Source organism: Ruminococcus sp. YE282, from assembly GCA_900101355.1.
GTDB lineage: Bacteria > Bacillota > Clostridia > Oscillospirales > Acutalibacteraceae > Ruminococcoides > Ruminococcoides bromii_A.
The window spans coordinates 1-115,343 of sequence record FMUV01000001.1 but is presented as its reverse complement, the minus strand read 5'-3'; the positions used below and the strand labels follow the sequence as shown (position 1 = coordinate 115,343).

104 protein-coding genes, 5 tRNA genes, 2 other RNA genes and 4 pseudogenes (1 of these 115 running past the window's edge) are annotated in these 115,343 nt (G+C 39.4%); 53 read left to right on the top strand and 62 right to left on the bottom strand.

Going from position 1 to position 115,343, the window contains the following annotated elements; genetic code table 11:
- From BLP46_RS00570 to BLP46_RS00500, 15 genes are all read left to right on the top strand, one after another.
- A protein-coding gene (locus tag BLP46_RS00570; protein WP_092974017.1) for a phage tail domain-containing protein crosses the window boundary here: on the top strand, window positions 1–238 show its final stretch. Its footprint begins 929 nt before the window's first position; the window shows 238 of its 1,167 coding nt (coding positions 930–1,167); its start codon lies off the left edge, out of view; the stop codon is at window positions 236–238.
- The gene (locus tag BLP46_RS00565) at window positions 238–2,982 is read left to right on the top strand and encodes a hypothetical protein (RefSeq protein WP_092974014.1); all 2,745 of its coding nucleotides are present in this window, start codon (window positions 238–240) and stop codon (window positions 2,980–2,982) included. Before BLP46_RS00570 ends, BLP46_RS00565 begins: the two co-directional genes overlap by 1 nt.
- 33 nt (window positions 2,983–3,015) lie before the next feature.
- A complete protein-coding gene (locus BLP46_RS00560) occupies window positions 3,016–5,043 on the top strand; it encodes a hypothetical protein (RefSeq protein ID WP_092974011.1) in 2,028 nt (675 codons plus the stop codon).
- A 172-nt stretch (window positions 5,044–5,215) separates the two neighbouring features.
- On the top strand, window positions 5,216–6,289 hold the full coding sequence (locus tag BLP46_RS00555; RefSeq protein WP_092974008.1) for an OmpH family outer membrane protein: 1,074 nt from the start codon (window positions 5,216–5,218) through the stop codon (window positions 6,287–6,289).
- A 60-nt stretch (window positions 6,290–6,349) separates the two neighbouring features.
- Window positions 6,350–13,633 (top strand): hypothetical protein, encoded by a 7,284-nt coding sequence (locus BLP46_RS00550; protein WP_092974005.1) that lies wholly within the window; start codon window positions 6,350–6,352, stop codon window positions 13,631–13,633.
- A gap of 84 nt (window positions 13,634–13,717) precedes the next feature.
- Window positions 13,718–14,512: a hypothetical protein gene (locus BLP46_RS00545; RefSeq protein WP_092974002.1), complete on the top strand. Its 795-nt coding sequence runs from the start codon at window positions 13,718–13,720 to the stop codon at window positions 14,510–14,512.
- Window positions 14,513–14,988: 476 nt separating this feature from the next.
- A complete protein-coding gene (locus BLP46_RS00540) occupies window positions 14,989–16,317 on the top strand; it encodes an RNA-directed DNA polymerase (RefSeq protein ID WP_092973999.1) in 1,329 nt (442 codons plus the stop codon).
- Window positions 16,232–16,975, top strand: a complete 744-nt coding sequence (locus BLP46_RS00535; RefSeq protein ID WP_143000414.1) for a hypothetical protein — start codon at window positions 16,232–16,234, stop codon at window positions 16,973–16,975. The genes BLP46_RS00540 and BLP46_RS00535 overlap by 86 nt, the downstream gene beginning before the upstream one ends.
- Window positions 16,962–17,390: a putative ABC transporter permease gene (locus BLP46_RS00530; protein ID WP_318259383.1), complete on the top strand. Its 429-nt coding sequence runs from the start codon at window positions 16,962–16,964 to the stop codon at window positions 17,388–17,390. The genes BLP46_RS00535 and BLP46_RS00530 overlap by 14 nt, the downstream gene beginning before the upstream one ends.
- Window position 17,391: 1 nt before the next feature.
- The gene (locus BLP46_RS00525; RefSeq protein WP_092973993.1) at window positions 17,392–17,790 is read left to right on the top strand and encodes a GIY-YIG nuclease family protein; all 399 of its coding nucleotides are present in this window, start codon (window positions 17,392–17,394) and stop codon (window positions 17,788–17,790) included.
- A gap of 14 nt (window positions 17,791–17,804) precedes the next feature.
- Window positions 17,805–18,254, top strand: coding sequence for a hypothetical protein (locus tag BLP46_RS00520; RefSeq protein ID WP_092973990.1), 450 nt, complete (start codon window positions 17,805–17,807; stop codon window positions 18,252–18,254).
- 2 nt (window positions 18,255–18,256) lie between these two features.
- Entirely contained in the window at window positions 18,257–18,658 is a 402-nt protein-coding gene (locus tag BLP46_RS00515) for a hypothetical protein (RefSeq protein ID WP_092973987.1), read from the top strand.
- Window positions 18,659–18,715: 57 nt separating this feature from the next.
- Window positions 18,716–19,675, top strand: a complete 960-nt coding sequence (locus BLP46_RS00510) for a CHAP domain-containing protein (protein WP_167669126.1) — start codon at window positions 18,716–18,718, stop codon at window positions 19,673–19,675.
- A 13-nt stretch (window positions 19,676–19,688) separates the two neighbouring features.
- The gene (locus BLP46_RS00505; protein WP_092973981.1) at window positions 19,689–20,855 is read left to right on the top strand and encodes a GH25 family lysozyme; all 1,167 of its coding nucleotides are present in this window, start codon (window positions 19,689–19,691) and stop codon (window positions 20,853–20,855) included.
- A 21-nt stretch (window positions 20,856–20,876) separates the two neighbouring features.
- Window positions 20,877–21,365 carry a hypothetical protein gene (locus BLP46_RS00500; RefSeq protein WP_092973978.1) on the top strand — a complete coding sequence of 163 codons (489 nt, stop codon included), beginning with the start codon at window positions 20,877–20,879 and terminating at the stop codon, window positions 21,363–21,365.
- Here the strand turns inward: BLP46_RS00500 and BLP46_RS00495 are convergent.
- Window positions 21,293–22,621, bottom strand: a complete 1,329-nt coding sequence (locus BLP46_RS00495) for a YifB family Mg chelatase-like AAA ATPase (protein ID WP_092973975.1) — start codon at window positions 22,619–22,621, stop codon at window positions 21,293–21,295. The two genes, BLP46_RS00500 and BLP46_RS00495, sit on opposite strands and share 73 nt — an antisense overlap.
- A 246-nt stretch (window positions 22,622–22,867) precedes the next feature.
- Between BLP46_RS00495 and BLP46_RS00490 the strand changes: the two genes are divergently transcribed.
- On the top strand, window positions 22,868–23,455 hold the full coding sequence (locus BLP46_RS00490) for a sigma-70 family RNA polymerase sigma factor (protein ID WP_092973972.1): 588 nt from the start codon (window positions 22,868–22,870) through the stop codon (window positions 23,453–23,455).
- Window positions 23,456–23,529: 74 nt separating this feature from the next.
- Window positions 23,530–23,811: a zinc-ribbon domain containing protein gene (locus tag BLP46_RS00485; protein ID WP_092973967.1), complete on the top strand. Its 282-nt coding sequence runs from the start codon at window positions 23,530–23,532 to the stop codon at window positions 23,809–23,811.
- 152 nt (window positions 23,812–23,963) lie between these two features.
- Here BLP46_RS00485 and BLP46_RS00480 read toward each other — a convergent pair.
- Together BLP46_RS00480 and BLP46_RS00475 are read right to left on the bottom strand one after the other, a co-directional pair.
- A tRNA-Ser gene (locus tag BLP46_RS00480) sits at window positions 23,964–24,053 on the bottom strand.
- 25 nt (window positions 24,054–24,078) lie between these two features.
- Window positions 24,079–24,167: transfer RNA gene (locus BLP46_RS00475), tRNA-Ser, on the bottom strand.
- Window positions 24,168–24,314: 147 nt separating this feature from the next.
- Between BLP46_RS00475 and BLP46_RS00470 the strand changes: the two genes are divergently transcribed.
- A tRNA-Arg gene (locus BLP46_RS00470) sits at window positions 24,315–24,391 on the top strand.
- Between the two features lie 386 nt (window positions 24,392–24,777).
- Here BLP46_RS00470 and BLP46_RS00465 read toward each other — a convergent pair.
- From BLP46_RS00465 to BLP46_RS00410, 12 genes and pseudogenes are all read right to left on the bottom strand, one after another.
- A complete protein-coding gene (locus BLP46_RS00465; protein WP_092973964.1) occupies window positions 24,778–25,407 on the bottom strand; it encodes a CatB-related O-acetyltransferase in 630 nt (209 codons plus the stop codon).
- 16 nt (window positions 25,408–25,423) lie between these two features.
- Window positions 25,424–26,029, bottom strand: a complete 606-nt coding sequence (locus BLP46_RS00460) for a GNAT family N-acetyltransferase (protein ID WP_318259392.1) — start codon at window positions 26,027–26,029, stop codon at window positions 25,424–25,426.
- A 31-nt stretch (window positions 26,030–26,060) separates the two neighbouring features.
- Window positions 26,061–26,651: an ATP-dependent Clp protease proteolytic subunit gene (locus BLP46_RS00455; protein ID WP_092974353.1), complete on the bottom strand. Its 591-nt coding sequence runs from the start codon at window positions 26,649–26,651 to the stop codon at window positions 26,061–26,063.
- A 66-nt stretch (window positions 26,652–26,717) separates the two neighbouring features.
- Window positions 26,718–27,302 (bottom strand): annotated as a pseudogene (locus tag BLP46_RS00450) (DUF998 domain-containing protein); the annotation flags it as partial.
- A gap of 47 nt (window positions 27,303–27,349) precedes the next feature.
- Window positions 27,350–27,541, bottom strand: a complete 192-nt coding sequence (locus BLP46_RS00445) for a cysteine-rich KTR domain-containing protein (RefSeq protein WP_092973957.1) — start codon at window positions 27,539–27,541, stop codon at window positions 27,350–27,352.
- On the bottom strand, window positions 27,538–28,185 hold the full coding sequence (locus BLP46_RS00440; protein WP_092973954.1) for a TetR/AcrR family transcriptional regulator: 648 nt from the start codon (window positions 28,183–28,185) through the stop codon (window positions 27,538–27,540). The genes BLP46_RS00445 and BLP46_RS00440 overlap by 4 nt, the downstream gene beginning before the upstream one ends.
- 323 nt (window positions 28,186–28,508) lie before the next feature.
- Window positions 28,509–28,658, bottom strand: a complete 150-nt coding sequence (locus BLP46_RS13460) for a hypothetical protein (RefSeq protein ID WP_353961291.1) — start codon at window positions 28,656–28,658, stop codon at window positions 28,509–28,511.
- 338 nt (window positions 28,659–28,996) lie between these two features.
- A complete protein-coding gene (locus tag BLP46_RS00430) occupies window positions 28,997–29,407 on the bottom strand; it encodes a hypothetical protein (RefSeq protein ID WP_092973951.1) in 411 nt (136 codons plus the stop codon).
- 14 nt (window positions 29,408–29,421) lie between these two features.
- Window positions 29,422–29,637: a PF20097 family protein gene (locus BLP46_RS00425; RefSeq protein ID WP_092973947.1), complete on the bottom strand. Its 216-nt coding sequence runs from the start codon at window positions 29,635–29,637 to the stop codon at window positions 29,422–29,424.
- 17 nt (window positions 29,638–29,654) lie between these two features.
- Window positions 29,655–30,161: a flavodoxin domain-containing protein gene (locus BLP46_RS00420; protein WP_092973943.1), complete on the bottom strand. Its 507-nt coding sequence runs from the start codon at window positions 30,159–30,161 to the stop codon at window positions 29,655–29,657.
- A gap of 49 nt (window positions 30,162–30,210) precedes the next feature.
- Window positions 30,211–30,405, bottom strand: coding sequence for a cysteine-rich KTR domain-containing protein (locus tag BLP46_RS00415; protein ID WP_092973940.1), 195 nt, complete (start codon window positions 30,403–30,405; stop codon window positions 30,211–30,213).
- Window positions 30,402–31,031: a TetR/AcrR family transcriptional regulator gene (locus tag BLP46_RS00410; protein WP_092973937.1), complete on the bottom strand. Its 630-nt coding sequence runs from the start codon at window positions 31,029–31,031 to the stop codon at window positions 30,402–30,404. Before BLP46_RS00410 ends, BLP46_RS00415 begins: the two co-directional genes overlap by 4 nt.
- A gap of 680 nt (window positions 31,032–31,711) precedes the next feature.
- On the opposite strand from BLP46_RS00410, the gene BLP46_RS00405 reads away from it, so the two are divergent.
- The 5 genes and pseudogenes from BLP46_RS00405 to ptsP all read left to right on the top strand — a co-directional run bounded on the left by BLP46_RS00405 (window position 31,712) and on the right by ptsP (window position 38,194).
- On the top strand, window positions 31,712–32,872 hold the full coding sequence (locus BLP46_RS00405; RefSeq protein WP_092973933.1) for a collagen-like domain-containing protein: 1,161 nt from the start codon (window positions 31,712–31,714) through the stop codon (window positions 32,870–32,872).
- Between the two features lie 313 nt (window positions 32,873–33,185).
- Complete coding sequence (gene pfkB, locus BLP46_RS00400) at window positions 33,186–34,097, top strand: 1-phosphofructokinase (RefSeq protein ID WP_092973930.1); 912 nt, start codon at window positions 33,186–33,188, stop codon at window positions 34,095–34,097.
- 4 nt (window positions 34,098–34,101) lie between these two features.
- Window positions 34,102–36,071: pseudogene (locus BLP46_RS00395) on the top strand (PTS fructose transporter subunit IIABC).
- Between the two features lie 110 nt (window positions 36,072–36,181).
- The gene (locus BLP46_RS00390; protein WP_092973927.1) at window positions 36,182–36,445 is read left to right on the top strand and encodes an HPr family phosphocarrier protein; all 264 of its coding nucleotides are present in this window, start codon (window positions 36,182–36,184) and stop codon (window positions 36,443–36,445) included.
- A 39-nt stretch (window positions 36,446–36,484) separates the two neighbouring features.
- A pseudogene (gene ptsP, locus BLP46_RS00385) lies at window positions 36,485–38,194 on the top strand (phosphoenolpyruvate--protein phosphotransferase).
- A gap of 300 nt (window positions 38,195–38,494) precedes the next feature.
- On the opposite strand, the gene BLP46_RS00380 reads toward ptsP, so the two are convergent.
- From BLP46_RS00380 to BLP46_RS00365, 4 genes are all read right to left on the bottom strand, one after another.
- Complete coding sequence (locus BLP46_RS00380) at window positions 38,495–38,842, bottom strand: type II toxin-antitoxin system PemK/MazF family toxin (protein WP_092973924.1); 348 nt, start codon at window positions 38,840–38,842, stop codon at window positions 38,495–38,497.
- A gap of 269 nt (window positions 38,843–39,111) precedes the next feature.
- Window positions 39,112–39,636 carry a hypothetical protein gene (locus BLP46_RS00375; RefSeq protein WP_092973921.1) on the bottom strand — a complete coding sequence of 175 codons (525 nt, stop codon included), beginning with the start codon at window positions 39,634–39,636 and terminating at the stop codon, window positions 39,112–39,114.
- Between the two features lie 154 nt (window positions 39,637–39,790).
- Window positions 39,791–40,408 (bottom strand): biotin transporter BioY, encoded by a 618-nt coding sequence (locus tag BLP46_RS00370; RefSeq protein ID WP_318259382.1) that lies wholly within the window; start codon window positions 40,406–40,408, stop codon window positions 39,791–39,793.
- An 85-nt stretch (window positions 40,409–40,493) separates the two neighbouring features.
- Window positions 40,494–42,053, bottom strand: coding sequence for a hypothetical protein (locus tag BLP46_RS00365; protein WP_092973918.1), 1,560 nt, complete (start codon window positions 42,051–42,053; stop codon window positions 40,494–40,496).
- A 417-nt stretch (window positions 42,054–42,470) separates the two neighbouring features.
- Here BLP46_RS00365 and BLP46_RS00360 point away from each other — a divergent pair, with 417 nt between their 5' ends.
- Complete coding sequence (locus BLP46_RS00360) at window positions 42,471–43,343, top strand: CAP domain-containing protein (protein ID WP_207645188.1); 873 nt, start codon at window positions 42,471–42,473, stop codon at window positions 43,341–43,343.
- A gap of 163 nt (window positions 43,344–43,506) precedes the next feature.
- Here the strand turns inward: BLP46_RS00360 and BLP46_RS00355 are convergent, their stop codons facing one another.
- Window positions 43,507–43,734 carry an RDAC family protein gene (locus tag BLP46_RS00355; protein ID WP_092973915.1) on the bottom strand — a complete coding sequence of 76 codons (228 nt, stop codon included), beginning with the start codon at window positions 43,732–43,734 and terminating at the stop codon, window positions 43,507–43,509.
- Between the two features lie 187 nt (window positions 43,735–43,921).
- On the bottom strand, window positions 43,922–46,615 hold the full coding sequence (locus tag BLP46_RS00350) for a valine--tRNA ligase (protein ID WP_092973912.1): 2,694 nt from the start codon (window positions 46,613–46,615) through the stop codon (window positions 43,922–43,924).
- Window positions 46,616–47,012: 397 nt separating this feature from the next.
- On the opposite strand from BLP46_RS00350, the gene ppk1 reads away from it, so the two are divergent.
- A complete protein-coding gene (gene ppk1 / locus BLP46_RS00345; protein ID WP_092973909.1) occupies window positions 47,013–49,148 on the top strand; it encodes a polyphosphate kinase 1 in 2,136 nt (711 codons plus the stop codon).
- Between the two features lie 13 nt (window positions 49,149–49,161).
- The gene (locus BLP46_RS00340; protein ID WP_092973905.1) at window positions 49,162–50,235 is read left to right on the top strand and encodes a 6-phosphofructokinase; all 1,074 of its coding nucleotides are present in this window, start codon (window positions 49,162–49,164) and stop codon (window positions 50,233–50,235) included.
- Between the two features lie 91 nt (window positions 50,236–50,326).
- Here BLP46_RS00340 and BLP46_RS00335 read toward each other — a convergent pair whose 3' ends face one another.
- From BLP46_RS00335 to BLP46_RS00305, 7 genes are all read right to left on the bottom strand, one after another.
- Window positions 50,327–52,393, bottom strand: coding sequence for an ABC transporter permease (locus BLP46_RS00335; RefSeq protein WP_092973901.1), 2,067 nt, complete (start codon window positions 52,391–52,393; stop codon window positions 50,327–50,329).
- Window positions 52,371–53,270 carry an ABC transporter ATP-binding protein gene (locus BLP46_RS00330; protein WP_092973896.1) on the bottom strand — a complete coding sequence of 300 codons (900 nt, stop codon included), beginning with the start codon at window positions 53,268–53,270 and terminating at the stop codon, window positions 52,371–52,373. The genes BLP46_RS00335 and BLP46_RS00330 overlap by 23 nt, the downstream gene beginning before the upstream one ends.
- Window positions 53,263–53,640 (bottom strand): GntR family transcriptional regulator, encoded by a 378-nt coding sequence (locus BLP46_RS00325; protein WP_092973891.1) that lies wholly within the window; start codon window positions 53,638–53,640, stop codon window positions 53,263–53,265. The genes BLP46_RS00330 and BLP46_RS00325 overlap by 8 nt, the downstream gene beginning before the upstream one ends.
- Before the next feature lie 264 nt (window positions 53,641–53,904).
- Window positions 53,905–54,780 carry an NAD(P)H-hydrate dehydratase gene (locus tag BLP46_RS00320; RefSeq protein ID WP_092973888.1) on the bottom strand — a complete coding sequence of 292 codons (876 nt, stop codon included), beginning with the start codon at window positions 54,778–54,780 and terminating at the stop codon, window positions 53,905–53,907.
- A 4-nt stretch (window positions 54,781–54,784) separates the two neighbouring features.
- Window positions 54,785–55,327, bottom strand: coding sequence for a DUF6106 family protein (locus BLP46_RS00315; RefSeq protein ID WP_092973884.1), 543 nt, complete (start codon window positions 55,325–55,327; stop codon window positions 54,785–54,787).
- A 197-nt stretch (window positions 55,328–55,524) separates the two neighbouring features.
- On the bottom strand, window positions 55,525–56,160 hold the full coding sequence (locus BLP46_RS00310; protein ID WP_092973879.1) for a DUF4097 family beta strand repeat-containing protein: 636 nt from the start codon (window positions 56,158–56,160) through the stop codon (window positions 55,525–55,527).
- 14 nt (window positions 56,161–56,174) lie between these two features.
- Window positions 56,175–56,465 carry a hypothetical protein gene (locus tag BLP46_RS00305; protein WP_092973876.1) on the bottom strand — a complete coding sequence of 97 codons (291 nt, stop codon included), beginning with the start codon at window positions 56,463–56,465 and terminating at the stop codon, window positions 56,175–56,177.
- A 332-nt stretch (window positions 56,466–56,797) separates the two neighbouring features.
- On the opposite strand from BLP46_RS00305, the gene BLP46_RS00300 reads away from it, so the two are divergent.
- The 3 genes from BLP46_RS00300 (at window position 56,798) to BLP46_RS00290 (ending at window position 59,886) form a co-directional block, all read left to right on the top strand.
- Window positions 56,798–57,703 carry a glycoside hydrolase family 25 protein gene (locus tag BLP46_RS00300; RefSeq protein WP_092973873.1) on the top strand — a complete coding sequence of 302 codons (906 nt, stop codon included), beginning with the start codon at window positions 56,798–56,800 and terminating at the stop codon, window positions 57,701–57,703.
- A 34-nt stretch (window positions 57,704–57,737) separates the two neighbouring features.
- On the top strand, window positions 57,738–58,193 hold the full coding sequence (locus BLP46_RS00295; RefSeq protein WP_092973870.1) for an S-ribosylhomocysteine lyase: 456 nt from the start codon (window positions 57,738–57,740) through the stop codon (window positions 58,191–58,193).
- A gap of 169 nt (window positions 58,194–58,362) precedes the next feature.
- Complete coding sequence (locus BLP46_RS00290; RefSeq protein ID WP_092973866.1) at window positions 58,363–59,886, top strand: M23 family metallopeptidase; 1,524 nt, start codon at window positions 58,363–58,365, stop codon at window positions 59,884–59,886.
- A 120-nt stretch (window positions 59,887–60,006) separates the two neighbouring features.
- Here the strand turns inward: BLP46_RS00290 and BLP46_RS00285 are convergent.
- Both BLP46_RS00285 and BLP46_RS00280 read right to left on the bottom strand, forming a co-directional pair.
- Window positions 60,007–60,165, bottom strand: a pseudogene (locus BLP46_RS00285) (helix-turn-helix domain-containing protein); the annotation flags it as partial.
- Between the two features lie 267 nt (window positions 60,166–60,432).
- Window positions 60,433–60,615, bottom strand: a complete 183-nt coding sequence (locus BLP46_RS00280; RefSeq protein ID WP_092974344.1) for a YlcI/YnfO family protein — start codon at window positions 60,613–60,615, stop codon at window positions 60,433–60,435.
- Window positions 60,616–60,938: 323 nt separating this feature from the next.
- On the opposite strand from BLP46_RS00280, the gene BLP46_RS00275 reads away from it, so the two are divergent.
- Window positions 60,939–61,316, top strand: a complete 378-nt coding sequence (locus tag BLP46_RS00275) for a helix-turn-helix domain-containing protein (protein ID WP_092973860.1) — start codon at window positions 60,939–60,941, stop codon at window positions 61,314–61,316.
- A gap of 35 nt (window positions 61,317–61,351) precedes the next feature.
- On the opposite strand, the gene BLP46_RS00270 is transcribed toward BLP46_RS00275, so the two are convergent.
- A complete protein-coding gene (locus tag BLP46_RS00270; RefSeq protein ID WP_092973857.1) occupies window positions 61,352–61,534 on the bottom strand; it encodes a hypothetical protein in 183 nt (60 codons plus the stop codon).
- Window positions 61,535–61,663: 129 nt separating this feature from the next.
- On the opposite strand from BLP46_RS00270, the gene trmL reads away from it, so the two are divergent.
- The 8 genes from trmL to BLP46_RS00230 all read left to right on the top strand — a co-directional run bounded on the left by trmL (window position 61,664) and on the right by BLP46_RS00230 (window position 72,118).
- Complete coding sequence (trmL, locus tag BLP46_RS00265) at window positions 61,664–62,179, top strand: tRNA (uridine(34)/cytosine(34)/5-carboxymethylaminomethyluridine(34)-2'-O)-methyltransferase TrmL (protein WP_092973854.1); 516 nt, start codon at window positions 61,664–61,666, stop codon at window positions 62,177–62,179.
- A 156-nt stretch (window positions 62,180–62,335) separates the two neighbouring features.
- On the top strand, window positions 62,336–63,544 hold the full coding sequence (locus BLP46_RS00260) for a phosphoglycerate kinase (protein WP_092973851.1): 1,209 nt from the start codon (window positions 62,336–62,338) through the stop codon (window positions 63,542–63,544).
- Between the two features lie 20 nt (window positions 63,545–63,564).
- Window positions 63,565–64,332, top strand: coding sequence for a triose-phosphate isomerase (gene tpiA / locus BLP46_RS00255; protein ID WP_092973848.1), 768 nt, complete (start codon window positions 63,565–63,567; stop codon window positions 64,330–64,332).
- 115 nt (window positions 64,333–64,447) lie between these two features.
- The gene (gene gpmI, locus BLP46_RS00250; RefSeq protein WP_092973842.1) at window positions 64,448–65,962 is read left to right on the top strand and encodes a 2,3-bisphosphoglycerate-independent phosphoglycerate mutase; all 1,515 of its coding nucleotides are present in this window, start codon (window positions 64,448–64,450) and stop codon (window positions 65,960–65,962) included.
- A 337-nt stretch (window positions 65,963–66,299) separates the two neighbouring features.
- The gene (locus BLP46_RS00245) at window positions 66,300–67,205 is read left to right on the top strand and encodes an ABC transporter ATP-binding protein (RefSeq protein WP_092973839.1); all 906 of its coding nucleotides are present in this window, start codon (window positions 66,300–66,302) and stop codon (window positions 67,203–67,205) included.
- A gap of 13 nt (window positions 67,206–67,218) precedes the next feature.
- Window positions 67,219–68,451, top strand: a complete 1,233-nt coding sequence (locus BLP46_RS00240) for an ABC transporter permease (protein ID WP_167669125.1) — start codon at window positions 67,219–67,221, stop codon at window positions 68,449–68,451.
- 185 nt (window positions 68,452–68,636) lie between these two features.
- Complete coding sequence (locus BLP46_RS00235; protein WP_092973833.1) at window positions 68,637–70,376, top strand: ABC transporter ATP-binding protein; 1,740 nt, start codon at window positions 68,637–68,639, stop codon at window positions 70,374–70,376.
- Window positions 70,373–72,118: an ABC transporter ATP-binding protein gene (locus BLP46_RS00230; RefSeq protein ID WP_092973829.1), complete on the top strand. Its 1,746-nt coding sequence runs from the start codon at window positions 70,373–70,375 to the stop codon at window positions 72,116–72,118. Before BLP46_RS00235 ends, BLP46_RS00230 begins: the two co-directional genes overlap by 4 nt.
- Before the next feature lie 124 nt (window positions 72,119–72,242).
- On the opposite strand, the gene BLP46_RS00225 is transcribed toward BLP46_RS00230, so the two are convergent.
- The 7 genes from BLP46_RS00225 to BLP46_RS00195 all read right to left on the bottom strand — a co-directional run bounded on the left by BLP46_RS00225 (window position 72,243) and on the right by BLP46_RS00195 (window position 79,970).
- Window positions 72,243–73,097 carry a GNAT family N-acetyltransferase gene (locus tag BLP46_RS00225; RefSeq protein ID WP_092973826.1) on the bottom strand — a complete coding sequence of 285 codons (855 nt, stop codon included), beginning with the start codon at window positions 73,095–73,097 and terminating at the stop codon, window positions 72,243–72,245.
- A gap of 200 nt (window positions 73,098–73,297) precedes the next feature.
- The gene (locus BLP46_RS00220; protein WP_092973823.1) at window positions 73,298–73,579 is read right to left on the bottom strand and encodes a CD3324 family protein; all 282 of its coding nucleotides are present in this window, start codon (window positions 73,577–73,579) and stop codon (window positions 73,298–73,300) included.
- A 142-nt stretch (window positions 73,580–73,721) separates the two neighbouring features.
- Window positions 73,722–74,699 carry a GNAT family N-acetyltransferase gene (locus BLP46_RS13250; RefSeq protein WP_092973820.1) on the bottom strand — a complete coding sequence of 326 codons (978 nt, stop codon included), beginning with the start codon at window positions 74,697–74,699 and terminating at the stop codon, window positions 73,722–73,724.
- A gap of 108 nt (window positions 74,700–74,807) precedes the next feature.
- Window positions 74,808–76,880 (bottom strand): elongation factor G, encoded by a 2,073-nt coding sequence (locus BLP46_RS00210; protein WP_092973817.1) that lies wholly within the window; start codon window positions 76,878–76,880, stop codon window positions 74,808–74,810.
- Between the two features lie 269 nt (window positions 76,881–77,149).
- Window positions 77,150–78,808, bottom strand: coding sequence for a dihydroxy-acid dehydratase (gene ilvD / locus BLP46_RS00205; RefSeq protein ID WP_092973814.1), 1,659 nt, complete (start codon window positions 78,806–78,808; stop codon window positions 77,150–77,152).
- 120 nt (window positions 78,809–78,928) lie between these two features.
- Window positions 78,929–79,414, bottom strand: a complete 486-nt coding sequence (locus BLP46_RS00200; RefSeq protein ID WP_092973812.1) for a DNA-deoxyinosine glycosylase — start codon at window positions 79,412–79,414, stop codon at window positions 78,929–78,931.
- Between the two features lies 1 nt (window position 79,415).
- Window positions 79,416–79,970: a DUF5662 family protein gene (locus BLP46_RS00195; RefSeq protein ID WP_092973809.1), complete on the bottom strand. Its 555-nt coding sequence runs from the start codon at window positions 79,968–79,970 to the stop codon at window positions 79,416–79,418.
- A gap of 126 nt (window positions 79,971–80,096) precedes the next feature.
- Between BLP46_RS00195 and BLP46_RS00190 the strand changes: the two genes are divergently transcribed.
- From BLP46_RS00190 to BLP46_RS13455, 3 genes are all read left to right on the top strand, one after another.
- Complete coding sequence (locus BLP46_RS00190; protein ID WP_092973806.1) at window positions 80,097–81,296, top strand: L,D-transpeptidase family protein; 1,200 nt, start codon at window positions 80,097–80,099, stop codon at window positions 81,294–81,296.
- A 23-nt stretch (window positions 81,297–81,319) separates the two neighbouring features.
- Window positions 81,320–81,508, top strand: coding sequence for a maltose acetyltransferase domain-containing protein (locus BLP46_RS12770; RefSeq protein ID WP_143000411.1), 189 nt, complete (start codon window positions 81,320–81,322; stop codon window positions 81,506–81,508).
- Window positions 81,509–81,774: 266 nt separating this feature from the next.
- Window positions 81,775–81,945: an LbetaH domain-containing protein gene (locus BLP46_RS13455; RefSeq protein WP_353961290.1), complete on the top strand. Its 171-nt coding sequence runs from the start codon at window positions 81,775–81,777 to the stop codon at window positions 81,943–81,945.
- 102 nt (window positions 81,946–82,047) lie between these two features.
- On the opposite strand, the gene BLP46_RS00180 is transcribed toward BLP46_RS13455, so the two are convergent.
- The 12 genes from BLP46_RS00180 to BLP46_RS00125 form a co-directional block, all read right to left on the bottom strand.
- Window positions 82,048–82,929 carry a polysaccharide deacetylase family protein gene (locus BLP46_RS00180; protein ID WP_092973803.1) on the bottom strand — a complete coding sequence of 294 codons (882 nt, stop codon included), beginning with the start codon at window positions 82,927–82,929 and terminating at the stop codon, window positions 82,048–82,050.
- Window positions 82,930–83,150: 221 nt separating this feature from the next.
- Window positions 83,151–84,119 carry a GTP-binding protein gene (locus BLP46_RS00175; RefSeq protein ID WP_092973799.1) on the bottom strand — a complete coding sequence of 323 codons (969 nt, stop codon included), beginning with the start codon at window positions 84,117–84,119 and terminating at the stop codon, window positions 83,151–83,153.
- Window positions 84,120–84,195: 76 nt separating this feature from the next.
- Entirely contained in the window at window positions 84,196–85,242 is a 1,047-nt protein-coding gene (locus BLP46_RS00170) for an acyltransferase family protein (protein WP_092973796.1), read from the bottom strand.
- An 11-nt stretch (window positions 85,243–85,253) separates the two neighbouring features.
- Complete coding sequence (locus BLP46_RS00165; protein WP_092973793.1) at window positions 85,254–85,757, bottom strand: hypothetical protein; 504 nt, start codon at window positions 85,755–85,757, stop codon at window positions 85,254–85,256.
- Window positions 85,758–85,788: 31 nt separating this feature from the next.
- Window positions 85,789–86,445, bottom strand: a complete 657-nt coding sequence (locus tag BLP46_RS00160) for a hypothetical protein (protein ID WP_092973790.1) — start codon at window positions 86,443–86,445, stop codon at window positions 85,789–85,791.
- A complete protein-coding gene (locus tag BLP46_RS00155; protein ID WP_092973786.1) occupies window positions 86,429–87,406 on the bottom strand; it encodes a YesL family protein in 978 nt (325 codons plus the stop codon). Before BLP46_RS00155 ends, BLP46_RS00160 begins: the two co-directional genes overlap by 17 nt.
- A 56-nt stretch (window positions 87,407–87,462) precedes the next feature.
- Window positions 87,463–88,134: a stage II sporulation protein M gene (locus BLP46_RS00150; protein ID WP_092973784.1), complete on the bottom strand. Its 672-nt coding sequence runs from the start codon at window positions 88,132–88,134 to the stop codon at window positions 87,463–87,465.
- Window positions 88,135–88,224: 90 nt separating this feature from the next.
- Window positions 88,225–89,025, bottom strand: coding sequence for a pyrroline-5-carboxylate reductase (gene proC / locus BLP46_RS00145; RefSeq protein ID WP_092973782.1), 801 nt, complete (start codon window positions 89,023–89,025; stop codon window positions 88,225–88,227).
- Window positions 89,026–89,064: 39 nt separating this feature from the next.
- Window positions 89,065–91,503: an SH3 domain-containing protein gene (locus BLP46_RS00140; protein WP_092973778.1), complete on the bottom strand. Its 2,439-nt coding sequence runs from the start codon at window positions 91,501–91,503 to the stop codon at window positions 89,065–89,067.
- An 89-nt stretch (window positions 91,504–91,592) separates the two neighbouring features.
- Complete coding sequence (locus BLP46_RS00135) at window positions 91,593–92,144, bottom strand: hypothetical protein (protein WP_092973775.1); 552 nt, start codon at window positions 92,142–92,144, stop codon at window positions 91,593–91,595.
- A 2-nt stretch (window positions 92,145–92,146) separates the two neighbouring features.
- Window positions 92,147–92,758, bottom strand: a complete 612-nt coding sequence (locus tag BLP46_RS00130; RefSeq protein WP_092973772.1) for a J domain-containing protein — start codon at window positions 92,756–92,758, stop codon at window positions 92,147–92,149.
- Complete coding sequence (locus tag BLP46_RS00125) at window positions 92,742–93,608, bottom strand: DUF5685 family protein (protein ID WP_092973769.1); 867 nt, start codon at window positions 93,606–93,608, stop codon at window positions 92,742–92,744. The genes BLP46_RS00130 and BLP46_RS00125 overlap by 17 nt, the downstream gene beginning before the upstream one ends.
- 147 nt (window positions 93,609–93,755) lie before the next feature.
- Here BLP46_RS00125 and BLP46_RS00120 point away from each other — a divergent pair, with 147 nt between their 5' ends.
- Window positions 93,756–94,322, top strand: coding sequence for an HAD-IB family phosphatase (locus tag BLP46_RS00120; protein ID WP_092973766.1), 567 nt, complete (start codon window positions 93,756–93,758; stop codon window positions 94,320–94,322).
- Window positions 94,323–94,373: 51 nt separating this feature from the next.
- Here BLP46_RS00120 and BLP46_RS00115 read toward each other — a convergent pair whose 3' ends face one another.
- From BLP46_RS00115 to prfB, 9 genes are all read right to left on the bottom strand, one after another.
- Window positions 94,374–95,228 carry a hypothetical protein gene (locus BLP46_RS00115; RefSeq protein WP_092973763.1) on the bottom strand — a complete coding sequence of 285 codons (855 nt, stop codon included), beginning with the start codon at window positions 95,226–95,228 and terminating at the stop codon, window positions 94,374–94,376.
- A gap of 155 nt (window positions 95,229–95,383) precedes the next feature.
- A complete protein-coding gene (locus BLP46_RS00110; RefSeq protein WP_092973760.1) occupies window positions 95,384–97,621 on the bottom strand; it encodes an ATP-dependent helicase in 2,238 nt (745 codons plus the stop codon).
- Between the two features lie 71 nt (window positions 97,622–97,692).
- Complete coding sequence (locus BLP46_RS00105; RefSeq protein ID WP_167669124.1) at window positions 97,693–98,151, bottom strand: DUF4358 domain-containing protein; 459 nt, start codon at window positions 98,149–98,151, stop codon at window positions 97,693–97,695.
- Between the two features lie 57 nt (window positions 98,152–98,208).
- Window positions 98,209–98,285: transfer RNA gene (locus BLP46_RS00100), tRNA-Pro, on the bottom strand.
- 33 nt (window positions 98,286–98,318) lie between these two features.
- Window positions 98,319–98,392 (bottom strand) — tRNA-Gln (locus tag BLP46_RS00095).
- Between the two features lie 82 nt (window positions 98,393–98,474).
- The gene (locus tag BLP46_RS00090; RefSeq protein WP_092973754.1) at window positions 98,475–99,464 is read right to left on the bottom strand and encodes an ATP-binding protein; all 990 of its coding nucleotides are present in this window, start codon (window positions 99,462–99,464) and stop codon (window positions 98,475–98,477) included.
- A gap of 20 nt (window positions 99,465–99,484) precedes the next feature.
- Entirely contained in the window at window positions 99,485–100,576 is a 1,092-nt protein-coding gene (locus BLP46_RS00085) for a DnaD domain protein (protein WP_092973750.1), read from the bottom strand.
- A 330-nt stretch (window positions 100,577–100,906) separates the two neighbouring features.
- Entirely contained in the window at window positions 100,907–102,118 is a 1,212-nt protein-coding gene (locus BLP46_RS00080) for a cofactor-independent phosphoglycerate mutase (RefSeq protein ID WP_092973747.1), read from the bottom strand.
- A gap of 128 nt (window positions 102,119–102,246) precedes the next feature.
- Window positions 102,247–103,365 carry a peptide chain release factor 2 gene (prfB, locus tag BLP46_RS00075; RefSeq protein WP_092973744.1) on the bottom strand — a complete coding sequence of 373 codons (1,119 nt, stop codon included), beginning with the start codon at window positions 103,363–103,365 and terminating at the stop codon, window positions 102,247–102,249.
- Between the two features lie 384 nt (window positions 103,366–103,749).
- Between prfB and BLP46_RS00070 the strand changes: the two genes are divergently transcribed.
- Both BLP46_RS00070 and galU read left to right on the top strand, forming a co-directional pair.
- Window positions 103,750–104,763 carry an RING finger protein gene (locus BLP46_RS00070; RefSeq protein WP_092973741.1) on the top strand — a complete coding sequence of 338 codons (1,014 nt, stop codon included), beginning with the start codon at window positions 103,750–103,752 and terminating at the stop codon, window positions 104,761–104,763.
- Window positions 104,764–104,955: 192 nt separating this feature from the next.
- Window positions 104,956–105,831 carry a UTP--glucose-1-phosphate uridylyltransferase GalU gene (gene galU, locus BLP46_RS00065; protein WP_092973738.1) on the top strand — a complete coding sequence of 292 codons (876 nt, stop codon included), beginning with the start codon at window positions 104,956–104,958 and terminating at the stop codon, window positions 105,829–105,831.
- A 119-nt stretch (window positions 105,832–105,950) separates the two neighbouring features.
- Here the strand turns inward: galU and nadC are convergent, their stop codons facing one another.
- A complete protein-coding gene (gene nadC, locus BLP46_RS00060) occupies window positions 105,951–106,793 on the bottom strand; it encodes a carboxylating nicotinate-nucleotide diphosphorylase (RefSeq protein WP_207645187.1) in 843 nt (280 codons plus the stop codon).
- Complete coding sequence (gene nadB / locus BLP46_RS00055; RefSeq protein ID WP_092973735.1) at window positions 106,790–108,259, bottom strand: L-aspartate oxidase; 1,470 nt, start codon at window positions 108,257–108,259, stop codon at window positions 106,790–106,792. The genes nadC and nadB overlap by 4 nt, the downstream gene beginning before the upstream one ends.
- Before the next feature lie 129 nt (window positions 108,260–108,388).
- Here nadB and hflX point away from each other — a divergent pair, with 129 nt between their 5' ends.
- From hflX to ssrA, 9 genes are all read left to right on the top strand, one after another.
- Complete coding sequence (gene hflX, locus BLP46_RS00050) at window positions 108,389–109,636, top strand: GTPase HflX (protein ID WP_092973732.1); 1,248 nt, start codon at window positions 108,389–108,391, stop codon at window positions 109,634–109,636.
- 183 nt (window positions 109,637–109,819) lie between these two features.
- Entirely contained in the window at window positions 109,820–110,311 is a 492-nt protein-coding gene (locus BLP46_RS00045; protein WP_092973729.1) for a phosphatase PAP2 family protein, read from the top strand.
- A 23-nt stretch (window positions 110,312–110,334) separates the two neighbouring features.
- On the top strand, window positions 110,335–111,006 hold the full coding sequence (locus BLP46_RS00040) for an acyltransferase (RefSeq protein WP_092973726.1): 672 nt from the start codon (window positions 110,335–110,337) through the stop codon (window positions 111,004–111,006).
- Window positions 111,007–111,138: 132 nt separating this feature from the next.
- An RNA gene (gene ffs / locus BLP46_RS00035) (signal recognition particle sRNA small type) lies at window positions 111,139–111,237 on the top strand.
- 68 nt (window positions 111,238–111,305) lie between these two features.
- Entirely contained in the window at window positions 111,306–113,051 is a 1,746-nt protein-coding gene (gene dnaX, locus BLP46_RS00030; RefSeq protein ID WP_092973723.1) for a DNA polymerase III subunit gamma/tau, read from the top strand.
- 53 nt (window positions 113,052–113,104) lie between these two features.
- The gene (locus BLP46_RS00025; RefSeq protein ID WP_092973720.1) at window positions 113,105–113,452 is read left to right on the top strand and encodes a YbaB/EbfC family nucleoid-associated protein; all 348 of its coding nucleotides are present in this window, start codon (window positions 113,105–113,107) and stop codon (window positions 113,450–113,452) included.
- 1 nt (window position 113,453) lies between these two features.
- Window positions 113,454–114,056 (top strand): recombination mediator RecR, encoded by a 603-nt coding sequence (gene recR / locus BLP46_RS00020; RefSeq protein ID WP_092973716.1) that lies wholly within the window; start codon window positions 113,454–113,456, stop codon window positions 114,054–114,056.
- Entirely contained in the window at window positions 114,056–114,517 is a 462-nt protein-coding gene (gene smpB, locus BLP46_RS00015; RefSeq protein WP_092973713.1) for an SsrA-binding protein SmpB, read from the top strand. Before recR ends, smpB begins: the two co-directional genes overlap by 1 nt.
- Window positions 114,518–114,565: 48 nt before the next feature.
- Window positions 114,566–114,916, top strand: a transfer-messenger RNA (tmRNA) gene (gene ssrA / locus BLP46_RS00010).
- A 186-nt stretch (window positions 114,917–115,102) separates the two neighbouring features.
- On the opposite strand, the gene BLP46_RS00005 is transcribed toward ssrA, so the two are convergent.
- Window positions 115,103–115,343, bottom strand: a 241-nt coding sequence (locus BLP46_RS00005; protein WP_143000409.1) for a transposase, incomplete at its 5' end; no start/stop codon positions are given.

The window sequence follows — 115,343 nt, the reverse complement described above, 5'->3', positions numbered from 1 at the left end:
GATTATAAATGGAGAATCAATTATAAACAACTTAAAATATCCTCCTTATATTGATAATTCAACAAAATACTCAAATTTATTGTATTTATCAAGAGGTGAAAATGTTTTCCAAATTTCTATGCTATTGACAACAAATCTTGCGATGAGTAAATATTCTTGGAGTTGGAATTATTTTGGTGCTATTGATAATAAAATAACTGTTTCATTTACATCATTACATAGAATTGGGGGATTTTAATGAAACGATTAAATAAAATCCCCAATGTTATTTTGTATGAGATGAATAAAAAAGACCCTATTGGTGTATTAAGAAATATAAATGGATTTGAGTGTGATTATCATTTCAATTCTACCTCTGAAATCAAATTTGAAATCCCCAAAAAAATATATAATAGCGAAACATATCAATGGATAGATAATCCACGCTATGATGACATAAAACCAGATATGTTATTGTATTTAACAGACCCTACTGAACAATATAAGTTTAATGGCAGCCCTATTCTAAATGATAGCGAATATTCTCTAAAAAGTAAAAGTGATACCACGCCAAGACCTTTGACAAATATGAGATATAACGTTAATGGTGGTTTAAACAATTTTGAAGTTCAAGAAGAAACGTTATTGTTTGATTTAGGGTTGTCAAAGGGTTATTCTTGGGAGTGGCAACATTACTTTGATTCTCACAATCAGTATGCCGAGCAAAAAGCTCTGACAGATAGTTCGCAATATGAAGGGTATTATGGATATAAACATTTGTGCTGTAATAGCTTTATTCCTGTTGAGAATGGAGATATTATAGCCATAAGGTCGGGAGCAACTGGAAGTCCAACTTTTATTTATCGTGGTTTTTTTTATGATGATAATGATAGTACAACTATGAGAAGAAATCTTCTCCATAGTGAAGATAATTCATATGTGCAGCCAAACCCCATAAGTCGTATTGGAGTAAACGATTTGCAAACAAAAAAACATAGAAGGGCTGTTGAGATAATTGCTACGAATAATGGTTCAATAACTGTAACCGATATTGATGGAATACCTTATAATATTGGTGTTGCAGAAAATATACATAGCAGTGGTATAAAAGGAACATCGAACGGAAACGTATTTACTGCAAATGACCCAGAAGATATTGTTGAGGGAAAAAAGTATTATGTTGGTTATAACGTGGATGTTTCTACTAATCTTTCTACGGGATATATGCGATTTGATTGCGTGGATATAAAAGCCACAAAAACATCGAAACAATGGACGTGGCATTTAATGCCAGAAAATTATGTGCAAATATATAGCGGATTAAGAAATGTAACCAAGTTTAATGTTGGAGAAAAAACATCTTATGCTATTAAACAAGTTTGGTGGGTTATAACTAATACAGAAGAAAATAATGATGGTATCAATAAAACAAAAACTGTAACTGCAAAATCTTATGAACATATTCTTACACAAAAAACATTTTCACTTTCTGAGGGAACTATGCCATTGTTTTTCCCAAATAAAATCTACAATTTGATAACTTCTTCAAGTTGGCGTAGAGATGTTTGGGAAAATAACGGAATAAAGTATGAATCAACAGCCCCACAAAGATGTAATCGTGGCGTGTTAAATCAAATATTAGATTATATGCCAGAATGGAAAATTGGATATGTTGATTCAGAGATAAAATCAAATGTTCCCGCAGCGACGTTATGCTGTAAATATCGTAGTTTGGACGAGGTAAATAATGAGGTTGTTTACTCTTTCTTAATGAATGAAGTCGAAAAAGCCTATCAATGTTTCTTTATCTTTGATAGTGAGAATATGACAATAAATATAATCAGTGGAAATCCTACTTCTATAGATAAAAATGGTGCGCCACAAAAAGATGGTATGGTTGGTTCTTCTTCTAATATTATATTAACTTGGAGTAATGCAATTAAGAAAACAAATATTAAAGCAACGGAAGATAGAGCCGTTACCGCACTTAGGGTGCATACAGCCGATGACCAATATGGTATGGGTTTGATTAATCCAACTGGTAATAATATTCTTTATAATTTTTCTGCTTATAAGTCTCAAATGCAATACATTGCTGATTCTGATAAAAACCGCACTTTATGGGAGGCTATTCAAGCGTGGCAATCTGCATATGATAGTGTCAAGTCTGATTATCAATCAGCAGCACAATCGTATGTTGGTAAACTTCTTGAAATAATACAAAATGAATCCTCAATTTCAGAATCTCTTGCTCAATATAGAAGTGTTGCAGATAAAATCAATATAGGTGCGGAATCACAAGGTATAACAAATAGATATGTTGATTATCCAATTTATTATTCTGTCATAAATTTAGACGTAACTGAAAATTGGAGAAAACCTCACGTTGCAGACTTATATAGTGCTTCAAAAAACTATTACGAAGCATTAGCAAAAAGAGATAGTAATATAGACATAAAAGATTCAAATTATAAAACTATGAGAAACAGTAGGTATTTATTAACTATGGATTATAAGACTGCTGTTGCCAATGAGGGTTATGCTATCTTATCTCCAAAAGAAGTATTAGAATTGCAAAAATTCATAGTTGAGGGCGACTGGACTAATGAAAACGCTGTTTTTTCTGAGAACTTTTCCGCAGGAGATATAATTAGTACATTAAAAAGTGTATATGCGGAAGCTAAAGTTGACCACGATAATTATATTTCTCAACAATGTTATGAGTTTGATGTTTCTTCAACCAATATTATGGATTTGGATGGTTTTGAGAAGAACTTAGATGATTTGACTTTGGGAAGAATGGTTACTCTGCAACTGAATAACGGTGATTGGCAATTCCCGATTTTGATGGGTTATCACATCGACCACGCGGACGATAGTAACTTCTCAATGACATTCGACACAAATTATTCTAATAAGCCGCTCAAAAAGAGATTCGCAAAACTATTTGATGCTATTAATCAATCAAGTAGCAGTTCAAATTCTTATACATATGAGGATTAATTATGAAATTAATAAAAAGAAAGGAGGGCTTTTATGAGTTATTCTTATGATGATGTATATGTCTTACACGCTTGGAGAGATAATAGACGGCGCTTAGCATTGACTCAAGGCGATGGATATAGCGGTACAATAACCGATAACGATGTTATTAAAGCACCTCGATTTCAGTTAAGAGATGAGCGTGATGTTATAGAAATCCCGTCATCTGGAAACCCAAGCGTTCAACTTGCAGTTACGCGCTCAAATCACACAGAGGATTTATTGACTTGCACAATCGTAGATAGAGAGAACGGAATTATTTCTTGCCCGATTACAAAATCATTGACAGATGTTGCCGGAGAGGTCAAAGGTGAAATCCGTTTAGTCACCGCCAACTCAGTTACTAAGTTTTATGGTGTGGATTTTTATATTTTCGATGGCGTATCAGATGCAGCAGCGGCTCAGAGTTCACAATTTAGCGCACTTATCGAAGCGTTGCAACAAGTAGGTTTGGTTATTAGTGGCGGCTCATCTGGAACGGTCGCTTTGGATACTGTTATTCAGCATAATGGGACTAAACCCGTGGCGAGCGGAATCATTTATGACTATTTGCAAGGTAACTATCGTCAAATATCTTTTGCTCACGAAAATAATGAGAGTTCATATGATGATGGTGGCGTATATATAGATAATGCCACAGACATAACAAAAATGTATTATGTAAAAAATTCAAATGGAGCAAGAGTTGGTATTCTATTTTGCGTGCAAACTCCGGGATATAATTACGCCGCGCAGGTTAAAATAGATACTTATGGTAATATCACAACCCGTGTAAAAACACAAGAAAGCGGAGAGGCAAATTATACTTGGAAAAGCTGGACGCCTGCTGGAACAACAAGAAACATTCAAGATGGCGCGGTTACAACAGCAAAACTTGCGGATGGTGCAGTAACCTCTGCAAAAATCGGAAGTGGCGAAGTTAAAACAACTAATGTTAATGATGGGGCTGTTACGACCGCAAAAATCGCAGATAGTGCAGTTACCGCAGGAAAACTTGATTCAAATGCGGTTACTACTCAGAAAATTGCTGATAGTGCTGTAACGGCAGATAAATTAGGCTCATCAGCGGTAACAACTGCAAAAATAAATGACGGCGCGGTAACGGCTGACAAACTTGGCTTATCGGCAGTCACAACGGGAAAGATAAATGACGGTGCAGTAACAAACGGAAAACTTGCGGATGGCGCGGTTACTGAAGGTAAAATAGGTAGTGGCGCGGTAACACAAGATAAAATAGCAAGTTCTGCATATGAAACGACCCCGACAAACGGAAGTTCAAAATTCATAACTTCTGGCGGTGTATATACTTTTGCAAATGGTAATTTTAGAAAATACCAATCTATTACTTCAAGCGAAGTGGATGATGCCATAGACCAACAAACATTATATTCTGTTTATTATCAAGGATTTTTTAGCATTTTGTATTGTGTTGTTGGTTCAAGCAATCGCACTCAATATTTACATAAATCAACGGGGGAGGTTTTATATAGAAGTCAATCTTTATCTGATGCTTGGGGAGATTGGAATGATTGGAAATATGTTGCCTCTCAAAATGTTTATAGGAAATCAAGCCGTCCAACCACAAGTAGTGCAAGCAAATTGTGGGATATACGTTGGTACACAGATAGTTCTTCGGTAGAGCATTGTTACCAATTAACAAGTATCGGCGGCACTTCTGAAAACCCTGTATATAATTGGACTGAAATTGCAACTTCCACATCTCTTGCTAATCAAGTTGTTGTATTTTCATATACCCTTACGTCAAATGGGTGGAACACAAATAATGAACAAACAGTAACAAAGCCTTCTTCTTATGTGGTTACAAGCGACGTTATTGCAGACACAGAAATCGACAGTATAGCCTATAATCAATTATGTGCGGATGGTTGCGGCGGAATCTATATTTCGTCCGAGCGAAGCGGCAGTACTCTTACCCTCACCGCCCACGCTCTCAATAACAAGCCAACCGCCAATGTAACTATTCAAGTTACTCTAACGAAAGTGAGTGATTTGAGTGAATAAGAGAAAAAATATAAGTGTCAATAAAACTACAATTTTATCGGCATTTTACACCTCTATTTTAGAGGGTTTGCGTATGCTAACTTGGAGGTGATTTTGATGGCAAGCGTGAAATTATTTGATAAATATGGAAATGAGATAGACCACCTTACTCAATGGGATATGAACGTTTTTTTTGAAGATTACAGATTTCAATTATGATATTGCACCCGTTTGTCATTTTGCAAAACGTTATGATAAAGAAGCGATAACCGTTACCTCTACCCTATCCGATAATACCGTATCTGTTGTAGTGCCGAACATTCTGTTAAGCGACGAGAACAAAAGAGCAGAACCAATAAAAATGTATGTATTTTTATATGAGTCTGAGGAAAAATCGGGAAGAACGATTTATGTTATAGATTTGCCGGTCGAAACGAAACCGAAGCCAAACGATTATGAGTATGAAGATAATGTCGAAGTCGTTCAGTTGAGCGAACTGCGGGTTAAACTCGAAGCACTGATAACGAAAGCCGAGGAAACCATTGATACAAAAATTGATGAGTTAGGCAATTCGTATCAAGCGACAATTACAGAAATCCGCGCCGCGATTCAAGGCGACGTTGAAAATCTCAATACTCAAATAACCAACGCAAATACAAATCTTATAAAAGAAATTCGTGATAACAATATGCAATTAACTTCCGATATTCAAGCCGCAAAATCTCAGCTCAATTCTGAAATAGAATCCGCCTTAAACACACTTTTGAACGGCATTGAAGATGGTAGCCCTAAAGGTATATTTGCAACTGCCGCTGATTTAACAAATAAACCGAGCGGAATTTACTTAATGGTTAATCCCGAGAGCGCGGATAATGGATATATCTTCTATTGGAGCGGAACTGAATTATCAAATAGGTTGTTATATTATGCTGGAATGGTTATTAATAATGGGTCTGTGACTTATGAAAAACTCGCGGAAGATGTAAAAGGGAAATTTTATCGGTTCTTAGATTATGTATTGCTTGCAAATGATTGGGTAGATGGAAAACAAGTTGTAGACATTTCGGATGATTATACAACAACGGCAAAAACAAAAGTAGATATTGAAATTAGTGAAATGACAAATAATCAAATGCTAAGAGATGATTGTGCCGCGATTTACATTACGACAAATGAAGAAAATGACGGCGAACTTTTAGCGCATTATATTGGTAATCCGCCAACTGTGGATATTACCGTACAATTAAATATAGTTGAAACATATTAACGACATCGTGATTCTTATGAATCGCGGTGTTTTTTATTTCAAAAAGAAAGAAGGTTAAAAATGATTATAGGTAAAATTGCTTATGCGGCATCTCCTTCGCAAGAGGATAATCGTGTGTTTGACACACAATCTGCGTTAAATACCTATCTGTCATCTCCTAATGCCAAAGCGGGGCAAGGCGTAAAACTTTTGGACTCAACAAGTGGAAGATATAAGGCTTATATTATTCAGGGTACAACTGGTAATTTTACAACTACACCGATGGGTGCAGGAGATTATGTCGGAAATCAGCTCCCGTCTGTTGCGGATGGAGATACGGATTTAATTTATTTCATTTATAATAGCGAGGATGATATTTACCAACAGTATCGTTTCAATGGTACAAGGTATGTATTAGTTGGTTCTGACAATAAGAAGGCATATGTTGGAAGTTCATTGCCCGCGATTGGCGATACAGATATAGATTACTATATCGGTAACGAGGAAGATGGATTTATTCATTATCGTTATTTTGCCGATGATATAAATGATTATATTGCTGTTGGTGGCGATTCTTACACAAAAGCAGAGGTTGATACATTACTTGATGAGCAAGTAATCTATTACTACTATTTATCTTATGGTACTGCAATCGTGGAAGAAAATGGCGAACAAATTGAAAAGAATAATGTTGTACGTCTTTGGAGATATACAAATCCCGATGATGTTGGTGATACAACAGGAGAAGTAGGAACAGTTGTCACTTGGTTTGAATTACAAGGCGGTGGTGGTGGCGGTTCTTCACAAGCCACAAATATGACATTTGAAAGAATTACTCCCGCGAATATCGTAACTACCGTTGGTAGCGTAGAAACAAATGGCATTATTATCTACGCTTCATTTTCTGATTATGAAACTGGCGGTGAGGCTGTTTCTGCTACATATTCAATCAAAGTAGGAAATAATGTTGTTAAAACTGGTACCGCAATTCAATGTAAGGATAGTAGCGGAAATCAATTATATGACGAGGACAGTAATCCTATTTACAATGTTTTTGATGTTACTGAGTATTGCTCAACTGGTACTCAAACAGTAACAATTTCAATAACTGACGAATATGGAAATATGATTATCCGTAGATGGACGGTGCAGATTATTGATATTAGTATCACAAGTATGTTTGATGATACTTATTCAAGAGTTGCCGGTTCAACTATTAATTTCACATATACTCCATATGGAGCTACATCAAAAACGGTTCATTTTGTTTTAGATGGTGTTGAGATTGGAACGGTAACGACAAATAGTTCCGGCACACAATCAACTTATTCTATTGCTTCAACATATACAACTTATGGGGCGCATTTCCTTGATTGTTATATTACTGCGACTGTTGACGGTGTGCCGATTACTTCAAATCACATTTACAAGGATATTATTTGTTATGCAAATGACGGCGAATTGCCGATTATTGGTTGTATTTATAGATATGATAGATACGGCACTGTTCAAATGAATGAGTATAGCACTTTGAATATCCCATATACCGTTTACGACCCAAGTACAAGTTCTCCCGTTGTTACATTGTCTGTCGATGGCACGGTGGTTAATACTCTTACGCTTTCTTCACATAGCAACACTTGGGCGTTTAAGGGAAGTGAAGTTGGAAGCCATACTCTTACTATTGCTTGCGGCTCAACCTCAGTAACAATCACTGTGAATGTAAATGATTTAGGTTATGATATTAGTCCTGTTACTACTGGTCTTGCTTTTGATTTTGACCCAACGGGAATTACAAATAGCAGCTCAAATAGATTATGGCACGATGCCAACGATAACAGTATTGCCCTTTCCGTTTCTGAGAACTTCGATTGGGATAACGGTGGTTATCAAATTGATAGTGTAACTGGCGAAAGTTACTTCCTTGTTAAAGCAGGAACAAGGGCTACAATCTCATACAATCTGTTCGGAACTAACCCGAAATATGACGGTGCGGAATTTAAGTTGGTTTTCAAAACTGGTAATGTTCGTGATACTGAAACAACATTTTTGAGTTGTGTATCTGATAATATCGGTCTTAAAATGGATGTTCATTCCGCAACGCTTGCAAATAGCGTTAATGTTGCTGACCCATTATGGATTCCTTATAGTGAGGAAGATATTATTGAGTTTGAGTATAATATTAATCCAAGTATTAACGGTTTAACCTACAATCCTTTGATTATGACATATGAGGACGGCGTTCCCTACAAGCCCGCACCTTATTCAAGTGGTACATTTAATACCCTTACGGGAGAATGGAATGGCGGCGCACAGTTACACCAAGATACCCCCGTGCCGATTACTATTGGTTCTGACGATTGTGATGTATATATTTATCGTATGAAGGCATATAGTGTTTCACTTTCTGATTCACAAATTCTCGATAACTTTATTGCCGATGCAAGAGATTCTGAAACAATGGTTAATAGGTATGTAAGAAATCAGGTTTATGATGATGGTGCGCTTACGCCTGATTCGGTGGCAGAGGCTTGTCCTCAACTTCGCGTAATCACTATTGACGCGCCATATTTCACAAATGATAAAGATGAAAAAGTGCCGAATACAACGATAGGATATATGTATAAGGATGGCGATTCTGTTCTTGAAAATTGGAAAGCCGTTAATTGCAAACACTCTGGACAGGGTACAACTTCTAATGACTATGGTTTTGCCGGCAGAAACTTAATGCTATATATGAACGACGATAACACCGTCATTACTCTCGGTGATGATACAACGACCGTAGAAAAGGTTGCATTAACATATAACGGTCAAAATCCGACATCTATCCCTAACAACGTGTTTAATGTTAAGGTGAATATTGCTTCTTCTGAAAACGCTAATAACGCATTATTAGCAAAGAGATACAATGATTATCTGCCTTACAAAATGCCTGCACAAAAGAGGGATAGTAGAGTTAAGAATACAATGGAATTTGTTAATTGTGTTATATTCATTAGAGAGAACGACCCTGATTTATCAAGCCATAGAGAATTTCAAGATACGAAATGGCATTTTTATGCTCTTGGAAATATTGGTGATGCAAAGAAAACCGATAAGACAAGGGTAAATGACAAGAACGACCCGAAAGAATTTGTAATTGAAATTAAAGACAATGGTAAACCTAACTCTGGATTTAATACAGGAACAGGTTCATACCCCATTTCTGGCTCACAATGGGCTGCGGGTAATACAGCATATGATTCACTTTATAATAATTGGGATAGTTCTTTTGAGTTCCGTTATACAAAAGCAGATTATGACCCCAAGAATAACATTACAAGTGTACAAGCCGAAGCCAACAAACAAAAATGGCGCGATTTCTATGAGTGGGTTATTACTGTATCTGACGCTAATTTCCCGACCGAACTTGGTAATTGGTTTGTTGTTGATTCTGCTTTGTATTACTATCTATTCACACACCGTTACACAATGATTGATAACCGCGCTAAAAACTCATTTTGGCATTGGAGTAAGGTTTATATTACCGAAGCCGAAGCCGCTGAAATGGGAGAAACAGAAGCAAGTTACTACACTGTTGATAATGCAAAGGCAGCCATCAACGAGGGTTATCGCTTTGAAATGTGGGGTTATGACTTTGATACTGCGCTTGGTATCAATAACTCCGGTGTAATGAGTGAACAGTATCGTTATGGTAAAGAAGATACTGATTACAGAAGTGACGGAGATTCTACATCGGGTTATTTATTTAACGAGGCTACGAGCGTATTTTGGTGCAGACTCCGCGATTTAATGCCTGCGGAAATTGCAAATATGTATCAAACTGTTGCAACAAACAAGAGTAGTGCTTGGGATGCCGAACATCTAATCAATGAGTTTGATAATTGGCAATCACAATTCCCCGAAGAAATTTGGAGATTAAATTACGAAAGAGAATACACCCGTACATATCAATCTGGCGTGGACAGATTTATGACCCAAATGATGCAGGGTAGAAAGAAATATCACCGTAGACAATGGGAGCGTGACCAAGCTCCATATTTCGGAACAAAATACGGATTAGCATATTACAAGAATACAGACCGTATTTCGTTCAGATGCAATCAGCCTATCTTCGAGGTTGATAGCAGCCGTATATTTGGAAATCAAACAACGGCGAATACTTATCTTGCTTCATCAAGCGCCGCTGTTGACCAAAATGTAAAAATTAAGCAGAGTGATAATGCTTACAAATTGTTTGTTATTAAGTCTGTTAATGGTTCGCTTACATATATTCCTATTGTTGAACCAAATTATGATTTAACTATTACGCCATATTCCGACTTGTATCTAACCGCCGAATTTGGTAACGAAGGTAGTACAACAGAGCAAGTTGCAATTAGAGCTAAAGCTGGGCAATCATATACTATTGAATGTCCTGCCGGAAGAAATATGAGTAATACTATGGTTAAGATTTACTGCGGTTCACATATTCAAGAGTTGAGCGACCTTTCGCCGTGCTATATCGAGGATAACGATTTTAGTAAAGCCACTAAACTTCGTAAATTAATTATCGGTAATGATACTCTTGGATATAGAAGTTATATCACAGCATTAGCTTTGAGTAATAACCCGATTCTTGAAGAATTAAATATTGAAAATTGTAATACTTTCACAGATGCTTCTATCGACCTAACAAATTGCGGAAATCTTGAAAAGTTCTATGCAAGTGGAAGTAATATTACAGAAGTGTTGTTTGCTAATTACGGAAAAGTAAATGATGTTGAACTACCGACTTCTATGAGTTCAATTATTATGAGGAACTTGAATAATCTTGAAGATGAGAATTTTGATATGCCCTCATATAGCAGTATGCGTAGCGCGACTATTGTTAATGGTATTCTTGATACCAAAACTCTTATGGGCAATCTTGCGGGTTATCTAAATTATCTGTATTTAACAGGATTTGATTGGACTTTTTCAGATGTTGATTTTACTTCTCCGCAGGATTTCTTAATCGAAAAACTCTATACAATCACTAACGTTACTCTAAAGGGTACGACTAGAATTGACAGAATCCCATATAGATACGTTCAAAAGTATCACGAAAAATGGGGAGATGATTTCGTAATTGATGCAACACTTGTTGTTCCTGAGTATAGTATCACATTCTTGAATGACGATAAAACCCCAATTTTATCGAATACAGATAATACTCCATATGTAGAATGGGTTGATGGAGAAAGTGCGACATATAATCCAATTACAGAAGGATATGTTAATACTCCTACAAAAGCAAGCTCTGCGAAATATGATTACACATTTAGTCATTGGGCTACATTTGTAAACAATACTGTTGGCGGAGAATATACTTTTGGGCGCGTATTATCTTCTAATATTACTTTGATTGCTGTTTATACAAGTACATTGAGAACATTTACTGTTAATTGGTACACTTCTCCTGTTAATTCAAATATTACCTCTGGAAAGTGGAACTCAAAAAGTAATAGTGCAAACAAAACATTGTTGCACACTGAAACAAACGTTCAATATGGCGCGGAAATTTCTTATGATGCTTTGCAAAAAGTTGTTTGTAGGAATGTTTCTTCTGGTAATGTAACTTATATGGAAAGTTATGTATTTTCTTCTTGGAGTGATTCTACTGGTAGTATCACAGAAGATACAAATGTTTATGCAGTTTGGGATTACGCTAAAATATATAAGAATAGCGATAATCTAATCCTCGAAGATATGATGGGTAACAGGAAAACGCTGAATAATATGACGACTGCTGAAATTGCAGCGGTTTGTGCTAACGGCGAAGCTACTACTTTCTTTGATGATAAAGATTATTTTGACTTTATTATGGGTCACGATTATACTTTCTCAAATGTCAATGAAGAAGTCCTTGTTCCGCTTGGCGAAGAATTACATTTGGATGGATTAACTGCCGTTATTCCAACTGACGGTCAAGGTAATCAAATTAAATTATTCTCCGCAGATGCGCCATCATTCACTATGGCTATTGATTATCAATTCGCAAATGATGCTAATGATTATGCTCCGGCAGATAAAAAGACATTGGTTTCTTGTTTTGAAAATCCAGACAATGGCAATGACGGATTTGCTTTGAGGTATAATTCTAATAAAGCAAATATTCTTTGGGGAGATAAAAACCAAAATGTCACAACCTCACTTAATAGAGATATGGTTGTATTACGTCACGTTCAAGGTAGCAATGAATTGCATATATATGCTTTTAATGGCGGCACAGTAGATGCTAATAACTATTCAGATGATGTTGTTACTGCAACTCTTACAAGAACGTCATTCAGCAATACAAATGCTCCGCTTGTATTTGGCGGTATTGCAGAATACGACTCTGAAAATGAAATATATTCTGCTACAACTAATTCTACATATATTGGTGCTGGCATTATTTATTGGTGCAAGATTTGGTATGATGATTTAGGCGATACCGTCGCAAGAAAACTTGCTTCTTGGACACGTGACGAAGATAGACAGGAATATTTTGAAGTTCAGTTAGACTCGGCGGGAACTCTATTCGGAAGTCCTTATATTCTTTCTGATTCTTCAACAAGAGCTAATGCTTCATTCGTTTCAAATAATCTAATGAGATATTTACATAGAATGAATGTCGATAATGTAAATGTCGGCGGTTGGGGTGGCAATACTTCAACAGAGGCAAAATATCAAGCTTCAATGCACTACTTTATGCAACATAAATTTTATCCTGCTATTCCAGATGAGATTAGAAGTCTTATTGCGCAGGTTAAAGTGCCATCTACGGAAGGTAATAGGTCAACTAATGTCACGAATTATGATAGTTATGTTTATATTCCTTGTTATAGAGAAGCCATAGATAATAACGAGACAAAGAATACCCCATATGTTTCTGAGGGTAGTTTTATTGGTTGGAACACTACTCAAATGCGTAGAGTATGTTTCAGAGATGTTATTACTCTCGATACATCATTACTTGCAAATGGTAATGCTAAACACACGGGTTCAAGCGAGCCGATTTTTGGTCAGAGCAAGGGATTTTACGATGCGGACAATAATCCAAATGGAGTTAGTGAATATGATGTTTGGTATATTGATAACAGTAATGCTTGTAGGATTTATTTATCCGCGCAAACCATAAGGAAGAAGAACCTATCGCCTATCACTTGGATTACTCAGGGAACAGAGCGTGTCGGTGGTTGGATTAGCGCGTACACCTATTGGTTGCGTTCCCCGGATACTGGTTACGCCCACGCCTTCTGGAGTGTGGGCAACTATGGAGTTACCTCCCCCAACACCGCGAACCTCTGGAGTGGCGTGCGCCCCTGCTTCTCATTTTATGTGGCTACCACAGAATAAACTATTCATTAAACCCTACAAATCTGGCGGTAACTTGCTTACCGCTTGTAGGGTGTTATTGTGTATGCCAAAAGGAGAAATATTATGAGCGTAATTAAAGCTAAACGACATATAGCAAAGAGCGAGTTTGAACAAACATTCTCGCTCTTTTATGCTGATTCGAGACGATTATTGTCAAAAGCTTCCAAAAGGCGGAAAGATTTTATTTGTCCAAAAATTATATGGTTAAACAATTCAATCTATAATGATTTAATGATAGTACAATTAAATCTTTTTGCAAAACAGAAAGATAAAAAAGATGAGAAGCAAAAGCGAATAAAATACGCATTAGAAAAAATAGAAAATTTCGAAAAAGCGATTATGGTGTATTCTAATATTATGTCATTACCTTTTGATAAACAGTGTAGGTGGTGCGACCCATTAAATAAAGAAATTGCATTACTAAATGGTATGATTGAAGATGATAATGATAAATCCGATTTTAGGGTTAAAGTGCTTGATTGGGAGAAAATGAATAAATTTCAAGTATTAAAAAATATGTGTGCATTACATAGGTATGTTCACGGAAAAGCAATTAAAGCGAAAAATTTTTTAGATAATGGTGAAACGCCTTTAATTATCGAATTAATTGATGAAGCATTTTATAATACAATGACCGCAAGCACTTTCTTCCCAAAAACAAAAGAAGAATATCAAAACAGGAAAAACAAGTTAAAAAGAGCATTGCATTGTTTAGATGAAATTCAAAGACCAATGTTGTCGTACTTTAACACTATGGGATATAGTGATAGAGTAATGAGGGAATGGTCTGAATTATTAAATGATGAAATTAAGTTATTAAAAGGTTTGCAGAAATCCGATAAAAAAGCGATTTTGTAAACTTTCTTAATATAAAAATTGGTTAAATTCTATATTAGCGCGAACAACTATTGGTTGCGTTCCCCGAATACTGGTAACACCAACAACTTCTGAAATGTGAACAACAATGGAGTTACCAACAACAACAACGCGAACTCCTGGAGTGGCGTGCGCCCCTGATTCCCATTCATAAGTAGCAATGTATTATGTGTGAATTAAGAATCTTTATTCTTTTTGAATTTTTATTAATTCTTTGTGAACTAGTATTGATTTATTGAATTGAGAAGGAGAGTTTAACCCTCTATCTAATGATAGTAAATTATACGTTTTTGTGTTTAACAAAAACTCGCTATGGTGGCGATTCGTTACGGTTGAGCGGAACGCTTCTTGCATAGATAAGCACTTGCTGAACTTATTTTTATGCTCAACTATGTTAGCTAGTTTCAGCAAAATATATCAGGCTAAACGAAGGAAAACCAGAAAGGTAGGTAATATTCTTGAATCAACAAGAAAGAATTAGAGCAAGGATTGAACGTGACAAAATTCGTAGAGCAGAAAAGAAAGCCGCACGAGTTAAAACTATAAAAGCAGATGATTATGATAAAGTAATGACTATGCAACATTATTATAATTCAATAAAGAAATATAGAAAAGGTGTTATGTGGAAAGGCAAACCGCAAAAATACTGCCAAACTTCAATGACGCAAATATCTAAAACGCTGGACTATATAGATAATTATAAGTTGCCGCCATTAGAGAACACCTCTCATATTACTTTATTTGAAAGAGGTAAAGAACGAATAATCACACCTATACAATTTAGTGATAGGATTACTCAGCGTGTTATTTGTGACTATTCGATGATACCTATGATAAGACCGACTTTAATTTATGATAATGGAGCGAGTACCGAGGGAAAAGGCGCTGATTTTGCTCGAAGAAGGGCAGAAAATTTTTTAAGAGAATCTATTAAAGATTATGGTGAGGATTTTTATATCCTCACTTTTGATTTTAAGAGTTTTTTCGATAGTATTCCACATTCAACTTGTTATAATGTTCTCAATGAATATTATGAAGATAAGCGCATCGTTAATCTTATTATGGAAGTTGTAAAATCATATCAAAGACCAGATTTATTGAAAATCAAAAATAATGCAGAAAGAGAATTTTCGTTAAAAGCTCTTGAAAATAATCAAATGAAAGGTATTTGCCTCGGAAGTCAAATATCTCAAATCCTTGCTTTAGTAGTTCCAAATAAATTAGACCATTATATCAAAGACAAACGAAGTATGAAACGTTATGTAAGATATATGGATGACGGAATAATAATTCATCAAAGTAAAGAAGTTTTACAAGAATTATATAAAGGTATGAAAGAAGTGTGTGATACATTAGGATTAACCTTTAACGAAAAGAAAACAAAAATTGTAAAAGCAACAAAAGAATTTTCTTTTCTAAAAATAAAATATCGCGTTGTTGGAAAACGTCTTGTGAAAACACTGGTAAGAAGTGGGATAGTTAGAATGAGAAGAAAACTTAAAAAGTTCAAAATAAAAGTCGATAATGGCGTAATGGAGTTGGACGATGTGTATAATTCAATGCAATCGTGGTTGGCACACGCCAAATTAGCTCAGTCTTACCACACAGTTAAAAGTATGTTAAAGTTATATGATGAATTATTTGGCGGTTATAAAATAACTAAAACGTATTTTAGAAAATTAAAACAAGGAGGGTTGAGTGATGAAATATTACAAGGTGATAAATGGGCAGTTTTTCGTTGGGATAGCAACGACTTCGGAACTTCGGAAGATACAGTTGCGGCATAATATTTTAATATCTTGTACCGAGCAAGAAGCTGAATGTATTCAAATTGAAGATAATTATTATCACGCAGGTTGGATGAAGGTTGTTCGAGAAGATATTGGTGCAATTACAGCCGATGTTATTGAGATTGATAAAGAAGAATATGACGAACTATATGAGTTGATTGAACACGATGAAGAAATTGAGCCATATCCCGAGCCAGAGCCAAGCCCCGAGTCAGAACCAGAGCCGGAAGATATTACAGTAGCATATGCAAAGAAACTAAAACTCAAAGATATGAGCAATACTTGTAACAATATAATATTTGCAGGAATTGATGTGGTTCTTTCTGACGAGGAAACACATCATTTTTCTTTAACGGAGTACGACCAACTAAATCTGTTCAAGTTAGAAACTTTGGCACGTTCTAGTCAAGAAGTATTACCTTATCACGAAGATGGAGAATTATGTAAATTCTATCCCGCCGTAGATATTATTGCGATAGCAAATGCCGCAACACAATACATTGCATATCATACAACATATTTTAATAGCCTCAAGGCTTATATTAATTCCTTACGTTCACTGAACACTATTAGTAGGGTCACTTATGGTATGGATATACCCGAAAAATATCAGTCTGATGTTTGGAAGGAAATAAATAGAAATGATGAAACTTAAAATGATATTCAAATATGTCGTCTTGTTCTTAATTGGCGGGGCGACATATTTTTGCATTGAAATGTTGTGGCGCGGTCATAGCCATTGGACTATGTTTATTGTCGGTGGAATTTGTTTTATATTTTGCGGCGGAATCAACGAATGGTTTGATTGGGATATGCCATTATGGAAACAAATGCTAATATGCTCAGTTGGTATTACTGCAATAGAATTTTTGGCAGGTGTGGCAATTAACCTAATATTCAAACTGGAGGTGTGGGATTATAGCAATCAACCATTTAATATCTTAGGGCAGATTTGCTTATTATATTCTTTTCTGTGGTTTTTGCTATCTCTTTTAGCTATTGTTGCAGACGACTTTCTGCGATATTGGTTGTTTGATGAAGAAAAACCGCATTATAAAGTGAGGCGATAAATTGCATTATTTATATTTTTATATTAATCACGCAGGAACTATTATATATATTGGAGAAACCAATGATATTCAGCGCAGAAATAATGACCATTTGAAAAAGGAATATTGGGCTGATGAAATAGCTGGTATTTATATCGCAAAAATAGCAACTCAATATTTAGCAGAAATATATGAAGGGTTTTTGATTGATAAATATAATCCAATACACAATGAGCAACATCCTTCAAAATGGCTATCATATTATGGTAATTGCGAGGATGAAACTTCTAAAATCAATTATATTTTTATTGCAAAAGATATTTTGCAAAAATTTAGACCAATGAATACATATGGGTTTTTAGAATCATTGTATTACCAAGATAAAAAAACATATTTATTGGTTGCAAAAGAATTATTATGAAATAAGGTGATTTTATGAAATACCTAACGAATGATAAATATGCAGCAGGGTTAGAGAAGATAAAGAGAGAGAATCGCCAAAAACTATTGAAGCGCAACTTGCGGGCGGAAAAATTAAAATATAAGAAAAAAATCCACATAGAAACAAGTAAGTTGATTGCGATTTACTTGTTTATTTTATTAAATGCCATTGTAGTTTATGCAATGATTTCAATGTGGAAATTTGCCGACCTTTCATATCTCGGAGTTCTTATTACAGACATCGCCGCGCAAATTCTAATCTACGGAATCTATTGTATGAAAGCATACAAAGGTAAAAAATCAGAAGAAGAAATGAAATTTAAGAGAGAGAAGTTCGGAACACTTAACGATATACTTTCGGCGGAAGTTGATTGTCAAGAGCCTGTTCCGCTCAAAAATGGTGACATTCTCACCGACAGAAATGAATATGACACGGAGGAATAAAAATGTTAAACGGTATTCAGAATTTTTTACAGTTTATCAATGATAACTGGACAGCAATCTTTATTATTATTTCGTTAATTATCGCTATTGTTCAAAAAGCGCGGAGTTATTTCAATAAATCAAATATCGAGAAAATTGAAGTTGCTAAGAAACAGATTTCGCAGGTCGTTCTAAAACTGATTACGGAGGCGGAATTGGATTACACCGAATGGCAAAAGTCTGGCTCTATCAAGAGGTCACAAGTAATTCAAAAGATTTTCGCGGATTATCCCATTCTTGCAAAAGCCGCCGACCAAGAAAAAATCATTGAATTTATTGATGAAGCAATTAATTCTTCCTTAAAAGAACTCCGCAACATTGTGGTGGAAAATACAGAGGGACAAAGTGATAATATCAACCAATAAATTGTCTTGCTAATCCGGCAAGGCTCTTATTTTTTTAATAAAAAGGAGATGGCAATTATGGCAATTACAGCAAATCAATTAATTACAACTGCTAAGAAATTACAAGGCTACAAAGCGACTGCTTATTCTTGTACACCTAACAACTGGTTCTATGGTTATAATGTTGGCGGCGACGTAGCTTGGTGCGCGGCAACTGTTTGCTATTGGTTCAACCAAGCGGGTGCAAGTAATTTAATTCCCGTAAAATCCGCAAACTGCGGCGTTCTCGCAAGAGGTTTCTATGACAAAGGGCAATTAGTCAAGAGCGGATATAAGGCTGGCGACGTAGTGTTTTTCCACTGGTCTAATGACTCAAGTTCAAGCGTTCCCGGTGTTTACACTCTTGACCACGTTGGTATCATCATCAGCGCAAATAGCGACGGTACATACACAACAATCGAGGGTAACACTGGTAGTTCCGCATATGGTGAGTGCTTAGTGCGTACAAGATATTCATATCAGATTTCTTGCTGCGGTCGTCCGAAATATGATTCTTCAAATTCCGGCGGAGGTTCATCAACAAAGCCTTCAACAAATACAAGTAAACCTAATATCTATTTTCAGGTTTGTACCGCCGAGGATGGTTGGCTACCTGTTGCTAAAAATGCAGGAAGTGCAGGAAAAGATGGACACGCAATCACCAAAGTAGCCGTTAAGGTAGATAAAGGTTCTGTTTGGTATCAAGCTCACGTTAAAGGCGGTGGCTGGCTCGGCAAGGTGACTGGCTGGAACTATAAAGAACCCGTCAATGGATATGCAGGAAACGGCAAACCGATTGATGCTCTGAAAGTTTATTATACAACTCCCGACGGTATTAGAAGCACTGGTACTTACTATTGTGCTAAATATAAGACAAGCCCAATCAACGCTTCAACTTACTATGATTGGCAAATCGACACCGACACAGATAACGGACAGGACGGCTATGCAGGAGTATTTGGCGTGGCAATGGATAAATTATGTCTTTGCTTGGTTTAATTGAGGTGAGAATATGAGCATTAAGGGAACTAAAGGTGTAGATATTTCTTATGCACAAGGCGACATTAATATGTCAAAAGTTAAAAACGCTGGATATGGATGGGTTATGATTCGGGTCGGTCAAGGCACAAGAATTACAGATAATCAATTTGCAGCCAACGTAAAAAAGGCGGAGCAACTTGGTATGCCGTGGGGTGTATATCTTTTAACAGAAGCAACAACAACGTCTGAGGTGCAAGCGGAAGTAGCGTTCGCTGATAAACTAATTAAACAACAGATAGCTAAAGGATATAAGCCAACTTTGCCTATCGCCATTGATATTGAAGAAGCTGGATTCAATAGTTGGGAGTACACTCCATCAATCATTACTAACACCGCGAAAGTTTGGGTAGAAGGAATGAAAAAGTTAGGTTACTATCCAATGATATATACTGGCTATTATGACATTCGTGATTATCTTTCAAAGTCTGTCGTAAATAGTTGTGACATTTGGCTCGCAGAATGGGGCAGATACCCCGATTACACTGAGGATAATTTAGGAATGTGGCAATATGGCGGAGAAACAAATCTTATTGAGAGCAATAGTATTGCTGGCGTTGGTGTTATCGACAAAGACAAGGCTTATAAAGATTATCCGACCATCATTAAGAATGGTGGTTATAATGGTTGGTCAAAATCTTCTGGCGGCAATGATACGCCTACGCCTACTCCTATGCCAAGTGTAGATGTGCCTATTATCTATACGCAAGGTGTTACAAACGGCAAATGGCTTGGTGTAATTAAAAATGGTGCGGATTATTCTGGCATTTTTGGAAAAGCTCTCGTTGCTTTTGCGGCTAAAGTTACTAAAGGCACTATCGAATATAGTGTACACGTCAAGGGCAAAGGTTGGCTCGGCAAGGTAACTGGATTCAATTATAAAGATTATAATAATGGTTATGCCGGCGACGGAAATCCCGCACAAAAAGGAAATGCTATTGATGCAGTGAAAATGTATTACAAAACCCCTTCAGATGTTGTAAATAAGTTTGGCTATTATAGAGTAGCATACAGGGTTCATCTGCTTGGCGGCGGCTGGCTCGACTGGCAATACGACACTGAAACCACAAATGGACAAGATGGATATGCAGGAATATTTGGAAAAACTATTGATGGTATTGAAGCAAAATTAGTTAAGTAAAATATGTAAGGAGATAAGCCAATGGAAAGTTACCAAAATACGCAGAATGTATGGGATTTTCTGTCTGGCATACCGATTGGAACGATAGCGGCGTGGGTTATTGTAATCTGCGCCATTATCGGCTTCCTTTGTGCTGTGATAATAAAGCTATACAAAGCGTTTGAGAAGTACAAGGAAGTGAAAGATATGAATGAGAAGTACAAAAACACATTAGAACAACAAGGTGAACAGCTTAATGAAATATCAGGCAAAGTTGATAAATTGTTGGGTTGTCTGGAAGTTCAGAGAAAAATCAATTATAAGCAAGTCAGATTAAGCATAGTTAGAATTTGTAACGAAGCTATAGACAAAGGTGAAATCTCTGCAACACAGCATAAATCTCTAATGGAAATGTATGACGAATATATAGAAGCGTTTGCTGATATGAAGCCAAACGGTTATGTACACCAGCTAATTAATATGGTGAATGATAAAGACCGTGTTGTGATTATCGGCAAAATTGTTGAATAAAAATAAGGGTTATAAGATTTAATAGTCTTATAGCCCTTATCTTTTTGCGTTAGGTAATGGTAATAGTAAAGAATATTATCAAATTTGTATTTCAGTATGTGGTCTAATCTATCCAGCAAGGGACCGGAGATTTTATTCAGATACCTTCTTATCTTCACGTCCGAGCAGCTGCATTTATGGGTTTCATCTCCAAAATACCCACAAGGACAGGGATTCATAGCCGCTACCACCATAATTGAACACGGATAGGTGCAATTTTGTCCCGAACGGGAAATTGTGATTTGTCCGTCCTCTATCGGTTGGCGCAAGACCTCAAGTGCGGCACGCGAAAACTCCGGCAGTTCATCAAGAAACAAAACTCCGTTATGAGCAAGCGACACCTCGCCGGGTCTAATTGTGCCCGAACCTCCTCCGCCAAGACCGACAGGCGTTACAGTATGATGAGGAGAACGAAACGGACGTGTTGTTATCAATCCGTCACGGTGGAGGTTACCTGCAATTGAATGTATCTTGGTTGTTTCAATCATTTCTTCAAAAGTCATATCGGGAAGAATTGACGGCACACGCTTTGCAAGCATACTTTTGCCCGAGCCGGGCGGACCTATAAGCAGGATATTATGCCCACCGGCAGCAGCAATTTCAAGTGCTCTTTTTGCCTCAAATTGCCCCTTAACCTGAGAAAAGTCAGGAAAAAATTCATTTGAATTCACTTCAACTGCGGTTTCTGCCGACACAGGAGAATAGTTTTCGGGATGATTGAGCATATCTTTCAGCTGAACAACATCCTTAACAGGATAAGCGTCTATCCCATGAACGACAGAGGCTTCGCTGATATTTTGAAAAGACACATAAATGCGCTTAATTCCACATTCACAAGCCTTTATTACCATAGCGAGAACTCCGTTGATTCCACGTAATTCTCCGCTTAATGACAGCTCGCCTATAAAAGCACAATCAGAAAGATCAGCGGTAATTTGCCCTGTTAGTTTCAGCAAATTCACCATAATCGGAAGATCATATATCGGGCCTTCCTTTTTTATATCAGCCGGAGCAAGATTAAAAGTAATGTGGGCGGACGGAAGCTTAAAACCGCAATTTTTGAATGCGCTTTTTACTCTGTCACGGCTTTCCTTTACTGCGGCGTCAGGCAATCCTACCATGTCAAATGCAGGAAGTCCAAGTTGTATTGAGGATTCAACCTCAACTTTATATCCGTCAATACCGTTTATTCCAAAACTGTTACATTTTACAACCATATTTTCCTCCAAAAACATAGTTTAAAATTTGAATATTACATTTTAAAATCGAATATAAAAAAATTATACCATTATTTCACATTGTTTACAATTGACACAAACGCCGAAAATCCCCCTTAATCTTATAAGATATGCATAAATAATCTGGAATATTTTTTGCATTTTTACAGAAAATACAAAAAATATTGACAATCAAGTCATAATACTATATTATCATATATAGATGTTTGGTTGTGAGGTGAGTGTATGGGAGTATCAAATTCTCCTTACTCCTCACTTACGGACAACGAGCTTGCAATTCTTTCCAAAAACGGAGACGACAGAGCTTTTGACGAGCTTTCAATACGTTATCTCGGTACTATTCGTTTTATTGCCCGAAAATACTCAGCCCGGGGTTATGAACAAAACGATTTTGTGCAGGAAGGCTTGCTTGGGCTTCTTTATGCGTGCCGAACGTTTGATGAGGCAGGCGGAGCAAGCTTTAAAAGCTATATGGCAACGGTTGTTGAACGCAGATTTGTTTCTATAATCAGAAGAAGCAACACCCAAAAGGCTGTGCCTGATTCTGCGCTTGTTCAAATTGAAAATCTTGGCGAAAGCATTGAAGACACTTCATTAACGCCTGAAGAACTCATCACAATGAAGGAACACCTTAACCTTGTTATCAAGAGGCTTAAAGCTGTTTTGTCAAAACGTGAATATGACGTACTTATGCTTTATGCGGGCGGAATGAGCTATCACAAAATTTCCGACAAGCTTAAAATTGACGAAAAGTCCGTTGACAATGCGCTTTGCAGAGCACGCAGGAAGATATGCAGCGATAATATGTCCTGAAAAGTATAAGCGGTGCAACTCCGCACGGGGCAACAAATCTATTTTTATTTTATACCAAAGAGAGGTAAAAACCAATGTACGAAGACAAGACACTCATTTGCAAAGAATGCGGAAAAGAATTCGTTTTTACTGCAGGAGAGCAAGAATTTTACGCTGAAAAAGGTTTTGTAAATGAGCCGCAGCGTTGCAAAGAATGCAGACAGGCACGCAAGAACGCTGCAAAAGCAGGTCGTGAGTATTACGAAACAACCTGTGCTGAATGCGGCGGTCCTGCAAAGATTCCTTTTAAGCCTATGGAAGGCAAGGAATATTACTGCAGTGAATGCTTTGCAAAGAGAAAAGCAGAGGCTGAATAATATTTAGTATTATAATTTATTAAGTCATTAAACTATAATAAATTTGCTCTGTACACGGTGAGGCTCTTCCTCACCGTGTTTTTACTTTTACACTTTTACTGAATTTTTCAAAAAAGAAGTCCACCCTAATTCGATGAATTAGGGTGGACTTCTGGCGGAGGACAAGGGATTTGAACCCTCGCGCCGCGTTAGCGACCTACTCCCTTAGCAGGGGAGCCTCTTCACCACTTGAGTAATCCTCCGTGCGGCAAAGTGTATAAAATAAAATGGCGGAGAGGAAGGGATTCGAACCCTTGGTCCCTCGCGGGATCACTAGTTTTCAAGACTAGCTCCTTAAACCACTCGGACACCTCTCCGTATTTGCACTGTCTGTCTCAGCAAGGAATATTATATCACAAGTGATTTGCTTTGTCAATACAAAAATTCATTTTTTTAAAACTTTCTTGACAAAGACGGTTATTTAATATAAAATAAAGTCATTGTAACAGTTTAATTGCAGTTATGTTTCCGTAGCTCAGCAGGATAGAGCATCCGCCTCCTAAGCGGAAGGCCAGCGGTTCGAATCCGCTCGGGAACGCCAGGAAACGCCGAAAGTCCTTGAAAACAAAGACTTTCGGCGTTTCTTTTTTGCTTTTATAATATGTTTATTGACTTTAGTCTAAATACTGATTACCGCATAGTGTTATGAATAACCAAAATCGGTGCGTAACATTAATGGTACAAATCACATAAAACACATTTTATGGGGAGCAGAATTTCAATTGCAAGAAACGCAAAAGTAATAACCGCCGAATATGATGTAATGTTATGGCAAAAAACAATGTACCAACTATACTCTTCACAGAATATTTTTTTAATCAGCCACCATTTAGAGATTTGAAAACGTTACCATCAGATTCGATACATACATTCAAAGCTTGCAAGTCACTTCTTAGGTTGTAGTTTTTGGGACAATTACGGTTGGTCTCATACAGCCATATCTAAAGCTTCAATATTTCCCGACTGAATAGCGTAGATATTACGCTTAATATTTTTGTAGTCCCAATTCCACCATTGCAGGGCTTCGAGCTTCTCAATCGTCGCATCATCAAAACGCTTGCGGATAGCTCTTGCCGGAACACCACCGACAATGGTGTATGTAGGCACATCCTTTGTAACTACCGCACAGGTGCCGATAATTGCACCGTCTCCTATTTTTACCCCCGACATAATTACTGTTTCGTAACCAATCCAAACGTCATTACCGATAATGGTATCACCCTTATTATCCCACGCATCGCAAATGTTTTTCACATAAAGCCCCCACTCATCAAAGAAAATGGGAAAAGTGTAGGTGGCAAGAGATCTCATAGAATGATTTCCGCTTGTAAAAAGAAACTTTGCGCCACACGCAACAGAGCAAAATTTTCCGATTATCAGTATGTCGCCGTTGATCGGGTAGTGGTAAAATATATTATTCTTTGCAAAATTGCAGGTACCGTGTGCAAAATCATTGTAAATTTTGTATTCTCCGACTTTAATATTCGTGCCTGTGATAACATTCTTTAAGTATACCGTCTGCTTATCATGCGGACTGGGATAGATTTGGTTCTCTATTTTGATTTTCTCCCGTTCAAAACAGCTGTCCGGGAAGCTTCAATTTTTCCTTTTTTGGGAAAGTCGCTTCATATTTTTCAAATGCATCTGGATATTTTTCACAGACAAAGTAACCTTCGGGATCCTTATAAGTGCCTGAAATACCGCCCAAGAAATCGGGCATCAGCTCCTTAATAAGAAAGTAGTCCGCCTCCGGATCATCGGCATAGCGAATACCTTTTGTTTTGGCGGGAACGAACCCGGACTTACCGTAAAATAATATATTGCCGGTAATGGCGAGTGCGCCCACTCCCATTTCTTTGGCTTTCTCCATGGAATAATCAAGCAAGTGCTTTCCATAGCCCTGACGCTTATACTTTTGGGCAATACCAATAGGGCCAAAAGTCATAATCGGTACCTTTCTCCCATCATCACAATCAATTTCCGAGCGCACATAGATAACCTGCCCAATCAGTTCACCATCAAGTTCCATAACAAAGTCCGGTTCAGAAACAAAAGCCGGATCTTTCCGATAGCAATGCAACACATAGTGCTCCATACATCCGGGGCGGTATACATTCCAAAACGCCTCACGCGTCAGGTTTTCAACATTTCTATAATCGTCTTCCGTTTCAAGACGAATCGTTACGTGGTTATCTGTTATTGTTTATCTCCTATCTCTTTTCAATAATTTTATCAATCAACCCATAAGCAAGCGCCTCGCGGGCTGACATATAATTATCACGTTCTGTATCAGCGGCAATCTCCGTGATTGATCGTCCTGTGTTTTCGGAGAGAATACGAGTAAGTCGCCGCTTGGTTTTCAGCATTTGCTCAGTCACAATCTGAATATCCGTAACAGGACCGCGTACAACGTTTCCTCCTATCAACGGCTGATGAATCATAATTTCGGCATTGGGAAGTTCAATTCGTTTGCCCTTTGCTCCGCCTGCCAACAGAAATGCTCCGAAACTTGCAGCTAACCCAATGCAAATGGTAGATACATCGCACTTGATGTACTGCATAGTGTCATAAATTGCAAATCCCGCTGAGACCGATCCACCCGGACTGTTGATATAAAGCTGAATGTCTCTGTCCGAATCCTGTGCTTCCAGAAACAACATCTGTGCGATAATTGAACCAGCGGAGGTGTTTGTCACTTCCTCACCAAGGAAGATAATGCGGTCTGATAACAGCCGTGAAAAAATATCAAAGTTTCTTTCTCCATGACCGGTCTGTTCAACAACATATGGAATAATACTCATATTAATTAACTCCTTATTTTCTTTATTTTCTTTTGGATTTATACAAAACAAGTGAATACCCAGTGCTGCATTAAATCCCGTAGCGGCAAATACGCTAAATCGCTCAATAAAGCCAAAGTAATCGGTAGGCACAATTTTCATACCCATTGCGCCGACAAGCATCATAAAAAGAGCAATTACTGCGCAAATTCCGTATGAACGACAGGACTTACTCTTAACTCCCGCAATGATAATCAACACGAGCGATACAATGGAAAGTAACACCACGGCAACAGTGGTAACCATATGCATAATATCCTGAAATGTACCGGCGTAACCGCTGCTTGAAAGAGGAAACATTCTGTAACCGACAGCCGAAATCCACTCCATCACAGCAAACAGATAAATTCCCGAACGGAGCAGCTTGGTTTTCTGCCCTTGTATGCCGATACAAACAACGGTTGCACATACAACCTCACATACATTATAAAATGCGCTGAGCCGATTCCACAGTGCCAATGATGGGGCGTTGGCTGCGCTCAGATCGCTGACAGCCTGCATCATCCAGTTGTAGCCCGGATAAGCAAGCGGTGCAAAAATCACCGCCGCCGTGTACGAAAGGAAGCTGACAACACCCAACAGCCCCAGCTTTTGTACCAAAGTTTTTTTCATGATTTTCCTCCTAAAAAAAGCGCAGTGCACGACCGCATAAACTGCGGTCAGCACTGTGTCTTTGCGTCTGGCTGATCTATAATTTCTATTTGAAAATTCTGTGCATTGATAATACTCTCTTTTCTGCACTTCGGGCAGAACAAGGGAAAGTGAAGCAATACCGTCCTTTGCAGTAATCGCAACCGTGTTTTTGCGCCGCATATAGGACAAAGCACCCATTTCTCATCAAATGTGCTCATTGATTGCCACCGCTTTTCGGGACGCCGCTATGAACCATGCGAAAAAAAATCCGCACATGCTGCCTAAGCTTTTCCAAACATTCGCTTTCTCTTTCCGGTTGACGGTCACACACGCCGATGAGCGTCAGTACAGGTGCAACATACATCATCGCAAGAGCTTGAGGGTCCTCCGCACAAATCTCGTTGGCTGCAATTAATGCTCGAAAAATGTCTGCGTGGTAGTCAAGCACACGATTTACATAACGCCATGTGTACAACTTTGCCAGTTTTGGAGAACGGAACTGTTCAATAGTCATCATACGGCGAAATTGACGGATAGTTTCGTTATGGAGAGAATACTCGAAAATTTGACGAACTTTTTCAAAAAGAGTATCTTCGGTTATCTCTGCAAAAACAGGAATATCCTGTTTAGCGTTTTGTACATGAATATCAATTCTATCGGTATCTGCTTCATACTGTGCCGCAGTAGATTCCACAATAGCATCAAAAATTGCCTGTTTGCTCGGAAAATGATTGTAAAGTGAAGGTGCTTTGATACCTACCGCCTTGGCAATCTCACTTACGCTGACAGAATCGTACCCCTGTGAGGAAAACAGTTCCAGCGCCTTATTGAGAATTTTCTGCTTTGTATCTTCCTGCTTCATTTCCGTCACCTTGCTAACTAACGTTCGTTAGTTATATTATAATCATTATTTTCAGAATGTCAAGATAATACGCTGCAATGTTCTTTCAGCTCGCAGTCTCTATGAACCTATTTTCCTGAAAACGCACCTGTATTTCAGTATAGATATAGTGCTTTTATTGCCACCAATATTAACTCTTTGAGAATAGCACCACTTCAAAATTTTATTGATACAATTAGTACTTTTGCAACGAAAAGAAGACCTGAATCAACCACGTAACTTGCTTTACCATATACGTTTTTTCCGATTATAGGATGACCTCTCATGTATTTATTCTTTTGATTTCAAAACAGCGGAATATCGCCGTCAAAGTACTTTGCCTTTTCTAAAAGCGGACCCTTTGAGCCCATAGTAAAGGCAATGTTGCTGCTGCGTATAGAGAGTAACCGCATTCCAGGCTCAAGATGTAGAAATGTCATCATTTTTTCCGACAATCTGATTTCACCTGCTTATGTGACGATCGTCCAGCAATACGCTCGTCCTTTGTAAGAGATAAATGTACCTGCAGGGGACTCATGTCGCAAAAGTTTTGGAATTTCGGTTAGAATATGTCCCAGCTTTGAAGGCAGAAGCAGCCCCCTCTGTGTCACGCAAAAACCGCCCGTACTCTTACTCCCGGTAAACAAGTATACCTTTCCTTCCGAAGTGATACTGTACTCCTCCACAGCCCAGGGCGGAAACTATACAAGTCCATCAGGTCGTATTATTGACGCTCCGAAAATAAATTTTCCGCCTCTGCTCATTTGCGGCATATATTCACACCCTCACTGTTTTAGAAAATAACTCTTGAAATCTCCATCGTCACAATTTTCAGTACCGCGCCTCCTGACATCACATAGAACCAAACTTCGCGTGAGTGCTGAGTTTTGGCGATAGGCGTAGCGATGGCAGCAACGATTATCAGCACTGCTCCGACGCAACCTACGATGGTAGGAACACTGATAAGTGAAAAAATTCCCGGCGCACAACTTCCGTCAATAGCGTTCTGTATTGTCTTGTCTAACCCATCACGTGCCGCAGCAAAACAACAAATCACGAGTCCGAAAATCAGCAGAATGACACTTCTGCGCCCCCAATACTGAATATTCGCACGATTAAAAACCGAATAACCTATAAAACCCAACAGGAAAAAAATCATAAGTGTGGTAACCGTTGTCACGGCATTTCCAAAATATAGTCTCATTTTAATATCCCCAATCAATACTGAATGATGATTGTTTTGCACATATCACAGCAGCAAGCTTCTACGCTTGTTCTGCCCCCTACCTTCGGCTCTGTAAGCTTTACAAACCCTTCTGCGTTTTTGGCGTTTTCAAAAGGGCTCGGCACCTCATTTGCAAAGCTTAAGGCTCCGTCTTTACTGCAAAAAAGATACCCATTTCTCATTTCTTTTCCACATTTAGGACACATCATAATAAACTCCTCCATTCTTATTTCTGTGCGTTATACCAAGTCAGCACAGCCTTTAAATTTTCTGATTTTATCCGTTCGCCGTCGTGGAGCATCATATTAAGCATATCGTCCTCCTCAGGCGTGCGATCTTTCTTGGCAGCAAGACTCTTGCCTGCCGTTTTTACCATAATCTCCATCATAAGGCGGTAAATTCCATGCAGCTTTTTCACATCAAAGTTGCCCTGTATGGTGAATAGCGGGATATTTGCGGGAACAGATGTCTTTTTTCTCACGCTGTCAGTCTGTGCACCGTTCTGTCCCATTCCGACACCGCAGACGGCACATACTTTGTATCGCTTGGTTGCGGTGGCATACCCCTTAACAGAGCCTGCCATGATCCAACCCAAATAGATAATCTCTGCTCCGTAAAATACTTTTTTCTTTGCCTCGGCAAGAGAGTATACAGGAAGCCCTGTTTCATAAGCCAGCAGCCTTGCATAGTGCTTTGTGCTGCCGCTATTGCTGGTGTAAATAATTGCGTTCATAAAATCCTCTTTTCAAAAAACAAAACTCAGCGCATGATCGGCTTTGCGATCAGCACTGCGTCTTAGCGTCCGGCTGTCTGGTTTCAACAATAAAATTTTTGGCGTTGATAATGCTCTCGTGTTTACATTTGGGACAAAACAGCGGAAATGATTTCAGCTCTGTTTCAGGTAAGAGCTGCAAGCGCGTTTTTGCTCCGCATATCGGGCATAAAACCCATTGTTTTTCTTCTAAACTATCTTTCATAATGTTGTTCCTGACTTTCTGTACCCGGATTCAATCTTGGCAATAAAACGGTCAATATGGGCGTTAAGCAGCAAGGCAACGGCTTCCTTTTTCTCTGCTCCGTCATAAATACTGTAAAGCAGGAACATCGGTCCGTAAAATTCCAAAGCAAGCTGCATTGCCGACTCATCGGAATCAGTCAGCTTTCGGAAAATCGCTGCCATATACTCGGTAGGGCCGGTAGCAAGATAATCATGATAAAGCTGTGCAAGCTTTGGATCTCGGTATTGCTCAAGCGTCAACATTTTTCGAAAGTTTGCAGAAAAACGTTCTTTCGTCCAATGGTCAAATTGTGCCATACTGTATGCTCTAATTTTTCCGATTGGCGTGTGCATATAGGCTTCTGCAAAGCCGTCCGGTTCCGTTTCAGGCATTTCATATTTTTCAGCACGTTCATAGTCCATCTTGTTCATCCGCTCCACAATGCTATCCAATATTTTCTGCTTGCTTGTATAGTGCTTATACAAAGCACCCTTTGTGATTCCAAGCTGCTTTGCAATATCGCTCATGGAAGTTCCCAAGTAACCACTCTGTGCAAACAGCTCAAGTGCGATTTCTAAAATTCGTTCCTTTGTATTTCCTGCCATATATTCACTCCTTAATTGTATGTAACCGTTCGGTTACTCATCATTATAGTAACCGATTGGTTACTTGTCAAGACTTTTTTTAAATTTCTGTGATAACGGGATACGTGACTTTATATTTCAGGTATTCGTTGTCAAACATCGCCGTAAGATATTTTTATTTCTGAAAATCTGCAAATGGAGCATTACAATCGCAAAAATGAGAAATAGCAGTGGACGAATTTGACCAATACTACATAAAAAAGACAAAAAGCAGAGTAAACAATATAACTAATAAAAAGGTTAAAGTTTAACCGTATCAATGGTAAGTCGTTTATTAATTTTACTTGACAGTTTGTAAACTATAATCTTGAGTAAATACGTATCAAGTATTGCACACAAATGTTAAAATCAATCTCCGACTTTTATGTATATAAAATTGCAACCCAAATTAAAAACTTTGTCGATTTATCCTCCCTATTAGTTTCATTTTTTATTTTCCTGCATAAAATGATTATGCAGACATCTATATACAAAACCGAATTGTATTAATGGTTAAAAACGATTATAAAAATTCAAACAGAATATTTAAATAGGGAGATTTTAAAATGAATTGTTATGACCCAAATGATTATACGAAAACTAACAGACACTGTTGCTGAAACTCGGGCGAAAGCAACACATATGTAACTATACAGGGGCCTATGGGTCCTGAAGGTCCTAAAGGCGAGCAAGGACCGAGAGGCGAACAGGGACCTATGGGTCCAAGAGGAATTAAAGGCGAAACAGGATGTCAGGGTCCGGTTGGTCCTCGTGGACCGATGGGACCTATGGGATACCGCGGACCTCAGGGTGTCAGAGGCGAAGCAGGTCCTAAAGGCGATCCCGGTGTGATGGGAATACAAGGAATACAGGGAAATCCGGGACCGATAGGTCCTAAGGGCGATAGGGGTCCGATTGGCCCTAAGGGCGATGTTGGTCCTCGTGGTCCAATAGGGCCTAAAGGAGAACGCGGTGAGCAGGGTGCGCGCGGTCCTGCCGGAGAACAGGGTCCTGTCGGTGAACAAGGGTCGCAGGGTGAAACAGGTCCACAAGGTATACAAGGCGACTCGGGTTGTCCCGGTCCTCGGGGCGAAAAAGGAGATAAAGGTGATACCGGACCTCAAGGCGAGCAGGGTATCCAAGGCGTTCAGGACGAAAAGGGCGACATTGGACCACAAGGTGAGCAAGGCCCTAAAGGTGACAAAGGCGATATCGGTCCTCAGGGAGAAAAAGGAGATAAAGGTGACACCGGACCACAAGGAGAAAAAGGTGACATTGGCCCACAGGGAGAAAAAGGAGATAAAGGTGACATCGGACCTCAAGGCGAAAGGGGCGAAACAGGTCTGCAAGGTGAACAAGGAATACAGGGTATTCAAGGTGAAAAGGGCGATGTAGGACCACAGGGCGAACAGGGAGAAACGCCTGTAATTACAGTTGCCGAAAACACACCTCTCAGCTATAAGGTTAACTTTAAAACATCAACACAGAATATAACCACCCCAAACCTTATTGCACCGCTTACTGAATATCACATTAACCCTTCAGCAACCGGCAGTACACTTTCAATACCTCTTAAAAATTTGATATTGACTTATCAAAACACCTCAACCACTTCCTTAAGAATCAGCGTTGCTCCTAAAGATACAGCCACCCCGATTCTTACGGATATACGAAGAACAACCATTTATGGCGGCAGAACAATTGAAGTGCTGACTCTGGACAACAGAACCATTTCCTCACGTACAGTACTTGACGATCTTGTTTACAGTCAGTCGCAAGAAGAACACAGCATGAAAATACGCCAGCAGGACCCTACTACATAATTATGGTCCTTATGCGAAATACACTCGTTTATTTCAAACGGCGGCGCAAGAACTTCTGTTTGGATACAATGGAGCGAATATAACGTATATTACGATGTTCCGACAGAATATAACCACTTGATGAACTTATAAAATTTTTCAGAGCATAAAGGGGTTGGCTGATTTCATCGGTTAGCCCCTTATATTTATGACTGTTTTATAATTACGACAGATTAGTCTGTTAATAAATTAAAACACTTTACTTTGACAAATTGCATGTTATAATTTAAGTATATATTTATATACTTAATATTTGCTGTTGGGAGGGAAGCACTTGATTTATACCGTAACGCTCAATCCGTCAATTGACTGCATTGTAAATGTTGACAATCTTATATACGGTTCAACCAACCGTGCCGTTTCTCAAAGCTTTCATTTCGGCGGAAAAGGCATAAACGTTTCTGCCGTACTCTCTCAGCTTGGAATTAAAAGCGTTGCCCTGGGATTTATCGCAGGATTTACAGGCGATGCAATAAAAAGCGGAATCTCCGATAATAATATTACACCCGATTTTATCAAACTGAAAAACGGTTGTTCTCGAATAAATATAAAAATCAGTTCAAGCAAAGAAACCGAAATCAACGCTCCCGGACAAGCTCCCAATACAGAAGAGCTTAAAACTCTGATGCAAAAAATCAGCTTAATAAACGACGGTGATACTTTGGTACTTGCCGGAAGCGTTCCGAAAATGATGGATTATAACATCTATGCCGAAATACTTCGTACTGTTTCGGATAAAAACATCAGGACGGTTGTTGACGCCTCAAAGACACTTTTAACCAATACATTAAAATACAGACCGTTTTTGGTAAAACCAAACAAGCAGGAGCTTTCTGAAATTTTCAACGTAGAAATCAATGATAATTCTGAAATAGAAAAATACGCTTTAAAACTCCGTAATACGGGAGCGCAAAACGTACTTGTTTCGCTGGGAAAAGACGGAGCTATTCTGGTTGACGAATACGGCAACATACACACGCAAGGAATTGTTGAAGGAAAAACAAAATTCACTGTCGGCGCAGGAGATTCAATGGTAGCGGGATTTTTGGCAGGATATGAAAAAACTGCCGATTACAAATATGCGCTCGACCTTGCAAGTGCCTGCGGAATAGCAACGGCTTTTTCAGATACGCTTGCAAAAGAAGAAGACATAAATTCTATTTTAAATAAACTGCAAAAGAGGTGAGTCTGTGCGAATTTCTGATTTACTCCAAATTGACGGCATTGCAATAGGCGTAAAAGTCGCCGATAAAGCAGAAGCAATTGACAGGCTCGTATCTTTGCACCGAACCTGCGGAAATTTAATTGATTCAGACAAATTTAAAAAGGAAATTTTAAAACGTGAAGAAATAGACCTTACAACCGTCGGAATGGAAATTGCTGTCCCCCACGCCAAGTGCTCGGCAGTAAAAGTACCTTCGCTTGCCGCCATAACCGTTCCCGACGGAGTTGACTTAGGCTCACCTGACGGCAAGCCATGCAAGCTGATATTTATGATTGCCGCAACAGAAGACGGCGACGAATACCTTAATGTGCTTTCAAGGCTCATGCAATTGCTTTTGGACGCCGAGTTTGTCAGCAGACTTAAACAGGCAAAAAGCGCAAGCGAATTTCTTAAAATAATTAATTCAAAAGAAGCCGAAAAATTTCCCGAAGATTTTGTAAATGAAAAAAAATCAAAAACAAAATACAGAGTGCTTGCCGTGACGGCGTGTCCAACGGGAATTGCACATACATATATGGCTGCTGCCGCTCTGAAAAAGGCGGCTAAGAGACTTGGGGTATCCATAAAAGTCGAAACCAACGGTGCAGGCGGAGTAAAGGATGCGCTTACTGCCGAAGAAATTTCACAATGTGACGGCATAATAGTGGCTGTTGACAAGAGCGTGGATGTTTCACGCTTTGACGGAAAGCCCGTTTGCTTTGCCCGAGTTATTGACGGAATTAATAAACCGGAAGAATTAATCACCTCAATTACAAGCAACTTAATGCCGTCGTTTTACTGTGACCAGGTAAGCCCTTCGTCAGCTTCACCTCCAAGCGAAACCTTTAGGCGAAGAATCTACAAACACCTTATGAACGGCGTATCACATATGCTTCCTTTTGTTGTTGCAGGAGGAATTTTCATTGCATTGGCATATCTCATAGATTTAATCGCAGGATATGCCGGTCTCTCAGGATTCGGAACTGTAAATGAAGTTGCAAAATGGTTCAAAACCATAGGTAATTTTGCTTTCAGCCTTATGCTTCCCGTACTTGCAGGATTCATTGCGGAATCCATTGCCGACCGACCCGGACTCCTTGTGGGATAGTCGGGGGTTTGCTGGCAACAAACGGCGCGTCGTTTTCAGACCCATCCGCTTCGCAAACACTTCCGTCGGGATTTTTAGGCGCATTGATTGCAGGTTTTGCGGCAGGATACATAATGAAGCTATTTGAAAGATTATGCTACAAACTGCCAAAATCCGTCAACGGTATCAAAACGGTTCTGCTGTACCCTATTGCAGGTCTTGCACTTGTCAGCTTGATAATGTGTGCTGTAAATCCAATAATGGGGTTTGTGAACCTTTGGATTAATGATGCACTGATATGGCTTGGCGAAAATGACCTTGGTATTCTTCTTGGGTGCATATTGGGAGGAATGATGTCGGTTGATATGGGCGGGCCGTTTAATAAAGCCGCATATGTCTTTGCTACCGGGGCACTCGTTACCGCAAATGAATTTTCCGACCCGGTTATAGCTTATAAAATTATGGCGTCGGTAATGGTCGGCAGAATGGTTCCTCCGCTTGCAATTGCACTTTCCACAACATTTTTCAAAAACAGATGGACAGAAACAGAGCGCAAAAACGGCGCAATTAACTATATATTCGGACTGTCATTTATAACCGAGGGTGCTATCCCCTACGCCGCAGTTCATCCGCTGCGAATTATCCCGTCATGTGTCGTTGGTTCGGCAATTGCTGGAGGGCTTTCGTGGATGTTTGGATGCACACTTTTTGCTCCGCACGGAGGAATCTTCGTTGTAGCCACAGTAAGCCATCCTCTTATGTATCTGCTTGCGCTTGCAACAGATTCAGTTATCTCAATGCTGTTGATTTCAATAATACGCAAGCCAAAATTTTTATGTGACAAAGATTCCGTAAAAAGTGAAGATTAATTATAAAAGATTTCCCCAATCACTCATTATGACAATAATAAACGATAAAACCTGTGCCGGCTTTGCCGATATGCACGTTTTATAATACTCAAAATAAGGAGAGATTCTTTATGGTATCAAAAAAACTCACACTCGTAAATCCGCAGGGCTTTCATATGCGCCCGGCTTCACTTTTTGCCTCTGCAATGGGCAAATATTCGAGCAAAGTTACTATCAAATTCAACGGCAACGAATACAACGGCAAAAGCCTTTTGAACATTATGGCAGCATGCATAAGATGCGGCAGTGAAATTGAGCTTGTTTGTGACGGAGCCGATGAATCAGAAGCACTTGCAGAAGCAACTCAGCTTATTGAAGGCGGACTTGGCGACTAAAAACCGATACACAAATGGTTCAAAAAGCAAGGTGAGGGTATGCTAAAAGTAACACCGGTATGTGAAGGAATAGGAATAGGTAAAATAATGATTGTTGAAAAACAATCTCTTGAATACACACCAAGTTTGGTAACTGACACTGATGCGGAATTGAAGCGGTTCAAAGCCGCAACCGAAAAATTTTATCGCAACAAGCTCAAACAAATTGCAACTTTAAAACGTTCGGCAGGCGAAAAAGAATCAAAAATTCTTGAAAGTCATATTCAAATGATTAAAGAGCCTTGTATGAGCAATGAATTTGAAACACTCATCAAAAAGGGGTTGTGCGCCGAAGCGGCAGTTGAAAAAGTCTGCAATATGTTTATTGAAATTTTTTCTGCTGCCAAAGATAAAATTATCAGACAACGAGTCGAAGATGTCAGAGACATCGGTTCCGAAATGCTCAGCATTTTGCTCGGCGTTGACAAAGTTGGCATCAGCAATGTTACCGAAAACACTGTACTTGTGGCAAAAGAACTTACTCCCTCAATGATAGCCCAAATCGGTGAACAAAAAATTGTAGGAATAGTAACCGAGAGCGGAGGAAAAACCTCACACTCGGCTATTCTTACAAGAGCATTGGGGATTCCGACCGTATTGTGTGTTGAGTACGCCGAAAAGTTGCTTAAACCGGGTACAACGGCAATTGTTGACGGAACAAACGGAATTGTAGTTTCAGCGCCGAACAGCGTAATGCTTAAAGATTACATTAACAGGCAGGCTGAATTTAACAATCAGCGAATACAACTTGAAAAATTCCGAGGACGTGCAACCGTGTCTGTCGACGGAACACAATACAAACTTTTGTGTAACATCGGTAATCCTGATGACGCACAAAAGGTTTTGGAATGTGACGGCGAGGGCGTTGGATTGTTTCGCACCGAGTTTTTATTTATGGAAAGCAAAGAACTGCCAACCGAAGAAGAACAATTTGAAGCATACAAAAGAGCTGCAGTTATCCTAAAATGAAAACCTTTGACTATCAGAACTCTTGACATTGGCGGAGACAAAAAGATTTCATATCTCAAAATACCGTCGGAAGAAAATCCGTTCATGGGATTTAGAGCGGTAAGGTACTGCCTTAAATACAAAGATATTTTTAAAAGCCAAATAAGGGCTATTCTCAGAGCGAGTACATTAGGCGATATCAGAATAATGTTTCCGTTCATTACATGTGTTGAAGAGCTAGGAGAGTGCAAGGCTGTTGTTGAAGAAGCAAAATCCGAACTGACACAGGAAAACATCAGTTTTGATAAGAATATCAAAATTGGAATTATGATTGAAACTGCGTCAGCGGCACTTATAGCCGATTTGCTTGCAAAGGAATCAGACTTTTTCAGCATCGGCACAAATGATTTGACAGGATATACAATGGCTTGCGACCGCAACAACGGAAACGTTTCATATCTCTATTCGGCACTTCAGCCAAGCGTTTTGAGATTGATAAAAAACATAATTGAAAGCGGCAAAAACAACTGCATACCTGTGGGTATGTGCGGAGTTGCCGTTGCCAATCCTCTTATGATTCCAATGCTTATCTCGTTTGGGTTGGATGAATTCAGCGTTTTCCCGTCAACCGTGCTAAAGGTCGGGAAGGAAATCTCGTCCTGGAGCAAATCAAAGGCAGACAAAATAGCGCAAAAAGTTATGAACCTTGCAACCGAAGCGGAGATTCGCAATTATCTTAACTGCGAACTCAGCAATGCTTGATAAAATTACAATACACAAACTTAGGGTCCGAAATCGGACCCTTTTGTTTTAGCTGAAAATAAAGTAACGTTAACCTATTTCTAAATATAAGTTTAAAAAAATTCTGTCTTCAAAATGTACATAAGTCATTTTTGAACAAGTCCGTAAAAAACGAACAATAGAAAAAGTCCCCCCTTTGATGCAGAATAAATATTTACCGGACTTGTTTAATATAAGGAGGGACTTTTGTATTTTACTTAAACTGCTTTGCCTCTTAAGAAGCTTTAAACATACAATAATTTTGTACTTATGTAGTACAAATTATGCGTTCAGTCCAAATGATATTGAAATTGCGTTGTCAATCTGATTCATAGCGTCCTCGTCAACTGTTCCCATTTTTTCTTTAAGTCTTTTTTTGTCAATTGTTCTCACCTGTTCAAGCAAAACCACGCTGTCTTTTGACAGCCCCGAGGTATCTGCCATAAGCGGAATATGAGTAGGAAGATTCGCCTTTGATTGCTGGCTGGTTATTGCGGCGGCAATAACGGTTGGGCTAAAACGATTGCCCACGTCGTTTTGCACAATCAGCACGGGTCTTATTCCGCCCTGTTCCGAACCGACAACAGGACTTAGGTCTGCATAGTAAATGTCTCCGCGGTGTATAGTCAAAGCTTTCACGCTCCAAATAATTAATCTACTGATATTTTTGCCTTTCCGGAAAAATTTATACAGCTATTACATATTATTTTTGGGCGTGGAATTTGTGAATTTCAATTCAAATCAGAGCTATCCCCTTCTCTGCTTGCAAGCCGTGCAAAGAAACGTTAACTCCTCAGGATTTCGGTGAGAAAGTATGGCTTAACTCTCACTGAAATTCCGAACAGAACCCGCCGTCTTAAAAACGGTGAACATATGAACTTATATTATGTGGTGCTGTCTTAGTTTTCAAGAGATTTCTGCTCAGAAAACCGTATGTAAAATTTTTCATTTTCAATTTTAGCTTCTGCGATATTACCGCTTTTATCCGCAGTTATGATGCAAATACCGTTGTCAATTTTTAAATTATAGCAACTGCTTTCGTCATTTTGAGTAGACAACTCGGCTCTTCCGTCAGAAACGCCTCTCAATATATTTTTTAACAGATTTGGAAAACTGCTGCTCGGCAAATACGCCTCATCTGCACTGCAAATCAGACTATCTCGTTTGAGCTCGGCTTCTCCGTCTTTGTAATTAACAGAAATACCTGCTATTGTATCGGGAGAGGTAATATTAATTCCAATTACTCCCTGCCTGTTAGAAACTACGCTTCCCTTAAGCTTCATATCATTGTATTCAGCACAAAAATCGGCTGAAAAATCAGTTACAAGGGATTTTTGTTTTTGAACACTGCTGCTTTGACAACCGCATAAAGTAAATAAAAACAAAAAAATAAAGACATATAATGCACTCAAAACTTTTTGCACAAAAGCACCTCCGGTTTTGATACATTATATGTCTTTTTACTCTCTATAATTCCGACAAACAGGCTGTCGGGTTATAAATGAAATTATTTATTTTTCTACTAAACCCCAATTGCCTAACCCCAATTTTCGCTTAAAGGTGGAAAACAGGTTTAAATCAAAGCAATCTTGCCTTTACAAGCGCCTTTCTTATGAGAATTGCAAGAATTGAAGCAATCACGCATTTAGCAATATCAACAACTATGAACACTGATGTAAGTGCCGTTATTGCAGTAATCAGGTCGGCATTTGCATATATCATATAAAAAGCAATACCCGGGATATATATGCAAGGTATTCCGACAAAAATTGAAATAAGAATAAACCTTACAATATTATCCTTTTTGCCTTTAAGCAGGCTTACAAGGAATGCGGCTATGATAAATCCGATAATAAATCCGCCTGTTGGCGAAAGAATTGTGCCAAAACCGCTTTTACCTCCCGAAAATACAGGAAGACCGACAACACCGAGCAGTGTGTATAAAACCTGAGCTATGAGTGCGTATACAGGCTTTAATATAAGTGCAACAAGCACAACCATAAGAACCTGCATTGTAAACGGAACGGGAATAAACGGCAGTGGTATGGATATGTATGCCGAAACACACAGAAGTGCAGCACAAACCGCTATTTGTGACATAGCAAGGATTGTGAGCTTCGGCTTTTTTGCAGCTAATTCAGACATAATGTCAACCTCTCTTTCGTTACCTGTTGACATTGTATCACTTTGCGTCAAGTTTGTCAACCTAATTTTCTAATTGGTTGACAACAGCAGTCCGAAATTAATCCCGAACTGCTGATTATTGGTTTTATATTCAGTTTTATTTTTCGCTGTTTGGTGCCAAACCATCTGATTCAGATGATTTTTCTTTAGCGTGACTTTTCTTTACGGAAACTATGACAATTATTAAAATTGCAATTAACACTGCCGTTGAAACAATGATTATTATTGTAAGCAAATTATTGTCAACACCATTATTGTCTTTATCAGCCGATGTAACCGATTCCGTTGCAATTTCAGAAACCTGAGTTTGCTGTTCAACGGTGGTTTCAGTATTTTCAGAATTATAAGGGGTATTGTTGCCGCTTACTTTCAAACCGTTTACAAACAGTTTATGACCGTTTAAGTAAATATTTGCGTTGGTGCTGTCCTCGTTTTCTAAAAAGTCAATATGACTGTCTGACGTTAACGAAACAACCGAATCCTTGGACAATTTAAGCGATACCTTTTTTGCTGAATCGGCATAGTCAATCGCTCCCTGAAACACGCTTTCATTGTCCAAATTAAAAACAAGTGTTGAAACATCATCAACAATCACATTTCCCTTGACATTTTGATTTGACATATTAAGGGTAACTCTGCCGCCGTTCGAGCCGTCCTCTCCCCATTTTCCCTTTTGAATACGCAAAAAATCTCCTGAGGTATTGACAATCGTATTATTTGTTAAATTAATTTCTGCGGCTGTATTTGTAACAAAAAATGTGTCACCTTTATTTGTTGTAATCTTACTGTCTTTTGCAGTAAATTTAGACGCTTCGGTATTTAAAACATCCGACCCTGACTTGTATAGAAAAATATTTTTGTAAGTTTCAGAATTTTCACTGAGGTTTGAGTTAGTATCGTTAAGGGTTACATTATCAAGAGTAATTGAGTTAGCTCCGTCAACAACGGCACCCTCGGAAGCTGTTGAAGTCAGTATCGCATTATTAACACTTATGTTTGCGGTTGAATAAATTGCAGGTGAATTTGTGCCGCTCGTAGAATATGTTCCGCCGTTTACCGTCAACATTCCTCCGCCTTTTCCGCCTTTGATTGCGGCAGATGAATTGCCCGTTGTGCTGACCGTAGCGTTTTTTACAGACATTGCTCCGCCGTCGGCAACCATAACGCCACCCGAATAATCGCCTGATGTGCCAATGGTAGTATCAGAAAGATTAACCGTGCCGTTTTTGTAGGCGAAAACCGCATTTGCATACTTTCCGTTTGTGCTGACAGAACCGTCATTCAAATTTAAAATCGCACCGTTATATGTAAGCACCGCAGAATTTGTTCCGAAGAAATCGGCATTTTTATCGTCGCCGTCACCGGTTTTATTGACGGTGGCATTAGTTATTGTTGAAGTACCCCCGCTTATAAGCAAAGCATTCTCTGATTCGGATATACTTGTATAATTTTGAGATGAGTTTTCTGTATCCTTTGAAATTACAAATAACCCTTTATAGTTGGGTACAGGCTCGGTAGCAATTGTACTTTGCGTGGGATTCTCTTCTGTGGTATCGGGTGGAGTTGCGGCATTTGCCGTAAACAAAGAGAAAAACACAAACGCAAAAAGGAAAAATACCGTAATTACCTTTTTGCCATTGTATAATAGTTTTCTCATAATACTTCACCTCTTTGATTCTCTTTTATTAGTATAAAGCCTTAACCCGTAAAAATCAACAAAATAATAAATCTCGCATGCAAATATTACAAAATTTTATTTTAAATTGAAGCAACGCTGTCTTTGATAGCAAAAAAAAAGCCAAGGAGAATCAGCTCATCAGGTGTTTAGTCAAAGATTATAACTCTGCTGAAATTTTGATATTATACCCACCGCCTTAGTGTCTAAAATTCGGTTATATGCTCGGCAACAAACAATACATATTTTTACACGTTTAATAGTATTTGACATATCAATCAAATAATGCAATATAACCCATTATTTGTGTGTTGATATTGCACAATCAATCTGTATAATAGATTTTGAAAGCCAACGAGCAAACAGCTTTCAAACAAATTATTTCAGGAGGTTTTTCAAATGAAAAAAATGTTTAAAATTTCTGCTCTCACACTAAGCGCTGTGCTCATCGCATCAAGCGCAACAATTTCTGCAAGTGCAACAGATATCAATCTTGCAAACGTACAGTCAATTTACGGCAACTCAAATTATGCTGCGCTTGTCTCAGATGACTGTTCGGCACTAAACTCAATTGACTTAAAAAGCCTTATTGAGAAATGCGGAACCGATACATCAGATGTTCAGGCGATTATAAACAAAGGAACATGCAATGCGGATGACATTAAGAACCTTGTTTCAAAGGGAATTTATTCCGAAGATGACCTAAAATCGCTAATTGAAAAATGCGGAATTTTGCCTGACAATAATCAGTGCATAACAGGCGGCAACACGGACGAAAAAACACCACAGCCAACTCAGCCTACCACAACACCGCAACCTACACAACCGACAACCCAGCCTGTTACAGAACCGACAGTTCCTGAAACGACAGAACCTAACGAAGGAAACACAAGTGAGGTCTCAAGCTATGAAAAGCAGGTAGTTGAACTTGTTAACAAAGAAAGAGCATCAAAAGGACTTTCTCCGCTTACATTAAACACAGAGCTGTCAAGGGTTGCAAGAATCAAATCGGAAGATATGCGTGACAACGGATACTTTAGTCACAACTCACCAACATACGGTTCGCCGTTTGATATGATGAAAAGCTTTGGCATAAGCTATCGCACTGCCGGCGAAAATATTGCAATGGGACAGCAAAGCCCGGAAGCCGTTGTAACGGCATGGATGAATTCTGACGGACACCGTGCAAACATCCTTAATGCAAACTTTACGCAAATCGGCGTTGGTTACGCAGCTAACGGTAACTATTGGACACAGATGTTTATCGGATAATATTTTAACCTAATTAATAAGACTGCCGCTGAATCACTGATTTGGCGGCAGCCTTATTTTGTTACATTGCAACTTTTGCCGTAAAAAGATAACTAAAAAATTACAAATTTAGGATTTTAAAATCAAACCTGAAATTTATTATACATACAAATTTAATCGAAGCTTACGGTTTTTCAAGATGAAAATTCATATTATCCTCTGCAAAAACAACAGTTACTCCCTGCTTTTCAAAGTAATTTACAATAAACTTCTGAAGCTCGGCATTTGGCGTTTCAAGGTTAAAATACTGTCCACCGCAGGCGTCGTGAAAATGAATTTTATCCGTAAATTTTTCATTTGCCGCACGTTTTAAATCAAGAACCTTATCATATGTTATTGAATATATTTTCATATCTTTATTCTCCTTGATTATTGGATTGTTATCAAATTCTATTATTGATATTCTGATTTTTATTATACTCTTATTTTTGATTCTTTGACACAGTCAAGTGATTTTTTTACTTCATCATATTTTGTTATAAAGATAAAAAGGCTGAGCCGCAAATTAGTATTGCGGTACAGCCTTAATTTAAAATATATCAGTTAAGAGCCTCGATTGCAGCCTGAATGAGTGAAATCTGTTCTCTTTCTTTTGCAGCCTGTCCCTTAACCTTTTCAATTACAGCTTCGGGTGCTTTAGATACAAAGCCCTGGTTGTTAAGCTTGCCCTCGCTTTGAGCAAGGCGCTTTTTAACCTGCTCAAGCTCTTTATTAAGTCTTGCAAGTTCAGCCTTTTTGTCTACAAGCTCGTCCATAGGAATGTAAATCTTTGCGTCGGCAGTAACTATTGTAACCGCACCGTCAATTGAGAAACTGTCTGCAACCTCAACTTCGCTTGCGGAAGCAAGTTTTTGGATAAACTGAGTGCCGTCCTTAAAGGTTTGTGGGAATTTTGTAGCAACATAAACCTTTGCCTTTCTTGACGGTGGTACATTCATCTCGTTGCGGCGATTACGGATTGCACGGATAGCGTCCATAATGCGCTCCATCTCTTTTGCAGCTTCCGGATAGTCGAGAGATGAATTATACTCAGGGTACTTAGCAAGCATAATTGTCTCGCCGCTGTGCGGTATTGTCTGCCAAATTTCCTCGGTAATGTAAGGCATAAACGGATGCAACAATCTCAAAATTTGGTCAAGTACATAAAGGAGCACCTGACGGGCATTTTGTGCATCCTCGCCCTCGCTTGAAAGTCTTGCCTTTACAAGTTCGATATACCAGTCGCAGTAACAATCCCATATAAATTCATATATCTTTTGAACCGCAATTCCGAGTTCAAATTTTTCAAGGTTTTCGTTTACTTCTTTGGCAACGGTGTTAAGGGTTGAAACTATCCATTTGTCCTCGGTTGTAAGAGTTGACGGAAGCTCATTCTTAACATCAAAATCATCAATGTTCATATGAACATAACGAGAAGCATTCCAAAGCTTATTTGCAAAGTTAGCACATGCCTCAACACGCTTTTCGGAGTAACGCATATCATTTCCCGGAGAATTGCCCGTAGCAAGGAAAAATCTGAGCGCATCCGCACCGTATTTGTCAATAACCTCAAGCGGGTCAATTCCGTTGCCGAGTGACTTTGACATCTTAATGCCATTTTCGTCACGAACAATTCCGTGCATAAACACGGTATCAAACGGAGCTTTTCCTGTGTATTCACAGCCTGAGAAAATCATTCTTGCAACCCAGAAGAAGATAATATCATATCCGGTAACAAGTGTGTTTGTAGGATAGAAATACTCAAGTTCAGGAGTTTTATCAGGCCAGCCCAAGGTTGAGAACGGCCAAAGTGCCGAACTGAACCAAGTGTCAAGGGTATCTTCGTCCTGGTGCAAATGAGTCTTGCCGCATTTTGGGCAAACCTTTGGTTCTTCCTTTGCAACAATTACTTCGCCGCAGTCATCGCAATACCATGCGGGTATTCTGTGTCCCCACCAAAGCTGACGTGAAATACACCAGTCTTTGATGTTCTCCATCCAGTTATAGTAAACTTTTTCAAAGCGCTCAGGAATAATTTTTGTTTTTCCGTCTTTAACAACCTTAATTGCAGGTTTTGCAAGAGGCTCCATTTTTACAAACCACTGCTTTGAAACCATTGGTTCGATAGTGGTGTGGCAGCGGTAGCAAGTACCTACATCGTGGGTATGCTCTTTAACCTCTTTAAGGGCACCGATTTCTTTGAGGTCGGCAAGAATAGCTTCTCTTGCCTCCATAGTGGTCATTCCCGCATATTTTCCGCAGTCAAGAACCTCAGGTTCATTTTCGGCGAGCTGTCCCTTTGCCTTTAATTCATTATATTCTTCAACGTCTTTTTTGCCTGTCATATGTCCGTCATAAGTAAAGCAGCGAACAATCGGCAGGTTGCAGCGCTGACCGACTTCAAAGTCGTTAGGGTCATGAGCAGGCGTAATCTTTACAACACCTGTTCCCTTTTCCATATCGGCGTGCTCATCGCAAACAATCGGCAGCTCTTTATTAAGCAGAGGCAAAATAACGTGACAACCGTGCAAGTGCTTGTAACGCTCATCGTCCTTGTTGATTGCAACGGCGGTATCGCCGAGCATTGTTTCGGGACGGGTGGTTGCAATTTCAAGATATTCTCCTGTTTCTTTTACCTTATAAAGCAAATGCCAAAAATGACCGTGTTGTTCTTCATATTCAACCTCAGCATCGGAAATTGACGTACAGCAATGCGGACACCAGTTAACCATTCTGTTGCCGCGGTAAATCTTGCCGTTTTCGTAAAGTCTTACAAAAACTTCTTTAACCGCCTTTGAACAACCCTCATCCATTGTAAAGCGTTCACGTTCCCAGTCACAGCTTGAACCGAGCTTTTTGAGCTGACTTGTAATTCTTCCGCCGTAAACTCTTTTCCATTCCCAAGCACGTTCAAGGAACTTTTCTCTGCCAATGTCCTCTTTGGTGATTCCCTCTTTGCGCATAGCCTCAACTATCTTAGCTTCGGTTGCGATTGAAGCGTGGTCTGTGCCCGGAAGCCAAAGTGCACTGTAACCCTGCATTCTTCTCCAACGAATAAGAATATCCTGCAATGTTTCGTCAAGCGCATGGCCCATATGGAGCTGTCCCGTAATATTTGGCGGCGGCATAACGATTGTATAAGGTTTTTTATCTTTGTCCACTTCTGCGTGGAAGTAGTTGCCTTTCAGCCAGAAGTCATAAATCTTATCCTCAAAGTCCGAAGGCTTGTAGGATTTTGCAAGTTCCTTTGCCATATAGATTCTCCTCAAAATAAATTGCATTTGATATACCTTTTTATTATCGCATTTTCTCCCTGATTTGTCAATTAACGTCGGGTAAAATTTTGCTTTATTCAAATTTTTGATAAAAATAGGTTAAATTGCTTTTAACTGTCCAAATATTTATTTAGCAAGCCCAAAATATTAAACTGATTATCGGGTATACCATAATTACAACATCTGTTTAACTTTCTGAATTTATAAAATGTTTACGAAATTTAACAAAATACAATTCAACTTTACATTATTTTTACAAAATAATACTGGATATTTTCTGATTTATAATGTATAATGAGCACAATGATGTCGTTTTGTACTTAAACGTGCAAAAAAATTCAAAATTAATACAGATTGTAAAGGAAGTGTAATTTAATTGAAAGATAAAAGTTTGATTATAGACAGAGAACTCAGTTGGATAAAATTTAACGAAAGAGTTCTTGAAGAAGCAGAAGCAAAAGACAATCCTATTATGGAACGTATGAGATTCATCTCAATTTTTCAGAATAATTACGATGAATTTTTCCGTGTAAGGGTAGGTTCAATTTCCGACGAAGCGCTTGTAGCCGCTGACAACACCGACGAAGAGTTAAAAAAGGAGTACAAAAAGCAGCTTAAACATATTTTTAAAGCCACATCTGCACTTATGCCGCGCCTAGACAGTGCATTTGAGGGAATACTTAACGACGGAAAAAAATACTTTACCAAAGTAACAGAGGAAACAGCAACCAATGCCGAAAAGGTTGTTTTGCAAAGAATTTTTGAACACGAGGTTGCTCCCTATCTTTCTCCGTTTATTATTGAGAAAAAGCATCCGTTTCCGTTTTTTGACAACGGAGTTCCGGTTGTCGGCGTAACCCTTCAAAAGAAAAACGGCGGTTTTAAATTCGGACTTGTACCGCTCAGAAAATCATTGCCGCGCGCTGTATTTTTGCCGTCAGATAATTGCAGATTTATGCTGATGGAAGACCTTGTTACTATGTTTACCGACCTTTTCTTCGGCAAAAACATAATAACTGAAAAAATAATATTCTCGGTAATCAGAAATGCCGACATTGACGTAAACGAAGGCCTTTATGACTTTGATATGGACTTTCGCTCAACAATGGAAAGACTTATTGAGCTTAGAGGCAGTCTTGCCCCTGTCGAGCTAAAATACAAGGGAAACAACTGCGAAAGGATTCTTAAACATCTTAAGCACAACTTATGCCTTGGCAAAAAACAGCTTTTCAGACAAGAAACACCGATTGATATGGGATTCTTCTCATTGGTAGAGAAAAGACTTGACAAACACAAATATCCAAAGCTCTACTATGTTCCGCTTTCTCCGCAGTATCCGCCTGCACTCCGCAAAGGAAAATTGCTTGACAGAATCAGAAAAAAGGATTTGCTTCTCAATTATCCGTTCGACGATATTCAGGTACTTATCGACTTGCTTGACGAGGCGGCTGTTGACAAACGTGTAAACCAGATTAAAATTTCGCTTTACAGACTTGCCTCAAATTCCAAAATTGTACAAGCACTTAGCAATGCCGCAAAAAACGGTAAAAAAGTCACCTGCCTTGTGGAACTGCGTGCACGTTTTGACGAGGAAAATAATATTGACTGGTCAAAAATTCTTGAGGAATCCGGCTGCAAGATTATATTCGGAATGCCGAACTATAAGGTTCACTGCAAACTGCTGCTTATCGGAATGAATGACGAAAAAGGCGACATCGTGCAGGTTGGAACAGGTAACTTTAATGAATCAACAGCAAGACTGTACACAGACCTTGCACTGTTCACTTCAAATCCCGACATAGTTGCAGACGCACGAGAAGTGTTCAAATGCCTGAAAGAAGGCAAATTTGTTGAAAACAGCAAGGAACTTTTGGTTGCCCCACTCGGACTTAAAACAAAATTAATCTCTCTTATTGACGAAGAAATTGAAAAAGCACGTCAGAACAAGCCGTGTGCAATTGAACTAAAACTAAATTCACTGACCGATAAGGAACTCATAAGAAAGCTTATTGAGGCGTCCACGGCGGGAGTTCCAATCAAGATGGTAATAAGAGGAATTTGCTGTCTTGTTCCGGGAATAAAAGACCAAACGGATAACATTAAAGTATTCAGCATCGTAGGCAGATTGCTTGAACACTCAAGAATATATATTTTCGGCGCAGGCACAGATAAAAAATACTATATTTCGTCCGCCGATTTTATGACCAGAAACACTTCTCAGCGTGTTGAGGTTGCTACTCCTGTTTATGATTATAAAGCAAAGGCAAAACTCAACAGAATTATGAAATGCTGTCTTGCCGACAATACAAAGTCACGTGAAATGAACAGCGAAGCGGAGTATCATCACGTTGTACCTACGGCAAATGCAAAAACGCACAACGCCCAAATGGAGCTGTTTGCCGAGGCATACAGGGAAACCGAAACTGCGGAAAAACGTCAGCAGGAGCGCAAATCACGTTCAAACGCTGCAAATTCTGACGTTAAAAAGAAAGATACATCTGAGAAAAGATAGGAGGCGCGTTACAATGAAAAAAAGAGTTGGAATTTTGACAAGCGGCGGCGATTGTCCGGGTCTTAACGCTGCAATCAGAGGAGCCGCAAAGGCGCTTTACGAGATGTTTGGCGATGAAGTAGAAATTGTCGGTATTTTAAACGGATACACAGGTCTTATTAACGGTGATTACAAAGAAATGAACAAATCCGATTTCTACGGAATCCTCCCTCTGGGCGGAACAATCCTCGGCACCTCACGCCAGCCGTTTAAGACTATACAGGTAGTCGGTGCTGACGGTGTTGACAAGGTTGCAAATATGATAAAGACATATAACAATCTAAGACTCGACTGCCTTTTGACGCTCGGCGGCAACGGAACTCACAAAACGGCAAACCTTCTGTCACAAAAAGGCTTAAACGTTATCGGACTGCCAAAGACTATTGATAATGATATTTTCGGTACAGACAGAACATTCGGCTTCCATACTGCCGTTGACATTGCCTCAGAAGTTTTGGACAGACTGCACACCACCGCAACAAGCCACTCCAGAGTAATTGTTGTTGAATGTATGGGCAACAAAGTTGGTTGGTTGTCGCTGTTTTCAGGCATTGCAGGCGGTGCTGATGTTATCCTCTTGCCCGAACTTCCGTTCTCTTATGAAAAAGTTGCCAAAGCGGTTCTCAAGCGCAAGGCTGATGGGCGTAACTTTGCCATTGTGCTTGTTGCCGAGGGTGCTCTTTCAAAAGAAGAGGAAACATTAAAGCGCAAAACAAGAGTAAAACGCAGAGGCGGAACAAATGTTACTCCTCATGTAACTCAGTATATTGCAGAACACACAGGTATTGAAACCCGCAGTATGATTCCGGGACATTACCTCAGGGGCGGCACACCGTCGGCATATGACAGAGTGCTTGCAACAGAATTTGGCGCATATGCCGCAAAGCTGATAAAGGAAGAAAAATACGGCCTTACCGTAGCACTGAAAAACGATAAGGTAACCTGCAACCGACTTGAAGATATTGCAGGAAAAGCAAAACCCGTACCAAAAGATTATGACTTGATTCAGTACGCAAAGTCTATCGGAATATCTTTCTGTGAAGGTTGATTTTAATTATTTTAAGTCATAATATTATAAAAAACAATTTAAAGTTTAATGCCCCCACAATACAAATTGTGAGGGCATTATTTTTTACTGGTTAGTAGTAAATTTTACCGGATGTTACGCCGGACTCATAAATTACATCGGAATTTGAGTCTTGCTTGTAAGGACAACTTTTATTTGCTGTATTATCTTCACAAAGGACGCCGATTTCTTTTAATACTCGAATTGTATTTTTATATGACAATGGAATAAAGTAATCCTCCGAATTGTCATAAAAAATTTGATTTGTTGGATAAAACAGTCCGAAGCTTAAATCATTTTGAAGTGACTCTTTTGGAATTGACACAGATATTAAGCATACAACGGTATTTTTAGCATTATAGTATTCATCTTCAGAGTAAATATCAGCGGAATATAATTTCTTTGATTCTGCAAGGTCTTTTCCGAGGTCGGCTTCAATATCTTTTCTTAATGCTTCTATTATTTTTTCTTTATCTTCGTCAGCATTTTCAGTACCTTCTTTTTTTGATTTTTTAATCGCAAAACTTGATTCGGTATAATTTGAATTATAAAGAGGTTCAATTACAAAATTCTCTAAAGATGCCGCATCGGCATTCATAATGGCGGAGTATTTCTCGATATATGTTTTTGATGATGTAATGTTATATAATAAGCTATCCATACTTGGATAGTAATCATATATTTTTGCGGAGTATACTCTTGTCACAATTTTACCGTTATTAAGCTTATATGCAAAGCAATAATCCATATTGTCCGTATTCGCAAGGTCAACGGCACTAAGTATAAAGTTGGGCCATATACTGCTGAATTTATCGCTTGAACCTGTTTTAACATAATTACAATAAGCATTATATCCTACAATGATTTCTGATATGCTTTCATTATCCTCAAAGTCTCCTGCGGCGTTTTTGGCAAGCTTATCTATTCTGTCATTGTTCTTGTTATAAACGGAATTTAAATTAATATAGCCTGCACTTTTGACATCGTCAACCTTTGGGATAAAATTATTATAACCGAAGGGGTCAAAATTGCAAACCGCAATAAATGCGCTGACAACTACAATAAGTCCTGCAAGCATAATTGATGATTTAATAAGTTTTTCAAAACCCTTATAAAAAATCAGATGACTTATCACGAATGCAGGAACACTGCCGAGAACAAAACCAAACAGGAATCCTAAATAGCCGTATCCAAACACGTTGAGTGAACCAAACAAACAGCCAAGGAATATACCTACCAAGAATGAAATAAGAATTTTTACAATGTGGCATGGAAGAAAAATTGCAAATGAAGACTGGGCATATTCAAACTTTCTTCTTTTAATAAGCAATGCTCCAGCGCAAATGCATATTATTGAAAATACTATCCAATATACAATGTTTCTTCCATTATAAGCCGCAAGCGGATTAAGTGCATCCTTAAAAAAGCTGTTGCTGAGAAAATCATTATAAAACCCAATAAAAAATGATTTAATTATGCTGTTTATAAACATTGTTGAAACAGGATATGCAATACACGTGATTATAAACATAAACACCGTGTTTAATGTTGTTCCGCAGCATATAGCAAGCAGACCATAAGCCGAAATGCAGGCAACCGAACCCATAATCAAACGCAAATATATCATAGAGGTTTCATTTATCAACGGTTGACCGAAGCACAAAGAGACAATTGATATAATTCCCAAAAAGAATAATGCAGGTATAAGCGTAAATGCAAGCGCTGTAATACAGCGTGTAAAGTACATTGAAATTCTGCCGATTGGCATTGAGCCGTATAAATCAGCCTTTCGTTTGTTATGTAAGTATGAAAATACTCTTATGGTATATATTATTGTAAATACAATTGTCAGGTAATAAATGATTTGTGAAGATATAAATTGAAACGCAACTATCGGAACATTCGCCTTGCCGGTATCTTGCAACAAATTGCCTGCGTAACCCGCCATATTTACGACATCTGAATAGTCTGAGTTTGTATTCAGTATATTTGTCAAAAGTGTGAGGGTTAAAACAACAATAATAAACACTGCCGCAAGTATAGCATACACAGCCAATGTGCCCGAGCAATATTTTAATTCCCACTTAAATAAAGAGAAGGCTGACTTCAATTTGTTTTTAGACGATGTTGTTTGTGTCATATCCTGCTGCCCCCATTTCACTAATAAATATTTCTTCAAGCGTAAGCGGCAAAGCCGAAATGTACGCCGGTTTAAGCGCATTAAGTTTTGGCAAAAACTCCTTTTCGGTACCTCTTATTGTTATATTAAAGACATTTCCGTTTCTCTGGATATTCACGATATTTATGCCGTCAAACATATTAGGCACATCGGGGACTTCCGTAAAGGCAACCTGAACCTTTCTAAGCCCCGTTTTCAGTGAATCAATTTCACGTTCAATAAGCACTTTACCCTTATGCATAAGACACACACGGTCACACAAATCCTCAAGTTCTCGTAAATTGTGCGAAGCAATGACTACTGTCAAATTGTATTCAGCCACGTGGTCAACAATTATTTTTTTAAGCATCTGACGTACAACAGGGTCAAGGCCGTCAAAAATTTCGTCAAGAAACAGATATTTTGGACAGGTCGAAAGTGCCAAGATAAGGGCAGCCTGCCTTTGCATTCCTTTAGACATATTAATAATCTTTGCATTTGTATCAATCGGAAACAAAGTGCAATAGTGTACAAATTGATTTTCGTCCCAATTCGGATAAAGATTTCTGTAAAGAAATGCTACATTATTAATTGTGCTGTTATTATAAAAAAACGGAAAGTCGGGCACAAAGTAACATTCTCCCTTTACAGCAGGGTTATCAAACAACGGAGCTGAATTTATGGTTACTTCTCCGTTGTCGGGTTGGTAAACTCCCGAAAGCACACGAAGCAAAGTAGATTTTCCGCTGCCGTTGCTGCCCACAAGACCCAAAACAGAGCCCTCGGGAATAGAAAGTGAAATATTATCAACCGCTACTACTTTATCAAACCGTTTCGTAAGGTTTTGGATTTCAATCAATACTTTCCCCTCCTTCAAAAGTATCCTCAATTATTTTAATAAGTTCTTCTTTATTTACTCCAAAATTAAGTGCATTTTCGCATGCGCCCTTAAACTCATCAACCGCAAGCAATTTTGCCGCAGAGTTTTCTGAAAGTGCTTCGGTAATGTAGCTTCCTCTGCCCACAACCGAGTATATATAACCACGGTTCTCAAGTTCCCTGAAAGATTTGGCAACTGTATTCGGATTAATTCCGAGCTGGGTAGCCAAAGTTCTTACCGCAGGAATCCTATCACCGGGTTTTAACACGCCGGCTGAGGCAAGTTTTATGATGTTAGTACAAATTTGTTCGTAGATTGGAATACGTGAAGCAAAATCTATTTGAAACACAACAGTCCTCCCTCCTTAAAACTAATTGTATTAATTTATTTAGTACGCTTATATATTAATATGCATAAAACAAAAAGTCAATGCATTTCTCATAAACAAATTATAAAATTTTGTGCTTATATTTTGTACATCTTAACTAATCGCATAATTTTCCAAACAAAATAAATACCAACGGGACTATATTTCCGCCTTATAATTATCAATAAAGTAAAAGCGACCGCAATTCTATTTGAATTATACAGTCGCTTATTTTTAAAATATTAATTATAAAATTTTGCATCTCTCGTATGCAAGCGGAATACAATCTATCAAATCCGTAGGCAGCATAGAAATTTTGCCTAATTTTTCTGCCGCAATATCTCCTGCAAGCCCGTGGAGATATACCGCCGCAGAAGCAGCCTCAAACAATTCCGCTCCCTGAGCAACAAGTGAGGCGGTCATTCCGGCAAGAACATCGCCGCTGCCGCCGGTTGCCATTCCGGAATTTCCTGTCGGATTTATCAAAATTCTTCCGTCAGGTGAAGCAATTACAGTTCCTGCACCCTTTAAAACGGTTACAACACCGAATTTTTTCGCAAAAGACTTTGCGGTTAGTTCTCTGTTTTGGTTGACCTGTTTTGCGCTTAAATCCACAAGACGTGCCATCTCGCCCGGGTGCGGTGTTATAATGATTGGTGCTTTGGCAGATTTTAATACATCTGTATTTTCGCAAATACAATTGAGAGCATCTGCGTCTAATATCATGGGCTTTTTGCAATTTTCTATAAAAGAATTAACAATTGATTTTGTATCATCACAAACAGAAAGTCCGCAACCTATTAGCACTGCGCTTGACTTACCTGCTTCTTCAAGTAAAAAATCTAAATTTGACACAGCCATTTTTCCGTTTGAGGTCTCGTCAAGCGGAAAATAAACGCTTTCCAAGATTTGTGAAGCCGCAATCGGATAAATGCTCTTCGGCAAAGCGGTCTTCAACAAGCCGAGTCCGCATCTCAATGCCGACTTGCCTGCCATTATTGCCGCTCCTGCCATTCCGTAGCAACCGCAAATGCATAAAAGAGAGCCGAGCGTACCCTTGTTGGCATCGTCGGGGCGGTTAAAAACAGCCTTTTTTACTGTATTTATGTCTGAAAACTGCATAAAATCAACCTACGTTTCTGTTGTAAAACAGCTTAATTACAATGTCCTTTTTAAGATACGGCTTCATTCCCTGAAGAATTTGCTCGTTCGGAGAAAATATCAACAAACATTTTCCATAGGCAGGGCTGTTAAATACAGCATAGTAATTGTCATCCTTTGCGTCAACGTCTCTTGCGGCAATAAATGTTTTGGTGAAACGCATATTATTGATTATGTCCTCGTTTTTTTCAAGCTTATCAATCTCTCTGATAGGAACTTTGCAGACCTTTTTGCGTTTGCGAAGTGAAATTATCTTTGAAATGTCAAGTTCATCGCCCGCAACCGAGTATTCAAACTCTACTTTTTGTGACGAAAATACATACCAAACAAGGTATATTCCGCCTAAAAACAGAAACAAACCTACGTATATCATATATGATGTAATTACGTAAGCAAGCATAATGCAAATTACGGGAACTGTTATCAAAAGTAAAACCGCAACTATTTTTATAATAAGATTTTTGAGTTTATTTTTACGTTTTACAACCTGTTCATTAAAGCCTTCCAATTTTAATTCTCCTTAAACAATATATTACATTATATCATAGCACATCAAACACCAAATTTGCAAGTTTTTTGATACTAAGCCAAAAAACTTGCTGTATTCATATTATTGTGCAAATGAAAAATTCCTGTCTGCAAAAACTCGGCGCAGAGCACACTTGCATTTGCAAACAGGAACAAGGCTATTATTAATCTATTATGTTAATTTATTTCAAGGTTTCCTATACCCGAAGAAACTTCAATATTGCAGCTTCCGCCGCCAAAGGTATAATAATCTCCGCTTTTGGTGTATTCATCCGCAATAAGCTTTCCAAGACCTGTTGAAAATTTCAACTTGGCACCCTTGCTTTTGTCAAGGCCGAGAGTAGTATTGCCGGTACCCGTTTCAATTTTAACATTTTCCATCGTAACCTTATCAATATTTATATTTGCAACACCTGTACTTATTTCTATATCTGCATTTGACGGAACCTCAACAGTTAAATTCTTGTTTGATTTAAAAATATGCTTAAAATTAAATCCGGATTCACTAAATTCAATTTTCAGTGTTTTATCCTCAATATACCAATGCAGTTTTTCGGGATCGGTAAGGTCATCCTTATCTTCACTTACCGACAATTCTCCGGAATCGCTTGACTTTACATTAACATTGCCGACCGCCCAATCAATGTTTATCTTATCAACATCCTTGGCTTGGTATTTAAAATTACCAGAAGTGTAATTATCGGAACTTTCGGATTTTGACTCGCCGATGTTGATATTGATGTCGGTACAACTTGTAAAGAACATTGCAGAAACAACTAAAAGCAGTACAAGCACAAGTTTAGCCTTTTTCATAACAAACAGCCCTCCTATTTTTCATTGAAAGTACAACCTATTTTTCGTTCAACGCTGTTTTCAACAGATTTTCTGACCTCCGCTTTGAGGCGTTCAAGCGGAGTATCTTTTTTGCTGATAATCTCATTCGGAGTCAGTTTTTGCGGTGTAAGGTTTGACGCGCCGCTTTGCGAATGCATTCTTATAACAATATTTTCGTGTTGAATCAGAGCAAACAACTGGCTGAGCGACTGACACTCATCAATAGCTTTTAAAAGCTGCGCTTTTGACTTTTTCTTGTAACCGCTCACGCCAAAGTTCTTCACCCAATCACCATCCCTTTGAAAATTCTGTCGAAAAAATAAAAATATATAAATATATTATACTTAATTCGTACAATATTTTCAATACTGTTTTTTACATTCATTGTTTACATATTTTTAATTATATGTTATGCTCATTATGATTTAAGTGCAAATGTCCCCTGCTTATAAGGCAACAGGTGACGCATCAGAGTTTCATTTGGAGTTATAATCTCAGTGAAACTCCGAGGGGTTAAAGCTTCTTTGCACTGTTTAAAATCGATTGCAAGCTCAGCTATCTGTAAGCAAAGCGGAGCTTGCTTCGATTTAAATGATTTAGGAATGGAGTATTTGAAATGAAAAAATTGTTATGTCTTTTATTGGGCGGCACTATTGCCCTGAGCGTTTTGCTAAGCGGCTGCGGTTGCAGCGATTCTTCGGCACAGGATTCAGATTCATCGCAATCAGTTGAACCTACCGATACAAAAGTTAAAACCACGGGTTCAAAAGTACATATTAACGACAGCTCCCTCGGTGATATATGGATCAGCGAGCTTGATGGCGTTCCTCTAAACAAACTGGATAACAATAATTTCACATCAGACGACAGTTTTAAGTATTACAGTGAAAACGGACAGCCTGCTTCAAAAGAGGGCATTGACATCTCTTATTACAGCGGCGACATTGACTGGGACAAGGTTAAACAGAGCGGCATTGATTTTGTAATGGTAAGATTGGGCGGAAGAGGCTACGGCAACGACGGTCCGCTTTATACTGACGAAAGAGCCGTTGAGTATCTTAACGGAGCAAAAAAGGCAGGGCTTAAGGTTGGCGCATACTTATTCTCTCAGGCGACCACCAATGATGAAGCAGTTGAAGAGGCTTCATATGTAAAGGAAATACTCGGCGACATAAAACTTGACTATCCAATCGCTTTTGACTGGGAAATTATCAAAAACGACAATGCAAGAACCGACTCGGTTTCTGCTAACCAGGCTACTCAATGCGCAAAGGCATTTTGCGAAAAAATCAAAGATTACGGATACAAACCGATGATTTATTCACCAAGCCGTGAACTGTATTTTAAATATGATCTGTCACAACTTGCTGATTTTGATATATGGTACTGTGAATATGCCGATGTACCGACATTCTACTATGAGTTTTCAATGTGGCAATACTCAGCCACAGGAACGGTTGACGGAATTGACGGTCCTGTCGATTTGAATATCTGCTTCACAAGCGTTGCAGACTATGACTGATAACGAAAAATAATATTAAAGGAATGAGATTATTATGAAGAAAATTGCAAGTTTTACAATCAACCACAATACTCTTAATCCGGGCGTTTATGTTTCCAGAATTGACGGAGATATTACAACCTATGATATGAGGTTTATAAAGCCCAACACTCCCCCATTTTTGCCAAATCCCGTTATGCACACAATTGAGCACCTCTTTGCCACATATGCAAGAAACAGCAAATATGCCGACAACGTAATCTATTTTGGTCCTATGGGATGCAGAACCGGTTTTTATTTTCTCGTAAGAGATTTAACTGAGGAACAGGCACTCGAACTTATTAAAGGAACAATTAAAAAGTGCTCTGAACACGACGGAGAGATTCCCGGAACAACCGCCGTTGAGTGCGGAAATTATAAAGAACACGACAAAGAGGGAGCAAAAATTGCTCTGAAAGAATATTACAATTTGTTGAAAGATTACAAAGCTGAAAACTTAAAGTATAATTAATTTGAAGAAATATTATATACTATTGCTTGTATCACTCTTTTTGTATTAATTATTTTGTCAATTATCACGATATTTATTTCTCTTATTGAAATTTTGTTACAATTTGTTATAATTATACCATAGTCTTTGTTACAAAAATGTAACGGTTAATGAGATAGGAGAAATTATTTTGAAAACCAAATTCATTAGCATAGACGGCTTTAATGAAATTGAAGATTTGCATACCACAAAAAAGCTGCCAAAGCGTAAAGGTGAGCTTAACACAGCTCAAAAGACGGTTCGTTTTGTAAAAAGAGCTGCAAAACTTTATAAGCAGTCCGCAAAATCCAATTCAAAAAAGCCTGTAACAAAATCCCGTCCTGTAAAGAGAACAGCTCCAAAGGTTATGTCAACCACAGCCCTTGACAAGATTTATAATGAAAACAGACAGGGTAAATTCAGTGAATTTAACGGCTCTGCAAAAGAGTCCATTACAAGCATAGTAGCCAAGAATAACGCTAAATATGCACACAGCGCACCAAATGACACCTATCGCACACATACTCTTTTAAAAAGAAGAGCGGTGCTTGCAGGCGTTGCCTGTCTTACAACGGTTATGATTTCGTGTGTTACTGTTGCAAGTGCTCTTGATAACCCGAACGGCAGCGTTCAAAACGCTGTACAAAATCAAACAACTCAGTCAAGCCAGTGTCAAACGGAGCCTGAAGCAATGCAGGCTTTCTCTGACAACTATGCTTATATGGCAACAGATGACGAGGCTAATAACTTTAATTATCAGGAAAGCGTTATCAACCCTGAAATCAGGTTAAACTCAGGTTTTGCGGGACTTTATATTGATGACAAGCTGATTGGCGCAACAAGTCATGTTGACGAGCTCAAGTCTGCTCTTGATAAGGTTTTGACCGACTATCGTGCAGATTATGACGAGGGAACAACAACAGAATTTGCAAATAAGGTTGAGGTTAAAGCGGGCAGCTTTAACGACAGCGAACTTATGAGTGTTGACGACATTATGGCGGCAGCCGACGGCAAATTCTCAATTTCACTTTCAACCGATATGGTATACAATACTGAGCTTGCTTATGATACTGAAACAGAATATGACGACTCTGAAAACGCTTCTTATGAAAAAGTAAAGACAGAGGGCGAAAACGGTGAAGCTCAGGTAACAATCAGAACTACATTTGTTGACGGCGTACAAACCGATGCAGTTGTAAGCGATACAAAGGTAATAAAAGAGGCTAAGGACGAAGTAATCGTTAAAGGTTCAAAGGGCGGTGTTACCGACACAAGCGCTTCGGGCTCTTCATCAGGTCAATTTATTTGGCCTCTTCCCTATACTCACACGCTCACAAGTAACTTTGAGTGGCGCTGGGGCAGAATGCATTGGGGAATTGATATTTCCGACGGAGGCGTATACGGACAACCGATTATTGCTGCCGACGGCGGAACAGTAACCTTTGCGGGAAACACAGGCGGCGGTTACGGCAACTTTGTAATAATTGACCACGGCAACGGCTACCAGACAATTTACGGTCACGCAAGCGAACTGGCTGTAACAACAGGTCAGTCGGTTGCACAAGGAGATACTATTGCATATGTCGGCTCAACCGGAAATTCGACAGGACCTCACCTCCACTTTGAAATTGTTGAAAATGGAGAAAAGGTTGACCCGCTCAATTTTGTAAGTTGATATTTGTTAACGTTTTATCCTCCCGAATTGTCGGGAGGATTTTTGCATAATAAAAAACGCCCGGAATACCGAGCGTTTTCATCAATTGATAAATTAATATCATTTATTAATCTTTAAACATCATCTGTTGGTTTTAAGATTATCAGTTCTTCTCAAAATGTAGTCAACTGACACATCAAAATAATCCGCAATGGCAATTAAAGCAGCATAATCAGCGTGTCGGGTATCACTTTCATAACGACTTACAGTATTTTGATTCATATTTAAATCAAATGCAGTCTTTGCTAAGTTGCACCCTTTTTATGCGAACTTCCTCTATTCTTGTCTTTGATACCACATTCTCACCATTGACACATTATACTGATGCATTATAACGGTATGAACGGTATATTAATATGTAGTAAAATAAAAATCAAATTTGCCTGAGCCTAAAAATCTTAGTTAAAGCATAAACAAATTAGTATACGTGATACAAAGTTCGGCACACCATATAATACATTTATGTTGCATAATGTTTAAATGATCTAATAAAATATTCGATAATTTTCAATTCTCTTCCTCATCTTCCGACAAATTTTCAAGCGCAACTCTTACCGCTTCCACAACAAATGCAGAGAATGTACATTCCGTTCCTACTATTGCCTTTTCGACTTCTTCTATTACTTCGTTCGGAAATCTGATACTTTTGCTTGTGGACTGGGGAACCTTTGGAATTTTGAATTTTCTCATAATGAACTCCTGTGCTACTTTTTTTAATCGGAGCAATGCACTGCTTTGCTTGCAAGAAACAAAGTCTGCGGTTGATTGCAAGCAGTACAAAGAAGAATCAGCTCCTCAGAATTTCGATACGTGATTATAATTCACAATAAAATTCTGATGTGCACTCGCCGCCTCAGAGGCGGTGAACATTTGCACTTAGTTTATAATACTATTTTATTATATTTTTTATAAAATTGTGTGTTTCTTTTTGTAACACACAATGTATTGCATAACCACTATATTAGTGTTATAATAATTTTTGGACAATAAATCCAAAGAAAGAGGTATAATTTATGACATTCGGAGAATATATTTACGAAAAAAGAAAAAAGAACGGTTTTACAATACGGGAACTGTCAGGAATGATATCAGCATCTCCTTCATATATAAGCGGAATTGAAAGAGGAACACGCACTGCACCTAACAGTGATATTCTGAAAAAGTTCTCTGATGCATTTGCATTAAGCGACGAAGAAGAAGCCAAAATGATGGACTTAGCCGCAAAGACAAAATCTGCGCCTACTGTTCCCAGTGATATATTGCCATACATAAACGAAAATAATATTGTTCATAAAGCAATAAGAACTGCAATGCAAAACAATATCTCCGATGACGAATGGGAAAAATTCATTGAACATATTACAAACACAGAACCCAAAAATTACTTTTAAAGTAACGGCTGACGAAAATTCGTCAGCCGTCTTTGTTACTTAAACATATACTGAGCCGTATCCATAATGCTTTCAAAAGTTTTATATGCCTTGTTGGCTTTCTTTTTGAACTTTGGATTATCATCAACAGCCTTTTTGCCCACATAACCTACGGCAACGCCGGCAGCCAAACCTATGGCTGCTCCCTTTACCATATTAACCATCGGATTTGCAGTCATTTTTTCATCTCCCTGAATATATTGCCGAACTGACGGCAGTTTACTTGACAAGAAAAATATCTTGCTTTATTATTGTTTGCGAATTAAAATATAATAAAACAGATTTTAATAAAAACGGAGTGATAAATCTTGGCAAAACTCAATCTTGTGCTTGTTGAACCCGAAATTCCGCAGAACACCGGAAACATAGCACGAACATGTGCGGCAACCGGAGCCAGACTTCACCTTGTTAAGCCGCTCGGATTTGCAATTGACGACAGAAAGCTAAAACGTGCGGGGCTTGATTACTGGCACTTTCTCGATATTACATATTATGAAAACATTGATGATTTTTTTGAAAAAACAAAGGGCGGAAAATATTTCTTTTTTTCAACAAAAGGAACTCACCGCCATTCGGATGTTGAATTTCCCGACAACTGCTATCTTTTGTTTGGCAAAGAAACCAAAGGTTTGCCGGAAGAACTGCTGCTAAAACATCCCGACAACACACTGAGAATCCCGATGATAGACGAAGCGCGCAGTCTGAACCTTTCAAATTCGGTTGCAATTGCGGCTTATGAAGTGCTCAGACAATGGGATTATCCGGAATTGCTGAACAAAGGCGAGCTTCACAACCACAAGTGGAGCGAAGCGGAAAATAATTAACGATTTTTTGATTTTATCTCTTTTAGTAATATAACCCATATCCATAAAAAATTGCAGATTTCTATTGATAAAAAACATATTTTGATATATAATAATTTTGTATGTGAAAATACTAAATTTTTACAATATTCTTCTAAGACGAAAGGATTGAACTTAATGAAACTTAACAAAGTTACAGTTGACGACATTAATGTAAAAGGCAAAAGAGTGCTTGTTCGTGTTGATTTCAACGTACCTCTTAAGGACGGCGTTATCACAAACGACAATCGTATTACAGCTGCTCTTCCGACAATCAAGAAGCTTGTTGCTGACGGCGGCAAGGTTATCCTCTGCTCACACCTCGGCAAGCCGAAGAACGGTCCGGAAGCAAAGTTCTCACTTGCTCCTGTTGCAGCAAGACTTTCAGAGCTTTTGGGCAAAGACGTTGTTTTTGCCGATGACGACAACGTAGTAGGTGAAAACGCTAAGAAGGCTGTTGCCGAAATGAAAGACGGCGACGTTGTACTTCTTCAGAACACTCGTTTCAGAAAAGAAGAGACAAAAAACCTTGAGCCATTCTCAAGCGAGCTTGCTTCTCTTGCTGATATTTTCGTTATGGACGCTTTCGGTTCTGCTCACCGTGCTCACTGCTCAACAGCAGGTGTTACAGACCACATCAAGGAAACCGCAGTAGGTTACCTTATGCAGAAAGAAATCAACTACCTCGGCAATGCCGTTGAAAATCCTGTTCGTCCGTTTGTTGCTATCCTCGGCGGCGCAAAGGTTGCAGACAAGCTTAACGTTATCTCTAACCTTCTTGAAAAGTGCGACACACTTATCATCGGCGGCGGTATGGCTTATACATTCCTCAAAGCTCAGGGCAAAGAAGTAGGTCTTTCACTTGTTGACGAAACAAAGATTGACTACTGCAAGGAAATGATGGCAAAAGCTGAGAAACTCGGCAAAAAGCTCCTTCTCCCTGTTGACACAACTATTGCGGCAGGCTTCCCTGACCCAATCGACGCACCGATTGACGTTAAGGTTGTTGACGCTGACAACATTCCTGCAGACATGGAAGGCCTTGACATCGGCACAAAGACTCAGGAATTGTTTGCAGACGCTGTAAAGAACGCAAAGACAGTTGTTTGGAACGGTCCTATGGGCGTATTTGAAAACCCAACTCTTGCAAAGGGCACAATTGCTGTTGCAAAGGCTCTTGCAGATACAGACGCTACAACAATCATCGGCGGCGGTGACAGCGCAGCTGCTGTTATTCAGCTTGGCTTTGCTGACAAGATGAGTCACATCTCAACAGGTGGCGGCGCTTCTCTTGAATATCTTGAGGGCAAGACTCTTCCGGGCATTGCAGTAATCGCTGACAAATAATTTTGAAAGGCTGAATAAAAATGGATAAGACTAAAAGAAAAGCCGTTATAGCCGGCAACTGGAAAATGAATAAAACACCAAGCGAAGCAAAAGAGCTTCTCACAGCCATTGTTCCTGCAGTTAAGGACGCTGACTGCGAAGTTATCGCTTGTGTTCCGTATGTAGACCTCAGCGTTGCTATTGAAACAACAAAGGGTACAAACGTTAAAATCGGCGCAGAAAACTGCCACTGGGCAGAAAAAGGCGCATTTACAGGCGAAATTTCAACAGGTATGCTCAAAGAAATGGGCGTTGAATATGTAGTTCTCGGTCACAGCGAAAGAAGGCAGTACTTCGGCGAGACTGACGAAACAGTAAACAAGAGAACAAAGGCTGCCCTTGCAGCAGGACTTAAGCCAATCGTTTGTGTTGGTGAGTTGCTTTGGGAGCGTGAATGTGACATCACAGAAGAGGTTATTGCAAGACAGATTAAGCTTGACCTTTTTGATGTAACAGAAGAAGAGGTTCTTAACACAATAATCGCTTATGAACCGGTTTGGGCTATCGGCACAGGCAAGACAGCTACTGCAGAGCAGGCTGAAGAAGTTTGCGGATTTATCCGTTCAACTCTTGCAAAGCTTTATAGCCAGGATGTTGCAGACGCTGTGACAATTCAGTACGGCGGTTCAATGAACGACTGTAACGCTGACGAGCTTCTTTCAAAGAAAGACGTTGACGGCGGACTTATCGGCGGTGCTTCACTTGTTGCAGAGAAATTTGCTGCAATTGTAAAGGCTGCAAGCAAATAATTTTAACGCAAAGAGGGCGTACATTGTACGCCCTTTATAATTCTGGACTGCAAAATTTCTTTTGCATCAGATATTGACTGCGTTGTTTAGCAATTCATCGGAAAGGATTTTAATTATGAAAAAACCTTTGTTATTAATGATACTTGACGGTTTTGGCATTGGCAAGCACGACAACACAAATGCTATTTTTAATGCCAAAAAGCCAAATATAGATAAGCTTTTCTCGTCAAACCCAATCACTCAGATTGGTGCTTCGGGAATGGACGTTGGCTTGCCTGACGGACAGATGGGCAACTCTGAAGTCGGCCACACAAACATCGGTGCAGGCAGAATCGTATATCAAGAGCTTACAAGAATTACAAAGACAATTAACGAGGACAAGCTTAAAGATAACGAAGCCATTGTCGGCGCTATGGACAGCGCACTTAAAAACGGCACCGCACTCCACCTTATGGGACTTCTCTCAAGCGGCGGCGTTCACAGCCATAACACACATCTTTACGGTATTCTTAAACTTGCGAAGCAAAAAGGCCTTGACAAGGTTTACATTCACGCTTTTCTTGACGGACGTGATGTTCCGCCGTCAAGCGCAGCAGAATTTGTTGAAGAGTGTATGAAAGAGACCGAGAAAATCGGCGTTGGCAAAATTGCAACCGTTATGGGCAGATATTATGCAATGGACCGTGACAACCGTTGGGACCGTGTTGAAAAAGCATATGCCGCAATGGTTTACGGTGAAGGCGTTGAAGCCGATTGCCCTGTTTGTGCAGTTAAGAACTCATATGCACAGGAAGTTACAGACGAATTTGTTGTTCCTGCTGTAATTAAGGGCGGCGCAACAATTAAGCCAAACGACAGCGTAATTTTCTATAACTTCCGTCCTGACAGAGCAAGAGAAATAACAAGAGCTCTTGTTGACCCGGATTTCAAGGGATTTGAAAGAAAGAACGGCTTCTTCCCTCTCAACTACGTTTGCATGACACAGTACGACGCTACAATGCCGAATGTAGAAGTTGCGTTCAAGCCTCAAACTCTTGAAAATACGCTTGGCGAATACATTTCAAACCTCGGTATGGAACAGCTCAGAATTGCAGAAACAGAAAAATACGCACACGTTACATTCTTCTTTAACGGCGGCGTAGAAAAGCAGTATCCGGGCGAAGACAGAATCCTTGTTAAGTCACCTGCTGTTGCAACTTATGACCTTCAGCCAGAAATGAGCGCATACGAAGTTACAGACAAACTTGTTCCCGCAATAAAAAGCGGCAAGTATGATATGATTATTCTTAACTTTGCAAACTGCGATATGGTTGGACACACAGGCGTATTTGAAGCCGCAGTAAAAGCTGTTGAGGCTGTTGACACCTGCGTAGGCAAAGTAATTGACGCTGTAAAAGAAATGGACGGCGTTGCACTTATCACAGCTGACCACGGCAATGCTGATAAGATGATTGACGATGACGGCGAACCTTTCACAGCGCACACAACAAATCCTGTTCCGTTCTGCGTAGTAGGATATGACTGCGAACTCAGAGAAGGCGGCAGACTTGCTGACATTGCTCCTACAATGCTTCAGATTATGAACCTGCCCCAGCCTAAGGAAATGGACGGCAAAAGCCTTATTAAATAATAATTGTATTTTCATATAATATACTTAATTAACTGCTGCAAGTAAAAGGACTGCTTGCGGCAGTTTTTTATTTAAAATCCTAAGTAAGGCTTACGCATTAATGCTTGTATACAAAATTTGTACAAACAAGAAACGCTTCAACCGTTTTATCATAAAGAGACTAAGTATTTAAACTACTTGATTTTGAATTACTTATATTTATTTACAAATATGCACTTTATATTTTCGAAATATTATGGTATAATTTGTATCACACTGCTAAAAATCACCCAATTACGCAAACAATATATTAGACACATTTTGTATACAACATTATAGTGCCAATTTGGAGGAAATTATGGAACTCGAACTGAAAAACATATATAAAAATTTTGGCGAAAAACAGGTACTGACGGGCATATCTTTAAACGCCAAAAGCGGTGAAGCATTCGGATTGCTGGGCAGAAACGGCGCCGGAAAAACCACTACAATTCGTATTTTGATGAATGTTTTTCCTGCAAACGCCGGAGAAGTGCTTGTTGACGGAAAACCCATTAATTACAACAAGATAGGCATTGGGTATCTTCCCGAAGAACGAGGACTTTACCCCAAAAAGCCGATTATCGACCAGCTTATTTATTTTGCCCAACTAAAAGGAATGAAATATGCACCTGCCGTAAAGTCAATTGATAAATGGCTTGAAAGACTTGGTATGTCTGAATATCGCAACAAGCGGCTTGACACGCTTTCAAAGGGAAATCAGCAAAAAATACAGCTGATTACCGCACTTGCACACAATCCAGATATTGTAATTCTTGATGAACCGTTCTCGGGACTTGACCCGGTCAACGCACAATTGCTAAAAGACGTTGTAAAAGAGGAAATCAACAGAGGAAAAATTGTTCTGTTTTCAAGCCATCAAATGAATTACATAGAAGAATTTTGCGATAACATTGCTATTCTTAACGGCGGAAAGGTCGTTTTGCAGGGCAACTTGCACAACATCAAAAGGAACTACACAAGAGATAAACTTATTGTAAAATCGTTGACGGATATTGAGAAAATTTTAACTAACCAGGGCGTGAAATCTGAAAAATCTGTCAAGCGTTTAGATTCTGACACCCTGATTTTGGAGCTTAATTCACCTGATAACAAACAAAATGTTATGAAAATGCTGACCGAACAATTCGACATAGATGAAATCAAAGTGTTTGAACCATCGTTAAACGACATCTTTGTTGAATATGCAGGAAAACAGGTGTAAGGAGGGGTCAAAAATGAATCAATTTGGAACAATACTAAAATTTGAATTAAAAAACTATTTTAAAAACAAAGTATTTGTCGGTGTTACGTTATTTATTGTTGCGGTAATCGCAGTAGTAATCTTCTTTCCTAAGATTGCGGCTTCATTTGAAAGCGACAGCACAGATACAAGCGGTGAGAGCCTTCCTGTTATGCTGATTGCGGCAGACTCCGAAGATGAGGCACAACAAATCAAAGAGGCTTTTGCTTCTGCATTTGAGGACTACAATATTCAGGTTACCGCAAAAGGTGTTGAGGATATAAAAGCTAAAATTACGGACGAAGAAGCCGAATGTGGTTTTTATTTTGAAAGTCCTGTTTCATATACGTATTATGTAAACGACCTTTCACTTTATGACGAAAACACAACAATTGCAGACCAAGTTTTGCAAAACGTTTACAGACTGAACACAATGATGCAAAACGGAATTTCTGCGGAGAAAGCCGGTGAAATTCTTTCTGCGCAGATAAACCACAATGTAGAAAATCTGGGCAAGAACCAAATGCAAAACTTCTTCTATACTTACATAATGATTTTTGCCTTATACATGGTAATTCTTCTTTACGGACAATTGGTTGCCACAAGCGTTGCTACGGAAAAAAGTTCAAGGGCAATGGAGCTTTTGATTACCAGCGCCAAACCTACATCAATGATGTTCGGCAAAGTTATGGCCGCCTGTATTGCAGGATTGACTCAGCTTACATGTATTTTCGGCTCTGCATTTTTGCTTTTCAATATTAACAAAGGCGACTGGCAGGATAATCAAATTGTCAATTCAATATTCAATATGCCGCTCAATCTTTTGATATATATGCTGCTGTTCTTTGTGCTTGGATTCTTCATCTATGCATTTTTATTCGGCGCAGTCGGCTCAACGGTTTCAAAGGTTGAAGACATAAATACTGCGGTTATGCCGATAACTATGCTTTTCATAGTCGCATTTATGGTTGTAATTTTCTCAATGTCGAGCGGAAACGTTGACAATATTTTGATGATAGTATGCTCATACATACCGTTCACCTCCCCTATGGCTATGTTTACCCGTATTGCGATGAGCACGGTTCCGATTTATGAAATTATCATTTCAACAGTAATTTTGGTGGCTTCTTTATTTGGAGTTGGCATTCTTTCGGCTAAAATTTACAGAGTAGGCGTTCTGCTTTACGGCACAAAGCCAAAAATCGGCTCAATAATCAAGTCGATTTAGAAAGCATAATCATCAAAAGCACTATAAAATTCTTATTAAGCATAAAGGCTTTGTTTCTTGCCAGAAACAAAGCCTTTTAACTATATATGCACATAAGCATTTTAACAAAATCAAAAAATAGTTGATGATTAGAAAGAATTGGTGTAAAATAATAATACTGGAAATAATATGGATAGGATAATAAGATGATAAGATTAAGAAGATTTTTAAAAAACTACAAAAAGGAATGTATTATCGGCCCTATCTGCAAGCTTGTTGAGGCAATTCTTGAATTATTTGTTCCACTTGTTATGGCTAAAATTATTGACGTCGGCGTAAAAAACGGCGACTCGGGCTATGTAATCAAGATGGGCGGACTTTTGGTTCTGCTTGCGGCACTGGGGCTTTCTTTTGCGCTCGTATGTCAATATTGGGCGTCAAAGGCATCTCAGGGATTTGGCACAAAAGTACGCAGTGCGCTGTTTGCTCATATAAACAGCCTTTCCCACGCTGAGCTTGACAAGCTCGGAACGCCGTCACTGATTACACGAATGACAAACGACATCAACCAAGTTCAGCAAAGCGTTGCAATGAGTATCCGTTTACTGACGCGTGCTCCGTTTATTGTTGCAGGCGCATTGGTTATGGCTATGACAATCAACCTAAAGATGTCTGTAATATTCTTTATCTCCGCTTTGCTGATAGCTGTTACGCTGTATTTTGTTATGAGCAAAAGTATTCCGATATTTACAGCCATGCAGAAAAAACTTGACAAGATTGGTCTTATTTCAAGAGAAAATCTCTCGGGCAACAGAGTTATCCGTGCCTTTTCTAAGCAAAAAACCGAAAAAGAGCGCATTGACAATGCCACAGAAGACCTTGCAAAAACATCAATCAGGGTAAGCCGACTTTCGGCTCTGCTAAGCCCTGTTACCTATGCCGTTACCGACCTTGCAATAGTTGCAGTAGTATGGCTTGGCGCAATGAATGTAAATAACGGAAGCGGTATGCTTTCGGGCGACATTATCGCTCTTGTAAACTATCTGACGCAAATTCTTCTTGCTATGATTGTTGTTGCAAACCTTGTAATTTTGCTCACAAAAGCAAGTGCAAGTGCAAAAAGAATTGACGATGTGTTTAAGACTCAGCCGAGCGTTGTTGAGAAAAATCACGACAATATCAAAATATTTTCAGATAATGACACACCAAAAATCAAATTCAGCGACGTTAGCTTTACCTACGGTGACGGTGCTGATGAACTGAGCAATATCAGTTTTGAGATAAAGCGCGGCCAGACAGTTGGAATTATCGGCGGTACCGGAAGCGGAAAATCAACGCTTATCGGTCTTATTCCAAGGTTTTATGATGTAAAAAGCGGCAGTGTTAGTGTGGACGGCGTGGACGTAAAAGAATATCCGTTCTTACAGCTCAGAGGACAGATGGGAATTGTTCCCCAACAGTCGGTGCTGTTCAGTGGAACTGTCAGAGATAATATGAAATGGGGCAATAAAAATGCAACAGATGAAGAAATTATCAAAGCGTTAAAAATTGCCCAAGCCTATGAATTTGTGTCAAAGTTGCCGAAAGGACTTGACAGTTATGTTGAGCAGGGCGGCAAAAACTTCAGCGGAGGTCAAAAACAGAGGCTGTGCATAGCAAGGGGAATTGCGGCAAATCCTAAAATTTTGATTCTTGACGACAGCTTCTCCGCACTTGACTTTGCAACCGACGCCGCATTAAGAAAAGCGCTTAAAGAAAACACCGAAAATATGACGGTAATTATTTTAACTCAGAGGTGTTCAACCATAAGAAACGCCGACCTTATTTTAGTTATGGATGACGGAGAACTTGCGGGTCAGGGCACACACGAAGAATTATTTGACAGCTGTGAAACCTACCGCGACATCTGCCTTTCTCAGCTCAGCGAAACGGAGGCGAAACAATGAAAAAGAAATCTGCCGTTTCCAAGGTAATAAAAAGAATAAAACCGTATTCGGGCTATCTTGCATTATCGCTTATCAGTGCAATCATCAGCGTTTTGCTCACGCTCTATATTCCTGTGCTCGTCGGCAGGGCAATTGATAATATAATAGACGTTGGCAATGTAAACTTTGAAAACATAATACAAATATTGATTTATATACTCGTCGGAATTGTAGGCGTTACGGTATTTCAATGGATTATGAATTACTTTGTTAATGTCATAAGTTACAAAACCGTCAGAGACCTTCGCAGAGATGTGTTTAAAAAATTCAATCATGTTCCTCTCTCCTACATCGACACCCATTCACACGGTGACCTTATCAGCCGTGTAATAAACGATGTTGACGCAGTCGGCGACGGTCTTACACAAATGTGCTTGCAGCTGTTTTCGGGCATTGTAACAATCATAGGCACACTTGTGTTTATGCTATTCATCAACTGGAAAATTGCAATCGCCGTGTTTGTGCTTACTCCTTTGTCGTTGTTTGTTGCCGCATTTATCGGAAGACTGACGCACAAGCGTTTTACCGAACAACAAAACCTGCAGGGAGAAATCTCCTCATATGTTGAAGAACACGTTGGCAATCAGAGAATTGTAAAGGCTTTTTCATATGAACAACGTGCATTTGATGAATTTGAAAAGTACAATAACGAATTGTACACAGTCGGATTCAAGGCTCAGTTTGCCGGTGCGCTGGCAAACCCGAGCACAAGATTTGTAAACGCAATAGTATATGCGGCTGTTGGCGTTATCGGTGCTCTTACAGCAATATCAGGCACACTTTCTGTCGGTCAGCTTTCATGCTTTTTGACGTATGCCAATCAATACACAAAGCCGTTTAACGAAGTAACAGGAGTTCTTACTCAGCTGCAAACAGGAATTGCGGCGGCTGAAAGAGTGTTTGAAGTGCTTGAAGCTGACGACGAAAAGCCTGACAAATCCAATCCCGAAAAGGTTGAAGATTGCAAAGGCAATGTTAAGATTGAGAACGTAAACTTCTCATATACAAAAGAAAAGCCGCTTATTACCGACTTTTCGCTTGATGTAAAAAGCGGAAGCCATATTGCCATTGTAGGCCCGACCGGTTGCGGAAAAACCACCTTTATTAATCTTCTTATGAGATTTTACGAAACCGACAGCGGAAAAATCACAATTGACGGTGTTGATATAAAGGATATGACACGTGACAACGTGAGAAAATGCTATGGAATGGTGCTCCAGGAAAGCTGGCTGTTCTGCGGCACAATAATGGAAAATCTGAGATACGGAAACGAAAATGCAACCGACGAAGAAGTGATTGCGGCGGCAAAGGCGGCATATGCACACAGCTTTATCCGCCGTATGCCGAAAGGTTACGACACGGTTATAAGCGAGGGCGGCGGAAACCTGAGCCACGGTCAAAAACAGCTTTTGTGCATTGCAAGAGCTATGCTCACAAATCCGACTATGCTGATTCTTGACGAGGCAACTTCATCAATTGATACCCTAACGGAAATCAGAGTTCAAAAGGTCTTTGCCAAGATGATGAAAGGCAAAACAAGTTTTGTTGTCGCACACAGACTTTCAACAATCAAGGAAAGTGATGTAATCCTTGTTATGAAAGACGGCAACATAATTGAGCAGGGCAACCACGATGAGCTTATTAAGAAAAACGGCTTTTACACTATGCTTTATAACAGCCAGTTTAGCAAAAGTCAGAGCTGATTTTCGGATATTTTTCCTATTTATCTTGAATCAAAATTTTAATCGTAGCAAGCTTTACTTTAAAGAGGCAAAATTTTCATAGATTATATCAAAACAGAGGCAGTTCAAAAGAACTGCCTCTGTTTTATGCGTGTGACAAGGTTTGAAATAATATTATTTTATCATCAAGTGAGAATCCCCTTATGAACAATGTTGTATCATCCTCAAAATATTCATTAACCGTCCAGCCCAAACTGTCGGCAGGAGTAAATCCAAGGGTCACGGTTTTTACTTGCCCGCCAAACATATTTATAACGTCGTCAATTGAAACAGGATTTGGTGAAATAATTGCGTGTATAAATACATTTTCACTCTCTACATCAGCAATAATATACGTCTCCGTTTGCTTATCAAAATACACACTGTTTTGCATATAGCCCGTTATATGGAACATCATTAAATCGAAATTATCTGCCATATCAAAGCCGCCTCTGAATACATTTGATTTAAACGCTTTGATTAGCTTTTGCCAATTCTTTTGGTTATCCATAGGCATAGAAATGACCGTTTTTTCAGAAATAACATCAACCTCTTTGGAATACTGATATTCCTTGGCAGCAACAAATCCAAACTTTGGATAAAAATTCAGCACTTCATCATTTGCAAACAGATAAAATCCATCAGCTTTTTCGCCGTAATCTTTAAAAATATCATTAATCAAGGTTCTTATATAACCGCGGTTACGATAATTTTCATCGGTCATAACCGTTCCAAGCTGGATATAGTACTTTAAAACGCCATGGTCATTTATGTCAATAATATTAACAGACACATTGGCAACCACCGACTCGTCTTCAACTATTGAATACGGTATGTATTTGTCATTCCAAAATCCGTTTTTGTACCAATCCTCAAAATTAAAACCGAATGTTTTTTCCGTAAGTCGGTTAAGAGATTCCCTTAATTTATCATTATTTCTATAATTCTTGACTATTCTCATATTTCCTCCGTTTATTTACTTTAGTCTTAAACATTTGTTAACCAACAGCTTTCAATATCATTGTATCAAACAGATAAACGCAAATAAACCTCAAAAACAGTTATAAAAAACATTGAGCCTGCACATTTAAGCACAGACTCAGTTAAATGTTTAAATTCTACTTTAAAACAACAAATATATCAATATCCAAATATTGTCAGTTAAGTGTTAAATTCAGACTTCATCATACGAATAATTCTCTGTATGCTTTTATCGGACAGACAATATTTATCGGCAAGACTTTCAGTATTAAACCCAAGCAAATAATCATCATATATACTGCGATTTCTAATTTCAAGCTCGGTTTTTATTCCTGTTTTTTCTCCCCACTCAGCTCGGGAATTATTCTTTTTCGGAATATAAATATTTTGACCGTCGATATACTGCTGTATCATTGCAATAACATTTTGCGGCAGAACTTCTTCCGCCTTAATATAGCTCATTGTTGCCTCCTAAACTTTAATATAAAGGATAAGCAATGGCTATAACAACATAATTTTAATTGCACAGCCAAAGCTTATGCAACAATAACATATCTTTTCAAAGAACAACCCTCCTTTTGAAATAAATATATTCTATTAATTATCATTTGTCAATATTAAGATATATTGATTTTAGAATTGAAATTCCGCTCTCGGTTTTGTAAACATTATGCAGAAAATTTTGAATAACGTCCATACTGTAATTTGACTCGTCGGCATTAACCAAAAAATCCGCCTCAAGAAGTATTTGATAATCCAACCCGTCAACATCGGTATAAGTGTGGTGATGAGAAACAATATAAATGATTCTGTTAAGGTCGTCGTCACTCAGGTTAAACTCTTCAAAAAACGGAACCAAAAGAGCCTCACTCTCAGACTCTTGGTGTTTGCCGTTTGTGTTTCCGTATTTTTGACGACACAGCGGACAGGCAATGTCGTGAACAATTGCGGATAATTCAAGAATATTCTGAGTATGTTCGTCAAGATGTTCAAGCTTGCCGATAGTTTGGGCATAGGCATATACTTTTAGAAAATGACGAATATCAGACTTATTTCCCTTATAAAAATCAATCATCTTTTTTGTTACTTTATCAGTCAATCCAATCGCCCCAATATCTATATAATACAAAATTGAGTCTCTGTCGGGATAATTATATTCAATCGGCAAATCCGCCTTTGTGATTTTTCGAAATCCCGCACGCTCATAAAACTTGTGTGAAGTAACAGCCACTGACGGTGTGTCAAGGATAATTCGGTTGATTTTGTGTTTCTTTGCATACCTAAACAGGCAATTATACAGCTTTAGTCCTATTCCCCGACTGCGAAAATCAGCCTTTACAAAAAACTTCTTCATAATTCCGAAGCCGTTGCCTTTGTTCATAATACCGATTGTGCCGATAACCCGATTATTCTCAACGGCAATCCAAAATTCACCGCCGTTTTTTCTGTAAAACTTCTCAATATCGTTTAAATCAGGCTGCTCAGCTAAGGACAAATTAATCTTTGATTCATAGTTTTGAATATATAAAATTAAATTAATTACATCAGACTTGTATTCATCCTTATACGTAATGATTTTCACCGAAAGTTTAACCTCACAAATTCAGAACATTTTTATTATATCATATGTAAATATTGTTTTCAACAAAAGAGGATACCCTCAAAGGTATCCTCTTTGACAAATCTGTTATTATTCTTCGGCTTCTTTTTTTGCCTGTTCTATTACCTTTTGTGCAATATTTGCAGGGGCATCCTCATAACGTACAAAACTAAATTCATAAGAACCTCTACCCTGTGTTATCTGCTTAATGAATGTTGAAAAATCAGACATTTCAGCCACCGGCACTTCTGCCTCTACAACCTGCATTCCGCCCTCGGCAGGTGACATTCCCAATACTCTGCCTCTGCGTTTGTTTACTTCGCCCATAACATCGCCCATGTTGCTGTCGGGAACAGTAGCCCTAAGGCTTCCGATAGGCTCAAGAAGTGTTGGAGAAGCATTTGGAATACCGTTTTTATATGCAAGACTTGCAGCGGTTTTGAACGACATTTCCGATGAATCAACAGGGTGATATGAACCGTCATAAAGTGTTGCTTTGATTCCGACTGTCGGGTATCCGGCAAGCACGCCCTTTTTGATGGATTCTCTCAAACCTTTTTCAACCGCAGGGAAAAAGTTCTTTGGAACTGCGCCGCCGACAACTCTCTCTGCAAATTCAAGTCCGTCTGTATCATACGGTTCAAATTCAATCCAAACATCACCGAACTGACCGTGACCGCCCGACTGCTTTTTGTATCGGCCCTGAGCGGTGACCTTTTTGCGGATGGTTTCTCTGTATGCAATCTTCGGCTTCTTAAGGTTTGCGTCTACATTATATTTGGTTTTCAGTCTTGAAATTACCACATCAAGGTGCTGTTCGCCAAGTCCCGAAATTAACATTTCGTGTGTTTCGTGATTATTTTCAAATTTGATTGTCGGGTCTTCGTCTGCAAGTTTGGCTATGCCCTGAGCCACCTTGTCTTCATCACCCTTTTTTGCAGGATAAATCGCCATTGTATATGACGAAGCAGGATAATCAACGCCGTCAAGCACTACCTTTCTCAGCGGAGAGCACAAGGTATCTCCCGTTTTTGTTGAAACGAGCTTAGGTATTGCGCCAATGTCACCTGCGCCTATGTACTCGGCATCTACCTGCTTTTTGCCGCAAACATACATAACCTTGCCGATGCGTTCCTGTGCACCCGTGCGCATATTAATAACCGGAGTATCGGCGCAAATTTTTCCTGAAATTGTCTTGATATATGAAAGTCTGCCGATAAACGGGTCAACAACGGTTTTGAACACTATTGCTGCGGCAGCGGCGCTGTCGTTGATTGAAACCTCAACGGGTTCACCGTTTACGTCAACGCCGATTTCTTCTCCCTTTGAAGCGGCGTTCGGAGCAAGCCAGGTAAGGCTGTTTAACAACTGGTCAATTGCAAAAGTATTGTGTGCGTCGCCGCAGAATACAGGACAAATTGTACCGTCCTTAACGCCTTGGCTTACGCCGAGAATAATTTCTTCAGGCGTAAATTCTTCGCCCATTATAAATTTATCGAGCAAGTCTTCGCTTGTTTCGGCAACGGCTTCCTTTATGGCTTCTCTCAATCCCTCAAGTCTTGTGCCCATATCAGGAAGCGCAGTTTGCTTAACGGAGCCGTCTTCGCCGTATTCATAAGCCTTATAATCGAAAAGGTTAACGTACGTATTAGCCTTGCCGTCCACAATGTACGGAACAACAACAGGGCAAACCGACGGTCCGAAAGTTGCTTTAAGATTTTCAAAAACACGGTAGAAACGTGCGTCCTCATCGCAAAGTCCGTTTACAAAGAACACCTTGGTAAGTCCTGCCTTTGTTGCGGCGGCGGCTGCCTTTTCAGTGCCGACATTAACGCCGTCTTTGCCGGATACAACAATAAGAGCTGTATCTGCCGCACGCATACCCTCGGATACTCCGCCCGCAAAATCAAACAAGCCGGGAGTATCAATTAAATTAATCTTTGTATTTTTCCATTCTATCGGAGCAACGGCGGTCATTATTGAAGCCTGGCGCTTAATTTCTTCGCTGTCAAAGTCAAGCGTTGTGTTTCCGTCCGATATACTTCCCAAACGCTCGGTAGCCTTTGAAAGATATAGAATTGATTCTGCAACAGAGGTCTTTCCGCAGCCGCTGTGACCTACCAAAGCAATATTTAAAATTTTGTTTGCATCATACTGTTTCAAAATTAAAAACTCCCTTCGTAATAAAATGCTAATTTTGATAATAATATGATATACTCGTCAAAATTGTATATAATTCATCAATATTGTAAATTTATTATAGTTAATTATATCATATTTGTGTAATATATACAACAGAAATAAGTCAAAATAAAAAAATTCACTCTTTGACCAATATATCAAAGAGTGAATTGTGCATTTTGCTTTTTTATTTAATTTGAATTATACGATTCGCCAAAATTTTTACATTAACTTTGTACAAAATTTTGAAATTACTCAAGAACTGCGCCCTTTGTACCTGAAGTTACAAGCTTTGCGTATCTTGCAAGGTAACCTGTTGTAATTCTTGGCTGGCGTGGAGTCCAAAGAGCCTTGCGCTTTGCAAGTTCTTCGTCAGACACAAGAACATTGATTGTATTTGACGGAATGTCAATTTCAATTGTATCTCCCTCTTCAACAAGGGCAATCGGTCCGCCGACTGCGGCCTCGGGAGAAACGTGACCGATAGCGGCACCTCTTGTTGCGCCCGAAAAACGTCCGTCAGTTATAAGTGCAACACAGTTGCCGAGTCCGCTTCCCATAATTGCAGAAGTCGGGTTAAGCATTTCACGCATACCCGGACCACCCTTAGGGCCTTCGTAGCGAATTACAACAACATCGCCGGGATTGATTTTTCCGTCATAGATAGCGTTAAGTGCGTCTTCTTCACAGTCAAACACACGTGCAAATCCCTTGTGATGCATCATTTCTTCTGCAACAGCACTTCTCTTTACTACGCATCCGTCAGGAGCAAGGTTGCCCTTAAGAACGGCAATTCCGCCTGTTCTGCTGTATGGATTCTCATAAGTGCGGATAATCTCGGTATTCTTGATTTCACATCCGTTTATGTTCTCTGCAACGGTTTTTCCGGTGCATGTAAGTATATCTGTATTCAGCAAGCCGTGCTTTGAAAGCTCGTTCATTACCGCATAAATTCCGCCTGCTTCGTTGAGTTCTTCAATAAAGTGCTCTCCGGCAGGTGCAAGATGACAAAGGTTAGGAGTTTTTGCAGAAATGTCATTTGCAATATCAAGGTCAATGTCAATTCCACATTCATGTGCAATAGCAGGCAAATGGAGCATTGTATTTGTTGAACAGCCAAGTGCCATATCAACTGTCAGAGCATTCTCAAAGGCTTTTTCGGTCATAATATCACGAGGACGGATATTATTGTTTACAAGTTCCATAATCTTCATACCTGCGTGCTTTGCAAGCAACAAACGCTGGGAATAAACAGCAGGGATTGTTCCGTTGCCCTGAAGTCCCATACCGATTACTTCTGTAAGGCAGTTCATACTGTTTGCCGTAAACATACCTGAACATGAACCGCAGGTCGGACATGCATTATTCTCATACTCGGCAAGCTTTGCGTCGTCAATTTCGCCTACCTTGTAACGTGAAACGGCTTCAGAAACAGTTGAGTAACTGATTTTTTTGCCGTCAACGTGTCCGGCAAGCATTGGACCTCCGCTTACAAAAATTGACGGAATATTAAGTCTTGCGGCAGCCATCAAAAGTCCCGGAACGTTTTTGTCACAGTTCGGAACCATAACCAAGCCGTCAAAAGCGTGCGCCTTTGCCATAGCTTCGGTTGAGTCGGCAATAAGCTCACGGGTTACAAGTGAATACTTCATACCCTCGTGTCCCATTGCAATACCGTCGCAAACAGCAATTGCTGGGAATACTATCGGAACGCCGCCTGCAAGAGCAACACCCTGCTTTACAGCCTCAACAACCTTATCAATATTCATATGTCCCGGAACTATATCATTCTTTGAGCTTACAATACCGATAAGCGGTTTTTTGATTTCTTCGTCTGTCAATCCGAGCGCATGCAACAATGTGCGCTGCGGAGCGGCATTAATGCCGTCTTTTATAACTGAACTTTTCATTCTTTATCATCCTTTCGGCAATATACTTAACATTAGCTTATATTTTACCATTATATCGTTTGTTTTGCAAGGTGTACAATTGTGTTTTTTATGGCAGCCTTATTCCCTTTTTCAGCACGGTTATTCGGCAATAATCTTCCATTCCTCATACAGCCTGTCAAGCGAAAAAGCTGCGTTTGCAGGGCTTGTTGAGGGCAATTTAACGGCTTCTATTTTCGTTTTTGGAAATATATATTTCTGATACATTTTGTATGACGCAGTACCGTTTGCAAAAATCCTGCTGACCTTGCTGTTATTAAGAATTATCGAAAGGTCGTTCGGTACGACATCTTTTATTGAACTGTCGCTTGACCCCGTTATGGTGCAGGAATGAATTGAATCCCACAAGGCAAGGTTATGCGACAAAACAAGCTGCTTTTTCTGCTCTGTTGTCATAGGAACATCTTCACAAAATATTTTTGCAAGCAGTTTCCAAAATCTATTTTGCGGATGACCGTAAAAAAACATTGCTTCTCTGGATTTTACCGACGGAAAACTGCCGAGAATTAATGTTTTGGAATTACCGTCATAAAGCGGCGGTATGGGATGAATTATTTTTTCCGACATATTAAATTTCCTTTTTCTTCGATTTTTTGCTCTCTTTAACAAGCTGCCTTATGTATGCAAATGTTTTTTCTTCGCCCTGGTCTCTCAGCATAGTAAGCAATTTGTCAAGAAGCGCCTCGGTGTTCGGGTACATTCTGTGTTTTCCTTTTATACGCAAAAAATACTGGTATGGATGAGCGTCGGTATAAGCGTCACCGTTATATATTTTACTCGCAGCTACTCTGTCACAGAACATTTCCACAACAAATCTCAGCGGCATCTCTACATTTTCGATATTTTTGGTCTTTGGGTTATAATCGTTCCAATACTCATAATGATGCCTGTTCCTTCCCTTGTGATGCATCCATGCGCTTGAATAGCCGTACAGCTCACGTTCCGGTTCATTGGGACTGCGTGTCCCCTGAAAAAATTTTGCTCCGGGTATAAACTCGGTGGGAGTATATTTTGAGAGGTCGTGCCTTAGCCCCTGCCACAAAATTCCTGCTCTTTTGCAATTAGCAATTACCTTGTGTCTGTGCCTTGTTATAGTCTTAAAATGTTTTATCGGATGTGCCATTATTTAATCACCGTTAATATATTAACATATTTTTAAAAATATTAAAATATTTCTTGCCTTATTCGCGAAAAAAAGTTATAATAGTAAAAAATTAAAATTTTGTAATAATTGAAGGGCTTTAGGATTATGAAAAAATCTTCATATTTACTGTTTTTGTTTGTGGTTATGGTTCTTAGCTGCTTACTTTGCGGATTAAAGGGATGTAATACTCAAACAAAAGAGGCAATAAACTCAGATACAACCGAAGAAGAAACGGTTGCCACGTTTTCGGGACCGCAGCCGATTAAGTTTGATGACAAAGAACCGATTACATTAAAAGTAGGAGAAGCAAAAGTAATTGAAGTTTCCGATGAAGACGAAAAATCGCTTCAATCTTGGACAAGCAGTGATGATTCAATTGTTTCTGTCGATGACGGAGGACGAATTGACGCCAAAAAAATCGGTACAGCCACAATAACGGCAAAATTTTCCGACAAAGAAAGCAATTGCAAAGTAACTGTTGAAAAAGCAGACGACGTTACGGATACTGATACCTTCTCCACTGCAATTACCGCAAACACAGATATTCTAAATCAGAATATCAACTCAAGCTACACAAACCCTTATGCAATTTATGTAAATCGCAAAATGAACACGGTTACCGTATATACCTACGACGAAAACGGCGATTACACTATTCCTGTCAGAGCAATGGTGTGCTCATGCGGAAAAAACAACGGAACAATAACAGGAGAATTTGAAACATACTTTACAAACGAATGGCACGCACTGTTTGACAACGTTTACGGACATTATGTAAGCGGTATTTCAGGCGACTATCTGTTCCACAGCGTTCCGTACTACACAACAAGCCCTGATAACCTTGAGGTTGAAGAATTTAACAAACTCGGAACCGACGCTTCGCTCGGCTGTGTAAGAATGGCAATTGCAGATACTAAATGGATATATGAAAACTGCGCTGTCGGTACATATGTTAAAATTTATGATGACGATAACCCAGGTCCCCTCGGAAAGCCCGATACAATAAAGATTACCGATATGTCATGCGGCTGGGACCCGACCGATGACGACGAAAACAATCCTTACAACAGCAAAAAACCTGTTATTAAAGGTGCACAAGATGTTATAATAAAAAAAGGTGATAATTACACCGTTGAAAAAGGAATTACGGCACTTGACACCTGTTCTAACGATATTACAGATAAGTTGTGCGTTGTAGGAAATGTTATTACCACAAAAACAGGAACTTATAAAGTGACCTATCAGGTAAAGGACGCACTTAACCGTACGGCTAAAACAGACATAACGGTTACAGTGACAGATTAATTATTAAAAAACAGGTGATTTTGATGACAGAAAAAGAGAAAATGATTGCCGGATTGCTTTATGACTGCACAGATGACGAACTTATGGAGCTGAGAACCAAAGCTCATATTTTGTGCAAAGATTATAATGACACATATGAAACCGATACAAATGAGCGCAAAGAGATTATTAAACAACTTTTGCCCAATTCAAGTCAAAACATCTATTTGTAGGGGCCTATTCAGTTTGACTACGGTGTTTTTACTTCTTTTGGAGAAAATTGCTATGCAAATTTTAATTTTATAGTTTTGGACTGCTGTCCTGTGAATGTCGGCAACAACGTGTTATTCGGCCCGAACTGTACCTTGGCAACGCCTATTCACCCATACATTTTGAAGAACGAAGAATTGTTACTGCTCCCGACGGTAGAAATATAGAGTATGAGTATGCAAAACCGATTGAAATCGGAAATGACTGTTGGCTTGCCTCAAACGTTACCGTGTGCGGCGGTGTAAAAATCGGCAGCGGTACAATTATCGGCGCAGGAAGCGTTGTTACCAAGGACATTCCCGAAAACTGCTTTGCGGCAGGAAACCCGTGCCGAGTAATCAGAAAGATTACGGAAAAGGACAAACTAAAATATAAAAACATCGGTGTTATTCCCGAATAATTGCAGCCAAAAGATATAATTTGGCACCAAGACAAAACAACAGACTAAAATCAAGAGGGTATCTCGATTGAGATACCCTCTTAGTTGTGATTATAAAACCGTTTAATCGGAATAATAAGGAATTTCATCCAATCGGCGAAATTCATATCCTTGTTCCTGAAAATATTCTATTATTGACGGCAAAATTTTTGCAGTGGTTTTGCCAATACAGCCGTCATGCATCAAAACCACCACATTATCGGATTTGGCTGTACTTTTAATTCGCTTTAAAAGCTGTGCTGCCGTATGATTTCCCGATTCTCCGTCTCCGTCAAGGCAATTCCAATCAGCATAATAATAACCCTTTTGCTTGAGCAAAGCTTTGTACTGCTGTTTTACCTTAGCATGGTCTCCGTAATTATAGCTACCGCCCGGAAAGCGAATCAATTTAAAAGGCTCTTCGCCTGTTACTTCTCTTATAGAATTAAATGTTTTATCAATCTCATTAAAAAAGCTGTCGCTTGAAGCGTAAAGTGCTTTGTAATCGTGATAATAACTGTGATTTGCAATAAGGTGACCTTCATCATAAACCCTGCGTGCAAGTTCCCTGTTTTCATCAATCATTCTGCCAACCATAAAAAACGTGGCTTTCACATTATACTTATCCAAAGTCTCAAGCACATCAACCGTAATGTTTTCAGTCGGCCCGTCGTCAAATGTAAGATAACAAATTTTTCCGCTTCCGCCCTGAGCTTCCTCCGCAATTTTAACAAGGTCGTTTTGTTCCGAAGCTGACGGAATATTTGTTTTGGAACCTGCAATATTAGCGTCGGTTGATACTGCATTACCGTCTATATTTAACCGTTCAAGTGTGATACTCTCTACAAGTATGACAGCAATAATAATTGCCGCTATAAAACATATAATGCCAAAGAGTTTTTTTCTGCGTGTAATACATATAATGCTGCTTTTTAAAGCACCGTTAAATTTTCCGTTTTGAGCCATGATATAAATCGCCCCTCACAATGACGGCAATACAATAACTTTTGCCGTCACTATCCTTATAATAATGTTTATTCACCATTAAGGATAATGAGAATGCCGTATTTATAACATTGTGTTTATACCTAAATCAGAGTAAAGCTGTGTCTAAATAAGCAAAGCCTGCAACAAATTGTAAGTAATTCAAATACAACATCAAGTATCATTCAAATTAACAGGCAGATTTAAATTGAAACATACTTTCCGCTTGTATTTACCGCCTTAAACTTTTTATCAATGGCCTCAAGATTTACATCGTCACCTATTACGATAAAAATTGCCTGCCCCGAATTTATCGGCAATATGTTAGTTTTTTCACGCGTTGCATTAAGCTCAATCCAACCGTTACTGCCATGCATAAATCCCTTTATACGATAGATTTTGCCACAATCAGAATCCTGCATAATATCATTTACAGTCGGAACGAGTAAATTTTCGGGCATTTCAACATGCATAATGTAATGAGTTGACGACCTGATTGTCTCACTTGAATAAAGCTTAACATATTCTTCAAATCTCCAACCCGAGTTTTCAATTTCGTTAAAATCTTCATCGCTAAGCTTGTCCCAATTCTTGGCTGTTATATCATTAATATTAATTCGCCGTGAACAACTGATACTTTCAAGCGAGCGATTAATGTGGTTAATAAGGCCTTCAATTTTATTTTGCGGTATAATGTCATTTAACTTACTTACTATAATTTTTCCCGAGCAGGCAGACTCCGAGCCAAGCAAAAATTCCATTTGCTTTGAAAGGTCATCTTCAAGTTCACCGTCAACAACGGTAAGCACACTGCCCGGCTCATACCAGCGGTCAAGCGGGTCTTCCCTGAGTGTGTCAAAAAACTCGTCCATATCAAATATTCCGGACGGTTCAACAATTACCCTGTCAAAGCCCTGCATTCCAAGCGTTATAAGTTTGGTTTTAAAGCGACGTTTGTGACACCCCGGGTCTCCCCCTCCTGCAATCATCTCAAGCTGGCAGTTATCGTCTTCAAGCTCCTGAAGCAACATCATATCAACGTTAACCGCACCGAAATCATTTTCTATTATTGCAATTTTTCTGCCAATACGCTTTTGGTACTGAGCATATAACCTAATGAATGTAGTTTTGCCTGAACCTAATATTCCTGTTATTAAGTCAACTTTAATCAATATTTCACCAACTTTTTAATCTGTATTTTAAACCTCGGGTATTACTAATCTCATACTTATGTTTGACACATAATTGTCAAGAAGATTTTCCGAAAGCCAGAAGCTGTTTTGTAGGGAAAGAAAAAATCGGCACAGAACATATAAATGTCACAGCCACAGCCGTGAGTATTATTATGATTGACGTAACCGGCTCATTAAAACCTGCCGAAATCACATCAAAATAATTCCAACTTATAAGAACTGACAAAAACAATTTGTGCCAAAAATATATCTGTATCGTTTTTGTGCCTATGGCAGAAATAAACGGTATTTTTACATTCACAACAAGACACATTATTGAGAATCCGAATACTCCCGAAATCAGATATGACGCTAACCTGACTAAAAAGCCGAGATTATATAAATCTTTAAGAGAGGTAAAGTCATGTCTGCCTGTAAACATCGGTCTGAAAATATTATAAACCGTCTGAGATTTAAAAAACACGAATATAAAACCTATTACAATAAAGAATGCAGCCAATTTCAAAATTCGGTTTGAAAGAAGCTGCGTCAGTTTTTCAGGATTTATCATATATCCCGCTATAAAAAACGGCAAAAATACTGTTATTCTCATTAGAGCAAATTTGTCGCCGAGGAAACTGTCGTAACCTGCCGCACAGCCGATAAGCAACGACAGCACAAGAAGTACCTTTGTATTATACTCTCTAAACAGCCAAATTATTGCATTAAAAACCGCCATTGCCCACATAAACCATGCAAAAGTATCATACATATCAAAGACAGAATACTTTACGGCGTTGCCAAGCATAAGGTCTAAAAGCAAGTACGCTATCCTCATTGCTATACCGATAAGGACAAAGGATATAACCCTCTGCTTTGGAAATTTTGAGGACTTGTCCATAGGCTTGAAAAACAATCCGCTGATAAATATAAACAGCGGCATATGTACGGAGTATATTGTAAGAAATATGCCCCTTGCCCAGTTGTCACTGCTGTGAGCGGCGATAACGTCAATAAAGTGACCCATTACAACAAGTAAAATTGCAAGAAATTTTATATTGTCATACAAATAAATACGCTGAGAAGTTAAGTAACGCTCACTGCTAAAAGCATAACCCGACAAATCAATTCACCTTACTGTTGTTTGGTAAAACAAACGGAATATTCATCATAATTCATAACAATTGAATTTACTTGGTTGTTGTCACGATTGATTTTAAACACCGTTTGTGTGCCTTCATCAAAAACCGCCTTTATTGTTCCGTTATCAACAACCTCATATGTTCCGGAATGTGTGCCGTCATCGGGCGTACCCGGAGTCAGCCACAACGAAAATGTTCCGTCTTTTGAAAACGTAAGCGAGCCTTGATAATTTGAGTAATTGTTATTATAAACCTCGCTGAGTTCAACTTCATCGCCTGTTGAATTTTTTGCGGAGGTTGGCACCCAAGTACTGCTCACAAGCTGAGCATTGCTTGAGGAATCATAGCATGATTTTGATATGAATACCACAGTTATAACCGCTGCAATCAGAACAGCAACCGTGACAACTGTGATTATACGCTTTTTATGAAGTTTTTTTGTTGACTTTTGATTATCGGCAACAGGTTTTTTCTTCTTTTTACGTGTTTTACTCATAATTTTTCATTATCTGCCTTTAACTAAATTATTAGTCGTGAAAATACACGTCACAACCGTTATAATGCACTGTAAAATCAGACGGAGCGTCGTCTTCCCATGAATTTATTGTAATTGTAATGTTTTTATCATTTGTATATGTTGCATTGATTGTATTATCTTCAACAATATATGCACCCGAATTTGCGGAGGAAGAAATCAAACCGTCTCTGAATGTTCCGTCGCTGTTAAATGTAATTACGCCGTCCGCATACGAAGTACCAAAAAATTCTCTGAGCGGAACATCATCTCCGCTGTCAGGGTCAACCGCTTTATACGGAATGTAGGTTGCATTGAAGCCGGCCTTTTTTTCTCCGCCGTTTGTCGGAACAACAACATCCACAGATTCTTCGGTTTCAGCCGGAAGTGTTTCATCCAAGGAATGATATTCCGCTGAGTTTTGGGTTTCTGATGAACTGCTTTCATCGGAAACAGAAGTTGTTGTCGCCACAGCAGTTTGAATTGTTTCTTCGACGGTTGATGTCGCCACGGTGGTTTCAATATTTTCGTCAGTCGGTTTTTGGCTGTTTCCGTTCAAAAAGATTATAAGGACAATTACACCGGCTATCACTGCCACCGCAACAGCAATAATAATTATCAAGGGTACTTTTGATTTCTTTTCGGGCTTTGCACTATGACGTCCTGCCATTATTGTTCTCCTTTTCTTCTGCGTCTTTTTTTAACTTTAAAATTACGCTTTTCTTAACCATTTTACCGTTGTAATAAATGTACTCGTCGGAATCCGATATTTCGTCAATATCAATATCATTTAAAATTTCATCATATTTGCCTTTTGAGTTATCTGAATTTGTATCCGTCATTTTACCGTTACGGCGATTTTCTACTTTTTTGTCAATAGTATCAATCTTTTTGTCGTTTTCAACTATCATATTATACATTGGCTTGTAGACTGCCGAATTTATAATAAAAGAAACGACAGACGGCATTAAAAATAAAAACAGAATTACAGTTGCAATTATTACGGCAACCTGTGTTGTACAGCAAAACAAAATTGTTGAAGCAATTACAAACAAAATAAACAAACCGAAAGTTGCGGCAAGGTTGTGCTTAATTTCACCAAAGCTCATCAACAGGCTGTTTTTGTAGATATTTTTCATTGAAATATCAAAGGTTACAGTCATTGACGGAATGTAAAAAAACGCAAACATCATTATTACAGCAACCAAAATCGTAATTGCAAACAGAATATAAAACTCGCCCTGTTTTTGTGCCCATGAAGCATATGCAACAAGAGAGTAGTAGCTGAATGTAAGCGACAAATAGAAAACAACTCCGTGGACGAGGAATCTAAGAAAATTATCCTTTATTGCCGCCACAAAGTCCTGAAGGACCGACACATTTTCTCTTCCAAGCGCAATGTGTGCGGTAACCTGAACCACACCCGCATAGTAAGGGAAAAGCGGTATTGCTGTTAAAAACAGAATATAGTTTGCGTTAAGCCCCGACACTGTGTTTATAAGCCAAAATAAGGCAAAAAACAATGCGAACGGAATTGCAAACAAAACATTTGTCAGTAAAAGCTTATGAAAATTATGAAATAAATTTGAAATTACCGCGATTAAGGCTGCCGAAGATTTTTCAGTTGCCATTTGTACCTCCGAAAAGTCAGAAACGCCGGACAAACCCCACCGAGTTTCCTTATTATTTAAAAATTAAATGACCCGGCAAAAAGCGTCCAAAGCGCAGTATCAAGCAGAGAAGCGCAAAAGGTCATTATCAAAGCAGACAAAAGTCTGGAGCTGAGATTAGCAAAACCTCTCCTTAAAGGGTGCTTTGGCAAATTTTTGCCTACCGTTGCGAAAAACAATTCCTTTGAAAACTCAAAGGCAGACGTTGAAAACAAAACAAGCGCAATGCAGAATAAAAATGTACCCGGCAGCAGAACAAGAAGATAAAACCCTACTCCCGCAAGTGAATTTGCTATGAACAAATAACCTGCCGTGATGCCCGTTCCGAATCCCTTGAAAAGAACCGCAAGCAACATTATCGGGATTCCCCAAGGTGCAAGTCCCAACAAATATATTGAAAAAACAAATATAAAATCAGAAGTAAAGCAAGCACAAAATGTTCCTGCAAAGTTATGCGCCATTCTTGCCTCAAGATTTGTAGTGAAAAGAAAATCAAGAGACGAAAGCATCTGAGAATCTGCATTTCGGGCATATACAGAGCCTGCCGCCAAACCAATCAATATTAATCCTACAAACATTACCCTGATGCCATAACGTTTAAAGAAGTAACGCACTTCGGATAACCTGAAGCCCCGAATTGAATTGGCCTGCACATCAGATTTTTTGAACGAAAATACTATACCTTTCATAAAAACATTCCTTTCGTTTAGAACAGCACTGAATTAATTGCTTTGGGTTGTCCAATCTAAACTTATGCGGAATGTTTTGATTTTATGAAATTATTTTCCAAGCTCCTCTGCACGCTTTGTGCAGGCTTCCATTGCATCCTGAACAGCTTCGACAAAGCCGTGTTCTCTGAGCTTATCAAGAGCCGCAATTGTTGTGCCGCCCTTTGAGCTTACCTTTTCAATAAGAACATCGGCAGAATCTCCGCTTTCACGAAGCATTGCAGCCGAACCCTCAAGAGTAGCGCACACAAGGTTCATTGCCTTGTCATAGTCAATTCCCTTTGACTTTGCATAATCAGCCATAGCCTTTGCAAACAAATAAATATATGCCGGGCTGCTGCCGTTAACGGAAATAATCTCGTTCATATGCTCTTCTGTAATGTATTCGCAAACGCCGCTGCCAGCAAACATATCATAAACAGTCTGCTTGTCTTCATCGCTGATATTATCAGACGGACAAAGCGCAGAAGCTCCCTTTTTGAGAAGAAGCGGAGTGTTTGGCATAACTCTTACAACCGGACATTTGCAATCAAGTCCGCGTTGAACAAAGTCAATTGAAATACCGGCAGCAATTGAAACAAAGGTTTTTTGCAGAGAAACCGCCGACTTTAATGATTCAAGAACCTCGGGATAATTTTGAGGCTTTACCGCAAGAACGATAATATCGCTTGACTTTACAACGTCTTCGCCTGTTTTGCAGATATTCACGCCTAATTTGGCGATTATATCGCATTTTTCACTGCTTACATCAAAAACATTGATAAAATCAGCCTTTCCGTTTTGCTGAGAAATCAAACCGTTTACTATGGCTGTTGCCATATTTCCTGCTCCGATAAATCCGATTTTTTTCATTTTAATACCCTCTTATCTTATTTTATTATATAACCTATATTAACCTATTGATATACTTCTGTTGCGAGGACAAGTGTAACTGAATCCCTTTTTGTTATACTGACCGTCACGGGCATAATTGCCGTAGAAAAACATTTCCGCTTCGTCAACTCTTCTGTACAGCAATCCCCAATAACAGCTTCCGGAAGCGTGGTGATATGCAAAAAAGTTGTCGGCAAACGCCTGCTTGCTTACGTTATTTAAATCCCTGTTTTTGGAGCTTGCGGATGAAGAAACGGAAGCATATGATGAATAGATATAGCCCACGGTGCCGTTGGATAATTTGATTTTATACCAATTTGAATTGTAAGTTTTGCCGTCTACAAATGTAAACTTTGTGTTTTCATCCATACAGGTAAGAATTGAATATCCTGTTCCCGCACCCGAGCGCAGATTTACATAGCTGGAATTTACATATCCGTTCGCTCCGGCACTTATTGAGCCCGAACCGCCCGAACTTGTGTTCAGAAGTACAGACTGCAAGTCAGAGTCGTTGTAGAGCGCGTAATAACCAACATTGTACGCAAAACAAACCAGTGCATCAAACTGCTGTTGATTGAATTTAATATTGTTTTCGGTCAGATATGCATTAGTCTTTGTGGTATACCCGCCTTTGTTCACCGTTTGGCAAAGATATGCATACGCCTGGTTTTTGGTAAGATTATTGTAGAACTGTTCATTTTTTGTAACAACCTTGCCGTATCCGAGAGTTGGGTCTGATGTAATGCTGTCAGCAGTTACCTTTGAAAGGAATCCCTCGTAGTCTGCAATAAGATTAATAACCTCATCGCTTGCACGTCTTTCTCCGATTACGGTAGTTGTGGTATCGGTTGAATTTGTAACAAATACTTCACCCTCGCCGTTTTGCGCAGTGGTAAGGTATGAGTTTGACGACTTAAATTTTGAATAAGCTTTTACCGTCCACTTTCCCGAAATCGGCAATTGTTTTGAAGCAGACCATACATATGTATCTCCGTCTTCTACTTTGCTTGTTGCTTCAACGGTATATGAGGTTGAACCGTTAGAAACCACAAATCTTAAGGCAACTCTGTCTCTGTCTGTTATTGCCTTAAAAGTAACGTTGGAATTTTTCGGTGCAGAGTTTGGAGAAGCATAAACAAACTGGATATTATCACGGCTTGTAACCTGAATAAGGCAAGTTGCCGCTCCGTTTGAAGTATATGCCGTTATTGTTGCATAGCCGCTGCGTTTTGTATCAACAACACCGTTATCAACGGTTGCAACATTCGGGTTTGATGTTTTCCACTTAACTCCGCTTGTGGTTGATGTAAGAAGAACCGATTTTAAGCAACGCATACCCGTTATTTTATTTGAAGAAATATTAACGTTTGAACCCGATTTCACCGTAAATCGGCAGGACGCCTTTTCCGAACCCGAAGAGGCGGTAATTGTAACGCTTCCCGATGATTTTGCAGTAACTATGCCGTTTGAATCAACAGAAGCAACTGAAGTATCGGAGCTTGTCCATCTGTACGACGAATCTCCCGAAGCAGTCAGCGCAAAGGTATTGCCCACATAAACAGTCTCGTTGGTGTTTGAAAGTTTAATTGAAGAATCGGAATCATCAGGAGTATCATCCCCGGAAGGCGTCGAGTCTTTTGTTGCGTATGTACTCATAATATAACCTGTTTTTCCGTCCGAGATTTTTATATTATACCAATTTGAATTATGAAGCTCGGTATCTATAAAAGTAAACTTTGCATCTTTGCGCATACAGGTAACAATTGAATAATTTGTGCCTGCACCCGAACGCAGATTTACGTAGTCGTCATTTACATAACCGGTAACCTTTGATACAGGTGTATCGGGTGTAGTCGGGTCCGGGTCAGGTTCTTTTGACGAATCCTTGGTTACATAGGTATTTAATACATAACCTGTTTTTCCGTCCGAAAGCTTAATATTATACCAGCTTGAATTATAAAGCGTTGAGCTTACAAACGAAAACTTTGTGTTTTTACGCATACAGGTAACAACAGAATATCCTGTGCCTGCACCCGAACGCAAATTCACATAATCGGAGTTAATATATCCTGTTGCGGAATTTGAATCGTTTGACGGCTTTGACGGAACCGACGTAACCTTGACATAGTTTCTGTGAACATAGCCGGTGTTTGAATTTGAATCCAATTTGATTTTATACCAGTTTGAATTATAAAGTTTGCCGTCAACAAACGTAACTTTTGTGTTTTCACGCATACAAGTCACAACAGAGTATCCTGTGCCCGCACCCGAACGCATATTTACATAATCGTCGGAAATGTATCCTTTTGCCTCAGCCGTCGGAGTTAATTCGGCAGCACTTGCGGAAAAAAACTGAACAGCACATAAAAATACTGACCCTACCATTAAAGCGGCAAGAACCAGACAGACAATTCGTATGAAAAATTTTGACTTCATAAATGCACCTTCAAAAAACATAAATATAATTCCTTTTGACTTATTGCACAATCGGCAACAAATCAAAAGTCTATAAACCTCTAAATAACAAAGAAAATGTTAAACCTGCATTATTTAATTCTGCCAAACAATTTATCTCTTAAATTTCTGACATATACATTAACAAAAACCGTTACCGCATAGTCATAAAGTGCAAAAAATATATTTCCGACAATTAAAAATACCCACGGAATATAAACTCCGAATATTGTATAATCTTCATTTGGAATTGAAAGCAACCACATTCCGATATAAAATGAACCGACGGCGGCAATATTAAACACAACAAATTTTAATATGTACTGTACGACCTTTGATTTGAGCTTACTCTCAATTTTGCATTTGATTATCGGATAATATCCGAAAAAGGCAATATAATAGAGCACGGCTTCTTTATCGCCTGCCAAAAATACAGACAGAACCGACACCGTCAAAAACACGCCTGCCGCCCACTTTGCGCCGTATTCAATCAAAACGGCTAAAAGCAAAATTCCCGCAAAGCACGGCAACGCATATGTTCCCACAGGAATCAGCGACGTTATCATCATCAGAACAACGCCGAGTGCGGCGGAAATTCCGCAAAAAGCAATACGAAAAGTCGGTTTTTGTAATCCGTTTTTCATATTTAACACCCTGACCTGCAACAACTGCACAAACAATCGGTGCACATTATGGCAGAACAAATGTCGCACACCGAACAGCCTGCATCGCCTTGCATATTAGACTGATTAAAGCCGCCGTAATTATATGCTCTCTGGCTTTGCATATTATTGAGTGCGGCACGATATTCGGTATTGTTCGGATTCATATTGCAGGCAGTTGTAAAATAGCTGAATGCCTGTTCGCTCCAGCCTCGCCTGTATGCGCACATTCCCTTAAGATAATGCCATTCGGCACTTCGTCCCGAAACAGGAATAGAATCAAGCATTTGTTCGGCTTGGTCTATCATATTGCGCTGAATATAAATTCTGATATTATAAAATTGTGAGTTTGCAGCACCTCCAGAAGCATATGAAGAACTTCCCGTTGAACCGCTCCCCTTGCCCTTTTGGCGCCACTGGTTAATTGTATCGTACGCCTCGTTAATTTCTTTCATCTTTTGCTCGGCAACGTCGGCAAGAGGCGAATTTGCATAATTATCGGGATGATACTTTTTGGCAAGCTTTCTGTAAGCGGATTTAATTTCATCATCTGTTGCGGTTTCGGACACGCCGAGAACCTCATACGGATTCGTCATTTTTGACCTCCATTGTTTTCTTTTCCATAACCCTGTTTTGTGCTGACGGAAAACCGTACAGCATCATATTATCAAATATACCCTTAAAATCAGTTAATTCAATAAGATTATATGCATTGTACGCTCTTGCAAGCGACTGATTAAGCACTCCTGTCATATAATCAAAAATATTGTCTTGCTTTATACTTAAGAACGGATTAAAATTATTGTGCTTTATATCATCCTCGTAATCGTCCGCGGCGTCAATAAGATACACCCATCTTCCGAGATGATAACCAAATTCATAATAAACACGCTTGTCCACTTCGTCGTCAGCTTCAAGCGACAAAATATTTGCAAGCATAAATGCGGTTGGGTGTGCGGCAGAATCAATTGAAATATTGTCACTGTGCTCGGCATTAAACTGCATTGTCATCATTTCTGAAACGATTTTTTCAATTTCAGGATAATTTTTTGCAGCCTTTTTATGCCAATGAGAAAAAAACGGTTTTAACAAGTATGCTGCAATTTTCTTAAAAAATCCGCTGTCCGCTATATCATCCTTAAGCTTATAATATGATGAAATTACAGACAGTGCGGAGGCCTTTAAGTAGCAATCGGCAGAATCCACGGCAAATTTGCATTTTTTCAGCGGATTAAACTTACATCTGCCGTCTTTAAAGGACTTGCAGCTTCTTTTGAGCGACATAAGGAGCATTGCGTAAAAAGTACAGTCATAGCTTAGGATAAACCTTATAAGGAAGGAATAATCCTTGCCGAGCTGATTGCAAAGTCCGCAGTAAACCGACTTGTATGCTTCATATTCACGCACCAAAAGTTCACTTTTTTGAACCCTTAAATATCCAAACACAGGCGTGCTCCTTATAATATAATTATACATTATGATTATACAACAAATCACCTGAATTGGCAATAGAAAAGTATTGCTTGAAAAATTTTCCGTATGATGATAATATAGTATCAAAAAATAATAAATAATCTATGAAAGTATAAAATTATGAATGTTTATGATTTTGACAACACAATTTACGACGGAGACTCAACAGCGGATTTCTATTTATTCTCAATTAAAAGGCACAAAAGGATTTCGCTTAAACTCCCCTCGTTATTCTGTGCGTTTTTCAATTTTTATGTGCTGAAAAACGGTACAAAAACCGAATTTAAACAAAAAATGTATTGCTTTTTGGAATGTTGTGATATTGACAAAGACGTTAACGATTTTTGGGAGATAAATCAGAGCAAAATTAAAAAATTCTATCTTAATCAACAAAAGGACGACGATGTAATAATATCTGCTTCTCCCGAATTTTTGCTTGAACCAATATGCCAAAAGCTGAAAATAAAGTACCTGATTGCCTCAAAGGTTGATAAATCAAGCGGTAAATACAGCGGAATTAACTGCCACGGCAAAGAAAAGGTAAAAAGATTTTATCAGGTATTTAAAAACGGCAAAATTGACAACTTTTACTCCGACAGCAAAAGTGATACACCCCTTGCCGAGCTTGCGGATAAGGCGTTTATTGTAAAAAAGAATAATATAACGGATTGGAATTTTGACAAATAAAACGGTCGAGGCAAATGCCCCGACCGTTTTTGCGCAGTTGCATAAATTATACTAATTGCAACAATTGCACTGCGGATTGGCAGTTGGTCTGTCACAGTCAGTTTCGGAAGAACTGGGCGGGAAGAATGAGTCTGTCGGAAATTCAATCTTGCTGAATGCTTCACACGGGTCGTCGGTTCTTGCCTCACACTCTTTGCGCGGAACACAAAAATCATATGACGGAATCATAAGCTGTACGTTGCGCTCAAGCTGAGTAATCGTAAATATACCAAGAGTAACAAGGACCTGCTTATCATCGGGTCTGCAAAGGTCTTCACCGAGATAGTCTGTCACGCAATCAGGAACATACGGCACATTTATCGACGGTTTTGCACATACAAGTTTTGCGGAAAGCGCCATCGGGTTTGATATGTTTACCGTAGCACGCGGCATACTTCCCTTTTCGGCTGAACAACAATTTTCGGGCGGTCTGTGGCGGTGGTCCTCACGGTCATCGCTTGAAAACGATTTTACGTTTCCTGAGCTTCCGTACAAAACAACACGTTTTCCGTACGTGGCAACGCCGTTTACCGTTGTCGGCAAAGCACCTTTGTCCGAATAAACATCACAGCACACCGAAAAGTAGAATACCATATCAACACAGTAAAATCCTGTGTGAAATGCCACCGAGTCCACCTTTACCGTGGCGTTGCTTACGCTTGCTTTGTTTATTCTTACTGAGGTTGCGTTATTTACAATGCTTTGGTTTTGCGGAGTAAAAAACACGGGCAGGTCGCTAAGGCAGTCCTTTGCACCGCAACTGTCATAGATTCTCGGAATATCTACGCATACGGAATCAAAATCAACATCCGAATTGCCGACTGAGCGTGACGTAGTCTGCTCAGAATCAATTGGTGCTTCTGGCATAAAAATTACCTCCATATTAAGTATTAACAGGCTTAAATAGGCTCTGCAACAATACATAATACGGAGGTTTGTGATTTTTGTGATTAATACGGCTTAAATTAAAGGAACTTTGCAATATATTTTTAAGTTAAAATTCTAAGCTGCCGCAACTGAGTTTATGTTTTTTCCATTTTGCTGAAATTTGCCATAAGATTTTTTGTTCCCGCCTTATCAAACGAAATTTCCAGCAGGGTATCATTACCCATTTTTTCGGTTTTCATAACCATGCCTCTGCCAAACACTTTGTGTAAAACAGTATCTCCGACCTTATACACAACGCCCGACTGAGCGGCAGGTTTTTTGTACATTGATTTTGCATACGACATTTTTGCTTTTTGACCGACCGATATTTTTTCGGTCTTCGCAGTCGGTGCCTGAGAGTTGTCGGAGGCTGCGTATTTATTTTCGTTGCCGGTATAATTAATAAGCTCGTCGGGGATTTCGTTGAGGAATCGGGAAGCCTTGTTAAACGTTGTTGAACCGAATAACATTCTTGAACGGGTTTTGGTGAGATAGAGTTTTTCTTTGGCTCTTGTAATTCCCACATACGCAAGCCTGCGTTCCTCCCCTATTTCGTCAGGGTTCATAATTGAGGCATACGAAGGGAAGATTCCGTCTTCCATACCTGTTATGAATACAACAGGAAACTCAAGACCTTTTGCGCTGTGCAGCGTCATCATAACGCAGGTGTCGGCATTTGCGTCATAGTTGTCAATGTCGGTTTGAAGCGAGATTTCCTCCAAGAATGAGGAAAGGTCTGCCTCATCTCCGTAATCTTCTTCAAACTTGATTACGTTAGACAAAAGCTCTTCAATATTTTCTATGCGAACATCCGCATTTTCTTTCTCATTTTTTAGATATAACGTGTAATTGGTATGTTCGAGAATCAAATTATATAATTCCGCAAGAGAATAATCTCCGCTTTGCTCAGCCTCAATCAGTCCGTCTATCAGCTTTACAAATTCTTTTAATTTAGCCGATGCGCGTGACAAAGCAGGAAAATCGTCCGCATTTTTAATTACGGAATAAATACTCTCGCCAAGTCCTGCCGCAATTTCTGCCGCATTTGCAACGGTTTTTGCACCGATTGAGCGTTTTGGAACATTGATTATTCGGCTAAGTCTTACGTCGTCATGCGGATTGTTTATAACCTGAAGATATGCAACCATATCTCGAATTTCCTCACGGTCATAGAATCGGTGACCGCCGATTATGCGATGCGGTACTCCCGAACGTGAAAGCGCCTGCTCAATTGCGTTTGACTGGGCATTTGTACGATAAAGCACGGCAAAATCAGAAAATTTTCTTCCGTCGGCAACGCCGTCAAGTATAGTATTTGCGACAAAGTTTGCTTCGTCACGCTCGCTTTCACAAGAGTGAACCTCAATTTTGTCACCCTTTGCATTTTCTGTCCAAAGGGTTTTGCCCTTTCGCATAGTATTATTGGAAATTACTTCGTTTGCCGCATTAAGAATGTTCTGAGTGCTGCGGTAGTTCTGCTCAAGACGGATTATCTTTGCACCCTTAAAGGTGTTTTCAAACGACAAAATGTTTTCAATCGTAGCTCCTCTGAATTTGTAAATACTCTGGTCATCATCGCCGACAACACAAATATTGCCGTATTTCTCGGCAAGCATACTTACAAATTTATACTGGACTTTGTTGGTATCCTGATACTCGTCAACCATTATGTACTTAAACTGATTCTGATAAAACTCCAAAATATCGGGACATTTTTCAAACAAAACTACGGCGTTGCAGAGCAAATCGTCAAAATCCATTGCATCGGCTGTTTTTAGCCTTGCCTGATAGATTTCATAAACCTTGGCAACCGAAGCTTTGCGGTTGTCATACTCAGCCTGCTTTAACATCTCGGCGGGTGAAAGCATCTTATCCTTAGCCTTTGAAATTTCAGACAAAACAGCCTTAACCGGCAAAATCTTTTCGTCGATATTAAGCTGCTTCATAATATCCTTGGCAAGCTTTTTCTGGTCATCGGTCGCATAAACTGTAAAATGGCTGGAATAACCGATTCTGTCGCCGTAGCGGCGAAGGATTCTTGCACAGGTTGAGTGAAACGTTGCAGCCCATATGTCATTGCCGCCCTCGGGAACGGCAGCGCATATACGTTCTTTCAGCTCGCCCGCCGCTTTGTTTGTAAAAGTTATTGCAAGAATGTTCCAAGGATTGCAAAGCTGAGACTGAAGAATGTACGCTATTCTGTTAACGAGAACGGTTGTCTTTCCCGAGCCCGCTCCGGCAAGTATCAGCAAAGGTCCTTCGGTTGAAAAAACAGCCTGCTGCTGCATTTCGTTCATATGTGAAAAATTCTGTTTAATTTCGCTCTGAGTCATATGTTCTCCCAAATAGTTTGTGATAAAAGAAACGGGCGAACCAAGTTCGCCCATTCAGTCCGAATTTTAAATTATTTTATAAAGCTGTAATATGTGTCAAGAATATCCGAAGCATTATCTGCAACAATAAGACTTACAAAATTTCCGTCCTTTGTAACCTTACAATCCTTTACCATATCAAGCTTTTCAGGCGTATATGAAGAATACTGGCTTACAATTGAGTTGTAACGGGTTGTAAGCGCTGTTTCTATATTGCCTGCGGCTGTTGAATCAACAGCTTCAACAAGTACGATTTCAACCGGAGCATCGTTGTTAGAGTCAATTTCTGCGGCAAACTGCTTTACGTCGTCAGCATTGATGTTGTAATATTTACTGAGGTCATCTGTGCTTGAAAGAGTTTGAAGCGAAAGGCTGTAATCATTATTGATTTTATCCATAGCTTCCGAAAGCTTTACATCTTTAGAACCGCATCCTGCGAACATTGCAAGACACAAAACAAGAACCGTTGCAAGAGAAATTACTCTTTTCATAATACGCCCTCCAATATTTAATACTAAAAAATAACGCCGCCATAAGACGGCGCTATGTGGTCGAGGTGACAAGATTCGAACTTGCGACCCCATCGTCCCGAACGATGTGCGCTACCAAACTGCGCTACACCTCGAAATAATACAGCCTCGAAGTTACTCGAGGCTGATGGCTGTGGAATAGGGATTCGAACCCCAACAAACAGAGTCAGAGTCTGTCGTGCTACCGTTACACTATTCCACAAAATCATTATTGCATCTTTCCGTGCAACGATAGTTATTATAAGTCAAAAAATTGAAAATGTCAATACATAAAATAAAAATTTTTATTTTTTTCTTATTCTTATATCGGTTCCGAGAAAATCAAGCCTTTCTGCGTTTCCGCACACACGGGAAACAAATCGCTGAGAATAGCTTTTTTCGAGCTCGTGCATTGTCAGGTTAGTATTAATAATAATCGGCTTGTCCTGGAGCATACGTGAATTAAAAGTATTGTAAAGCTGGGCTGTGTAGTATTTTGTCTGAAATTCCGTGCCCAAGTCGTCAACGATTAACAAATCGCAATCAATCAACATATCGGTAATCTGATATTCCTCGGCACCTTTTGAACGAAATTGTTTTTCAAATTCCTGCGTCAGCTTTGGTGCGGTAGCGTATATTACGCCAAACCCCTTTTTTATTACTTCGTTTGCAATAGCAAGCGAAAGATGGGTTTTGCCAAGTCCCGTAGAACCTTTCATAAGCAAACTTTTTGAATTGACATTAAAATTCTGCGCATAATTTTTGCAGTATGAAAAAATCTTTTGAATTTGGTTATACGGAGAAATTCCGACCGAGCTGTCCACCCTTTTGTCATAATACTCTGGGTTGAACGACTCAAAGGTTGAGAGAGACAGCGGAGCATTCTTGTTGAGTTCTTCGCAGGCACAGGTTATCAGCATTTGCTTAAGGCATTGGCAAACAACCGTCTTTCCGTTTTCTTCGCAATAGCCGGTATCACCGCACTTTGGGCAGGAATAATAAGGCTCTAAAGCTCTGACGGAATATCCGTTTGATATAAGGATACCCGAAAGTTCAGCCTGAAGCGCAAGGTTTTCGACCTTAAGTTTCCTGACATTCTCGGCAACGTTTCCGCCGTTAAGCACAGCACGGGCGGCACGTATTCCGCTTGTTGCAATTTGCTGTTCAAGCTCTTTTGTTCTTGGAAAAGCCTTATAGATTTCCGCCCTGCGTCGGTCTGCGTCTTTTTCAGCTTTCAATTTTCTCTGGGCAATCCTGTCAGTTGCCATATCATATATTTTTTTGCCGTAACCCATACTTACCTCCCTTGCCGCAATTAATCGTCAAGTATATTGATTTTTTCAAGCTCATCAATATCATACGATGCTTTTCTCGTTGATTTTGTTGTGGCTTTATTTGAGCCTGATTCAAACTGTTTCAGCTCTGACGGAGATTTTATATTACTTCCGTGCCAACGCTTTAAAATTCCGTCAATATAGTTAAACTTCATTGTACCCTTTGAATCGACGCATCTTTCATACGCCTCCCGAAGCATTTCGGGAGAAAACTTCCAGTCGCCAATCCATCTTTGGCTGTATTCAAGCTGCTTCTTCGTTGGCGAACCGACATTTTGAAGTCCAAAAGCTGAGGATACAATTGAAAAATACTTGTTGAGTTGCTTTGCAAGACGAATTTTGTTGTCTGCCGCCTCAACAGAATAAATTCCGTCGTCAGCCCAAGCAATGCCGATTTTCTCAACGGTTCGCATATTCCCCTTATCAATACTAATGCAATACTGGATAAGCATAAGTATTACGTCAAGCGGCAAACCGCAGGTATCCTTTAGCATAAGAAGCGTCGAGCAATCAGAATTTGACAATGTTTTGCCAAGCGCCATTTGTGCTTCTTCAACCAAAATTTTAAGTTCTTCGTCAACCGCAAGTCTTTGAGAAGTAAACACATAGTCCGGCTTCTGAGGCTTTGCAACGGTAAAGTGCTTTTTGGGCTCGGCTTCCTGCTCCTTTGTTTCTTGTGATGTGTTCGCAGTGTTTAAATTTGTCTGCTTCTCAGGTTTGATTACAGGCAATAAACTTTCAGATTCTTCTTTATAAGAATTTTCACTTTGGACTTTTATATTATTTGCATTGTTGACCGCTTGATTACTGTCGCTGCTTGGGAAGTATGTACCGTCGTCACACTTTAAAATTCCCATACTCACCCAATAATCCAAAGCTTCGGGAATGTCGGTAACATTAACGCCTGTAACATCCGAAATTTTATTTTCATCAAATTCACTTCCGCTGTTTCTCAATACAAACAGCAGAATTTTAAGTTTTACGCCGTCAGAAAATTTTAATCCTTCGTCAACTACCTTTGACGGCACGGCAAAAATTGAGTTCCAAGCTCCTAAATCGAGTTTGATTGACATTATATCTACTTCCTAAATTAATATAGAGATAGTATAACATATTTTTTTATATTTGAATAGTAAAAATATTTTTTGAAGACACGTCAATTTCTATTCTTTTGCGGTCGATAAACAATAATTTTGTCCCTAAATCTTTTAATCAGCGCAGATAAAAGAATATATATACACCTAGCCAAGAGTGATAAAATAATTATTAATGCAGTTATTATTACAGTAGACGCCGCTGTAAATATTATATCAAACACAAAAAAACCTCCGCACTTATTAATGATAACTACATTATAAATGCAGAGGTATGATTATTATAAAGAATTGTGTTGATGATTGTAATTATTTTGAAAGAAAATGATTCATCATCGTAAATCCCTTGGCAATATAATTGCCTGTTTCTTTTGCCTGCTTTTCGCAGAAGCAAGTTACCTTGCTGTCAACAGGATTTTTGCTGTCGTAAATAAGGTAAGGAACAGGATTTGAAGTGTGAGTTTTGATTGCAAGCGGTGTTGGATGGTCAGGGCAAACAAGAACCGCAAAATCATCATAAGACTTCAAAAACTCTGTAACAGGTCCGAGTATATGCTTATCAATCATTTCAATGGCTTTAACTTTGTTTTCAGCCTCTCCCCTGTGACCGCATTCGTCGGGAGCTTCAACGTGAATATATACCAAATCGGAACCGTTTTTAAATTCATTAATCGCAGCCTGGCATTTGCCATCAAAGTTGGTGTCAATATAGCCTGTTGCTCCGTCAACATCAACGCTGTTCATTCCTGCACAAATTGCAATTCCTTTCAACAAATCCACAGCAGAAATCATACTGCCCTTTTTGCCAAACTTTTTAAAGAACGTGTCAAGCTTCGGTTTAGTTCCTTCGCCCCACAGCCAAATTGAGTTTGCAGGTCTTTTTCCCTCGGCAACTCTCTTTTTGTTAATCGGGTGATCTTTGAGCAAGTCATAACTTTTTTTCATCAAATCATAAAGCTTTGCGGTGTCGTCACCCTTTGGAATATAATCTTTAATCACACGGTTTGAAATGTCGTGAGGAGGAGTAAGCTCTCCGGGGTGCGGATTGCCGTTCTTCCAAACAAGGCAATGACGATATGAAACTCCGGGATAAAAACTAAACGTATCGTCGCCGAGGTTTTTCTGAATATAATCAATAAGTTCTTTAGCCTCGGGAGTTGAAATATCGCCGCCGCAGTAATCAACCATAGTTTTGTCGGAATATTCGGGCTCATCGGACAATGTTACAAGATTGCACCTTAGAGTTACGTCTGTTTCACTAAGGTCAATACCAATGCTTACGGCTTCAAGCGGAGAACGTCCGCTGTAATAAACTGCCGGTTCATAGCCGAGAACAGAAAGATTTGCAACGTCGCTTCCGGGTTTTAGTCCCTCTGCAACTGTTTTTACCATACCGACCTCTGCCTTTGCAGCAAGACTGTCCATGCAAGGTTTGTCGGCTTTTTCCATAGGTGTGACGCCGCCGAGAGCCTCGTTCGGCTCATCTGCCATACCGTCACAAAGCATTACAAGATACTTCATCTATACCATTTCCTTTTCTATAACAACAATTGTGTTTTATATTAACCAACGAAATATTCGTCGCTTTAATAACTTAAATAAATTAATTTCTGATAATCCAAAACGGACCATACATTATCATATACAAATTACTTTTGCAGAGTGCCAAGACTTGCACATTTTAAGTAAGCATTGATAAATCCGTCAAGGTCGCCGTCCATTACAGCCTGAATATTACCTGTTTCATAGCCTGTGCGGTGGTCTTTAACCATTGTGTACGGCATAAATACATAGCTGCGTATTTGCGAACCCCAGGTGATTTCCTTTTGAACGCCTTTTATATCTTCAATTTTTTCAAGATGCTCACGCTCTTTGATTTCAACGAGTTTTGAAATGAGCATTTTCATTGCAACGTCACGGTTCTGATACTGGCTTCGCTCAACCTGGCTGGCAACAACGATTCCCGTTGGGATATGTGTAAGACGAACGGCAGAAGAAGTCTTGTTGACTTTCTGACCGCCTGCACCGCTTGCACGATAAACGTCCATTTTGATGTCCTCGGGAGCAATGTTTACCTGAATATCGTCGTCCATTTCGGGCATAACCTCTAATGACGAAAAACTTGTGTGACGGCGTCCTGCCGAGTCAAACGGAGAAACACGAACAAGTCTGTGAACTCCCGCTTCGCTTTTAAGATAACCGTATGCGTTTTCACCCTCTATTAACAGGACCGCACTTTTCAAACCTGCCTCGTCGCCGTCAAGGTAGTCAACCTCTTTTACCTTAAAGCCGTGAGCCTCTGACCAACGTGTATACATTCTGTACAGCATCTCTGCCCAATCCTGAGCTTCCGTACCGCCGGAACCTGCGTGGAAAGTAAGAATTGCATTATTTTTATCATATTCGCCGGTTAAAAGGGTTTGCAAACGCTGTTTTTCAAGATTTGTCTTAACGGCTTCAACCTCACTCTGAGCTTCCTCAAGAAGCGAAAGGTCTTCTTCCTCGTTGGCAAGTTCAATCAAAGCCGCAGTATCTTCGTATTTTGCAACAAGGTTTTCATAAGCTTCTACCTTGCCCTTTAACGAGCCTGTTTTTTGCAAAACCTTTTGAGACTTTTCGACATCGTCCCAAAATCCCGGCTCAGTAGCCTTTAACTCAAGCTGCTGTATCTCGGATTTCATACCTTTCATTCCGAGTGCATCCGACAAATCGTCGATTTCAGGCTTTAACGCCTGCAAAGAAAGCAATAATTCCTCAAATTGTACCATTAAAATATACCTTTCTAAATATATTAAATCAAATAATTGTAAGACAATATATATTATCACACATAAGCGGATAATATATTAACCATAAATTTATAAATCGGAGCAACGCTCTGCTTTGTTCGCAAGATGTAAAAACCATCATAAATTGCAAACAGCACAAAAGAGGCATAAGCTCCTCGGGTTTCGGCGTGAGATTGTTCTTTTGCCGAAAGACCGCAACAGATACCGCACCTAACGGGCGAGAAATATCTGCACTATGATTATACCAAATTACGCATAAAATGTAAACTTTTATTTAAAAAATTTATTTTAAACGAATTGTTATTGCAATTAATCTGTTAATTTGTTATAATTTAATGTGAAATAGAATATACGGAGGAAAATATGGAATTTACAAATTACAAATGCCCCGTATGCAATGAACATTTTAAGCAGGGCGACGATATTGTTGTGTGCCCTGATTGCGGTGCTCCGCACCACAGAAAATGTTATGAAGAACTTGGTCATTGCTACTATAAAGAAGAACATTCAAAAGATTTTTCTTTTGAAGAACTTAATAAAGATGAAGATGAAAACGATAATACAGACAAGGAAAAATCGACCGTTGTCTGCCCAAGATGCCATCATGTAAACGACAGTACATCTTTTTATTGCGGAAAATGCGGATTTCCGCTTTCCGAAGACACCAAACAGGAAAGCCAAAACCCGTATCAAAATCAAGGCAATCCGCAGCAACCGTTTGGTCAAGGAACGCCGTTTGGATATGCAGGAGCAGGAATGCCGGCGTTTGACCCATTGGCAGGACTTGACAGCGAACAGGAAATTGCCGACAATGTTACGGTTGGCGAAATGTCAAAGTTTGTCGGAAAATCAACGCAGTATTTCCTTTTGATTTTTAACAAAATAAAAAACTTCGGCACATCAAGATTTAACTTTGCGGCATTTTTATTCTCTGGGGTTTATTTCCTGTACAGAAAAATGATAGCGTTAGGCATAATCTTTTCACTGCTCAGCGTTTCTTTTACGGTTGGCGAGTTTTTTATTATGCTTATGCCGGAATATCAGAACTATATGAATACGATAATAAATTCGGCAAGCAGTTCGCAGATGTTCTACACCATGTCGCTCGGCTCGCAGTATTCGATGTCGGAAATTTTGTTCATCTATTCTCCTTATATACTCTCGGCATTAAACGGAATACTGATGATTGTGTGCGGATTTATTGCAAACCGAACATATTATAAGCATTGCACCAAAAAAATCAACGCAATAAAAAAGGAATCCGTTGACGTCAACATTAACAAAAAGCTTGAAGCTTCGGGCGGCGTAAATCTTCCGCTTGCATTGTGCGTTGAAATAGCATTTTTAGTATTAAATTATATACCTTTGTTTTTATAACGTGAGTGCGGAGTCCCAATTCATAAGGCGACTGATAGCGAAAGCTATAATCTCTCACTTAAGTCCTTAGAAGCAACTCTCCTCTGCACTTTTTGCAATTTTCGCAAGTTCTGCTTCTTGAAAGCAAAGAAGAATGTTGCTCTGACTTTAATTTTCATTATATTAAATATATAAAATTTTTGGAGGAAATTTATGAAAATCACAAAAGCTGTTATTCCTGCTGCGGGATTTGGAACAAGAGTTCTGCCTGCAACAAAGAATATGCCAAAAGAAATGTTCCCGATTGTGGACAAGCCCACAATCCAGTACATTGTTGAGGAAGCCGTTGCAGCCGGCATAACCGACATACTTATCATTACGAACAGGGGAAAAGGATTAATAGAAGACCACTTTGACGCTTCACCCGAACTTGAAAATTTACTTGAAAAAAGTGGCAAAACAGAATTTTTAGAAACCGTAAGAAATATTTCAAACCTTGCAAACATCAGTTTTATAAGACAAAAAGAAATGAAAGGCCTTGGTCACGCCGTTATAAAAGCAAAATCATTTGTAGGCAACGAGCCTTTTGCGGTAATGTACGGCGACGGTGTTATCGTAAGCAAAACCGAGCCTGCAATCAAGCAGCTTATAGACTGCTACGGCGAATTTGGCGAAGGCGTTGTAGGTGTAAAAAAGGTTCCTGAAAAGGATATTCATAAATACGGCTCACTAAAGGTTGAGAATATTCACGATAACGTATTTAAATGCACAGATATGAAAGAAAAGCCGCAAACCAAAGAAGAAGTTCTGTCGCTTTATTCTATTCTTGACAGATGTGTTCTGCCGGCTGAAATTTTTGATATTCTTGAAAACACAGCTCCCGGAGCCGGCGGCGAGATTCAGTTGACCGACGCTATGCGCCAAATTGCAATCACAAAGGGTATGACTGCCGTTGAATTTGAGGGCAAAAGATATGATATGGGCAATAAATTCGGCATTTTGCAGGCACAGATTGAAGTAGGACTCAATCATCCCGAAACAAGCGAACAGCTCAAAGAATTTATAAAAGAGATTGCAAAAACACTTTAAAATCATTAGATAGAAAATCATTACATAGCTCAATATATAACCAAAGGCACTCTTGACAACAATTAAGTCAAAAGTGCCTTTGAATTTTATCTGTATACTATCCGAAAATATGGAAGCCGTTATTCTGTTATCTTTAACGAAATGTCAAAGGCTGTGACCGAATGAGTTAATGCACCCATTGAAATAATGTCAACGCCTGTTTGTGCAACTTCTTTAAGTGTTTCGTCGGTAATATTTCCGCTTGCTTCAAGCAAGGCCTTGCCATCGGTTATCTTAACAGCCTCTTTCATCATTTCAGGAGTCATATTGTCAAGCATAATTACATCAACATCAGCTGCAAGAGCCTGTTTCAGTTCATCAAGATTACGCACTTCAAGCTCAATTTTTGTCATATGTCCAAGTCTTTTTTTGAGCTTGGCAACCGCATTTGCAATACCGCCGCCTGCGTCAATATGATTATCCTTGAGCATTGCTGCGTCAGAAAGATTATAGCGGTGGTTTCTGCCGCCTCCGACTGTAACGGCATATTTTTGAATCGGGCGAAGTCCGGGAAGAGTCTTGCGGGTATCTGCAATTGAAGCATTTGTACCCTTAACAAGCTCAACGGCTTTGTTTGTAGCCGTTGCAACTCCGCTCATATGCTGAATCAAGTTAAGCGCAGTTCTTTCGCCCTTTAAAATCGTGCGTGTCTTTCCGTGAATTTCGGCAATAATATCGCCCTTTTTCAGCTTATCGCCGTCGTGCTTATATATTTTTGTTTCAAATCCGTTTGGCTGCAAAATTTCAAAAACTCTCAGCGCAACCTCAATTCCGCAAAGGATTCCGTCGCTTTTTGCAAGGAACTTTGCGCTGTTTTCCTGTTCTTCATCAATCAGGTAATCCGTGGTTGTATCAAGGTAATTTATATCTTCCAAAAGAGCGGTCTTAATCAAATTATCCACATAAATACTGTTTAACATCATAGGTTTATACCCTCCCGTACTTCATCAAGAATTATGCTTGCGACAACAGCAATGCTTTTTGCCTCTACAAGGTCAGAGGTTATCTCATAGTCTTCGCTGAAAAGCTGATTGACAATGCTTTCAACCTCTTGATAGCTTTCCTCATATTTTTCAGGTTTCGGAAGAACAAAATAAGCGTCCTGCATTATTTCTCTTATTCTTGAACGGAAGCCGTGAGGCATCGCCTTGCCCTCAATCGGCTTGTGAACAGGTTCTCTGCCTATTGTTTTTCTTCCGTATTTTTTAATCTTTCTCGTAATATCTTCAGCAGCCGACCTTGAGAATACAAGCGCCTCAAGAAGAGAATTGCTGGCAAGTCGGTTAGCGCCGTGAACGCCTGTGTGGGAACACTCGCCTGCTGCATACAAACCGTCAACCGAGGTGCGGGCATCCAAATCAACATTAATTCCGCCCATAAGATAGTGCTGGCACGGGAACACAGGAATCCTGTCTTTGGTAATGTCAACACCCTCTTCAAGACAGCGTTCATATATCATCGGAAAACGCTCTTTAAGAAACTCGGCAGGCTTGTCGGTAATATCAAGATAGAAGTTTTCGCTTCCTGTCTTTAAAGATTCACGAATGATAGCGTCAGAAACCACATCACGCGGAGCAAGCTCTCCTCTGCTGTCATAATCAAAGGCAAATCTTCTTCCGTCACAATTAAGAAGGACTGCGCCCTCTCCTCTTACCGCTTCGCTTATAAGGAACCTCTCACGGTCTTTTTCAGCAGCAAATGCAGTCGGGTGAAACTGAACCCTTGAAAGATGGCTGATTTTAGCGCCGAGCATATAGGCAAAAGCTATGCCGTCGCCTGTTGCAATGGCGGAGTTTGTGGTATACTTATACACCCTTCCTATACCGCCGGTTGCCAGTATACAATAGTTTGTTCCATAGCAAAAGCTTTCGCCGTCTTTTAAGATATTGATATAAAATCCGCCGAACACTCTTTGAATTGAATAAACAAGTGCATTATCACAAACAGTAACATTTGGGTGGGTAAGCACCACTTCAATAAGTTTGTCAACAATAGCCTTGCCTGTTGAATCCTTGTGATGAACAATTCTGTGGCGGCTGTGACCTGCCTCAAGGGTCTTACACATTGTTCCGTCCGGATTTAAATCAAAATCAACGCCAAGCTGTTTGATTTTTAATACATCCGACGGTCCCTCTTTAACAAGTTTTTCAACAGCCGAAAGATTGTTCTTGTATTTTCCGGCAATCAGGGTATCGGTAATATGCAGTTTGTAATTATCGTGCACGGTGTCAAGCACGCACGCAACGCCGCCCTGTGCAAGCGAACTGTTCGAGAGCGGCAGTTCACGCTTTGACACAAGCAAAACGTTAATATCGCTTGGAAAATTAAGTGCGGCATACAAACCGGCTGCACCTGTACCTATAATTATTACGTCAAATTTTTTATCCATTCTGCCCATTCCCTAAATAAAATTTAAAACTTTCATTTACAAAAATTTACTTGTATATTATACTACTTAATGAAAGAATAGTAAAGAACAAATTGGCTACATAAAAGTGTAAGCAAAAGGAAAAATATTATGGAACTTAAAAGCAATGAAGAGAAAATTTCAAGAGCACTGCTCATAAGCGTTGATTCGGGAGAATATGACGCCGAAGCTTCGCTTGAAGAACTGTTTGAACTTGTTAAAAGCGCAGGAGCAGAGCCTGAGCTTTCTGTTATGCAAAAGCTCGACAGACCTGAATCCGCAACATACTTAGGCAGCGGGAAACTCAAAGAAATTGCACAGATATGCGATGAACGGGAAATTGATATTATCGTTGCGGACAGCGAGCTTTCACCGACCCAAATCAAGAACATTGAACACGAAACCGACGTAAGGGTAATCGACCGCACCACGCTGATTCTTGATATTTTTGCACAACGTGCACGTTCAAAAGAGGGCAAACTTCAAGTTGAGCTTGCACAGCTCAAATATATGCTTCCGCGCCTTACGGGAAAGGGCATTGAAATGTCAAGACTTGGCGGCGGCATAGGCACGCGCGGTCCCGGCGAAACAAAGCTTGAGACCGACAAACGTCACATCAGACGAAGAATGGAAACTCTTAAAGACGAGCTTGCCGAGGTTGAAAAACACAGACAAATGCTCAGGAAACGCCGCAAAAAAGACGGAGTTGTTACATGTGCAATAGTAGGCTACACAAATGCGGGAAAATCCACGCTTATGAACTACCTTACAAATGCAGGCGTGCTTGCACAGGACAAACTTTTTGCCACTCTTGACCCAACGTCAAGGGCTTTAAAACTGCCGAGCGGAGTAACAATTATGCTTATAGACACGGTTGGACTTGTACGCAGACTTCCCCACCACCTTGTTGAGGCGTTTCGCTCAACGCTTGAAGAAGCTGCACAATCCGATATAATCATCAACCTTTGCGACGCGTCAAGCGACGAAGCTCGAACACATTTACAGGTAACAAAAGATTTGCTTGAAAGCCTTAACTGCGGCGACACTCCGATTATCAATGTACTGAACAAATGCGATTTAATTGCCGACGATACGATTGAACAGGACTTTGGCTCATATGTAAAGATAAGTGCTAAAACCGGAGAGGGCATAGAAAAGCTTCTCGAAGAAATCGACAACAACCTGCCTCTCAGGCTAAAAAAAGTAAATGTGCTCATTCCGTTTGCAAATGCGGGTCTCGCCAATGAAATAAGAAATAAAGGCACGCTGCTCAGTGAAGAATATGAATCTGACGGAATAAAGATTGAAGCAATTGTTGACGAACAAACCTATGCAAAAATCGGAAATTTTGAAGTATAATATCTGTCCTGCAAGTTAATAATATTGCAAATTAATATCAATTTGATATAATATAATTATTGTTGCTTTTAATTGTAAATCTGAGGTGATTTTACGAATTTTTTTGACTTTATTACTTCAATTGATTTTTCAATACTGAATTTCATTCAAAACACATTCAGATGTGGTTTCCTTGATTTTGTGATGAAATATCTGAGCATTATCGGAGAACTTGGAGGAATTTGGATATTAGCGGCAATTATTATGTTATGCTTTCGCAAAACAAGGGCAACGGGCGTAATGGTTATGTGTGCTCTTTTAATCGGGGCTTTAATCGGCGAAGTCGGACTCAAACATCTTGTCTGTCGTCCGAGACCGTTTATAGTTAATCCTGATGTAATTCCGCCGATAACACCTCCGTCGGGATACAGTTTTCCGTCAGGACACAGTTGTTCGTCGTTTGTGGCGGTAACAATAATGTTTGTGCGTGACAAAAGAATCGGTATTCCGGCACTTGTGCTCGGAATACTCATAGCATTTTCACGTTTGTACAATTATGTTCACTTTCCTTCCGACGTTTTATGCGGAATACTTTTGGGAATAATTTCTGCAATTATCGTTTTGGTTATTTTCAAGAAAACAGGATTCGATAAAAAGTTGTCGGGAGATTTAAAATACAAAAGCACTGAAAATTAAAATATCTGAGAGGGGAAATTAAAATGGGTAATGAAAAGCTGCTCGCAAAAAACCTTTTTGACTTTAGCAAATCAATTGCAAAACCGCTTCTTGAAAGCATTGAATACCCTTGGGAGGCTCTTCCTAAAATCAAGGACTTCATCATAGAACTCGGCAAAACTCTTGACCCTGAGATTTATGAACAAAGAGGCGAAAACGTTTGGGTTGCCAAAAGCGCAAAAGTATTTCCGTCCGCATATCTCGGCGGTCCGCTGATTATCTGTGAGGATGCGGAAATCAGACAGTGTGCATTCATAAGAGGAAGTGCCATTGTCGGTAAGGGTGCAGTTGTCGGAAACTCCACCGAGCTTAAAAACTCGATTCTGTTTGACGGTGTTCAAACGCCACACTACAATTACATAGGCGACAGTATTCTCGGATACAAAGCTCACACGGGCGCGGGCACAATAACGTCAAATCTAAAAAGTGACAAAAGCCTTGTTACGGTTTTGTGTGACGGTCAGAAAATAGAAACCAACGTAAAGAAATTCGGCGCAATGCTCGGAGACTTTGTTGAGGTCGGCTGCAACAGCGTGCTTAACCCCGGCTCTGTAATCGGCAGAAACACCAATATTTATCCGCTGTCATTTGTACGTGGCTATGTACCCGAAAATTCAATTTATAAACGTTTGGGAGAAGTTGCGGATAAAATCTGATAAAAAGTTGAACTTGCGGCAGTTTATCGCTGCTGCAAGTTTAAAAAACTTTATTCCACATATTGATTTTATCAAAACAATATGATATAATAATTTAGAATTGCAAGAAGTCATTGCATACAAATAAGTGAACGGCAGGCCCTGTGCGATTGGGGTCTGTGAACCATGTCAGGTGGGGAACCAAGCAGCATTAAGCAGTATTTCTGATGCGATACAGCCAGTCTGCCGTTCTCTTATTTGTGTGATTGCCGTTGTTTCGGCTGACGGCTTGCATTTTTTGTTGATACGGGGGTGGAAGTTTGTATCAGGTTTTATACAGAAAATGGCGACCGAAAACTTTTGACGATGTTTGCGGTCAGGAACACATAACCACCACCCTGAAAAACGAGGTCAAGGAAAATCGTATTAATCACGCATACCTCTTTACCGGCTCACGAGGCACGGGAAAAACCACCTGTGCCAAAATTCTTGCTAAGGCTGTAAACTGCACCCATTCAACAGACGGCAATCCATGCGGCGAATGTGAAATCTGCCGTGGAATTGAAAACGGAAGTATTCTTGACGTTGTTGAAATGGACGCGGCTTCAAACCGAGGCATTGACGATATTCGTGACATAATATCAAAGGTTCAGCTTTCGCCGGAAAGATGCAAATACAGAGTCTATATTATTGACGAAGTTCATATGCTTTCTACGGAAGCATTCAACGCTCTTCTTAAAACTCTTGAAGAACCTCCGGAACACGTTATTTTTATTCTTGCAACAACTGAGATTCACAAAGTTTTGCCAACAATACAGTCACGTTGCCAGAGGTTTGACTTTAACAGAATTTCGCCTCGCACCATTGCAGACAGACTTCTATATGTTGCTCAGCAGGAAGAATTGGAGCTTACCGACAGTGCGGCTATGCTTATTGCCTCTGTTTCCGACGGAGCTATGCGAGACGCTTTGTCTTTGCTTGACAGATGTATGGCAATCGGCACGCACATAGGCGAAAAAATTGTTGCCGACGCCGCAGGACTTGCAGACAAAACATATCTTTATGAGCTTGCGGCTTGCATAATAAATAAAAACACGGCAAAATCTCTTGAAATCATAAGCAGACTGTATTCACAATCCAAGGATATGGCTCGGCTCTGTGATGAGCTTATATCGCACTTTCGTGCTCTGATGTTAATAAAATCAGTCCGAGAACCTCGGGATATGCTCATAATGTCGGACAGCGACTTTGAAAAAGCTCAAACTCAGGCAGACTATCTTTCACTTGCAGACATTGTTTACTATATGGATGTGCTTTCACGCGCGTTTCAGCGTATGGGTAACGGCACCGGGGACAGATGCGAGCTTGAAATGGCTTTGGTTAAGCTTTCTTCGCCCGAACTTGACGGAACAACAGAAGCCCTGACAGCAAGGATAACCGCTCTTGAAAATGCAGTTAAAAGAGGATTTGCCTCCTCCCCTGCCGTACAGGTTGAAACCGATAAAACAGATGTTGCGGACGAAACAGAAGATAAAGCCACGCAAATCGGGAAAGCCAAAAATGAGGTTTCAAATCAGGTTATTGAAACTGAAAATAATAAAATTTCTGAGCCTGATTTATCATCCAATCAACCACCTGTTTCAAGTGAAGCAGCAATGCCAAAGGCACCGATTGCAAAGCCTGTTCCCGTAATTGAAACTCCAAGACCAACGAAAAGCGTTAACATTGACGAAATTTATTCAAATGCAAAACCGTTTCCGAAATGGGTCGAAGTTGTTAATAATCTCAAGCCGTTTTCAAGGGCAATTGCCGCCGCATTTACAGGTTCAACAGCATATGAAAGCGGAAATTACCTTTTGATTGACACAAATAATGAGATTGCATTTGATTTGCTTAAAAATTCCGGCAGACGCGATGAAATTCGCAAAATCATACAGGAAACTACCGGAAAGGTTTATAAACTCGGTCCGTACAAACGCCCTCAAAAAAAGGACGAACAACAGGACAAACTCGAAAATTTTAAAAATATTATAAAAGACAGTGGAATAGAACTTGTTGAAGAATAGCAACAATATTATTCTGTATCAGAATTAATTTTTCTTTGAAAGGAAGTATAAATATGAAAGCAAGATTACCAAAGGGATACGGCGGCGGTCCAAATAACATCCAGCAGCTTGCACGTCAGGCACAAAAGCTTCAGGATGATATGGAAGCAGCATCGGCAGAACTTGAAACAAAAGAGTACACGGCAAATGCCGGCGGCGGCGCAGTTTCCGTTACCGTTACCGGAAAGATGGAGCTTACAAAAGTTGACATTTCACCTGATGTTGTTGACCCAGAAGACGTTGAGATGCTTTCCGACCTTGTAATGGCAGCCGCAAACGAAGCATTAAGGGCAGCCTCAAAAGAAAAAGAGGATAAAATGGAATCAATATCAGGCGGACTGAATATTCCGGGAATGTTCTGATATGGCACAATACAATGTCGCTCCGCTTGAAAATCTTGTGGAGCAATTTGAAAAAATGCCCGGAATCGGACACAAAACCGCACAGAGGCTTGCATATTATGTTTTGAATCTGTCAAAAACACAAGCAGACCAACTTGCTAATGCAGTTCTCGACGCACATTCCAAAATTCATTACTGCAAAAAATGCTGTAACCTCACGGACAAAGAACTGTGTCCGATATGCGAAAATCCGAGCAGGGATAATTCGGTTATCTGCGTTGTTGAAACTCCGAGAGACGCAACGGCTGTTGAAAACACACACGAATACAAGGGAGTTTACCACGTTTTGCACGGTGCTATCTCCCCTCTTAATGATGTCGGTCCCGACAACCTCACAATAAAACAGCTTGTTGCAAGACTTTCGGACGACACGGTAAAAGAAGTAATTATGGCTACCAACCCCACAGTTGAGGGTGACGCAACTGCCCTTTACATTTCAAAGCTTCTTAAACCGATGGGCGTTAAGGTAACAAGGCTCGCCTACGGAATACCTGTCGGCGGCGACCTTGAATATGCCGATGAGTACACACTTGCAAAGGCCTTGGAAGGCAGGAACGAAATCTGATGAGTTCACTAAAAACAATTGCACAAAACAAAAAGGCACGCCACGACTACTTTATTGAAGAGTCTTTTGAGGCAGGCATTGAGCTTTGCGGAACAGAAGTAAAGTCAATTCGCAGCGGCAGAGTCAACCTGAAAGACAGTTGGTGTTCAATAGTTGAAGGCGAAATTTTTGTAAACGGAATGCACATATCTCCGTATGAGCAGGGTAATATTTTTAACAGAGACCCTCTGAGAGTTCGCAGGCTGCTTATGCACAAAAAAGAAATCAACAAACTTTACGGCACGGTAAAGCAAACGGGTTACTCGCTTATACCGATAAGTCTGTATTTTAAAGACAGCAAGGTTAAAGTTCAGGTTGGTTTGTGCAAAGGCAAAAAGCTTTATGACAAACGTGAAGATATGGCAAAACGCAGTGCAAAGCGCGACATTGAGCGTGCAATTAAAAATCAATCTCACATATAAATCTTTGGGTAAGCGCAAAGTTTACCCAAAGAAAATATATTATAATACGGGGATGTAAAGGCTTCGACGGGGATTGCAAACCTTGATAAGCGAGCGGCGGTGCGGAACCGCCATAAAATCCGCAACTTTAAAATTAACTGACAAAAATACAGTTGAATTAGCAGCTGCCTAAGGCGCTGCTCGTCCTGCCTGTGAGTACCACGGCACAGGTTTGGGCGTCGATTAGTGGTAAATGTGAACAGAGGTCTGCTCCGCCCTTTGTCACACATCAGGAGCTGCCGAGCCGCAAAGCCTGTCGTTGGGCGCTGCGGTAAGGGAGATTTAAAACAGCGACTACGCTCGTAGAAACTCTTGGCAAGCAGTTTTCGGACACGGGTTCGACTCCCGTCATCTCCACCAAGCAGGTATTGGACGAACACCTACTTCTTTAGCGGCGGCTTTGCCGTCAAGGTGATGCTCTGATACGAAACAGAAAACCGACGCATACTGAAATTCAGTGTGCGTCGGTTTTTTTCGGCTCAATGTCAATAGTTGGGGTAAACCGAAAAATGAAAATGAATGAAATATTAAAGACAAGCGATAGCGTCAAGCTGTCGCTTGTTTTTGGGAATTGACAGATTTAAGAGAAAATATATGTAAAATACGATTACGAAAACGGTTGGAATTTCTGTAACCGTAAGCGTTTCTTTTGAGGACTTTGATTTTTTTGTTGCAGCCTTCAGTAAAGCCGTTTGTGATAGTGGAAGAAAATGAATTAAGAATACCTGTCAGCCAATTCATCATAGTATTAGCACACTTTTGAAGTTGTGGAATATCACTGTCAAGT

Coding starts and splice junctions, on each gene's coding strand:
- nadB (WP_092973735.1), bottom strand. CDS start 108,259: ATGGATAAAAAATTTGACGTAATAATTATAGGTACAGGTGCAGCCGGT.
- BLP46_RS00105 (WP_167669124.1), bottom strand. CDS start 98,151: ATGAAAAGAGTAATTTCTCTTGCAACGGTTCTTGTTTTGTGTCTTGCA.
- BLP46_RS00410 (WP_092973937.1), bottom strand. CDS start 31,031: ATGGCAGGAAATACAAAGGAACGAATTTTAGAAATCGCACTTGAGCTG.
- BLP46_RS00040 (WP_092973726.1), top strand. CDS start 110,335: ATGGGTAATGAAAAGCTGCTCGCAAAAAACCTTTTTGACTTTAGCAAA.
- gpmI (WP_092973842.1), top strand. CDS start 64,448: ATGAAAAAACCTTTGTTATTAATGATACTTGACGGTTTTGGCATTGGC.
- BLP46_RS00070 (WP_092973741.1), top strand. CDS start 103,750: ATGGAATTTACAAATTACAAATGCCCCGTATGCAATGAACATTTTAAG.
- BLP46_RS00235 (WP_092973833.1), top strand. CDS start 68,637: ATGATAAGATTAAGAAGATTTTTAAAAAACTACAAAAAGGAATGTATT.
- BLP46_RS00520 (WP_092973990.1), top strand. CDS start 17,805: ATGAAATACCTAACGAATGATAAATATGCAGCAGGGTTAGAGAAGATA.
- tpiA (WP_092973848.1), top strand. CDS start 63,565: ATGGATAAGACTAAAAGAAAAGCCGTTATAGCCGGCAACTGGAAAATG.
- nadC (WP_207645187.1), bottom strand. CDS start 106,793: ATGATGTTAAACAGTATTTATGTGGATAATTTGATTAAGACCGCTCTT.
- BLP46_RS00180 (WP_092973803.1), bottom strand. CDS start 82,929: ATGGCTCAAAACGGAAAATTTAACGGTGCTTTAAAAAGCAGCATTATA.
- BLP46_RS00310 (WP_092973879.1), bottom strand. CDS start 56,160: ATGAAAAAGGCTAAACTTGTGCTTGTACTGCTTTTAGTTGTTTCTGCA.
- BLP46_RS00515 (WP_092973987.1), top strand. CDS start 18,257: ATGTTAAACGGTATTCAGAATTTTTTACAGTTTATCAATGATAACTGG.
- BLP46_RS00320 (WP_092973888.1), bottom strand. CDS start 54,780: ATGCAGTTTTCAGACATAAATACAGTAAAAAAGGCTGTTTTTAACCGC.
- BLP46_RS00225 (WP_092973826.1), bottom strand. CDS start 73,097: ATGAGAATAGTCAAGAATTATAGAAATAATGATAAATTAAGGGAATCT.
- BLP46_RS00495 (WP_092973975.1), bottom strand. CDS start 22,621: ATGGTTGTAAAATGTAACAGTTTTGGAATAAACGGTATTGACGGATAT.
- BLP46_RS00535 (WP_143000414.1), top strand. CDS start 16,232: ATGAAATATTACAAGGTGATAAATGGGCAGTTTTTCGTTGGGATAGCA.
- BLP46_RS00420 (WP_092973943.1), bottom strand. CDS start 30,161: ATGAACGCAATTATTTACACCAGCAATAGCGGCAGCACAAAGCACTAT.
- BLP46_RS00360 (WP_207645188.1), top strand. CDS start 42,471: ATGAAAAAAATGTTTAAAATTTCTGCTCTCACACTAAGCGCTGTGCTC.
- BLP46_RS00445 (WP_092973957.1), bottom strand. CDS start 27,541: ATGAGCACATTTGATGAGAAATGGGTGCTTTGTCCTATATGCGGCGCA.
- BLP46_RS00505 (WP_092973981.1), top strand. CDS start 19,689: ATGAGCATTAAGGGAACTAAAGGTGTAGATATTTCTTATGCACAAGGC.
- hflX (WP_092973732.1), top strand. CDS start 108,389: ATGGAACTTAAAAGCAATGAAGAGAAAATTTCAAGAGCACTGCTCATA.
- BLP46_RS00165 (WP_092973793.1), bottom strand. CDS start 85,757: ATGAGTAAAACACGTAAAAAGAAGAAAAAACCTGTTGCCGATAATCAA.
- BLP46_RS00190 (WP_092973806.1), top strand. CDS start 80,097: ATGAAAAAATCTTCATATTTACTGTTTTTGTTTGTGGTTATGGTTCTT.
- BLP46_RS00415 (WP_092973940.1), bottom strand. CDS start 30,405: ATGAAAGATAGTTTAGAAGAAAAACAATGGGTTTTATGCCCGATATGC.
- BLP46_RS00350 (WP_092973912.1), bottom strand. CDS start 46,615: ATGGCAAAGGAACTTGCAAAATCCTACAAGCCTTCGGACTTTGAGGAT.
- BLP46_RS00440 (WP_092973954.1), bottom strand. CDS start 28,185: ATGAAGCAGGAAGATACAAAGCAGAAAATTCTCAATAAGGCGCTGGAA.
- BLP46_RS00550 (WP_092974005.1), top strand. CDS start 6,350: ATGATTATAGGTAAAATTGCTTATGCGGCATCTCCTTCGCAAGAGGAT.
- BLP46_RS00240 (WP_167669125.1), top strand. CDS start 67,219: ATGAATCAATTTGGAACAATACTAAAATTTGAATTAAAAAACTATTTT.
- BLP46_RS00025 (WP_092973720.1), top strand. CDS start 113,105: ATGAAAGCAAGATTACCAAAGGGATACGGCGGCGGTCCAAATAACATC.
- BLP46_RS00390 (WP_092973927.1), top strand. CDS start 36,182: ATGGTATCAAAAAAACTCACACTCGTAAATCCGCAGGGCTTTCATATG.
- BLP46_RS00510 (WP_167669126.1), top strand. CDS start 18,716: ATGGCAATTACAGCAAATCAATTAATTACAACTGCTAAGAAATTACAA.
- BLP46_RS00270 (WP_092973857.1), bottom strand. CDS start 61,534: ATGACTGCAAATCCGATGGTTAATATGGTAAAGGGAGCAGCCATAGGT.
- ilvD (WP_092973814.1), bottom strand. CDS start 78,808: ATGAAAAGTTCAGTTATAAAAGACGGCATTAATGCCGCTCCGCAGCGC.
- BLP46_RS00430 (WP_092973951.1), bottom strand. CDS start 29,407: ATGAGACTATATTTTGGAAATGCCGTGACAACGGTTACCACACTTATG.
- BLP46_RS00565 (WP_092974014.1), top strand. CDS start 238: ATGAAACGATTAAATAAAATCCCCAATGTTATTTTGTATGAGATGAAT.
- BLP46_RS00230 (WP_092973829.1), top strand. CDS start 70,373: ATGAAAAAGAAATCTGCCGTTTCCAAGGTAATAAAAAGAATAAAACCG.
- BLP46_RS00260 (WP_092973851.1), top strand. CDS start 62,336: ATGAAACTTAACAAAGTTACAGTTGACGACATTAATGTAAAAGGCAAA.
- recR (WP_092973716.1), top strand. CDS start 113,454: ATGGCACAATACAATGTCGCTCCGCTTGAAAATCTTGTGGAGCAATTT.
- BLP46_RS00045 (WP_092973729.1), top strand. CDS start 109,820: ATGAAATATCTGAGCATTATCGGAGAACTTGGAGGAATTTGGATATTA.
- BLP46_RS00150 (WP_092973784.1), bottom strand. CDS start 88,134: ATGAAAGGTATAGTATTTTCGTTCAAAAAATCTGATGTGCAGGCCAAT.
- BLP46_RS00155 (WP_092973786.1), bottom strand. CDS start 87,406: ATGGCAACTGAAAAATCTTCGGCAGCCTTAATCGCGGTAATTTCAAAT.
- BLP46_RS00405 (WP_092973933.1), top strand. CDS start 31,712: ATGGGTCCTGAAGGTCCTAAAGGCGAGCAAGGACCGAGAGGCGAACAG.
- BLP46_RS00200 (WP_092973812.1), bottom strand. CDS start 79,414: ATGTCGGAAAAAATAATTCATCCCATACCGCCGCTTTATGACGGTAAT.
- smpB (WP_092973713.1), top strand. CDS start 114,056: ATGAGTTCACTAAAAACAATTGCACAAAACAAAAAGGCACGCCACGAC.
- BLP46_RS00110 (WP_092973760.1), bottom strand. CDS start 97,621: ATGACTCAGAGCGAAATTAAACAGAATTTTTCACATATGAACGAAATG.
- BLP46_RS00120 (WP_092973766.1), top strand. CDS start 93,756: ATGAATGTTTATGATTTTGACAACACAATTTACGACGGAGACTCAACA.
- BLP46_RS00195 (WP_092973809.1), bottom strand. CDS start 79,970: ATGGCACATCCGATAAAACATTTTAAGACTATAACAAGGCACAGACAC.
- BLP46_RS12770 (WP_143000411.1), top strand. CDS start 81,320: ATGACAGAAAAAGAGAAAATGATTGCCGGATTGCTTTATGACTGCACA.
- BLP46_RS00365 (WP_092973918.1), bottom strand. CDS start 42,053: ATGAGAAAACTATTATACAATGGCAAAAAGGTAATTACGGTATTTTTC.
- BLP46_RS00220 (WP_092973823.1), bottom strand. CDS start 73,579: ATGAGCTATATTAAGGCGGAAGAAGTTCTGCCGCAAAATGTTATTGCA.
- BLP46_RS00490 (WP_092973972.1), top strand. CDS start 22,868: ATGGGAGTATCAAATTCTCCTTACTCCTCACTTACGGACAACGAGCTT.
- BLP46_RS00115 (WP_092973763.1), bottom strand. CDS start 95,228: ATGCCAGAAGCACCAATTGATTCTGAGCAGACTACGTCACGCTCAGTC.
- BLP46_RS00530 (WP_318259383.1), top strand. CDS start 16,962: ATGATGAAACTTAAAATGATATTCAAATATGTCGTCTTGTTCTTAATT.
- BLP46_RS00355 (WP_092973915.1), bottom strand. CDS start 43,734: ATGAAAATATATTCAATAACATATGATAAGGTTCTTGATTTAAAACGT.
- BLP46_RS00455 (WP_092974353.1), bottom strand. CDS start 26,651: ATGAGTATTATTCCATATGTTGTTGAACAGACCGGTCATGGAGAAAGA.
- galU (WP_092973738.1), top strand. CDS start 104,956: ATGAAAATCACAAAAGCTGTTATTCCTGCTGCGGGATTTGGAACAAGA.
- BLP46_RS00130 (WP_092973772.1), bottom strand. CDS start 92,758: ATGACGAATCCGTATGAGGTTCTCGGCGTGTCCGAAACCGCAACAGAT.
- BLP46_RS00545 (WP_092974002.1), top strand. CDS start 13,718: ATGAGCGTAATTAAAGCTAAACGACATATAGCAAAGAGCGAGTTTGAA.
- prfB (WP_092973744.1), bottom strand. CDS start 103,365: ATGGTACAATTTGAGGAATTATTGCTTTCTTTGCAGGCGTTAAAGCCT.
- BLP46_RS00245 (WP_092973839.1), top strand. CDS start 66,300: ATGGAACTCGAACTGAAAAACATATATAAAAATTTTGGCGAAAAACAG.
- BLP46_RS00425 (WP_092973947.1), bottom strand. CDS start 29,637: ATGATGTGTCCTAAATGTGGAAAAGAAATGAGAAATGGGTATCTTTTT.
- BLP46_RS00280 (WP_092974344.1), bottom strand. CDS start 60,615: ATGAGAAAATTCAAAATTCCAAAGGTTCCCCAGTCCACAAGCAAAAGT.
- BLP46_RS00295 (WP_092973870.1), top strand. CDS start 57,738: ATGAAGAAAATTGCAAGTTTTACAATCAACCACAATACTCTTAATCCG.
- BLP46_RS00500 (WP_092973978.1), top strand. CDS start 20,877: ATGGAAAGTTACCAAAATACGCAGAATGTATGGGATTTTCTGTCTGGC.
- BLP46_RS00080 (WP_092973747.1), bottom strand. CDS start 102,118: ATGAAGTATCTTGTAATGCTTTGTGACGGTATGGCAGATGAGCCGAAC.
- BLP46_RS00090 (WP_092973754.1), bottom strand. CDS start 99,464: ATGGGTTACGGCAAAAAAATATATGATATGGCAACTGACAGGATTGCC.
- BLP46_RS00135 (WP_092973775.1), bottom strand. CDS start 92,144: ATGAAAAACGGATTACAAAAACCGACTTTTCGTATTGCTTTTTGCGGA.
- BLP46_RS00140 (WP_092973778.1), bottom strand. CDS start 91,503: ATGTTTTTTGAAGGTGCATTTATGAAGTCAAAATTTTTCATACGAATT.
- BLP46_RS00160 (WP_092973790.1), bottom strand. CDS start 86,445: ATGGCAGGACGTCATAGTGCAAAGCCCGAAAAGAAATCAAAAGTACCC.
- proC (WP_092973782.1), bottom strand. CDS start 89,025: ATGAAAAAAATCGGATTTATCGGAGCAGGAAATATGGCAACAGCCATA.
- BLP46_RS00335 (WP_092973901.1), bottom strand. CDS start 52,393: ATGACACAAACAACATCGTCTAAAAACAAATTGAAGTCAGCCTTCTCT.
- BLP46_RS00340 (WP_092973905.1), top strand. CDS start 49,162: ATGAAAAAAAGAGTTGGAATTTTGACAAGCGGCGGCGATTGTCCGGGT.
- BLP46_RS00560 (WP_092974011.1), top strand. CDS start 3,016: ATGAGTTATTCTTATGATGATGTATATGTCTTACACGCTTGGAGAGAT.
- BLP46_RS00085 (WP_092973750.1), bottom strand. CDS start 100,576: ATGTCAATCAAACTCGATTTAGGAGCTTGGAACTCAATTTTTGCCGTG.
- BLP46_RS00300 (WP_092973873.1), top strand. CDS start 56,798: ATGAAAAAATTGTTATGTCTTTTATTGGGCGGCACTATTGCCCTGAGC.
- BLP46_RS00275 (WP_092973860.1), top strand. CDS start 60,939: ATGACATTCGGAGAATATATTTACGAAAAAAGAAAAAAGAACGGTTTT.
- BLP46_RS00485 (WP_092973967.1), top strand. CDS start 23,530: ATGTACGAAGACAAGACACTCATTTGCAAAGAATGCGGAAAAGAATTC.